Genomic DNA, 113,057 nt, shown 5'->3' with positions numbered 1-113,057 from the left:
CGTCGCGCGCAATACGGTGCGGTCCGCCCTCGCCGTGCTGCGAGACAATGGGCTCGTCTACACCGTGCCCAGCCGTGGAACATATGTCCATGAACGCAGCGGCGAGAACCAGCGTCAGAACGACGGGTAGCCCCGTTCATGCGCCATGGGGCAGCACATGAACGGGGCCAGAGCCGACGGGCCGGGCTGTCTTGTTCGCCGTCGCCCAGCGAGTCGGGATCTACTCGACGCGGGTCACGCGGGCTTGATCGGTGAAGTCGCGGCGGAACAGGGCGTGCCCGGTGCGTCCGGTGTGCCGCAATGCCCAGTCCTGAACGCTGTCAGGGTCGCCCTTGCGGCCGGAGTTCTCACCGCACCCGCTCGCCATGCAGAACACTTGGGCGGTGACGCCACTCCCTGGCACACGACGGATGGTATGGGCCACATGACGCATGACAGCGCGCCTCATCCGAACGCCTCGTCGGAGAGCGTGAGCACGTCTGCGCCGTGAGGTGTCGGCTGGTTCCGCGCCAGAGCCTCCAGCAGCTTCACCGCATCGCGGAGTGGCAAGGCTCCGAACTGAACGTAGGCCCGCCCCGTGGCGGTCACCAGGGGGCGAACCTTGCCCGCTTCGTCGTCCGGGATCCCTGCCCGCCTGAGCGCGGAACGCAACAGCGCCGCAAGGTGCTCGGCATTGGCGCGGGCACTCTTGCACTGCTCCATGGGAATCACGCCCGCACCCTCCGCTTCGCGTGGGGATGCTGCCGGATCTCGACATTCACGTCCGAGACCTTGGACATGTCCCCCACTGCGCGCGCTTCGCCGCGCTCGGCGGCCAAAGCACCGCACACGTCGCACCCCGGCTGTGGGGAAGGGTCCGCGTCGAGTCTCAACGGCAGCTCAACGGGCGGCCCGAGGTACGTCAGCGGCTTGGTCACGGTGTGCCCCCTTGCATGGTCTGGATGACGACCACGCTAGGGATCCAGCCCCCAACGACAGTGGCGTGATTCTCCGTGATTCTCACGCGCCCAATGCATGTTGCGCACGAACGATGACCCTGTGCGCTTCGGGGCCGTAGACGGCGCTACGCTCCAGCGCTTCCCACGCGCGGGAGTGCAACGCCACGTCCTCGGGGTCGTCCAACCACATTTCGGCGTGCCACACCTCAGTGATCACAAGCCGATCGTCGTGGAGGGAGAACCCGACTCCGGCGGGAAGCTGCATGTCCGCGTCGAAGGGCACGATGCCGACCCGGACATGCCCCGCTCCGAGTTGGCTCACAATGCGCTCAAGCTGCGCCGAAAGAACCGGAGGCGTGCAGGGGCGCGCGCGTAGCGCCCCTTCCCAGATGAGGAAGTGGAAAGCGCGGCTCTGGTCGCTGAGGATGTCTTGCCGCCCCATACGCGCCTGTACGGCAGCTTCAAGGTCACGCGGGGCAGTATGGATGGCTGCATAACGGGAGAGGACCGCGCGAGCGTAGTCAGCAGTCTGCAACAGTCCGGGAATCAGTGCGGGGTCAAAGCTACGGCGTTTGTGGGTCTGCCGCGCCTGCATCCAGTGCGCCTCCTGAACGGCGCGATAACCGCCGGCAAGTTGACGACGCCATGAGCGGTACTGCGTCTCAAGACCTCGAAGCCGCCCCACCAGTTCCGCCGTGCACTCCGGGTGCCCGGTCCCGTCCGCCCATGCGCTGAGATCGGCAGCAGTGGGAGTCTGCTTGCCGTTCTCCAGCTTGCTGACCTTCGATTGCGTCCAGCCCAACCGGGCGGCGAGTGCACGCCCGGTCAGCCCGCCCTCGGTGCGCAGCTCACGCAGCCGCACGCCAAGGGAGATCCGGGCTTGCTGGTAGTCGGTGCTCACTCAGCGGACGGTACCTGAGCCGTGAATTCTCGGTACGGCGTCGCGTAGTGCCATGCGGCGTCCCGCACCTGGCAGGCCCGCAGTACTTCGGCAGGGTCGGTGATCAGTTCCATGCCGATGGTGCGCTCACCGTCAAAGTGGAAGCGTGCCACGGTGCGGGAGTCGAACAGCCAGAACTCTGATGACAGGTCCAGGTGGCGCCGTTCGGCGTCCTCGCGCCACAGGCAGCGGATGTCTTCCCCGGCGGCGACGTTCGTGCGCGCGCAGGCCAACAAGTACCGCTGCCCGGTGGTCGGCGGAGTGTCCACAATCCGTACGCGCTCGAAGCGTTTCCCCGCGGCAACCATGCGCCGGACGTTCTCGAACCAGGGATGTCCGACCTCGCCGGCGGTGTCCCCGGTGCGTAGGAATTCTTGGTACGACGGCATGGCCTGATCGGACGCGTACCCCGTCTGAGTCTCCAGCCGCCAGGCGGTGTGCTCGAAACCGTCGTTGATGAACTCGTTGATCTTCTTTTGAGGAACGAACTCCGGCACGTGCACGGCCTCCTTGGGAGCGAAGTTCACCAGCAGCTCACGCGGGACAACCACGAACGCCTCACTGTCCTTGACGTATCGGAGCTGGCTGACATCGTTGGGGTCGGTCACGGCGTCGCCCTGTACGAGGACTTCCCCGGTTGTTACGTCCTCGTACAGCGTCGGACAGTCCCCGACTCCGGACGTACTCCCCAGCACCCTCAGTCGTCTTGCCATGACCGTTCCCCTCTCTGTCGGACACAACAGGCACAGCATGAGGTAGGGATTCGCCAACCACCAGGCATGATTCTCAAATATTCGCTTGTCGGCGGCATCAAGAAAGCCCCCGCACCCACCGCCCCGAGGGGTGGCGAGCACGGGGGCTCTGTGATGTGGTCAGCCGTTCAGTACGCCAGTCAAGCGCGCCGCAGCCTTCCCGCCGAACAGCGCCAGGCCACAGTAGAAGTCGATGCGGGTTCGGTAGACCGGCTTGTCGTGCGACTCGCCCAGATCCGTGACCTGGACGCCGCCATTGGTGAGGCCGGAGAGTCCGGCGTCCGCTTCCGAAGCCCCGAAGCGAACGGCGTAGATGTCACCGGTCTCAGCACCTCCGGTCTCGACTGTCAGCGGCAGCACGTCCGTGCCGTCCAGTCGCTGGCCGACGTCCAGGAGCGGGATTCCGTTCCACATGGTGGTCGGCTTTCCTGCTATCTCCTTGGTCAGCAGCTCACTACCCCCAAGCCGTCGGAACCCGGACGCAATCTTGGCCCGCAGAGCAGCATTCATGTAGAGCGCGCCGTTCGTGCCGTCGATGCCCCGTACCTGGTTAGTCAGGGTGTCGAGCAGGTCGAAGAAGTCGTGTCCGTTGACAACGGGACCCTTCCCCCGTGGCATCGACGACCTGTCGGCCGACCAGCCGCTTGAGAAGCCCGTCGAACCCCTTCGGGTTCACCGTGACGTCCCCGTTGAAGAACTGGTCAGCGAAGTGGATAGAGGCAGCCTTGACCTTCATGTGTGTCTGAATCGCGCGCTGATCACTGAGGTTTCCTCGGGTCTGGACGATTAACTTGTCTACGTCTGCATCGCCACCAAGGATCTCCAGTGTTTCGATGCGCTGGTTAAGAGTTCCGGCGCTCTCCGGGTACGCCTCGTTTACAGCGCGGAAGGACACCCCGGGGAGGCTGGATTCCTCGTTGTACTTGAACGCGCTTCCCTCCACCTGAATAAGCGGCAGCCTGTCCAGGATCGGCGACTCCTGAACGAAAGTCTCGATTACACCGCACTGAAGCTTGTCAAGGGTGAGCTTTGCGGATTCGGTAAGGGTGAGAGTCAAGGTAATTCCTCCTCGTATTGGTTGATCCGATATGTACGCGGCTCACAGAAACGCTCAAATGAGCCACGCGAGTTTTTTGCCTCCCGCCCGCTCAGCGAGTAGAGGGGAAGGAGGGCACTCCCTGGTCAGAACGGCGGAGGTTCGGACGCCTCACGCCGTGAGCGAGCCTCAGCAGCGAATCCGCCCGGCTGATTGCGTGCCGTCTCGCCGTTGTGGCACCTCGTGCACACCGGGCGCAGATGCTTCGGAGCATCCGGATTCGCCTCACCCCGAGCGATCAACTCGCGCCTTGACAAAGGGAAGTGGTCTGCCACGTTGGCGGTACGACCACACAGCACACACCACGGGTTGGCGTACAGGTATGCCTTTCGGATGCGCTGCCACCGTGTGGTGTAGACCGCCCCACCACGTGAGGCACGGTCTCGGTTGGCTTCCCTCGCATGTGTCGGGCAGCGTCCGCCCGTGGTGAGTTCGGGGCAGCCGGGGACAGAACACGGGGGGCGAGGCTTACGGGGCATGGGGGCACCTCCGATGCGAGTGGGGTTGTCGTCAGACGGACATGAAAGGGACTCCCGCGGGACTCCCAGTAACCCCTGGCCATAAGCAAGCGGGTGTTGTGCCATTGACCGAGCCGCACACCTATCAAGGTTGATAGATGTCACTCTCTGTAACCGGTGCAGGTAGGATCAGGAACCTGACGCACCCGCGCACGAGGGTTCACGGCGGTGAACCATTTCCCCATTTCCCGTGCTCCCCTAGCAGGCAATCGACGAGAGGTAGCCATGCCGAGCGACCGTGAACAACGCCCCGCATTTGAACTCCGCTGCGGCAGCGTGCTCCACGTGACCATCCATCGCGTCCCCGGATGGCTGGTGGCAGCTCTCGCCACGGCCACGGGAAGCTCGCTCGCCGCGTGGCTCACATCGCGGTAGCCGGTGAGGACACAGCAGAGAGTGAGGGGTTGGGCATTCCCGCCCTTTCCAACCAAAAGAGTGTCCTGATATCTGCGGAATTTGACCTACCGCGCGAGATCCGGTGTTCTGCGGTCATGCGTAGAGATACAGACTTCGACGACGAGGCTTCCCGCCCGGCCAGTCTGCCGCGACACCTGGACCGACAACTGCGGCACATCCGTGCGGTCAAGTAATCCCTACGTCTTCTGATGCGGGCGAGCCAGGACTAGTCGGCGCCGACGTAGCCAACGTTTCCGGAGGCATCTGCATCGATCCGTGCATCAGCTGGGTCAGCGGGCTTGCTCGTCCTCGCCGGCTCGGGCCGGTCCGGACACGATGGGGAGACCACACGAGCTTGCAACCCCGTTCGGCACCCCGGTCAAGGGGTGGTTACTCATGGGCGGTGTGGTCTCCCCGCGCTCTGCCTCATGACCCCTGCGGCCACCCCCGAGCAACGGTGAGGGTGCGTGGTGCACGGGCAGAGCTGTTCGTGAGAGTCGGGCACTCAGACCGCCGTTTCCGGGCTTGCGGGGTGCGCGGTAATCCCTGGTCTCTCACTGTGTTGTAGAGAGCGGCGAATTCCCGGCCCCCGCCGTGCGGGGCGCTCGGGGCCCGTTCCGGTCCCTCACTGTGGTGTGGGGTCCAGCAGATTCCCGAGGGGGCCGACCATGACGGGATGACGGTTGAACCAGCTGTTTGGTTTTCTCTCTATTTTTCTATGTGCATTCAAAAAAGTAGGTTCAACCGTCATACCGTCATGGTTTCGCCCGCTGGTCCGGCTGCCGCTCGCCGAGCCCCGGAGCGTCCACGTGAGGGCACGGGAAAGCCCCGGCAGTCACGAGGATTACCGGGGCTGTTCGGGCCGGTCGTACTGCATCCCAGGGCCACCCCTGTAAGGCACCGGACCTACCCCCGACGCTCCATTCTGGCCGGGGGCAGTCCGAGCCTTACCGAGGGTCATGCAGCGAGCGGCACCAGTTCGGGGACGGGCTCGGTAATCGGGACGGACTCGGCGAGCCGAACCGTGATGCCCGGTGCCGGGGTATCACCCCGTACCTCGCTTGCGATGTTTTCGGCTTCGGTGACGTTCGGTTCAATGGCGGGGTCAAGGTCGCCGCTGATGGTGAACTCCACTCGGCGGGTGTCCAGTGTCCGCCACCCGCCCTTAGTGCCACGCTTGACCACCAGATGGGCCCCGGCGTCCACCAGCATCGTGCGCCGTGCCGTGGTGTCGCCGCTGTGCCAGTCGTCGGCGTACGTACGGCCCGTGGGCACAGCCTTGCGGCGGGGTTCGGTCTTCTCCCGTGCTTCCAGCTCGGCAAGCCGGGTATCGAGCGCGTCTGCACGGCGCTGCCAGGCTGCCATGCCTGCTTTGGACTTACGCCGGTCCTTTTGCTGGTCGTGATCTTCCATCTCGGCAATGGTCGCGTCTATCTCGGGCTGTGGGTCATACCCCGGTATCTCGGTTACGTGGGTGATCTGCACCGGCCCGGCAGCCCGCAGGAACTCATCCGTTACGTAGTCGTCCACCCAAGAGGCCCGAATGGTGGCGGGTGCAGCGCAGTACGTCCCGTACTTGTACGAGCTGCACCCGTAGTTGCCCGAGGACTTGTTGAGGTACATCCGGCTGCCGCATCCCGCACAGTGGATCACCCGCAGCAACAGCGCGGAAGAGTCGGGGCGTTCGGGTGCCTTTTCCGCCGTGGGCTTGGGGGTGAGCAGTGCGCCCACCTGGTCCGAACTCTTCACGAGTGAGGATCGGGGTTTCGGTGGCCATGACGGGTGCGCCCTGGCCGTCCCGTACGGGCTTGCCCTGGTGCATCTTCCAGCCCATGAGCGCGGGGTTCGTGAGCATCTTCGTAATGGTCTGTGCTCGCCACTGTGCGGGCTTCTTCACCGGTCCGGCGCTCTCGCTGTCCGCGGTCTTGTTCTTCATCCGGGCCTGGTGAGCAGCCCAGTGCGCGGACGGGGACAGCGCCCCGTCTGTGTTCAGCATCTTCGCAATCGCGTGTGGGGTCTTGCCGGACACCAGCGCGGCAATGATCCGCTCAATGACCTTCACCGCGATGGGGTCGGGTACGAGGGTCCATCCGGCTCCGCCGTGCTCGGCGGGCATCGGGGCGGGCAGGTATCCGTACGGGGGCCGACCGCCGCCACGCCACCGGAGCACCATTTTCCGCATGGCTGCCTGTGCCCCGGTCACCCGGTCTTTGATGCTCTGCGACTCCACCTGAGCGGCAAAGGCAAGCATCATCATCATGAGTTCGGACATGGGGTTCATGGGGTTGCGGAAGTCGAACTCAAGTCGGCCCCCGCCGATCCTTTCGGCGAACACCAAGAGCTTGCGGTGTTTGCGTGCCCACTTCGCAAACTCGTGCATGTCGCCCATGGACCGGATGGCACGGTCAAAGCGCCACCACACCAGCGCGTCAAAGTCCTCCGGGCGAGACAGCCACCCGCCGAGCTGAGGACGGTCGAACGGGCCGATCTTGGACGCCGACACGTCCAGGTCCACGGCTTCGCGGAGCCCGTCACCCTCGCCGAAGTCGATGCCGAGCGCTGTGGCTGCTATGTCGTCGGCTTCCCGCTGCCGCTCGGGGCTGGTCGTCTCGTCCGTCCGTACAGAAAGCCGGATGCACCGCACACCCCGCAGCGTCTCGGGGATGCTCCCTGTAGGGCGGTTGTTGGTCTCCATACGCGTTGTAGAGACCGGCACATTCCTCGGCGCCTTGACCTGCGATGCTGCGACCATGTCCCGACCACTCCAGAAGTGTCAGTCTGGAACATCGGGAAGGGGCGGGTAGGGGAAAAGCCCCCCGCGGGGTCAGCCGTGCGGTTCCGGCGGCAGCCCCGCCCCCCGGGCCATCGCTTCCCCGAACGCCCCCTCCCCCAGCGCGGGCGGGGGACCGGGGCGGGGGCGTGCGAATTCATGTGGAGGTGCGCAGCGCCGACAGCCATGACGGCCGCATGAACAACCGCACGCTTCCCGTGGAGGCCTTGATCGTTGTGGACGTCCAGTCCGCCTTCGTCTACAACAGCAACGGTCTGACAGCCTTGTACTGATCGCCCTGCGCGGCGGCGGCGCTTCGCGAGGGGGCTGTCCGTCCACAGCGGGCGGCAAAAAACAAAGGCAAGGAGTGCGTACTCTCCTTGCCACTTTTAACTTATAGCGCACTGGGGGGCTTGCCGCAAGGCCCCGGTCGTGCCGCAGAATCATCGGCCGAAGCCGGAATCTGCGGAAGTGAGAGCCACGAAATGCGTGTGTTGTTGTCGACGTACGGGTCGCGTGGGGACGTCGAACCGCTGGTGGGACTCGCGGTGCGGTTGCGGGTGCTCGGCGCGGAGGTACGGGTGTGCGCGCCGCCGGACGAGGACTTCGCGCAGCTGCTGGCCGGTGTCGGCGTGGAGCTGGTGCCGGTCGGCCGGCCGGCGCGCGCGCTGATGACCGGGGCACCGCTGCCGTCGTCGGCGAACCTGCCCCAGCGTGCGGCGGAGTTGATCGCCGCCCAGTTCGACGCGGTCGCCGCGGCGGCCGAAGGGTGTGACGCACTGGTGGCGACCGGGGCGATGCCGGCCGCGGCCGGCGCGCGGTCGGTGGCCGAGAAACTGGGCATCCGCTCCGTTTCCGTGACCTTCCAGCAGCTCACCCTGCCGTCGCCGCACCACCCGCCCCTGACGTATCCGGGCCGGCCGTTCCCGCCGGAGGTGACCGACAGCCGGGTGCTGTGGGACCTGGACGCGCAGAGCATCAACGCCCTGTTCGGTGAGGCGCTCAACACGAACCGGGCGTCGGTCGGCCTGCCCCCGGTGGACAACGTCCGCGACTACGTCATCGGCGACCGGCCGTGGCTGGCCACGGACCCGGTGCTGGACCCGTGGCAGGAGACGCCGGGCCTCGACGTCGTACAGACCGGCGCGTGGACCCTGCCGGACGAACGCCCGCTGCCGGCCGAGCTGGTGGCGTTCCTGGAGGCCGGCGAACCACCGGTGTACGTGGGCTTCGGCAGCATGCCCATGCACGCCTCGCAGGACGCCGCCCGGGTGGCCGTCGATGCGGTCCGCGCGCAGGGCCGCCGCGCACTCGTCTCCCGCGGCTGGGCCGACCTGGCCCTGATCGACGACCGGGACGACTGCTTCGCCGTCGGTGAGGCCAACCACCAGGCGCTGTTCGGCCGGGTGGCCGCCGTCGTGCACCACGGCGGCGCGGGCACCACGACGACGGCCGCCGGGGCCGGCGCGCCGCAGGTGGTGGTGCCCCAGGCGGTGGACCAGCCGTACTGGGCCGGCCGGGTGGCCGAGCTGGGCATCGGCGCGGCGCACGACGGTCCGGCTCCGACCCTCGAGTCCCTGTCGGCCGCGCTCAGGACGGCCCTGAGCCCCGAGACCGGCGCACGAGCGAGGGCCGTGGCCGGCACGGTCCGCACCGACGGGGCGACGGTGGCCGCGAAGCTGCTGCTCGACGCGGCCGGCTGAGAAAGGCCGCCCGTACCCGCGTGAACCACGCGGGACCGTCGTACCAGAACCCATACCCCAGGCCCAGAGCCCAGAGCCCAGAGCCCAAGGCCCAAGGCCCAAACCCCACCCGGTGCCCGGAGCACGAGAACCTGCACGCCCTGGCGAGCTGGACCGACACCGGCCACCGGGCGGGTCCGCGCCAGGCGGAGCGTCGCCCGTCATGGCCACCAGGTCCGTCACGCCGGTCCGCCAGGACGCCCCGCCGCGCGCCACGGCCGCAAGCGGCCTCACATCGGAGCTCACCCCCATGAAACCCCTGACCACCAGCGCGTTCGACCTTCCCGACCGCCTCTCCCCCAAGGCCGACCCGGCACTGATCGCCGGCGACGAGCAGCACTTCGCGGCCGTCGCGGAGTGCCTCGACCAGACGATCGCCGACCTGTCCGACCGCCTCGCCGCCGAGCGCAAGGCGCCCGGCGGCCTGGGCCGGCAGGCCATGGACCGGGACACGGAGATCCACCGGCTGACCACGCGCCTGCGCGCACTGCGTCGCTTCGGCCTGGACCTGTGCCTCGGACACATGGCCGGCGCGGACGGCTCCGAGCCCGTGTACGTCGGACGGCTCGGCCTGACGGACAGCTCGGGCCGCCGGCTGCTGCTCGACTGGCGCTCCCCCGCGGCCGAGCCGTTCTTCGGGGCCACCCACGCCAACCCGATGGGTCTGGCCAGCCGCCGCAGGTACCGCTGGACCCGCGGCCGGATCAGCGACTACTGGGACGAGGTGTTCACCTCGGACGGGTTCGCCGGGCACGCCGCGCTCGACGACCAGTCCGCCTTCATCGCGAGCCTGGGCACCAACCGCTCACCACGGATGCGGGACGTGCTCGGCACCATCCAGGCCGACCAGGACGCCGTCATCCGCGCGGGATCGCGCGGCGCCCTCGTCGTCGACGGCGGCCCGGGTACGGGGAAGACCGTCGTCGCCCTGCACCGCTCCGCCTACCTCCTCCACTCCGACCCCCGCCTGGGACACCGCCGGGGCGGCGTACTGTTCGTCGGTCCGCACCGGCCCTACCTGGCCTACGTCTCCGACGTCCTCCCCAGCCTCGGAGAGGAGGGCGTGCAGACCTGCACCCTGCGGGACCTCGTCGCCGAGGGGGCCGCGGCAGCGGTCGAGACCGACCCGCACGTGGCTCGCCTGAAGTCGTCCGCGAACCTGGTGAAGGCGGTCGAGACGGCCGTCAGGTTCTACGAGGAGCCGCCCGCCGAGGGGATGACGGTCGAGACCCGCTGGTCCGACGTCCGGCTGAGCGCCGACGACTGGGCCGTGGCGTTCGAAGCGGCAGAACCCGGCACTCCGCACAACGAGGCGCGCGAGCAGGTCTGGGAGGAGCTGCTCACGATCCTGGTGGACAAGCACGACGACGACGTCCCGGCCGACCTGCTCCGCACCTCGCTGCGGCAGGACCGGGAGCTGCTCACCGCCTTCGACCGCGTGTGGCCGCTGATCGAGGCGGCCGACCTGGTCGCGGACCTGTGGTCGGTACCCGCCTACCTGCGGAAGTGCGCTCCCTGGCTCAGCCCCGACGAGGTCGGGAAGTTGCAGCGCGAGGAGGACCCCCAGGCCTGGACGGTGTCCGACCTGCCGCTCCTGGACGCGGCACGGCAGCGGCTCGGGGACCCGGAGGCGGCCCGGCGCAGGCGTCGGCGCGAGGCCGTCCTCGCCGCCCAGCGCGAGCGCATGGCGCAGGTCGTCGACAACCTGATCGAGGCCGCGGCCGACTCCGGCGCCGACGGTGACGACGGCGAGGGTCTGGTGACGATGCTGCGCGGCGAGGACGCCCGGGTCAGTCTGGTCGACGAGTCCGAACTGCCCAGCGCCGACCCGGACCTGCTCGCCGGCCCGTTCGCGCACGTCGTCGTGGACGAGGCGCAGGAGCTGACGGACGCCCAGTGGCAGATGCTGCTGCTCCGGTGCCCGTCCCGGAGCTTCACCATCGTCGGGGACCGCGCCCAGGCCCGGCACGGGTTCACGGAGTCGTGGCGGGAACGGCTGGAGCGGATCGGGTTCGACCGGATCAGCCTGGCCTCGCTGAACATCAACTACCGGACGCCGGAGGAAATCATGGCGGAAGCCGAGCCGGTCATCCGGGCCGTGCTCCCGGACGCCAACGTGCCGGCCTCGATCCGCAGCGGCGGCGTCCCCGTCGTCCACGGATCCGCCGCGGATCTGGGCACGGTCCTCGACACCTGGCTCGCCGCGCACGACGAGGGGATCGCCTGCGTCATCGGTGATCCCGCGTTCCGGCCGACGTCCCGCGTCCGGTCGCTGACCCCGGAGCTGTCGAAGGGGCTCGAATTCGACCTGGTCGTCCTCGTCGACCCGCAGGCGTTCGGCGAGGGCGTCGAAGGAGCGGTCGACCGCTATGTCGCGATGACCCGGGCGACCCGGCAGCTCGTCGTCCTCACGAGCTCCTGACGTCCTCCGGGCGGTCGGCCCGTGCCCGGTTCGCCAGGATCCTGATGGAGATCAGGGCGATCACCGCGAGGCCGACGATGTACGCCGACACCGCCATCGACGTGCCCGTGGCCTCGAGGAGCAGCACCATCATGAACGGGGCGAGCCCGCCGCCGAACACGGCCGCGATCTGGTAGCCGAGCGAGGCGCCCGTGTAGCGCATCTCGGCCGTGAAGAGCTCGGCGAAGAGAGCCGCCTGGGGCCCGTACATGACGCTGAGGAAACAACTGGTCACGAACGTCCCGACGGCCAGCCACAGCAGCGACTTCGTGTCGATGAGCAGGAACATCGGCACCGCCCACACCAGCAGCCCCACCGCGCCCGCCGCGTAGATCCGCAGCCGGCCGATGTGGTCGGAGAGGGCGGCGGAGGCGGGGATGAGGACGAGCTGGGTGAGGCTGACGCACAGCGAGACCGTGAGGACCGCGCTGCGCTCCATGCCGAGTTCGCGGGTCGCGTAGTCCAGGACGCCGGTGATGATGATGTAGAAGGTCGCGGTGTTGACCGCGAAGGACCCGCCGGCCAGGAACACCGTGCCGAGGTGCCTGGTCAGGATCGTACGGAGCGGTGAGCGGGCCGCGCCCTTCTCCTGCGCGGCCAGGGCGCGTTCGGCCTCGCGGAAGGCGGGGGTCTCCTCGACACGGGTGTGGATGTACCAGGCGAGGACGAGCACGAGGACGCCGACGAAGAACGGCACCCGCCAGCCCCAGGACGCGAAGGCGCTCTCGCTGGTCGTGGCGCCCGCGACGAGGAAGACCGTGTTCGCGGTGACCACGCCGATGGGGACGCCGAGCTGGACCAGGCTGCCGTACAGCCCGCGCTTGCCCTCGGGGGCGTACTCGGTGGCCATCAGCATCGCGCCGCCCCACTGGGCGCCGACCGCGATGCCCTGCACCACGCGGAGCAGGACGAGCAGGACGGGAGCGGCGATGCCGATCGTCTCGTACGTCGGCAGGAGACCGATGCCGGTGGTCGCGAGGCCCATCATCGTCAGGGCCAGGACCAGCATCGGCTTGCGGCCGCGCTTGTCGCCGAGCTGCCCGGCGATGACACCGCCGACGGGACGGGCGAGGAAACCGACGGCGAAGGTGGCGAAGGCGGCGAGCACGCCCGCCGACGAACTGCCGGACGGGAAGTACAGGTCGCCGAGGACGAGGGCCGCGGCGATGCCGAAGACGAAGTAGTCGTACCACTCGACGGCGGAGGCGAGGGCGGCCGCAGTGGCCACCTTGCGCCGGTGGCGGTCGGCCGGTGCGGCCGCCGTGGCGTCCGTGAGCGGGGAAGGTGCCGTGTCCATGCGGTGCACACTCCGGTGGGTGCGGGGACGGAGAAGAGGGGGTGGCGCCGTGATGTGCCGGGACCGTACCGACCGGATGGTACGGAGGTCAACGGGTCCGGCACCAGGACTTTCTCCCGCCGCGCCGCCCGTGCGGAGCGGTGTGCGGGCAGCACGATCGCCCCGGCCGCGGGGAAGCGGCCGGGGTGCTCGTGGTGGTGCCCGTGGGTCCTTGCGTGCCGGAAAAGCCCGTTCCAGAAGCTTCAGAGGCTTTGGCTTCAGAGGCTTTAGAAAACGATCAGGGCGCGGCCCCCCTTGCCCGCCAGCATGTTGTCGAACGCGGCGGGAATGCCGTCGAGTCCGATCCGTTCGGTGACCATGCTGCTCAGGTCGAGGCGGCCGGCGCGGATGTGGCCGGCCAGTACGGGCAGATCGCGCACCGGGTCGGAGTTCCCGTAGACGCAGCCCGAGAGCGTGCGGCCGAAGTGGAAGATCTCCAGGGCGTTGAAGGTGACCTGCTGGTCCTTGCCGCCGATGCCGACGACCGTGGTGCGCCCGCCGCGGCGGGTCGATTCCCAGGCCGTGCGGATGGTGACGGCCCGTCCCACGCACTCGATCGCGACGTCGACGCCCTGCGCGGCGCCGGTCAGCTTGCGGATCTCCTTCGCGGTGGTCTCCGAGGCGACGACGAAGTCGGTGGCCCCGGCAGCCCGCGCCAGCTCCTCCTTCTCCGGGGAGACGTCGACGGCGACGATCCGCCCGGCCCCGGCGATCCGGGCGGACTGGAGGACGGCGAGGCCGACCCCGCCGACGCCGAAGACGGCGACCGACTCGCCCTCGCGGACCCGCGCGCTGTGGTGGACGGCTCCGTACCCCGTGAGGACCGCGCACCCGAGCAGCGCCGCGTCGGTGAGCGGGATGCCGTCGGGGACCGGCAGGACACAGTTCGCGGCGACGACGGTCTCCTCGGCGAACGCCGCGACGTTCAGGCCGGGGTGGAGGTCGGTGCCGTCGGCGGTACGGGCGTGGACGGCACCGGCGCCGGACAGGGCGTCGGCGCACAGCCACACCTCGCCGATGGAGCAGTGGTGGCAGCTGCCGCAGGAGGGCGCCCAGTTGAGGACGACCGGGTCGCCGGGGGCGACGTGCGTGACGCCCTCGCCGACGGAGACGACGGTGCCGGCGCCCTCGTGGCCGAGTACGGCGGGGACCGGCACGCGCATGGTGCCGTTGGTCAGGGAGAGGTCGGAGTGACAGACCCCGGCGGCGGCGAGCCGGACCCGCACCCGGCCGGGACCGGTCTCCGGTAGCTCGATGTCGGTGATCTCCAGCGGAGCACCGACGGCGGACAGGACTGCGGCACGGACGCGGGCCATGGTGTGCGTTGCTCCCGGATCAGAACTGGAGGGACTTGGTCTGGAGGTACTCGGAGAGGCCGTGCGATCCCAGCTCGCGGCCGACGCCCGACTGCTTGTAGCCGCCGAAGGGGGCGAGCGGGTTGAAGCGTCCGCCGTTGATGTCGACCTGGCCGGTGTCCATGCGGCGGGCGAAGGCGACGGCCTCCGCGTCGTCGGCCGCCCAGACGGCGCCGGCGAGACCGTAGACGGTCCCGTTGGCGATCCGCAGGGCCTCGTCCTCGTCGGCGTACTTCAGGAGGGAGACGACCGGTCCGAAGATCTCCTCCTGGGCGATGGTCATGTCCGGGGTGACGTCCGCGAAGACGGTCGGGGCGACGTAGTAACCCGTGTCGAGCGGGGCCTCGGGGCCGCCCGCGACGATGCGCGCTCCCTCTTCGACGCCCTTCTCGATGTAGCCGCGCACGCGCGCCTGCTGCTTGGCGTTGACCAGCGGGCCGACGCGGTCGCCGACGGTGTACTTCGCGACGGCGGCGGCAGCGGTGGCCACGGCCTCGTCGTACTGGTCCTCGTGGACCAGCATCCGGGTCCAGGCGCTGCACGTCTGGCCGGAGTTGCCCATGACGTTGGCGACGCCGACGCCGACCGCCTTGGCCAGGTCCGCGCCCGGCAGGATGACGTTGGCCGACTTGCCGCCCAGCTCCAGCGCGACGCGCTTGACGGCGGCGCCCGCCGTCGCGCCGATCCGCTTGCCGACGGCGGTGGACCCGGTGAAGGAGACGAGGTCGACGCCCTCGTGCTCGGCGAGCGCCTGCCCGGCGACCGGTCCGAGGCCGGTGACCAGGTTGAAGACACCGGCGGGGAGGCCGGACTCGTCCACGGCCTCGGCGAAGAGCTGGGCGGTCAGCGGGGTGTCCTCGGCGGGCTTGAGGACGACCGTGCAGCCGGCCGCGAGGGCGGGGGCCACCTTGGCAACGATCTGGTGCAGCGGATAGTTCCACGGCGTGATCGCGCCGACCACGCCCACCGGCTCCAGGAAGACGGTGGAGTTCCCGACCTTCTCCTCGAAGGAGTACGTCGCGGCCAGCTCGGCGTACGAACCGGCGACCAGGATCGGCACGCCCGCGTGCACCGTCTGCGAGAAGCCGAGCGGCGCGCCCAGCTCGGCGGTGACCGTCTCGGCGATCTCGTCCTTGCGGGCCACCAGCACGTCACGCAGCGCGGCGATCTTCGCGGCCCGCTCGGCGGGCGGGGTCTGCGCCCAGAGGGGGAAGGCGTCGCGTGCGGCGCGTACGGCCGCGTCGACGTCCTCGGCGGTGCCGGCCGGTACGTGGCCGATGACCTGCTCGTCGGCCGGGTTCACGACCGCGATCGTGTCCTGGCCTGCGGCTTTCTGCCACTGGCCGCCTATGTACATCGCGTCGTGGGGCTTCATCGCATTCCTCCAGGGGTGGCGTTCGGCGTCCACACCCCAAACTAGCGCTGTTAGTTTTTGGGCGCCAGGGGTCCCGGCGCCATGGGACGATGCACGGGGGTCGGCAGCGAGCCGGTCCGATGAAAGGACGTCGTCACATGGCAGCCGGGTTCTCGGAATGGAAAGTCAATCGGCACTACGCGGCGAACGACCGTGTCGCGCACCTGGGCAAGCAGTATCGCTGCCTGGTGGCGCACACGTCGAACTCCGCGTCCAACCCGAAGACGACCGTCAAGATGTGGCAGAAGCACACCGACTAGCCGCCGTGGCCGCCGCGCGCGGCGGGGGCGGGGAAGTCCGCCCGGGCGCGGGCCGGCGATCTTCGCGGCGCGCTCGGCGGGCGGATCCCACGCCCGGAGCCGGAGGGGGAAGGCATCGCGCGCGACGCGTACGACCGCGTCGACGTCCTCGGCGGTGCCGGCCGGTACGTGGCCGATGACCTGCCCATCGACCGGGTTCACGACCGCGATCATGTCCTGGCCCGAGACTTTCCGCCACTGGCCGCCGATGCACATCGCGCCACGGGGCTTCATCGCATTCCTCCAGGGCCGGCGGTGGCGCCCACGCCCACGCTCCGAACCGGCGCTGTCAGTTTCCGGGCGCCAGGGGCCTCGGCAGCCTACTGCGCCCGCCAGAGCGCCGGCGCGTTCGGCGGCTCCCAGCCCGCCTGTGCGGTGTGCGCCTGCAGACAGGCGTAGGAACGGCCCCCGTAGGCGGCCCGGTCACCGGCCCGGTACGCCGCACCCGCCTTCCAGGCGCCGCCGGTCGGCGGATCGGTCGGGTCGGACGGGTCGCCGGGCCCCGGCGACTGCGGCACGTTCAGTACGAAGTCGTAGCTCGCCTCGCGCGCCGGGCCGTTCGCCCGGACCGTCATCAGCAGCTCGGGGTCGAAGATCGTGTCGGTGCTGTTGCGCGGCTCACCCGGAAAGTACAGCTGGGTCGTCAGTACCGGACGGTTGGGCGCCTGCGCCTTCACATGGATGTGGCGGGTACGCCCCGGATACAGCCCCGGCACGATGGTGGTCAGCGAGAACGCCCCCTGGGCGTCGGTGAACTGGTGACCCCTCAACCGGTAGCCGCTGTTGTCGTACGCTCCATTGGTGTCCGCCTGCCAGAAGTCCAGCAGAACGTTCGCGATCGGCCGACAGGCCGCCCCGAAGACGAAGCCGGTGACGGTCAGCCGGGTGCCCTGGGTGCTCGCGTCGACCAGTGAGGTGCGGCGCGGCGAGTTCGGCTTGAAGTAAGGCCCCTCGGTCTGCGCGGGGGTCGGGTCGTCCCCGTCGTCGCAGGCCGGGGTGAAGACGGGTGAACCGCCGCTGTCGCGCGCGGTCCGCGCGAGCGCCGGTACGCCGGCCATCGCGATCGGCACCGAGGCGCCGGCCGCGAGGGCGGCTTTCAGTACGGTCTTGCGGCTGAGGTGATTGTCGTGGTCCATCGACGGACTCCTTGAGGAGATCTTCGGATCGGATGCGATCGGGGATGTGATCCGAAGTTACGCAGGCGGCCGGGGGTGGTCGATGGACGGAATGCGGTAGTCGTGGTGCAAAGCACCGCTGCCCCGCCGGAACTCGCTGGGGCTGAGGCCCGTCTCCCGCCGGAAGTACCGGCAGAAGTACGCGGGATCGGAGAAACCGACCTCCCCCGCCACCTGCCGTACGGTCAAGTCGGTCAGCGCGAGCAGCCGCTTCGCCTCGTGGGTCCTGGTCTGCCGGACGAGCTGCCCCGGGGTGCGGCCGGTGACGTGTTTGACGACCTCGTTGAGGTACCCGACGGTCACCCCCATCTGCGAGGCCCAGGACCGCACCGACCGGACGCCGGACCCCGGGCCGGCCAGCAACCGTACGAATTCCTGCGCCACGGCATCCGCCCGTCGCGGGCTGCCGGGACCATCGCCGTCACCGCCGGGCCCGGACATGCGGGCGGCGCGGAGGATCAGTACGTGAAGGAAGGCGCGCAGTACGGCGGCGAACTGCGGGCGCCCGAGGGCGTATTCACGCTCCATGTCCGCGACGAGTGGGGCGAGGTCGGCCATGTCGGCGCGGGAAAGACTGAGCCAGGGCCGTTCGCCGAGCATGCGCAGGACGTCACGGTCGGCCGGGTGATCGAGGAGGAAGTCGTCGGTGAAGAGGATGACCACGCCTTGGAGATCCGAGACGTCCTCCCAGTAATGCACCTGTCCGGGCACGACGAAGCACAGGTGCGGAGGGCGCAGTTCCCACCGGGACAGATCGATGACGTGGGCGCCCGTCCCGCCCGTCACGTGAACGATCTCGTAGAAGGTGTGCCGGTGCGGGAACCCCGCTCGTGAGAGCGGCCCGATGGTGTCGAAGGACCCGATGGCGAACGGCAGGAGGTGGGGTGCGGGCACCTCCAGCCGGTGCAGTGGTACGGGACCGTCGTCCATCAGCCTCGCGCGGCGAGCGCGAGGAAGTCCGCCCAGGCGCGGGGCGGGAGGGCGAGGACAGGGCCGGACTTGTCCTTGGAGTCGCGGACGTGGACGGTGCCGGGGCAGGCGGCTACCTCGACGCAGCTGTCGCCCTCGGTCCCGCTGTAGCTGGACTTGTGCCAGGACAGGGCGACTTCGACGCAGTCGTCTCCCTGCGTTCCGCTGTAACTGCTCTTGAACCAGGCGAGTTCAGTGGTGCTCATAGCGCTCCTCGCATTCGCTCCAGCAGGCCCCTGGAGTCCTTGGGCGAGAGGGTCTGCGAGCGCAGTGTTGCATACCGTCGAAGAAGTACGGCTACCTCTTTCGGGTCAGCGATCAACCGGCCGTTCTTCTGCCCTTCGGAGTAGGCGAGTCGCCGCCCGTCCGGCGTCTCCAGCAGTTGCGCCGGCCCATCCAGACTCGCCGAGCTGGCCGCGAACGCCGTCACTCACGGTCGCGTCCCCGGCCGCGACTTCGAACTGCGGCTCACGCTCGACGCCGTGGGCCTCCTGCGCATCGAGGTCACCGACGCGCGCGCGGAACGGCGGCTGCCCGCGCCGCCGCCGCTCGCCCCGCCCGCCGAGTCGGAGGCAGGGCGCGGCCTGCTGCTCGTAGAGGCGCTGGCCGACACGTGGGGCGTCACCGGACGACAGGTCGGCAAGACGGTGTGGGCGACGCTCCGGCCGTGAACCGGAGGATCAGAAGCCGGCGCGGACCGGATCGTCGAGACGGGCCACGGACTCCTGGGCGTAGGCGCGCCTGTAGGCGTCGCGGACCCGCTCGATGTGCGGGTCCCGGGCCTTCGCCTGCGACGCCGGGTAGAGGAGGATCAGCTCGTACGAACGCTCGCGCTCGATCGTGCCGCCGGCGTCCCGCCACTGCCCCCAGCCGTCCTGCACGGTGAGGCCGTCGGGAAAGCTGCCCGTCACGTGCCGGTCGACGAAGTCCGCGAACTGCCGGTCGGTGACGTCCGGGCCGCCGTCGGGCCGCCCGGTCCCGAAGAACAGCCGCGTTTCCACGTACGCCTCGCCCCGGGCGGCGGCTCGGGACGGCGGGGCCTCCTCGCCGAACGTGGCGTACGCGGCGGGGGCGCCGACGGCGAGGAGTACGCCCGCGCAGGTGGTGGCCAGGCGGGCGGGTGTGATCCGGAGTGGCACGGTGGAACCCTTCGGTCGGTCGGAATCCGCGGTACGGGAAAGCCCCCCGACCGGGCCGGTGACAGACGACCGGATCGAGGGGCTTTCCCGTACCGCGGGGACCGGAGCCGTCAGGCGTACTTCACGTCCGTGAGGTGGGCGAAAACGACGACGTTGGAGCCGTAGCCGGTCTTCTTGTCGAAGCTCCCGCCGCAGGTCAGCACCCGCAGCTCCGGGCGGCCGGTCTTGTTGCCGTACACCTCCGTGTCGGGGAAGGCGTCCTTCTTGTACGTCCGCACGGCGTCGACGGTGAACACCGCGGTCCGGCGGTCCTCCCGTGCGACGTTGATGACGTCGCCGGGGTCGAGTGCGTTCAGGTTCAGGAAGATGGCCGGGCCGGTCCGGGTGTCCCGGTGGCCGACGAGCAGGGAGGTCCCGGCCTCCCCGGGGGTCGGGCCGTCCTTGTACCAGCCGACCAGGCGGGGGTCGTCCACCTGCGGGGTCGCCAGGCGGCCGTCCGGGTCGAGCCCGAGGCCGATGACGGGCGCCTCGATGGTGAGGGCGGGCACGGCCACCCTCACGACGGGAGAGGGCGGCAGCGGCGGATGCGACGCCAGGACCGGTGTCGGCGTAGGTGTCGGCCTGGGCGCCACGGATGTCGCGGCCGGCCGGGTCTCCGTCGGCGTCGGCGTCGGAGCCGCCGGCGTGGACACCGGCGGCTCCGGACTCGGTGAACTCGGTTTCGGCGCCGGGTTCTTGGCGGCCGTGTCGTGAGCGGCGGCGACCGGGGCGTCGGGGGGCGTATCGCCGCACCCCCGGACGACACCGGTCACCAACGACACCGTCGCGGCCGCCGTCATCGCCAGGCGGCAGCCCCGGCTCGGTCCGCGCCGACGGCTGTAGGGGGTGTTACGCGGCGCCATGGGCGCGGCGGCGGGCCCGTCGGACGAAGATCAGCCCGGCCACCCCGGCGGCACCCGCGACCAGCGCGGGGGCCACGGCGCTCGACGAACCGGCTTCGGTCCCGGTACCCGTGCCCGAGGCCCCGCCGCCGCCCGCGGGGACGGGGCCGCGCGGGGCGGGCTTCTCGGTGGCCTTCTCCACGGCCTTGTCGTCGTTCTTGGCGCAGTCGACCTTGAAGATCTTCTGCTTGGAGACGCCGCCCGGGAACGTCCAGTTGAGCTGGTAGTGCCCGTTCGGGAGCGAGAAGTCCGCCGTGTGCCCCTCGCCCTTCACCATGACGATGCCACCCGTCAGGATGGGCTCGGCGGGCGCCTTCGGCTGCGGAGGGGTGACCGTCCAGTTGACCAGCTGCACCGTCTCGAAGTTGGACGCGGCCAGGTTGAACGTGCAGACCTCGTAGTGGTCCTTGGTGTCGGAGAAGCTGGTTCCAGCCTTGTGGATCTTGATTTCTCCGCTGTCACCGGGCACGGCGAGAGCTGCCGACGCGCCCCACAGGGACACCCCTGCGAGAGCGAGCGTGGCGAGGGCGGCCGTGCCCGAACGGACACCGTGGGAGCGGAGAGATGCCGAGGTGGTCATGCGGGGCTCCTTCAAGCCGAGATGATTGTCGTACTGATCACTCGATCGCCTGATTAGATGTCACATATCGGGCGTGAAGAAGCGGCGAAACGCTGAGAAATCGTCAGATGTAACCTGACTGGCCGACAGGAACCGTCTGCCGCCCGGGGGACCCGGGGCGTCCGCACCCCCGCGGGGCCTCCTACGTCGCGGGGGTACGGCGGGGCGCGGGCGCGGCGGGCGCGTCGGCGGCCCGTTCCGCGGGGCGGGGGCCCCTGTCGCGTACCGCCAGGGCCGAGGCGCCCAGGAGCAGGACCGCCAGCATCGCGAACGGGGCCGCCGTGCCCGCCGCACCGGCGACCAGGCCCGCCGACACGGGTGCCGCGACCTGGCCCAGACGGTTGCCGGTCAGCCGCAGCGCGAGCGCCGTCGAACGCGCTTCCGGCGGGGCCGCCCGGACCACCGTCGTCATCGACAGGGGCTGGCCCGCCCCCAGGCAGAACCCGAGGGCGGCCAGCGTCGGCGCCATGCCCCACACCGGCACCGGCAGCGCCACGCCCACGCACAGCAGCCCGGCCAGCAGGCAGGTGACGGTCAGCAGCGCGGTGCGGCCGAGCAGCCGGATCATCGGCGTCATCACCAGCCGGCAGGCGATCGTCGCCGCGGCCCGCAGGCTCAGCAGCAGGCCGACGACCGAGGGCGGGATCCCCCGGTGTTCGCCGATGACCGGGAGGTACGCGGTGAGGATGTCGGTCGCGGAGAGCACGGCGAGGCTGATGAAGATCCCGGCCGGTACGCCGCGGGTACGCAGGATGCGGTGGACGGGCACTTTGGCGTGGTCCGCACCCTCCACGCGCTCCGCCCGGTGTTCGATCCGCCAGAGCGAGGTGAGCGAGACCGCCGCGACGCCCGCCGCGACGGTCAGGGCGAGGGCGCTGGTGCGGGCCGTCGCGCCCTCGTGCCCGTCGACCAGCAGCCCGGCGGCGACGGGGCCGGCGAGCTGGCCGAGGGAGGCGCCGATGGTGAAGTGGCCGAAGTCGCGGTCCTGTTCGGCCGGGGCGGACTGGCGGGCGACGATCGACTGGGCGCCGATGACGAAGCACAGGTGCCCCAGGCCCATCACACCGCTCCAGGCGGCCATCGCCGCAAGGGAGTTCGCCGTGCCGCCGGCCGCGCAGCCGCCCGCGATCAGGAGGACGCCGACGGGCAGGAGGGGGGCGCACCGCCCGTGGTCCGTCCGGCGCCCCAGCGGTACGGCGGCGAACAGGGGCAGCAGCGCGTACACGCCCGCGATCACACCGATCGCGCGCTCGTCCGCGCCCAGGGCGAGGGCCCGGTACGAGACGGCCGGGCGCGCCATCGACACCGCCGCCTGCGCGAAGCCGAAGGCGATGACGAGGCGCAGCAACCACCCCCGGCCACGCATCAGATGATGCCGAAGAGGATTCCGGCGCCGAGCACCACCAGCGAGGTGAGCGCGGCCCATTTGACGGTGAACCTGGTGTGGTCGCCGAACTCGACCTTGGCCATGCCGACCAGGACGTACACGGCGGGCACGAGCGGGCTGGACATGTGCAGGGCCTGGCCGACGAGGGACGCGCGGGCGATCTCCAGCGGCGAGACGCCGTGCGCCGCGCCCGCTTCGGCGAGTACGGGCAGGACGCCGAAGTAGAAGCCGTCGTTCGACATGAAGTAGGTCAGCGGGAGGCTGAGCAGACCGGTGACGATCGCCATGTGCGGGCCCATGCCCTCGGGGATCGCGCCGACGAGCCAGTCGGCCATGTGCTTGACCATGCCGGTGCCGGTGAGCACACCGGTGAAGACGGCGGCGGCGAAGACCATGCCGGAGACGTTGAGGACGTTGTCGGCGTGGGCGGCGATACGGGCCTTCTGGTCGGCCATGTTCGGGTAGTTGACCGTGAGGGCGAGGGCCGCGCCGATGAGGAAGAGCACCGGGATCGGCATCAGCTGCATGATCATCGCGGTGAGCAGCGCGACGGTGAGCCCGGCGTTGAACCAGTAGAGACCGGGGCGCAGGGTGGCGCGGTGGGGGTCGAGCCCCTGGAAGCCGTCGCCGTCGGCGGAGTACGCGGGACCGGTGTCCGCGTCGGCGGCGTCCCCCGTGCCGCCGGTGCTCCTGCGGGGCTCCTCGCCACCGGCGCCGGCCGTGACCAGGACCTCGGCGTCCGCCTCCACCTGGACCGCCTCGTCCAGCGTGAGGTACCCCAGCCGCTTGCGCTCCCGCCGGCCCAGCACGTACGCCAGGACGAAGACGAAGACCAGGCCCGCGCCGAGCGCCGGGATCATCGGCACGAAGATGTCGGCCGCGTCCAGCTTCAGCGCGGTGGCGGCGCGGGCGGTCGGCCCGCCCCAGGGGAGGGTGTTCATGACACCGTTCGCGGTGGCGGCGACGCCGGTCATCACGACCAGGCTCATCCCCAGCCGCTTGTACAGCGGGTACATCGCCGAGACCGTGATCATGAAGGTGGTCGAGCCGTCGCCGTCGAGCGAGACGATCGCGGCGAGCAGGGCCGTGCCCACCACGATCCGCATCGGGTCGGCCTTGCAGAAGCGCAGGATGCCGCGCACGATCGGGTCGAAGAGTCCGACGTCGATCATCACGCCGAAGTACACGATGGCGAACATCAGCATCGCCGCCGTGGGCGCGAGATTGCCGACGCCCTCGAGGACGTAGTCCCCGAGCTCGGCGCCCTGTCCGACGAACACGCAGAAGAGTGCCGGGATCAGTACCAGCGCCGCGATCGGTGACATCTTCTTCGTCATGATCAGGACCAGGAAGGTCGCGATCATGACGAAGCCGAGGATGGTCAGCATGTTGGGATACCTCACGTTCGCCCTTGGACTTCCACCAGACCAGGCGGTTCGTCGACGTTAGGTCCCGCTGCGACGCGTTAACAAGATGTTGACGTGCGAGCAATAAGCGCAAAACCCCAGGTCACGATATGGGCGCTACGTCGACGGGGAATCCGTTGAGCACCGCTGTGCCGGACAGCGGGTCGAGTCGGCTCCCGTCGAGCAGTTGGTTGACGTTGACGCCGGGGGTGGCGGCGGCGACCGCGGTGCGGGCGCCTTCCCGGTCGTGTCCCCAACCGTGCGGCAGGCTCACCACTCCGGTGCGTACCGTGTCCGTCACCTCCACCACGGCCTCCAGCGCGCCCCCCTCGGCGCTGATGCGGGCGGGCGCCCCGTCGGTGAGACCGAGCCGCGCCGCGTCGTCGGGGTGGACCTGGAGCGTGCAGCGGTTGCTGCCGCCGTTGAGCCTCGCGATGTTGTGCATCCAGCTGTTGTTGGACCGCAGGTGGCGGCGGCCGACGAGCACGAGCCCGGCGGGCCGCTCGCCGAGCGCGCGCCGCAGCCGGGGCAGGTCGGCGGCGAGGGGCGCGGGCAGCAGCTCGACCTTCCCGCTGGGGGTCTTGAGGACCTGCGGAAGGCGCGGCCGCAGCGGACCGAGGTCGATGCCGTGCGGGTGGGCGAGGAGATCGTCCAGTACGAGGTCGTACGGGCCCAGGCGCAGCATCATGTCGAGGCGGCGCTCGGGTCCGCCGCGCCCGGTGAGTGCGGCGGCGAGCCGTTCGGGGTCGTCGCCGTGGACGGGCGAGTGGGGGGTGGCGACGGCCTTGGCGAGGGCGCGCTCGATGACGAGGTCGTCGACGGACGCCGGATCGGCGCCGTGCATGCCGCTGACCGCGAGGATCAGCCGGGCGTGGATCTCGCTCTCGTCCATCCGCCCGTCCTCCAGGGGGACGGCGGCCGGGGTGTAGCGCACCTGGTTGCGCACGGCGAAGCCGTTGAAGGCGAAGTCGAAGTGCGCGCTTTGGGACGGCGGCGGCGGGGGCAGGACGACATCGGCGTGGCGCGAGGTCTCGTTGAGGTACGGATCGACGCTGACCATGAAGTCGAGGTGCCCGCTCAGGGCACGGTCGAGGCGGAGCCCGTCGGGCGCGGAGAGCACGGGGTTGGCGGCGATGGTGACCAGCGCGCGCACCCGCCCCTCCCCCGGGGTGTCGATCTCCTCGGCCAGTGCGGCCAGCGGCAGTTCGCCCTTGGCCTCCGGGTGGCCGCCGGCCCGGCTCTTCCAGCGGCCGAGCGCGAACCCCCTGCCGGGTCCGGCGGGGCGGGGCGCGGGGGCGGTGGCGGAGAGCGGGAAGAGGGCGCCGCCGGGGCGGTCGAGGTTGCCGGTGAGGATGTTCAGTACGTCGACGAGCCAGTTGGCCAGGGTGCCGAACTCGACGGTGGAGCTGCCGACCCGGCCGTACACCGCGGCGGTGGGCGCGGCGGCGAGCCCCCGGGCCAGCAGGCGGATCTCGTCGGCGGGGACGTCGCAGGCCGCCGACACCGCCTCGGGCGTGAAGTCCCTTACGGCTTCCCGCACTTCGGACAGCCCTTCGGTCCACTCCCCCAGCTCTCCCAGGTCCGTCAGCTTCTCCTCGAAGAGGACCTGGGCCAGCGCGGCGAGCAGCAGCGCGTCCGTACCGGGCCTGATGGGGACGTGCCGGTCGGCGAGCCGCGCGGTGCGGGTGCGGCGCGGGTCGACGACGACGAGCGTGCCGCCGCGGCGGCGCAGCGCCTTGAGCCTGCCGGGGAAGTCGGGGGCGGTGCACAGGCTGCCGTTGGAATCGAGGGGGTTGGCGCCGAGGAGCAGCAGATGGTCGGTCCGGTCCAGGTCGGGCACCGGGATGGCGAACGGGTCGCCGAAGAGCAGCCCGCTGGACACGTGCTTGGGCATCTGGTCGACGGTACTGGCGGTGAAGAGGCTGCGGGTGCGCAGCAGGGAGAGGAGGAGGGGCGGGTAGAGGGCGCCGGCCATGGTGTGGACGTTGGGGTTGCCGAGCACGACGCCGACGGAGTTCGGCCCGTACGCCTCGACCAGCGGCCGCAGCCGGGCGGCGACGAGGTCGAACGCCTCGCTCCAGGTGGCTTCCCGCAGGACGCCGTCCTCGCGGACGAGGGGCCCGGTGAGCCGGTCGGGGTCGGCGTCGAGGTCCGCGAAGGCGGCGCCCTTGGGGCAGACGAAGCCGTGGCTGAAGACGTCGTCACGGTCGCCGCGCGCTCCGGTGACCGTGGTGCCCTCGATGGTGAGGGTCAGGCCGCAGGTGGCTTCGCAGAGCGGGCAGATGCGCAGGGCGGTGCGGGATGCTGCGGCTTCGTCTTGACCGGGCATGGGCCCTCCAGGGGCGGCGACGGTGGCACGGGGCACGGGAGCACAGCCGAGCATACCGACCGGTAGGCACGGCGGGGAGGGCCGGACCGGCGGAGATCAGTCGAAGGTCTTGGCCAGGTAGGCGTGCAGGACGGCCCGGGTCTCGCCGATGAGGTCCGGATCACCCGACGGCCGGACCCGGAAGGCCAGTTGGAGGAGGGCGTCGGCGGCCTCGACGGCGACCAGGACCGTCCGGCGCAGGGCGGCGTCCGGGGTGCGGCCGAGGTGGGCGCAGAGCAGGTCGGTCAGGCGGTCGGTGACGCGGTGGTCGATGTCGGCGCCCGGTTCGCCGACCGGGACCTGGACGCCGAAGTCGACGAGGGCGAAGCCGGGGGCGGTGCGCTTCATGGCGATGTACTCGTCGAGCACGGCGTCGATGGCGCCGCGCCAGTCCTCCCCCGGCAGGGCGGAGATCCGGCCGCTGATCCGCTCGGCGTAACGGTCGAGGTTGCGCAGGGCCAGCGCGTCGGCCAGGGCACGCTTGTCGGTGAAGAAGCGGTAGACGGAGCCGATGGGCACGCCCGCGCGGGCGGCGACGGCCCGGGTACTCAGCCGTTCGTAGCCCACTTCGTCGAGGAGCTGGGCACAGGCGTCCAGTATCCGGGCGAGCCGGTCGGCACTGCGCTGCTGTACGGGGGGTCTGCGGAGCGAGTTCGTCGGGGGCACGGGCCCATGATGCCGACAGTCCCGCGGGCACGGCACCCGTTGACGGGCACGCCCTCGAATCCTACTGTCGACCATAGGATTCACGCAGGTATCCTTCGGCACCACGGGAGCGGACGATGAGCGGCATCGAGCAGGCGAGAAAAACGGCCGAGGGACTGGCCCACTCCTCGGGCTTCGGCAACGAACACAGCTCCGAGGCGATCCCCGGCGCGCTGCCGCACGGCCGCAACTCGCCCCAGCGCGCACCCCTCGGCCTGTACGCCGAGCAGCTGAGCGGATCGGCCTTCACCGAGCCGCGCGCCCACAACCGCCGCTCGTGGCTGTACCGGATCAGGCCGTCGGCGGCCCACCCGCCGTTCGTACGCACCGACAACGGCCACGTGCGCGGCGCGCCCTTCACCGAGACCGTCCCCGACCCGAACCGGCTGCGCTGGGACCCGCTGCCCGAGCCCGCGCCCGGCACCGACTTCCTGGCCGGCCTGTGGACGGTGGGCGGCAACGGCGACGCGACGCAGCGCACCGGCATGGCGATCCACCTCTACCACGCCAACTCCGCCATGACGGAACGGGTGTTCAGCGACGCGGACGGCGAGCTGCTGATCGTTCCGGAGCGCGGCGGCCTGCTCCTGCGCACCGAGTTCGGCCTGCTGCGCTGCGAGCCCGGGCACATCGCGCTGATCCCGCGCGGGGTGCGCTTCCGCGTGGAACTGCTGGACGAGAGCGCCCGCGGCTACGTCTGCGAGAACTACGGGCAGCCCTTCCAGCTCCCCGACCTCGGCCCGATCGGCGCCAACGGCCTGGCCAACGCCCGCGACTTCCTCGCTCCGGCGGCGGCGTACGAGGACACCGAGGGCCCGGTCGAAGTCGTCAACAAGTTCTGCGGCAACCTCTGGTCGGCGACGTACGACCACTCACCCCTCGATGTCGTCGCCTGGCACGGCAACCACGTCCCGTACGTCTACGACCTGCGGCGCTTCAACGTCATCGGCTCCATCAGCTACGACCACCCGGACCCGTCGGTCTTCACGGTCCTCACCTCGCCGTCCGACACCCCGGGCCTGGCGGGCGTCGACTTCGTCGTCTTCGCGCCGCGCTGGCTGGTCGGCGAGGACACCTTCCGGCCGCCGTACTTCCACCGCAACGTGATGAGCGAGTACATGGGCCTGATCGAGGGCGCGTACGACGCGAAGACCGCCGGAAAGGGGGGTTTCGTGCCGGGCGGCGGCTCGCTCCACAACATGATGTCGGCGCACGGGCCCGACCGCGAGACCTTCGACCGGGCGAGCGCCGCCGAGCTGAAGCCGCAGAAGATCGACGACGGCCTGGCCTTCATGTTCGAGACGCGCTGGCCGGTCACGGCGACCGCGCAGGCGGCGACCGCCGACCACCTCCAGACGGCGTACGACGACGTGTGGCAAGGTCTGCAACGCCACTTCAGGTCGTAGTACGAACCGTGCCTACGGAGACATGAGCCCGTGACCGCATTCGCCCCCGACTCGCTGGTCCTGAACCGGAAGCTGCCGCTCTGGTACCAGGTCTCGCAGTCCCTGCGCGCCTCCATACTGGGCCGCACGCCCGACGCGGCGCTGCGGCTGCCCACCGAGGAGCAGCTCGCCGCGCACTACGGCGTGAGCGTGCTCACCATGCGCCAGGCCCTCAAGGAGCTGGAGGCCGAGGGCCTGATCAGCAGGCACCGGCGGCGCGGCACGTTCATCGAGCCGGGCGCCCGGCGCGGCGCCCCGCGCCGGCTGCTCGGCTCGATCGACGCGATCGTGGCCCAGCAGTCCGGGGAGCTGACGACGATCCTGGGGCACGGGCCCACGCCCGTGCCCGGGGACCTCGTCGAGCACTTCCCGGACACGGACGAGGTGATCACCTACCGTCGGCTGCGCAGCGACGGGGAGAGCGGCGAGCCGACCAACTGGGCGGAGAACGCGGTGCGCCCGGAGGTCGCCGCCGGCATCGACCTGGCCGATCTCGAACGCTGGCCGATGACGAAGGTGCTGCGCGACGCGGTGGGCGTACGCATCAGCAAGATCACGGACACCGTCGAGGCGCGGCTCGCGGACCCCGAGACGGCCGGCCTCCTCCAGGTCCCGCTGCTCAGTCCGATCCTGCACTACACGGGTGTGACGTACGACCGGGAGGGGCGGGTCGTGGACGTGGCCCGTATCCGGTACCGGGGCGACCGCTTCTCCTTCTCGGTGACGGTGGACGCGCACTGACCGGCCGGCCGCCGTGGCTACCATGCCCGCATGACTGCGACGCGGTCCGGGGTCCCGGACGCTGCCCCGTTGCTCGGTGAACTCATGCCCTGGTCGGTGGCGCCTCCGCGGCTGGGCCGCGACTGGGTGCTGGCGCCGGACCGGCGTACGCTGCGGGCCCGCTGGGACGCGCTGGTACGGGCCGAAGGCGCCCGGCGCGAGGAGCTGTTCGGTGCCACCCGGGCGCGCACGACGCGCAGTGCGGTGGCCGCGCTGCCGGGGCAGCGGACCGGTACGGGCCGGCTCGCGCGGGAGAGCGGGCCCTGCCCTGAACCGGTGCGCGTCCTGCACGGCCCCTTCGACGAGCAGTGGCTGATCCCGGACCACCGGCTGATCGACGCCGCCCGGCCGGAGCTGTGGCGGGTGGCCGACGCATCGCACCAGCTCTTCGCCGTGGAGCAGGGGTACGCGCCCGGTCCGGCGGCCGGACCCGCGCTGCTGGTCGGCGCCCTGCTGCCGGACGGCCGCTCCCCCGCCGGCCGCCCCGGACGCATCCGCCCGCTGTACCGCCGCCCCGGCGGCCGCGAACCGAACCTGGCGCCGGGGCTGTTGCAGCTGCTGAGCGGGCGGTACGGGCACGAGGTCGCGGCCGGGGACGTGCTGGCGTGGGCGGTCGCGGCGGCGGAGGCGTCACCGGCGGGGGCGGTGGTGCCGCTGCCGGCCTCGGCGGAGGTCTGGGCGGCGGGGGTCGGGCTGGGGCGGCGGATGACGGCGGTGCGGGTGCGCGGTGCGCGGGGCGGGGAGCGTCCCCGGCTGCCGGGCGGCCGGCGCCCGTACGTCCGGTCGGCGGTCACGGCGTGGCCCGGCGCACTGCGGTACGACGCGGAGGCGGAGGTGCTGCACCTCGGGGAGGGGCGCGTGTCGCCCGTACCGGCGGCGGCCTGGGACTTTCACGCGGGCGGGGTGCGGGTGCTGGAGCTGTGGTTCGAGCGGCGTACGGCGGTGGGCGAACCGGGCACGCTGGAGGCGATCCGCCCTTCGGCGTGGCCCAGGGAGTGGACGTCCGACCTGCTGGAACTGATCACGGTCCTGACGCTGCTGGCCCAGCTGGACGCGGGCCGGGAGGAGTTGCGGGAGGGCAAGCGGATCACCCGCGACGAGCTGGCGGAAACGGGGGTGCTGCCGGTGCCGGACGCGGCGCGGCGCCCGGCGTCGGTCCTGGACCACCAGGAGGAGGGCCCGGAGGGCCAGTTCGCGCTGCTCTAGGACAGCGCGGCGGGCGCCCGCCCGGTGCGCCGAGGGCGTCGCGAGAGCCCGGCGACGGCCCGTGCCCTGGCGCTGGGGCACGGACGTCAGGGCACGAAGAGGAAGAACACTCCGACGAATCCGGCCGCGCCGAGGGCGGTTCCGGCGGCCGCGGTCCCCATACGTCCGACGCCCTGGCCGGCGTGGTGCATGCCCGCCACTCCGAAGACGACGGCGAGGGGTCCGGCGAGGAGCGCCAGGGGGAACACGGGCACCCATGGCCAGAGCGCGGAGAGGACGCCGAGGACCAGCGCGGTGGGGCCCAGCGCGACGGCGGGCGTGTCGGTTCGGCCGGGCACGATCGGTTCAGGCATGACCCGTTCCCCCTTTGAACGCGTTCAAAATATCCGGTGAGCGTAGCGGCAGGGCCGGGCGACGGGCCGGTCGGGGCCAGGAATTCGCCCCGGGCGGGGGCACCGGGAACAGCGGCGGCGGCCCGGACGGGGGTCCTCCGCCACACGAAGCCGCTCACCACGCGTTCCAGCATCCGCCCGAACGCGCCGTCCAAACCGACCGGCCCGGCGTCCTCCGCGAACGCCCGCGCCACGGGGGCGGCCGCCTGGTCGCCGGTGCCGCTCGCGGTCTTCGCGCCGCTCACCGTCCGCAGGTACGCGAGGAGCGGACGGTGAGCGGCGGCCTCCGGCCCCGGACGGCGGCCCGCTGCCGGTTGTTGTACGAGGCGGCCGGTTCGCGCGCCGCCCCCGGCGGGTTTTCCGCCAACGTGTCCGAGTGACAAAGGTGTTACGTACACGATAGTCAGTGCTGTCATGAGCACTCAGCCCCAGACCCTCCCCCTGGAGGGCATCACCGTCGTCGCCGTCGAGCAAGCCGTGTCGGCGCCCTTCGCCACCCGCCAGCTCGCCGATCTCGGCGCCCGCGTCATCAAGATCGAGCGCCCGGACGGCGGCGACTTCGCCCGGGGCTACGACACCGCCGCGCGCGGCCTCGCCTCGCACTTCGTGTGGTGCAACCGCGGCAAGGAGTCCCTCGCCGTGGACCTGAAGGACCCACGCGGCCTGGACGTGGTGCGCCGGCTCGTCGCCGGAGCCGATGTGTTCGTGCAGAACCTCGCGAACGGCGCGGCGGCGCGGCTCGGCCTGGACGCCGCGGCCCTGTGCGCCGCGCACCCGCGCCTGGTCGCCGTCGACATCTCCGGGTACGGCCCCGACGGCCCGTACGCCGACAAGCGGGCGTACGACATGCTCGTCCAGTGCGAGGCGGGGCTGGTGTCCGTCACCGGCACGCCCGAGCAGCCCGTCAAGGCGGGGATTCCGGCGGCCGACATCGCGGCGGCGATGTACGCGTTCTCCGGGGTTCTGGCCGCGCTGCTGCGGCGCGGGACGACCGGGCTCGGCGGGCCGGTCGAGGTCTCGATGCTGGAGGCGCTCGGCGAGTGGATGGGGCATCCGCTGCACCACGGGATGCACGGGGGCGGGGCGCCGGCGCGCACCGGGGTCGCGCACGCCGTCATCTCGCCGTACGACGCCTACCCGACGGCGGACGGCGGCCAGGTGCTGCTGTCGGTGCAGAACGACCGGGAGTGGCGGCGCCTGGCCGAGCGGGTGCTCCGGCGGCCGGAGCTGGCGGACGATCCCGCCTTCGCCACCAACACCGCCCGTACGCGCAACCGGGTCAAGACGGACACGGTGGTCGCGGAGGCGCTGGGAGTGATGAGCGCGCCGGAGGCGATCGCGGCGCTGGATGCGGCCGGGATCGCCTGCGCCCGGCTGAACACGGTGGCCGACGTGGCGGCGCATCCGCAGTTGGCGGCGCGAGACCGCTGGCGGGAGATCGGTTCACCGGCGGGGCCGCTGCGGGCGATGCTGCCGCCGATCACGATGCCGGGCGGGGCGGACCCGCTGATGGGTCCGGTTCCCGCGCTCGGCGAACACACCGACGCGCTGCTGCACGGCCTGGGGATGACGGACGTACAGGTGTCAGCGCTGCGCCGGGACGGTGTGGTCGCCTGAGCGCGTCCGTGAATCCGGTCCGCCCGGGTCAGTGGCGGCTGCCGAAGAGCGAGCGACGCAGCCGCCGCAGCGGGGCGAAGAGCGAGACGCGCGCGCCCCTGCCCGTCCGCGAGTGCGCGACATCACGTGATGTGAGCTCGCGCATCAGCAGTGTCGCCTCCGCCGCCTCGCCGAGCGGTACGGCTGGTCCGCCGAGCACCGCGAGATGGCGGTCGAGGCGCGAGCTGGTCGCACCGCTCCCGCATGTGATCGCAGGCACTCGAGGCCTGCTGCGCACCGTTATCTGTTCCATGTCACTCCCCACCCGTACGAGGGCACCCGGCCCGGGCAGGTTAACCCTATCCCCCCGCCAGGGCACACATGTATCCCGCCCCTGTGATTCACCACCGTAGTACGGGTGTTGACGATCACTCTCCGAATACATCTGATTCCAGGGCGAGTTGGACAGTTTACGCACCATGCCCCCTCGGACGGGCGGACTGAGGCCCAAAAACGCTGCCCATGACTTGAGTTGAGCCGGCTTCGACGGGTTTCCGTCGTGATGACGCTCCGCCGCGGACAGGGGGCTCGTCGGCGAGCGAACAGCCGGACGACGAGCGGCGGGCGGCGGGCCGTTACCGCCCGCCGCCCGGGGCGAAGGCGGCGACGTCCACCGCCGGCCGCGACCCGGCCGAGGGGAGGGCGAAACAGGTGGAGCACGCCGAGCGGCGCACCGGGTGGGCGGAGCCCTTCACGACGGGATCCGCGTGGAGGCCAGGGACCCGGTGCGGGCCGCTTCCGGCACCGGGTCGTTCTCGCCGGTCCGTGAGCAGGAGGCCCCGGCTCCGCCGGACGGAGCCTCCTGTCCGGCCGGCGACGCGGCGGATGCGCGGGTCAGGCGGCTGAGGTGAAGACGGGCAGGTAGCCGCCCGACTGGCCTGCCGCGGTGGGGTGGTACGAATCGCCGACGTTGGTCCACTTCACGCTGTGCAGCCACGGCGCCGACGAGCAGATCTCGTGACCGGTGAAGGCATCGGTCACCTGCGCGAAGGTGTAGCCGTGGTCCGCCGCGCGCTTGGCCGTGGCGGCGTTGAGGTGGTCGGAGGCGTCGTTGATCGCGGCGCGCTCCCTCTCGGTGAGCCCGGCGATGCAGCTGCCGCTGAGCTTGTAGAAGCGGGGGTAGCCGAGCACGACGACGTGCGCCGCCGCGGCCTTCGCCCTGACCGCCGAGTACACGGAGTCGAGCTTGCCGGGGAGGGTGGTGTCGACGTAGGCGCGCGCCTCGGCGATCCGGGCCAGGCAGGCGGAGTCGGACTGGAGTACGCACGTCGTCATGACGTCCGCGAAGCCGGCGTCGTTGCCGCCGACGGTGAGGGAGACGAGGTCGGTCGAGGCGTTGAGCGGTCCGAGCTGACTTGCTGTCACATCACCCGTACGAGCGCCCGAGCAAGCGGTGAAAGCGAACGTCGAGGGTGAATGCGACGCCGCCCACAGGGCCGGGTAGGCGCGCGTGCTGCGCTTGCAGGCGCCGCTGGCGCTGTCGTAGCTGCCGGCCCCGACACCCGAGGAATAGGAGTCGCCGAGGGCCACGTAGTCCGGGGACGAGGCCTGTTCGGCCGCGTGCGCCGCGCTCGCCCCGGTGAGGGCGAGCGCGGCGGCGAGCAGGAGCGAGGATGAGAACGCCGCGATTCGGGATCGTTTCATGGAGCCTCCCTTAGCAGGATTTCCGCCTCGACTTTCGTAGCAGTCCCCCCACTTCACCGGAAGCGTCCATGCCAAGAACTTTCGCCGAGATCTTCCGCACCGCTTCTCCACATGCTTGACGCGCCCGAGCGGGCTGAGCGACATTGAAGCCCGGCATCCGGCGCGTCGGGGGGCAAAGTCGCCAATGCAGGCCATCGGTAACAAGCCATCAGCGGCTGTCACGGACTCGCTGCCCGTCCTCGCGGGCGCGGCGCTCGCCGTATCGGCGGTCGGCGCCGTCCTGGCGCTCGCCGACCTGACATCGCCGCTTCGCGCGCCGTTCACCCTCTTCTTCCTGATCGCGGCACCGGCCTGCGCCGTGGCCGCGGGACTTCGGGGCCTGGAACCGCTGGGCCGCCTGGTGGCATCGGCGGCGGGAGCGGTGGCACTGAACCTGCTGGTCGCCCAGACGATGCTGGCCACGCACATCTGGTCGGTCAGGGGCGGGGTCGCGGCGATCACCACGATCAGCGCCCTGCTCTTCCTCCTGACGCTGGTACGGGTACGGGTACGGCGCCCCGGCGGCCCCACGGCGAGAAGGCGGACCTCCTGACATGGACCGCGACATCAGCGTGCACCGCCCCGGCGAGCTCGGCGCCGCCGACCGGGCGGCCTGGACCGCCCTGCAGTCCAAGGCCCACCTCCACGGTTCGCCGGAGCTGGCGAACCCCTTCCTCTCCCCGGAGTTCGCGCTGGCCGTCGGCCGGTACCGGCGCGGGGTGCGCATAGCCGTCGTACGCGAAGACGGGGAGCCCGCCGCCTTCTTCCCGTACCAGAGATCCGCCGCCGGCGTCGGCCGGGCCGTCGGTCTCGGGGTCTCCGACAGCCAGGGCCTGGTGCACGGGCCCGGCTTCGCATGGGACGCGCGAGAGCTGCTGCGGGCGTGCGGGCTCGCGCTGTGGGAGTTCGACCACCTGGTACAGGGGCAGGAGCCGTTCGAAGCCGGAGCCACTGGCTCGTTCGCCTCACCCGTGATCGACGTCCAGGACGGTTACGAGGCGTACCTCGCGCACCTGCGGAAGAACGCGCCGAAGTTCGTCAGGTCGACCTCCCTCAAGGAACGCAGGCTGCTGCGTACGGTCGACGAGCTGAGGTACGTGCACGACGAGCGCGATCCGGCGGTGCTGCGCACGCTGATGCGCTGGAAGTCCGCGCAGTACCGCAGGACCGGACGCAGCGACCGCTTCACCCAGTCCTGGATCACCGGGCTCGTGGAACACCTGTTCCACACCCGGACGGACTCCTTCAGCGGTCTGCTCTCGGTGCTCTACGCGGACGGCCGGCCGATCGCCGCGCACTTCGGTCCGCGTTCGGAGAGGATCATCAGCTGCTGGTTCCCCGCCTACGATCCGGAGTTCGCGAAATTCTCGCCCGGCCTGCTGATGCACCTGCGCATCGCCGAAGCCGCCGCCGCGGAAGGCATCGCGTACATCGATCTCGGCCGCGGCCAGAAACAGTACAAGAACTCCCTCAAGACCCGCGAGATAACGGTCTCGGAGGGCTGGGTGATGCGCCGTCACCCCGTCGCACTCGGGCATTGGGCGCACCGCGCTCCGGTCCGGGCGTTGCGCAATACCGTGGTCGAACGGCCGGAACTGTTCGAACCCGCGGACAGGCTGCTCAAACGGATCGGGGAATTCCGATCGGGACGGTCGCATATCTGACCGTTGAACACGGCCGAAAACACCAAAAGTGAGGCCGAGTTCCCGGTCTTGCCCTACAGTCCCACTCATCAATACCGTCGTACAGACACCCGCACCGGTCCCTCATGCAGAGCGGCTCTAGGGGAGGGCTCAAGCGTCGCCATGGGGGCCGGAGCGGAGCGCGGTAAGGGGGGTGCCGTGCTCGGTGACCACAACTGTGCCGAGTCGCGGGCCGCGCGACCAGCAGTGCCGACTCGTCCGTCCCGCACGGAGCGACATGCCGTCATGGGCCGGGCGGGAACCCCCCTTTCGAACCGGAAACTCATCCGGACCGCCCGGGGCGGGCGGTCCACCGGTGGAGAGGGAAAAGACTCATGAGCTCATTCCTCCGCCCTGCGGTCGAAGGGCAATATCCACTCATGTCCGGCGGCTACCGGCGCATATCTTCGCACCTCGCCATAACGCCGCCCGTGACTGTCGTGATCCCCGCCATGAACGAGGCGGAGAATCTTCCGTACGTCTTCAAGACACTCCCCGACTGGATCCACGAAGTGGTCCTGGTCGACGGGAATTCGACCGACGACACCGTTCAGGTGGCCCGCGATCTCTGGCCGGGAATCAAAGTCGTCACACAGCGCGGAAAAGGCAAGGGCGACGCACTGATCAGCGGATTCGCCGCCAGCACCGGCGAGATCATCGTGATGGTCGACGCGGACGGCTCGGCCGACGGCCACGAGATCGTCAGTTACGTGTCGGCGCTCGTCTCGGGGGCCGACTTCGCCAAGGGCTCGCGCTTCGCCAACGGCGGCGGCACGGACGACATGACGCCGATCCGCAAGCTCGGGAACCGGGTGCTGTGCGCCGTGGTCAACGCCAAGTTCGGCGCCCGGTACACGGACCTGTGCTACGGCTACAACGCCTTCTGGCGCCACTGCCTCGACAAGATCGACCTCGACTGCACCGGCTTCGAGGTCGAGACCCTGATGAACATCCGGGTCGTCAAGGCCGGCCTGCGGGTCCAGGAGATACCGAGTCACGAGTACGTCCGCATCCACGGCATGAGCAACCTCAGCGCCGTGCGGGACGGGTTCCGCGTCCTCAGAGTGATCCTGAAGGAGCAGGGGAAGCGGCGCACCGGACGCCGCCGCCCGCCGGCCTTCGCGCCCGGAGCCAGCCGGGGAGAGGTGTCTTGAGCCACCTGGACATCTCGGTGGTGATCTGTGTGTACACCGAGGACCGCTGGGAGGACATCCTCGCGGCGGTCGGCTCGGTGCGCCGCCAGTCGCGGCCCGCCGCCGAGACGCTGCTGGTCGTCGACCACAATCCGGCGCTGCTGGAGCGGCTCGGCACGGAGTACGGGAACGACCGGGAGGAGGTGCGGGTGCTCGCCAACGCGGGCCCCCGCGGCCTCTCCGCGGGCCGCAACACCGGTATCGCCGCGGCCCGCGGCGAGATCGTCGCCTTCCTCGACGACGACGCCGTGGCCGAGCGCGACTGGCTGCTGCACTTCGCCGAGGGGTACGACGATCCGCGCGTGATGGCCGTCGGGGGCCGGACCCTGCCCGCCTGGGCGTCCGGCCGCAGGCCGGTCTGGTTCCCCGAGGAGTTCGACTGGGTCGTCGGCTGCACGTACAAGGGCCTGCCGCCCGGACGGGTGCGGGTCCGCAACGTCCTCGGCGGGAACGCCTCCTTCCGCAAGTCGGCGTTCGACGTGGCGGGCGGTTTCGCCACCGGCATCGGCAGGGACGGCGACAGGCGGCCGCTGGGCGGCGAGGAGACGGAGCTGTGCATCAGGCTCACCCGGGCGATGCCGGACGCGGTGCTGCTGATCGACGACCGCTCGGTGATCCACCACAGGGTTCCGGCCGTCCGGGAGCGCTTCGGCTACTTCCGTACGCGGACCTACGCCGAGGGACTGTCGAAGGCGCTCGTGGCGCGAAGCGTGGGTGCGGGCAAGGGACTCGAGTCCGAACGCCGCTACACGACACGGGTACTGCCCGCCGGTGTCGCCCGGGGGCTGCGCGACGCGGCCCTCGGGCGGCCGGGCGGCGCGGGCCGGGCCGGGGCCATCGTGGCGGGAGTGGCGGCCGCGGCGGGCGGGTACGTGCTCGGGAGTGTCCGGGCCCGCAGGAACGGGAACCCGTTCTCGGTGCCGGGCGCGCCCTCGGCACCTCCGGAGGGCACGCCCTCCGCGCCCCTCCCGGCCGCCGGAAGAACGCGTACGCGAGGTGGGACACGGTGAACGGGCCGGTACCGATCCTGATGTACCACGCGGTGGGGCACCGGCCCTCGAAGGCGACGTACGGCCTCTCGGTCTCCCCCGAGGCGTTCGCCGAGCAGATGGGGCTGCTCGACGCGCGCGGCTTCACCCCGCTCACCACGGCGCAGCTGGGCGCGGCCTGGCGGAGCGGCGGCACGCTGCCGGAGCGGCCGGTGCTGATCACCTTCGACGACGGTTACGAGGGCGTGCACCGGCACGCCCTCCCCGCTCTCGTCCGGCACGGTTTCGCGGCCACCCTGTTCGTCTCGACGGGCTGGCTGCGCGGCCCGTACGCCGGCGGGGACCCGCCTTCGGACACCATGCTGGACTGGGACCAGGTGCGGGACCTCGCGGCCGCCGGGGCCGAGATCGGCGGCCACAGCCACACCCACCCGCAGATGGACCAGCTCACGGACGGGGAGCTGTGGTTCGAGACGCGGCGCTGCCGGGAGATCGTCACGGAGGAGGTGGGCGTCCGGCCCGTCTCCTTCGCCTATCCCTACGGCTACTCCAGCCGGCGCGTGCGCCGCGCGGTGCGCGAGGCCGGGTTCGCGCAGTCGCTCGCCGTGGGCAACGCGCTCGCCGAGCGGCGCCAGGGGCCGTACGCCCTGGAGCGGGTGACCGTACAGCGCAGTACCGGTATCGAGGAGTTCGGGCGGCTGGTGGAGGGCCGGTCGGTCGCCCGTGACTTCGCCGGGCACCGGATCCTCACCAAGGGGTACGCCATGGTCCGCAGAGCCCGAGCGGCCGGCCGGAAGGTAAGCAGGATCCGTGTCTGACACGACCACCGCCCGGGCCGAGAACACCGGGAACCCGGCGGCGGAGAACCGGCCGTCGTCCGGGCGCCGTCCGCGTCTGCCGGGGAAGAGCGACGGGAGTCCGCTCTTCCGCAACGCCTACGCGCTGATGCTCAACACGGGGATCAGCGCGCTGCTCGGCCTGGGTTTCTGGCTGGCCGCGGCCCGGTACTACTCGGAGTCCGCGGTCGGCCAGGGTTCGGCGGCCATCGCCGCGATGAAGCTGCTGGCCGGCCTGGCCGCGCTGACGCTCACCGGGGCGCTGGCGCGCTTCATCCCGGTGGCCGGACGCAGGACCGGGCGGCTGGTCCGGCAGACGTACGCGGGCAGCTCCGTGGTGGCCGCGGTGGCGGCCCTGGCCTTCCTGTCCACGCTCGGCCTGTGGGGCCCTTCGTACAGCTTCCTGCACGGCCCGCTGAACGGTCTCGGGTTCGTACTGGCCGTCGTCGCCTGGTCGTTGCTCACGCTCCAGGACGGGGTGCTGACGGGTCTGCGCAGCGCCCTGTGGGTGCCCGTCGGCAACACCGTCTTCTCCGCCGTCAAGCTGGTGCTGCTGATCCTGATCGCGACCTCCGTCCCGACCGCGGGTGTCTTCGTCTCGTGGGTCGCGGCGATCGCCGTGTCCGTGATCCCGCTGGGGTGGCTGGTCTTCCGGCGCCTGGTGCCGCGCCATGCGAAGGCCACCGCGCACACGGCGCAGCCGCCGACGCTGCGGCAGATGGGGCGTTTCCTGGCCGGTGACTACACCGGTTCGCTGTTCTCGCTGGCCGTCGTCTACGCGGTGCCGGTGATCGTCGCCTCGCAGGTCAGCTCCGAGGACAACGCGTACTTCTACATCACCACGACCATCGGCGGCACGGTCAACCTGCTCGCGATCAACATGGGTGCCTCGCTGACCGTGGAAGGCGCGCACGACCCGTCCGCCCTCGCCCAGAACTGCCGGGCCGCGCTGCGCCGCATGGCGCGCATCATGCTGCCGGTCGCGGCCGTCCTGTTCTTCGGCGCCCCCTGCATCCTGGGCGTCTTCGGCGAGGGCTACGCGGACGCCGCGACCCCGCTGCTGCGCTGGTTCGCCGTCGGCGCGCTGCTGCGCGTCGTCATCGAGGTGTACTTCGCGGTCCTGCGCGCCCAGAGCCGCACGTCCGGGCTCGCCTACCTCCAGGGCGGGCTGTGCGTCCTGGTGCTCGGCCTGACGCTGCTGCTGCTGCCGCGCATGGGGCTGGTGGGGGCGGGGGTCGCGGAGATCTCCAGCCTGGCGGTGGTGGCCTCGGTCGCGGGCGTGATGCTGTACCGGGTGGTGCGGTCGGCGCCGCCCGCCGCCGGGTCCACGGGGGCGGACGCGGCGGCTCCCGACGGCGGTCCGACGGCCGACGGCGACGCGGCGGGCTCCCCCGGCGGCGGCCCTACGGACGGGGAGGGGCTGTCCGCCGGCGAGTCCGGGGCGCGCCGGGTGCTGCGCTCGGCGCTCGGTCCGCCCACCATGCCCCTCGGGGCGCGGCTGGACTTCGACCACCCGGAGCGCAGGCCCGACCTGCGGCCGGGACCGGAGACTCCGGCCACCGGTACGCCCGTGCCGGGAAGCGGCGGCAGCGGTGGCAGCGGTACGACCGATGCGGACGGCGGGGCGGGCGGGGCCGACGGGGCCGACGAGAGCGGTGGCCACCGGCCGGCATGGGCGCTCGGGTCGCCGCTGCCGAGGGTGACTCCACCGCCCCGCTCCACCCCGTCCGTACCGGCTCCCGTGCCCTCTTCCGAGGCGAGCGAGGAGCTCGCGGTGCGGAGGGAGCCCGCGGCGGGCGAGGGGCCCGGGGCGGCGGCCTCACAGGTGTCCCGGGCGTCCCGAGTGTCCCGGGCGTCCCAGGCGTACGACGTATTGCCCGCACCCCGCCCCGCCCCGCTGCGCGCCCGGATCCGCCTCCGCGCCCCCGAACTGGGCGTGGGGCTGCTGCTCCTGGCCGCGCTCGCCCTGTACTGGCTGCCCGTGCGGGGCATCGGCGAGGACGACCTGGAGCACATCGGCGGCCTCGGGCTGGTCTCCGTGCTCCCGCAGGCGACCCTGGTCGGCGCGGGACTGCTCACACTGTCCTTCGCCTCGCTGCTGTGGCTGCACCGGCCGCGGACCGTGCTGCTGACGGTGGCGCTGCTCGCCACCGTGGTGTCGCTCCACGCGCTGCCCGCCGTGCTGGAGGCCGAACCGCGGTTCCCGACGGCGTGGCAGCACCTCGGCTTCCTGGACTACATCGGCCGGACCGGCACGGCGGTGCCCGACCTCGACGCGCGCTGGAGCTGGCCCGGCTTCTTCGCCCTGGCCACCTTCGTCGCCGGGGCGTGCGGCGTCTCCGACATGTCGTCCGTGATCCGCTGGTGGCCACTGGCCATGCAACTGCTCTACTTGCCGCCGCTGTTCCTGCTGACGCGTTCGATGCGGGCGGGCTGGCGGGCCAGGTGGGCGGGGGCCTGGATCTTCGTCCTGAGCGGCTGGGTCGGCCAGGACTACTTCTCGCCGCAGGGCTTCACCTACGGGATGTACCTCGCCTTCGTGGCGGTGCTGCTCCTCTGGTTCCGCGAGCCGCGCGTGCTGTGGACCAAGCGGCGTCCCGGTGAGACCGAGGTCAGGCCGGCCGGGCGGCGCGAGAAGGCGGTGCTGCTGCTGGTGCTGATCGGGCTCTTCGCCGCCACCGTCCCGGCCCACCAGCTCACGCCGTTCGTGATGCTCGGGGTCCTCGCCGTCCTGGTGGTGGCGGGCCGCTCGACGCTGCGCGGGCTGCCCCTGCTGTTCGGCGTCATGGTCGCGGTCTGGATCGGCTTCTTCGCCGAGCCGTACTGGTCGGGACACTTCGACGAACTGTTCGGCGGCGTCGGCGGCCTCGGCAGCAATGTGACGTCCTCCGTCTCCGGCCGCATCGAGGGCGGGAGTTCGGCACACAAGCTGGTGCTGTACGTCCGGGTCGCGATGGCCGGCGGTGTGCTGGCCCTCGCGTGCTGGGGCTGGTGGCGGCGGCGCGTCGCCGGCTACGGCGAGCGCTCGCTCCTGGTGCTGGCGTTCGTGCCGTTCCTGGGCTTCGGCATGCAGTCGTACGGCGGCGAAATGGCCCTGCGCGTCTTCATGTTCGCGCTGCCGGGCGCGGCCCTGCTGGCCGGCCTCGCGCTCTTTCCGCGGACCGGCGCCACCACCGCCGGGCGGAGGGCGGGCCGGGGGAGCCTCGCTCCGCTCGCCGCGCTGCTGACGGGGCTGCTCCTGATGGGCGGCTTCCTGGTCTCCCGCTGGGGCAACGAGTCCTTCGAGCGGACCAGGAGCGGCGAGGTCGCGGCGATGGAGTTCGTGTACGCGCACGACGATCCGTCGGTACGGCTGCTGTGGATGAGCAACGACACCCTGAACAACGTGACGCCCGCGATCCCCTGGGGCGCGCGGGACATGGAGAAGGTCACCTACGTACCGACGCTCGCCCCCGTCGACCCGGTGCTGGTGGCCGGGCTGGTCAAGTCGCTGAAGGAGGCGGGCCCGAACTCGTACCTCATGGTCAACCGGAGCCAGTCGACCTATCTGCGGCTCGACTCGGGCTACCCGGACACCTGGGAGAAGCGGCTGACCGCGCAGCTCGACCGACGGCCCGAGCTCACGAAGGTCCTGTCGAACACGGACGTGTCGATGTACGCGCTGCGCGAGCAGCCCGACGGCCCGGTCGAGAAGCCGCAGCCGGGCCCGGCGGGCCCGAAGACCACCTGGACGCCGTGGTCGGTGGTGGGCGCGCTGGCCGCGCTGGTGCTGATCGTGCTGCTGGCGGCGCGGGAGGTCGTACGGGTGGCGGTGGCGCCGGGCGTACGGCAGTTGCAGTGGCTGCAGAGCACCTTCTGGTTCTCGCTGCCGCTGCTGGCCGTGCTGCTGGCCTCGCTGGTGCGGCGCTTCCTGACGATGTCGTGAGGCCGGAGGAGGGCGGGGAGAGCGGGAGGGCGGACCGGACGCGGCGTCAGCGCGCCAGCCACCTCACCTCGTGACCCCGCATGCCGAAGGACTTCCCGTCGACCTTCGCCTCGACGGGCCGGTCGAGGGTGTTCACCACCAGGACGGTCTCGTCGTCGGCGAGGACGCGGACATGGGAGACGTCGGTGGCGGCGACCCGCACGGAACCGTCGTACCGGGTGCCCGGCGGGAACTCCTGCGCGAACCGCGACAGCAGCTTCATCATGGGCAGCGCCCCGCCGCCGTCCTCCAGCCGCGTGGAGCGCCACAGGCAGCCGGCGCACTTCGCGCCCCTGTTCTGCGGATTCCAGTAGAAGGCCGTGCTCGCGCCGCCGCGGGCGATCGCCATCAGTCCCGAGGCGTGCACGGCGACGCGGTGCGGTTCGCTCCAGCCGTCGCGGTCGTCGTCGTCGTCACCCGGCTCGACGTAGTACTCCGCCCACCACACCGGCAGCCCGCCGGACCGGTCGCGGATCCACTCGCTCACCGCGGTGAGTTTGTCCGTGGCCCGGAACTCGTCGGGCAGCAACTCGTCGTCCCGGGTGTAGCTGGAGCCGTCGACGACGACGAAGTCGGCGCCCTTCTTGTTCTCGTTCCAGTAGGTGTAGGCGTCGAGGGCCCGCTGGTCGATGCTGCCCCAGGGGCCCTCGAGAGCGGAGGCGTACGTCGTGTCGCGCGGCTCGTAGCTGTCCATGACGAGGTAGGGACCGCCGACGAGATTCTCCTTGTCGACCTTCTTCAGCTCGGCGTACACCAGGTTGTAGAGCTCGGTGTACCCCTCGTGGTTCCAGCGTTTGCGGCCGTCGTCGAAGAAGCCCTTGAACTCGTTCCAGACGATGAAGTGCCGTACGTCGGGATAGCGTCTGGCCACCGTGCCGGCGAGCTTCGCGAAGTCCTCGTAGTGCTCGGGGCTCGGCGCGGTCTCCAGGGACCGCCTGCTCCAGTCGGTGTTGCCCGCCCCGGCCCGGCCGCCCTTCATCCAGTCCGGCGCGCAGCACAGCGTGATGACCGGGGTGCCGCCCGTCCTGCGGATCAGGTCGACGCGGCTGTCCAGCTCGTCGAATCGGTAGCGGCCCGGAGAGGGCTCCGGGTTCTCCGCGCCCCACCCCATGATGTGCTGGATCTGGGGCAGGGGCGTCGCGGACAGCGTGTCCTCGGCCCTGCGCAGGGCGGCGCCGGCGCCCTCGTCGGCGCTGTACTGCGTGTGCGTGAAGCCCCAGCCGAGTTCGGGCTCCGGCGCGGCCGACGGCTCGACGGGGGTGCCGTGCACCTTGCCGCCGTCGGTGGTGGTGGTGCCGGCGTCGCCGCTGCGGCCGTCCCCGTCGGGAAGAGCCGTACACATCGTCAGTACGAGGGCGATCAGGACCACGCCCACGCCGGTCAGCGCGAGGAGCCGCCACCGCCTTGCCCCGGAGTCCCACCCATGGCGTCGCATCACCGGCCAGCGTATCGGCGGGGGACGGCATTCCGGCAGGTATCAGAGGAACAGGCACGTAACGGCACGCCGCTCCGTGGAACGGATGAACGTATGAAACCGGGGTGCACGGGGCGGCCCCGTGCCGGATCATGGGCGCCATGTCCGCAAACCCTGAGGCCGCTCTGCCGATCCGGCTCAACGTCGACGACAGCGATTCGCCGTCGGACGTCGTCGACGCGCTGTTCCTCGGCCGCTTCGCGACGGGCGAGCAGCCGTACTCCCACAGCAAGTCGATCGACCGCGTCAAACCCGGTGCCACCCTCCTCCCGCCGTCCGCGAAGGTCCTGCGCGCGGCCCGCGACGACGACCGCGGCGCGGTCCTCGCCGAGGGCGAGGGGTGGACACTGCTGGTGTCCCGCTGGACCCGCGGCGCGGACGTCACCGTCACCGCCGTCACCTCCGACCTCGCGGAGAAGGTCCTGGAACAGGCGACGCACGACGCGCAGGACGAACCCGAACCGCAGCCCGAGAACGTCACGATGGGCTTCTGGTACGTCTCCCCGCGCCGGGGCCCGCACCGCACCACCCGGCAGATCGCCGCCGGTACGTGGGACGAGGTGCGGTCCAACTACACGGCGCCGGTGGCCGACGCCATGGACCGGCTGATGAAGGTGACACCGGACGACATCGCGGGCCGTCTGCTCCTGCTGCACGGCCCGCCCGGTACGGGCAAGACGTCCGCGCTGCGCACGCTGGCCCGCTCGTGGCGGGACTGGTGCCAGGTCGACTGCGTACTGGACCCGGAGCGGCTCTTCAACGACGTCGGCTATCTGATGGACATCGCGATCGGCGAGGACGACGGCTCGGCGAAGGAGCGCTGGCGGCTGCTCCTGCTGGAGGACTGCGACGAGCTGATCAGGGGCGAGGCGAAGCACACGGCGGGCCAGGCGCTCTCCCGCCTGCTGAACCTGACGGACGGGCTGCTGGGACAGGGCAGGAACGTCCTGGTCGGCGTCACCACCAACGAGGACCTGGAGCGCCTCCATCCGGCGGTGGTGCGGCCGGGGCGGTGCATGGCGCGCATCGAAGTCGGCTCGCTGACGCGCGCGGAGGCGGTGGACTGGCTCGGTGGGGAGGTCCACGGCCTGGAGGAGGCCGTCGGCCGGGACGGTGCGACGCTGGCGGAGCTGTACGCGCTGCGCCGCGGCAGCGGCCCGGCGTCGGTCCCGGCACAGCACGAGGGCTCGGACGCGGGCCTCTACCTGTAGCCTCCGGCCGTTTCCCTCATCCCGCCCCGCCCTCTCCTTCCCGGCCGGGGCGGAGCTCCGGTTACGGGAGGGGGCAGGCGGGGCGGGGAACAAGTCCCGCGCAACGGCGCCCCGCACCCCACCCCACCGCACCTCGCGCACCGCACCCCGCTACGCCTCGTACGCGGCCCGGAGCGCCGCCTCGACCGCAGCCGTCGCCTCCGCCCGGCCGAGGCCCAGCCGCTGGACCCGCTCCGCGTACGCCTGCGCCGCCCCCGCCGCCTCCCTGCGAGCAGCGTCCCCCGCCGCCGCGACGAACGTCCCGTTCCGCCCCCGCGTCTCGATCACCCCGTCGCCCTCCAGCGCGCGGTACGCCTTCGCGACGGTGTTCGCGGCAAGGCCCAGCTCCTCCGCGAGGCCGCGTACGGTCGGGAGCCTGTGGCCCACCGGCAGCGCACCGGCGCGGGCCTGTTCCGAGATCTGGGCGCGCAGTTGCTCGTACGGGGCGCTGCCGGAGTCCGCGTCGAGGGAGATCTTCAAGGTCACGGCCCGATTGTCTCCCACCACCGGAAATCGGGAGGCACCGGAACACGTCCCGCGCGTAACGTGCCGTTCCATGACACTGATCGTCCGTGACTTCACGGCCGCCGACACCGACGCCTGGATCAGGGTGCGCCGCGCCGCGGTCCCCTTCATGGTCGTGACCCCGGCGTCCGTGGCCTTCGAACGGAGCACCGCGCATCCCGCCAAGAAGATGCGCATGCTGGCGGCCGAGCGGGACGGCGAAGTCATCGGCACGGCTTTCGCCGGTATCGCGTACGACAGCGCCGAGCCGGGCCAGGCGTACGTCACCCCGTACATCCACCCCGGCCACCGCGGCCGGGGCGCGGGGTCGCTGCTGCTGCGCGCGGCGGAGGAGCATCTCGGCGCGGAGGGCGCCACGGCGGTCTACGCCTGGGTGGTGGACGTACCCGCATCGCGCGCGTTCGCCGAGAAGCGCGGCTACCGGCCGACCCGCTCCCTGCACTTCCAACGCCTCGGCCTGGCGGAAGGGCCGCTCCCCCGGCCGCAGTCCCTCCCCGCCGGGGTGGAGCTCCGTACCGCCGCGGACTTCCTGGACGACCCGCGGCCGATGTTCGAGGCCGACGCGGAGGCCACCGCCGACGAACCGGGCGACATCAGCACCGACTTCACCGATTACGACGACTGGATCAACCACACCTGGAACGATCCGCTCCTCGACCACGGCCTCTCCACGGTCGTGGTGGCCGACGGACGGGTCGCGGCGTTCACCGCGGCCCATACGGACGGCCGCACCCGCTACTGGTCCGGCATGACCGGCACCGTGCGCGCCCACCGCAACCGGGGCTTCGCGAAGCTGGCCAAGGCCGACTCGCTGCACCGCGCCCGCGCCGCCGGCTATACGGACGCGTACACCAGCAACGACGCGGACAACGGTCCGATGCTCGCCGTCAACAAGTGGTTCGGATACGAGATCTGCGCCTCGGAGGTACGCCATGTCCGCGAGTTCGGTTGAGATAGCCCTCGTCAAGGCCGGCCGTACGAAAATCCGCTACCCGGCTTCCGTGGTCTTCGACGACGGCACGCACCTGGTGGTGCGGGCGCCGTGGGCGGCGCCGGGGGTACGGGACTTCGGCTTCGTACGGTTCGAGCCCGGTGACGTCTTCACGGAGCACTACTGGCGGGACCGGTGGTACGCCGTCAAGGAGGTCAGGACGGCGGACGGCACGCTGAAGGGCTGGTACTGCGACGTGACGCGTCCGGCGGTCGTGGGTGACGGCCGGGTGGAGGTCGAGGACCTGGACCTCGACCTGTGGCTGTCGGCGGACGGCTCCACGGTCCTGCGGCTGGACGAGGACGAGTTCGAGGCGAGCGGCCTGGCGGACCACGATCCGCAGGCTGCGGCCGAGGCCCTTCGCACGCTCGACGCCCTGGAGGCCCTCGCCCGCCGCGGCCCGGCCTTCGCCGAGGCGCTCAGCCACTGAGGGGGACTCGGCCGGTCGCCCCCATGTCGTTGTCGGGGGCGCCGTCCCCCTCCGGGGGCAGGTCGCCGCGCTCGGGCATCTCGTCCGCGCCGGCGCCTTCGCCGCGCTCCGGGAGGACCGCGTCCAGCTCACGGCCGTCCGCCCGGTGCGCCTTCTCGGCGGCCTGCCGCAGGGTGTCGCGGTCCACGGTGCCCCGATCGGCGCCGACCCGCACCACATGCCCGTCGTACGCCCGCGCGTACGTGTGCGAGGTGCCCGAGGCGCGGTACCAGTGGTCGCCGTCCCGCTCGCACTCGCCCCCCCTCGCCGGCCCCGGACTCCGTCCCCGCTGCCGTCTCCGCTCCCGTTCCCGTCTCCGTGGGCACTGTGGTGCGGTTCGCCTCGTCCAGCTTCCCCCGGCCGACTGGCAGCTGTATCTGTCCGCCGCTCTCCGGGGAGAAGTACGCGGCCGAGAAACCGTCGTTCCCGATGACGCCGACGGACTGCTCGGCCGGCTCGTACCCGGACACCCCGGTCACATGGATCAGCTCCAGGGCCGACTCCCCGGCCCGCGCCCCGAGTTCGGCGGGCGCAGGAGTGGCGGCCTGCTCCGTACCGCAGGCACCGGGCACCGGCGGAAGCAGCAGAACGGCGAGCGCGCGCACACGCTTTCTCATGACGGCGCACCTGCCGTACCCGGTGTGCCCGTCGCCGGAAGGTGGATCGCTCGCGACCGGCCCTTCTCGTCGTAGGCGATGGAGTCGCCGTCCTCGTGCCAGTGGACGACGAAGCGCTCACCCGCCCGGTACGCGTCGAGGCCCGCGCGGCAGTAGGCGACCATGTCGGCGGGCAGGGCGCTCAGGGGGTGCCAGGCGAGCTCGGAGCACTTGTCCGGTTCCCGGTTGTACGGCTCGCCGCCCGCGCCGTACCGTGCCTCGAAGAACCAGCCCGTCCTGGGATCACCGCCCGGCGCGCGGTGCTGCATGACCAGCGCCACGCGCAGGTCGTCCGGGGCCAGCGTGATGCCGATCTCCTCCCCCGCCTCGCGGATCATCGCCGCGCGGACGTCCTCGCCGTCCTCCACGTGTCCCGAGGGCCCGTTCAGCAGGCCGTCCGCGTACCCCGTGCCGGCGCGGCGGGCGAGCAGCACCTCGTCGCCCCGGCGGAGGATCAGGTGCACGTCGACCACTTCGGTGTGGCGGGGACGCGGGGCCGGGCGGCCCGGGCGGGCCACCACGGCGTAACGCTCGTCGTCGACGGTACGGCCCCACAGGGACGGGTCGCCGGAGAGCCGTTCGTACTGGACGTGCGGGGCGAGCGGGGCGAGGGCGTCGGTCACCTCACGGGCCGGGATGCCCACGCCGTCCCACACCCCCTCGATCAGCAGCAGCCGCCCGCCGGGCCTCAGCAGTGAGCACCAGTGCCGCAGGGCGGCGCCCGCGTCCGGCAGCAGCCACAGCACATGGCGGGCCATCACCACGTCGAACTTCCGCTCCCCGACCGGCGGCCGGAAAGCGTCCCCGACGAGGACCTCGGCCTCCGCCGTTCCCGCCAGCTTGATCCGGGCGAGGTCCACCATCCGGGGCGAGCGGTCGATCCCGGTCACCCGGTGTCCCTGTTCGGCGACGAGCAGGGACAGGCTGCCCGTACCGCAACCGAGGTCGAGCACCTCGGCCGGCCCGTCCTGCGGCAGCCACGTCCTCATCCTCGCCGCCCACGCCCCGCGCACCGCGGGGTCGAGCAGCCCGTGGTCCGGCTCCTGGTCGAAGGAGTCCGCGGTCGCGTCCCAGTCGATCGTCGTCATGCGTCCGATCGTCGCAGCCCTCACTGACATTCACCGGCGATCAGCCGGGCGCGTGGTCCGCGGACGCCGGAGCGCCCGGTTCCGGACCGAGGCGGGTGGCCCGTGCCAGCAAGCCGACCGCGTGGTGGAGCAGCCGCACAGCGTCAGCAGGTCGAGGAGCTGCCCGTGGCCGGGTCGATGACGATCCCGCGCTCGCGCAGTCCGACGCTCGGGCCGCGGCCCGGCGCGGGCCCCTGCGCGCCCTCTGGGGGGCTGCGCCGGGCCACGTTCGACGGATCGGCTCAGTGGTCGGAGCGCCGGGCGTCCGGGCTCGGCGGTTCCTGACCCGTCGGCGCCGGCGACAGCCGCTTGCGGTAGTGGAAGCGGTCGTACACGCCCTCCATCCGCCGCTCCACCAGCTCGTACCCGAACCGGGGGTACAGCTTCTGGTTCTCCCACATCTCGGCGTTCGTGCAGAGACGCACCTCCGGCAGCCCGAGCGAGAGCGCGTGCGCCTCGACGTACTCCAGCAGGCGGCGGCCCACCCCCCGCCCGTGGGCGTCGGGGTGGACCGCGACGCTGTCGAGGAAGAGGTGGTCCGCCTCCGGTACGAGCACCAGGACGCCCCGCACCGGATCACCCGTCACGAACACCCGTCCCGCCGCGACGTTCGCCGCGTGATCGGCTTCCATCGGGGCCGGCACCACGCCGATCCGTTCGATGTAGTGGTGGTAGGCCGCGTCGGTCACGGCCTTCACCCCCGGTACGTCGGCAAAGGTGGCGGGGCGGACGGTGTCGTCGGTCATGCCGACACGTTACGGCGGCCGCGCATCACCGCTTTCTTCAGCCAGGGCCAGGCCAGCAGGACGACGATCACGGCGTAGACCGTCACCGAGAAGGGCGTGTCGACCAGTCCCGTCGCGCTTCCGTCGCTGATCTGGAGCGCGCGCCGCAACTGCTGCTCCGCCGCCGGGCCGAGGATGACGCCGATCACCGCGGGCAGCACCGGCAGCCCGTACTGCCGCATGCCGAACCCGATCAGGCCGATGACCAGCAGGATCACCAGGTCCAGCGCCTCGCCGCCCACCGCGTACGCGCCGACCGCCGCGAAGAAGAGGATCCCGGCGTAGAGGTACGGGCGCGGGATGCGCAGCAGTTTCGCCCACAGCGGTGCCAGCGGCAGGTTGAGCAGGAGCAGCAGCACCATGCCGACGAAGAGCGAGGCGATCAGGCCCCACACCAGGTCGGGTTCGCGCTCGAAGAGGAGCGGTCCCGGCTGGATGCCGTACTGCTGGAAGGCGGCCAGCATGACGGCGGCGACGGCCGTCGTCGGCAGGCCGAGCGTCAGCATCGAGACGAGGGTGCCGGCGGCGGAGGCCGAGGCCGCCGACTCCGGTCCCGCCACGCCTTCGATGGCGCCCTGGCCGAACTCCTCCTTGTGCTTCGAGAGGCGCTTCTCGGTGACGTACGACAGGAACGTCGGGATCTCCGCGCCGCCGGCCGGGATCGCGCCGAACGGAAAACCGATCAGCGGGCCGCGCAGCCAGGACTTCCAGGTGCGCCTCACGTCCGCCCCGCCGAGCCAGGGGCGGCCGACCGGAATGGGTTCGGCGGCCGAGCGCCGCAGGTGCGCGGCGACCCACAGCGCCTCGCCGATCGCGAAGAGGCCGACCGCGACGATCACCACGTCGATGCCGTCGGCGAGCTGGAGCGAGCCGAAGGTGAGACGCTGCTGGCCGGTCATCTGGTCCAGGCCGACGAGGCCGATGGCCAGGCCGATCAGCAGCGACGCCGCGCCCCTGATACGCGACGAGCCGAGCACGGACGTCACGGCGATGAACGCCAGCACCATGATGGCGAAGTAGTCCGGCGCGCCGATGTCCACCGCCAGCGAGGCGACGGTCGGGGCGAGCGCCACCAGCAGGACCGTGCCGATCATGCCGCCCGCGAAGTGGCCGATGGCGGCGGCCGCCAGCGCCTGCGCGCCGCGTCCCGCCTTCGCCATCGGGTTGCCCTCGATGGCCGCCACCACAGCCGCGCTCTCCCCCGGGGTGTTGAGCAGGATGGAGGTCGTGGAGCCGCCGAACATCGCGCCGTAGTAGATGCCCGCGAACATGATGAAGGCGCCGGTGGGTTCGAGACCGTACGTGACCGGGAGGAGCAGGGCCACCGCCATCGCGGGGCCGATGCCCGGCAGTACGCCGATGGCCGTGCCGAGCAGGACGCCTATGGCCGCCCAGAGCAGGTTGACGGGGGTGAGGGCCGTGCCGAAGCCGTCGAGAAGGGAGTTGAGGGAGTCCATGACTCAGAGCACCTCCATCAGGGGGCCACCGGGGAGCGGGACTCCGAGCAGGTTGTCGAAGACGAAGAAGGTGACGAGGGAGAGGCCGGCCGCGATGAGCGGGTCGCGGTCGTAGTGGCGGCTGCCCAGCGCGTACGCCGATCCCCAGAAGAGCAGGGCCCCGGAAACCGGGAAGCCGAGCGGATCGACGAGAACCGCGTTGCCGAGGAAGACCCCGGTGAGGAGCAGGACCGTACGCCAGTCGCCCGGCTCGCTCAGATCGACGTCCTCGCCGCCCTCGGCCTCGCCGCGGCCGCCGCGCAGGACGTCGAGGGCGAGGAGTACGGCGACGAGCAGCAGGGCGACGCCGACGACGACCGGGACGGTCCTCGGCCCGACGGGTCCGCGCTGGGTGAGGTCGACGTCCATGGTGAGGGCGTCGGTGAGGACGAGGACGCCGAGCAGCAACAGCAGGACGGCGACACCGATTTCGGAGTGTTCGCGCAGCCACCCGCCGCGGCCGGCGGGCGCGGGGGTCCCGGGTGCGGTTCCGGTCGTCACAGCCCCAGCTCCTTCAGCACCGAGTCCACGCGCTCGTCCTGCTCGTCCAGGAAGTCGCCGAACGCCTCCCCGGTCAGGAACGCGTCGTCCCAGCCGTTCTTCTCCATCGACGCCTGCCACTCGGGCGAGGCGTGCAGCTTCTCGATCAGCGCGACGAGCTTGTCGCGCTCGGTGTCGGTGAGTCCGGGCGGCGCGACGATGCCGCGCCAGTTGGTGAAGTCGGTGTCCAGGCCCGACTCGCGCAGGGTCGGGGCGTCGAGACCCTCGACGCGCTCGGGCCCGGTGACGGCGAGGAGCCTCAGCTCGCCCGACCTGATCTGGTCGAGGTACTCGCCGACGCCCGAGACGCCGAAGGCGACCTTGTTGCCGAGGATGGAGGCAAGGAGCTCGCCCCCGCCGTCGAACGGGATGTAGTTGACGGACTTGGGCTCGATGCCCGCCGCCTTCGCCATCAGCATGGGCGCGAGGTGGTCGGGTCCGCCGGGTGAGGAGCCGCCGCCGACGGGGAGCTTGGCGGGGTCCTTCTTCCAGGCGGCGAGGAGGTCGTCGATGGTCTGGTACGGGGAGCCCTTGCCGACGACGACGATGTCCTGCTCTTCGGTGAGCCGGGCGATCGGTGTCGTGTCGCCCAGTGTCCTGGGCGACTTGTTGGTGTGTACGGCGCCGACGACACCGAGCCCCATCGACATGGCGAGCCTGCCGTTGCCGTGTTCGCCGACGAGCCGGGTGAGACCGACGGTGCCGCCGGCTCCCGGCAGGTTGAACACCTCGATGTTGTGGGTGAGGCCGGCGTCCTCGGCGTTCTTCGCGGCCGTGCGGGCCGTGATGTCGTAGCCGCCGCCGGGGGTATTGGGAACCATGAAGCGCAGACCGGGGATCTGCGTGCCGGTGTCGGCGCCGCTGCCTGTCGTGAGCAGCGGCGGCCCCACCAGTACCAGCAGTGCCGCCCCGAGCAGGGCGAGGGGAGTGCGCACGCGCACCTGGGCCACCACCTGTCCGTTTGAACTGGGGATTCAGGGAAATTCGTGAGGTGGCCCACATGTTGCCCGCACGTTGACAAGCTGTCTCGCTTCCGCAACCAACGGACGTTGTGGTCGTTGTGGTCGCGCCCTAGCCTTGCGCGGTGACCAAGGTGCTGGTGGTGGACGACGACTTCATGGTCGCGAAGCTGCACAGCCGCTGCGTGTCCGCGACGGACGGTTTCACGGTCGTCGGAGTGGCGCACAGCGGTGCCGAGGCGCTGCGCGCGGCCGAACGGCTTCGTCCCGATCTGGTCCTGCTCGACGTATATCTGCCCGACATGGACGGGATCAGTGTGCTGCGCGAGCTGCGCGCGGCGGAGGAGCGGGCCGCGTCCACGGAGGACAGGCACACCGTGGACGCGCTGTTCATCACGGCCGCCCGCGATGCCGGGATCATCAGGGCCGCGCTGCGGGCCGGCGCCCTGCACTATCTGATCAAGCCGTTCAACCGGGCGGCCCTTCAGGAGCAGCTGCGGTACGTGGCGTCGGTGCGTACCCGCTTCGACGAACTCGCCGAGCAGGGCGAGGCGCGCCAGGCGGACGTCGACCAGATCTTCGGGCCCCGCCCGCCGGGCTCGCGCGAGCTGCCGAAGGGCCTCGCGACGCCCACGGCGGAGCTGGTCGAGCGCACCTTGCGCGAGCACCCCTCGGGCCTTTCCGCCACCGAGTGCGCCGAGTCCGGATCACTGTCACGCGTCAGCGCGCGCCGCTATCTGGAGTTCTTCGCGGACACGGGCCGCGCCGAGGTGACGCTGCGGTACGGCGGAACGGGGCGGCCGGAGCGCCGCTACCGGTGGATCGGCTGACGGTTCTTAACGATCGCTGATTGGTTCCTTAAAGGCACCATAAGGATCACCGTCCCCCGCCCCGGGCGGGGGATTTCGCTGTTTCCGGGGGCTAGCTTGCTGATCGCCGGGGCGGAGTTCGGTCCGTCGGCGCCGCTTGTTTTCGGGGGGCCGCGCCGCCGGACTCGATTCCCGCCCCGTGCCGCCATGTGTCCCCACCGCAAGGAGAACGACCCGATGACCGCTCGTCGCACGGACCGCAAGGGCGGCACGGCTGCCGTAATCGCCGCCCTCGGCATCACGCCGCTCGCGCTGACCGCCCTGTCGGCCGTTCCGGCTTCCGCCCACGGCTCGATGACGGACCCGGTCTCCCGGGTGTCGGCCTGTTACGCGGAGGGGCCGGAGAGCCCCGACTCGGCGGCGTGCAAGGCGGCGGTCGCGGCCAGCGGTGTGCAGGCGTTCTACGACTGGAACGCGGTCAACATCGCGAACGCCGCCGGCAACCACAAGCAGCTGATCCCGGACGGCGAGCTGTGCAGCGCCGGCAACGACAAGTACAAGGGCCTGGACCTGCCGCGTGCCGACTGGCCGTCGTCGAAGCTGGCCGCCGGCAAGCACACCTTCCGTTACAAGGGCACGGCTCCGCACAGGGGCTCGTTCGAGCTGTACCTCACCAAGGACGGCTACGACCCGACGAAACCGCTGAAGTGGTCCGACCTGGAGGAGAAGCCCTTCGCCGAGGTCACGGACCCGGCGATGGAGAACGGCGACTACGTCTTCGACGGCACGGTCCCGAACAAGTCGGGCCGTCACCTCGTCTACAGCGTCTGGCAGCGCTCGGACAGCCCGGAGGCCTTCTACACCTGCTCCGACGTGGTCTTCGGCAAGGACACCGGCGGGTCGGGCGCCGCCCCGGCTCCGACCGCGTCCGCCCCCACCGAGCAGGAGGTCGCGGACGGGGCCGACGAGTCGACCGTGGAGCACAACGGCCACGGTGACGACGACCACGAGACCGGCGCGGAGGTGACGGCCCCGGCCACCGGCCAGGCCGCCGACGAGCCCGCCGCCAACGCGCCGGAGGCGAACGGCACCGGCGCCGCGCAGCCGGTCACCGCTGCCGGCGAGAACCTGGCCGAGACCGGTGGCGACGGCACCACCCGGTACCTCGCGATCGGCGGCGCCGCCGCGCTCGCCGTCGGGGCCGCGGTGATGTTCGGCGCCGTCCGCCGCAAGGCCGGCCGCCGCTGACCCGGCACCGGCTTCGGCCCCCGCTTCGGCTCCGGCACCGGCACCGGCCGGCCTCTGTGGCTGCTGCCGCCCCCGCCTCGTTTCCCGGGCGGGGGCGGCAGCTCTGCGGCAGCCGTCGGGCGGCAGCGCTCGCAGTGTCAGCCGATCGGCCCAGCCCCGCCTGCGCGAACGCCGGGTGCCCCCGAGCGTGGGGACATGACTCTCGTCGACGAGGTGAAGACCGCCGTCACGCCACGGGCCGCACTGCTCGTCATAGGCGTGCTCGCCCTGCAACTGCTCTTCATCACGTCCTACGTGGGAGCACTGCACAGCCCGAAGCCCCGGAACGTGCCCTTCGGCGTCGTCGCACCCGAGCAGTCGGCCACGCGCCTCGTCGACCGGCTCCAGGACCTGCCCGGCGACCCCCTGGACCCGCGCACGGTCGCGGACGAGGCCACCGCCCGACGGCAGATCCTGAACCGTGAGATCGACGGCGCCCTGATCGTCTCCCCCGCATCGAAGACCGACACCCTGCTGGTCGCCTCCGGCGGGGGCACCGTGCTCTCCTCGGCCCTGACCGCGCTCGCCACCAAGGTCGAGGCGTCCCAGCGGCGCACCGTGGAAACCGTGGACGTGGCCCCGGCCTCGGACCGGGACTTCGACGGCCTCTCCGCCTTCTACCTGGTCGTGGGGTGGTGTGTCGGGGGCTACCTCTGCGCCTCGATCCTGGCGATCAGCGCGGGCTCCCGGCCCGCCAACAGAGAGCGCGCGGTGATCAGGCTCGGCGTCATGGCGCTCTACTCGATCGCGGGCGGGCTCGGCGGCGCGATCATCGTCGGACCGGTTCTCGACGCTCTGCCCGGCAGCATCATGGCCCTGTGGGGTCTCGGCTCCCTGGTCGTCTTCTCCGTCGGCGCGATCACGCTCGCCCTCCAGGCGCTCACCGGCATCGTGGGGATCGGTCTGGCCGTCCTGCTCGTCGTGATCGCGGGCAATCCGAGCGCGGGCGGGGCGTTCCCGCTGCCGATGCTGCCGCCCTTCTGGGAGACGATCGGCCCCGCCCTGCCGCCGGGCGCGGGCACCTGGGCGGCGCGCTCGATCGCGTACTTCCGGGGCAACGCGGTCTCCGGACCGCTTCAGGTCCTCAGCATCTGGGCGATCGCGGGCAGCGTCATCACCCTGATCATGGCCTCGCTGCGCAGACCGGACACGGTCGATTCCCCGCCGTCCGGCATGTGAGGACCGGGTCCGGGGCAGCGCCCCGTCCGGTACGCACGCGCACCGGACGGGGCCCCGGCAGGCAGGCCGGACCAGTACCGGAACCGGGACCCGGGGTTCAGCCGATCTCCGCCTCCAGCGCCTTCAGCGCCGCCGGCACCGGCTGGAAGAACGTCTCGCCGCCCGCCGTGCAGTTGCCGCTGCCGCCCGAGGTGAGGCCGATCGCCGTGTCGCCCGTGAAGAGCGAGCCACCGCTGTCACCGGGCTCGGCGCAGACGGTGGTCTGGATGAGCCCGTTGACGACGTCTCCGTTGCCGTAGTTCACGGTGGCGTCCAGCGCGCTGACCTTGCCGTCGTGCACCTCGGTGGTGGAGCCACTGCGCTGCACCGCCATGCCGACGATCGCCTCGCCCGCCTGGGCGATCGGCTGCGTACTGCCGTTGTAGAGGTTGACCTCGCTCGGGTGCTCCACCCCGTCGTCGTACTTGACGAGCGCGAAGTCGTTGCCGGGGAACGTCGAGACGGCCGTCGTGCCGAGCGCGCCGCCCTTGGAGTCCGCCCACTGGCTGCCGGCCTTGCCGCAGTGGCCCGCCGTGATGAAGTGGGGCGCGCCGCCCTTGACCACGTTGAAGCCGAGCGAACAGCGTGCGCTGCCGCTGAGGATCGCGTCGCCGCCCGCGACGAGCGGCTTGAACTCTCCGGCGGACTTCTTCAGCAGGGCCTTCTGGCCGAACGCGCGGACGGCCTTCTCCAGCTTCGCCCACGCGTCGCCCTCGACCGTACGGTCGGCCGTCACGACCACCTTGTTGGTGACCGGGTCGGTGGTCCAGGCGGTGCCGGGGACGGTGGTCTCGCCGCTGAGCGCGGACCGTACGGCGCTCAGCTCGGCCAGGGTGTTCTTGACGATTCTGGGCTTGCCGCCCGCTTTCCGTACGCTCTGGGCCGCCGTCTCGTTCATGACGTTGACCACGAGCTCCTCGGACTCGCTGTCGTAGTACGCCCCGGCCGCGTTGTCGCCCAGGGTCGACTGGAGGTCGGAGGCGAGCTTTTCGGCCCCCGTCGCAGTCAGCTTCTTGACGGTGTGCCGAGGGGTTTCGTCACTGGCGTTCGCAGTCTGGAAGGTTACTCCCGCTGCCATCAGGGCCGCGGCTCCGGCTCCCGCCATCGCCACGCGCCGCTTGAATGTGCGTCGGTGCTTCACGTCATGACCTCCTGTGGGGGGTTCGGCCCTGCAAGGTGGGGGGCGGGGCCGTAGTGCGCCCACCATTCCGAGGCTGATCGGCGGCACACAGAACCGTCTTCAGGACGCGCACACGACGACCTCCGCGCGCCCGCCATGTCTTTACTCTCCGAGCTCTGCCCAGTCGGTCGCGTTCGCGAACACCGGATGCGACCATCTGGGCGGCAACGCGTGAGAAGTGCCCCTGTCCGGTATTCCTCCACTCGACGGCGAGTCCCCGCCCGGTCGGCCGGGCGGGGACTCGTCTGCTGCCGACCGCGGTCGGTCTTCCGGAGTGATTTCCTCTCAGTAGACGCTGACGCCGTACGCGTTCAGGGCCTCGGTGACCGGCTGGAAGAAGGTCGTGCCGCCGGAGGAGCAGTTGCCGCTGCCGCCCGAGGTCAGACCGATGGCACGGGTGCCGGAGTAGAGCGGGCCGCCGCTGTCGCCGGGCTCGGCGCAGACGTTGGTGCGGATCATGCCGTAGACGATGTCGCCGCCGCCGTAGTTCACCGTGGCGTTGAGTCCGGTGACGGTACCGCTGTGAGTGCCGGTGGTGGAACCGCGGCGGGTGACGGACATGCCGACGGTGGCGTTGGCCGCGCTGGTGATGTCCTGGTTGCCGACGGTGCCCGGGTGCGGGACCGAGGTGTTGGCGTACCGCACGAGGCCGTAGTCGTTGCCGGGGAAGCTGGATCCGGCCGTCGGGCCGATGCTCGTGGTGCGGGCGGAGTCGGTGTACCAGGGCGGATTGCCGTCGGTGCAGTGACCGGCGGTCACGAAGAAGTAGGTGCCCGCGCTGTTGCGGACGTTGAAGCCGGCGGAGCAGCGCCAGCTGGTGGCGTAGATGGCGTCGCCGCCGGAGATGAGCTTGGAGAACCTGCCGGGGGTCCGCTCGACGCGGATGGCACCCGCGTTCGCCCCGGCTTCCCGCTTGATCTCGGCGATCTCGGCGCCGGAGACGGTGCTGTCGGCCGTGACGACCAGAGTGTCGGTCGCCTTGTCGATGTGCCAGGCGGTGCCGGCGACATCGGCCTCCAGGACCGCCTCACTCGCGGAGGAGAGCTGGTCGGCGCTGTACGTACGGGCCGTGTCGGCGCTGGCGTTCGGTACGGCGAGCGCGGCGGTGGCGACGAGTCCTGCGGTGACGGCGATCAGGCGGGATCGTCTCGCCACGCCATTGCGGGGGGTGGTGCGCCTGTTCCTCACTTTTCGTCCTCCCGAGGGAAGTAGGGGGCCCGTCCGTGGGGGGATACGGGCCCGTGAGGCGCAGTCAGTGAACCCGTCATCCGAATTCCGGACACGGTGTGCCCCTGACAAGCGCTGTTCGGGAGTATTCGGGGCGTCAACCTGCCCGCGCAAGGGCGCCTTTCGGCCGACCGGACACCACGGCAGACGGCGCCGGCAGCGCTGGGGCCGACGGGGCCGCGCGGTGTCCGGCGCGACGTTCCGCGTGATGCCGCTCCGTGGGCGCCGCTCCGGGGCTGGGACGGGTCAGCGGTCGATCCGGTTCCTCTCCCCCGCCGGGACCGGCACCGGCAAGGTGTTGCCCGGCGGCGGGAACGGGCAGACGAAGTGGTCGGCGAACGCGCACGGCGGCAGCAGCGCCCGGTTGAAGTCGACGGTCACCGTGGAGTCGGCCGCGGGCGCCGGCGGCCGCAGGAAGCGGAAGCGATACGTACTGCCCCCGCTGGTCGCGTCGGCGAAGACCGCCCAGAGCGAACCGTCGCCCTCGACCGCGACCTGAAGCGTGTACTCGACGCCGTCGATCGCGAAGGCGATCTCCCCGGCGAGTCCCAGCCCGCGCTCGCGCCCGTCCGCGTTCTCGACCCGGAGGGTGGTACGCCCTTCCCCGTACGGACGGAAGCGGCCCTGGAGCACCCACTTCGCGTCGTACGGTGTCACGTCCAGGCCCGCGAAGGCGCGCCGCGCCGGTGACCGGGGATCGAAGACACGGACCGCCCACAGCCCTTCGCGGCGCAGCACGACCAGCCGCCGGCCGCCGGCCGCGACGCGGGACTCCGGGATCGGCCCGGTGTCCGCGGTCAGCCTGGCCCCACCGGTGAGCGGCTGCCCGTCGACGGTGATCCCGTCCTCGGGCGCGGCGGTCAGGACCACCTCCTCGCCGTCGGCCGTCCACCTCCCCGGTACGTCCGGAATTCGACCTTCCGGGTAATCGGAGAGCCAGTGGGTGCCGGTGAGCGAGAGCGGACCGTACGGTCCGGAGACCGTCTCGACGCGCTGCTCGTGCCAGTGCTGCCAGTCCTGCCGGGGGTCTGTGCTCATGCACCCGACTTTTCCACACGGGCGCTGCGGGCACGGGGAGCCCGGGACGCCGCCGGTGTCCTCAGTCGCAGCAGTCGCAGTTGCAGTGGCAGGTCCAGTTCTCGCACTCGCACTTGTGGCAGCAGCCCTCGCGCTTCTTCCTGGACCAGGGCCCTTCGTACTCCGAAGCACAGCACCACTTGCAGGTGCAGCACAGCCCGACCGCGACCGCGCACCCGGCCCAGAAGCCCCTCCTGCCGGGCCTGCGCGGCTCGCCCGTGAACCCGGGCGGCATTCCGCCGGGGCCACCGGGACCGCCGTGGCCACCAGGACCACCGGGGCCGCCACCGGGCGTCCCGGGGCCGCCGCCGTAGGGATTGTTCGAGCCGTACGGTCCCCCGCCGCCGTTCCCGGACAGGGGCGGCGGCGTCCCGTACGCCTGCGCCTGCCCCTGGTGACCGCAGGCCGTCGTCCCGAAAGCCCGGTCCACCGACCGCTCCAGCTCGTGCGTCAGCAGGACGTGCGCCAGCTCGGCATCCGTGAACTGCGTGTCGCGCAGCGCCAGCCGTACGCCGTGCACCGCGTCGTCGCACAGCCGGCGCGCCTCGGCGAGCCCGGTGCCGGTCGCGGTGAGCGGGTTCCACGCACCCGACGCGGCGTCAGCCCGCTGGTCCTCCACGGCGTCCAGCAGATGCGCGAGCCTCCCGAAGAGGCGCCCCGCCTCCGCGAGCGGCGCCGCGTTCTGCGGTTTCCCGGCGAGTACGGCGGTGTGCGCGAAGGCCGCCGCGGTCGCCGTCTCGGCCGGTTCGGTGACCGCGAGGACGGAGGTGCCGGGGCCCGCCAGCGCCTCGATGCCGGCCTGGCGGTCGACCGCGTCGACGAGCAGCGCGGTGTCGAAGCCCAGGGAGGCGCCCGTACGCGCGCCCGCCCGGTCCCAGCCGGCGGCCACCCGGCGCGCGGCCGCGGCCACCGGCCTGCGCGCCAACACCCCGTCCCGGTCGGCGACGTGGTCCCGTACCTTCGCGGAAGCCAGGACCAGCGAGACGGCCGCCGCGAGCCTGGCCCCTTCGCCCTGGGCGACGGGCGCGGTCCGCATCGCGCGCAGCGGGCAGGGCCCGGCGGTGCGCCGCCACCCCGTGACGCGTTCGGACTGAGCCTCCGTCAGGACCGAGACGATGAGCCCGTCGTAGTTGGTGACGACCCTGGCGAGCTGCCCGTGGTCACCGCGAAGTGCCAGGCAGAGCCCGCAGAGATGGGCCATCCACTCGGTTCTGAGTCCCGCCGGGAGCCGGTGGCTGCAGGGCCTGACGATTCCGAACACGGCGTTCCCCAAGGTGTCGTTCGACGGTGCGCCCCGCATCGTATCGAGGTGGTTCGAGGGGGCCGGAGCGGGCATCTGTTCACCCGTCCGTCCCCCTCGTCACCCATGTGGCCCGACGGTCCTATTTTTCACCCTGTCAGCAGCCTTACGCGGTGGGAACCTTGACGAATCGCCACAAGTTCTGCACCAGTACCGTCACGAATCACCTGCGCGGCGACTATCCACTTGGCGCGTAATCCGCATGATGGACGACCATAGGGGGAGCGGAACACAGACACGACCGCGGTGAAAGGAGGCGTCCCATGGGATCGGTACGCAAGGCCAGTGCCTGGCTCGGACTCGTCGAGGACAGCGACGACGACCGCTACTACGACGACGAGTACGCCGAGGGAAACAACGAGACAGCCGAGCCCTGGGTCACGGACCCGCGGGTCCGGGTGGCCTCCGAACCGTCCGGGGACAAGGGCCCCAGGATCGCCACGGTCACTCCGGACGGCTTCCGGGACGCGCGTGCCATCGGCGAGCTCTTCCGGGACGGCGTCCCGGTCATCATGAACCTCACGTCCATGGAGCCCTCCGACGCCAAGCGCATCGTGGACTTCGCCGCCGGTCTCACCTTCGGTCTGCGCGGTTCGATCGAGCGTGTCGCGACCCGGGTCTTCCTGCTGAGCCCCGCCGACACCGAGGTCGTCAGCGGCGAGGCCGCGGGCCGCGACACGAACGGTTTCTTCAACCAGAGCTGATGGGCGGGGCCGCTCACCGGAAGGCGTCCAGGCCGGTGAGCGCCTTGCCCAGTACGAGCTGGTGCATCTCGACGGTGCCCTCGTAGGTGAGCACCGATTCGAGGTTCGTCGCGTGCCGCATCACCGGGTACTCCAGCGAGATGCCGTTGGCCCCGAGGATCGTCCTGCTCGTACGGCAGATCTCGATCGCTTCGCGCACGTTGTTGAGCTTGCCGAAGCTGACCTGTTCGGGCCGCAGGCGCCCCGCGTCCATGCGCCGCCCCAGGTGGTGGGCGAGCAGGATGCCCTTGTGGAGTTCGACCGCCATGTCGGCGAGCTTGGCCTGGGTCAGCTGGAACCCGCCGATCGGCTTTCCGAACTGCTCGCGGGTCCTCGCGTAGTCGAGCGCGGCCTCGAAGCTGGCGCGGGCCGCTCCCATCGCGCCCCACACGATTCCGTACCGCGCGTGGCTCAGACAGCTCAGCGGCCCCTTGAGACCGGTGACGTCCGGGAGGACGGCGTCGGCGGGCAGCCGTACCTCGTCCAGGACCAGCTCGCTGGTGACCGAGGCGCGCAGCGACCACTTGTGCGTGATCTCGGGCGCCGAGAAGCCGGGGGCGTCGGTCGGCACGACGAAGCCGCGCATGCCGTCGTCGGTCTGCGCCCAGACGACGGCGACGCCCGCCACCGACCCGTTCGTGATCCACATCTTGCGGCCCGTCAGGACCCAGTCGCCGCCGTCCTTCTTGGCGTACGTCCGCATCCCGGCCGGGTCGGAACCGTGGTCGGGCTCGGTCAGCCCGAAGCAGCCGATGATCTCGCCCGCGGCCATGCCGGGCAGCCAGCGCCGCTTCTGCTCCTCGGAGCCGAAGCGGTGGATCGCGTACATGGCGAGCGAGCCCTGTACGGAGACCAGCGAGCGGATGCCGGAGTCGGCGGCCTCCAGCTCCAGGCAGGCCAGGCCGTACTGGACGGCGGACGCGCCCGCGCAGCCGTAACCCTCCAGGGACATGCCGAGGGCTCCGATCGAGCCGAGCTCGCGGGCCAGTTCGCGGATGCCGGGGAGTTCGCCGCGCTCGTACCAGTCGGCGATGTGCGGCAGGACGCGGTCGGCGGCCCAGGACCGTACGGTCCCGCGGATCGCGAGGTCCTCGGGTGCCAGCAGGTCGTCGATGCCGATCGGGTCGGCGGGGTCGAACGACGGAAGCTGCTGAAGCTTCGAAGTGACGGACATTCCTGGCCCTCCGGCGGCTGCTCGGCTCACGGTGCTGCGCAAAACTAGCAGTGTTAGTTACTGTTCGCCGCCGACGTTACGGGGTCAGCGCGCGGCCCGTCCAGACCCGGCCCGTTCCCGGGACTCCCGGCGCGCCGGGACCTTCACCCGGGGGCCGGCTTCCTGGTGACCGGGGTGCTGCGGACCGGACTGCTGCCGGCCGGGTACCCGGGCGTCCGGCGCCGGGCGGTCCGTCCCCTTCCCCGGTTTCTCAGGTTTCTCCGGTCCGCGCGCCCCGCACTCCACCGGCCCCGGCAGTCTCAGCGCGGCCAGCGCCCCGAGCAGCAGCAGGCCCGCGCTGACGAAGAGCGTCACGTGCAGACCGTGGACGAAGGCGTGCCGTGCCGTGGAACGCACCGCGTCACCGGCGGCTCCGCCGAGCCGGGACGCGACCGTGTACGCCTCGCCGAGCGAGTTCGCCGCGCCCGCGCTGTCCGCCGGGGAGACCCCGGGGATCGCGGTGACCCCGGGCGCGTAGGCGGCGTTCATGACGCTGCCGAGCAACGCGATGCCCAGGCCGGCGCCGAGCTGGTAGGAGGTCTCGCCGATGGCGGCGGCGCCGCCCGCGTGCTCGGCCGGGGCCTCGCTGAGCATCGACTCGTACGCACCGAAGAGCGTGGTCTGGAGCCCGAAACCGAGCAGTACGAAGCCGACGGCCAGGAGTGCGGGCCGGTCGTGCTGTCCCATCAGGGTCAGTACGAGAACGGCCGCGGCGGTCAGCGCGAAGCCGAACGACACCATGGCGCGCGGGCCGAGCCGCTGGAGGGTGTACGAACCGGTGGCACCGGCCGCCATCGCGGCGAAGGTCAGCGGCAGCAGCCGCAGCCCGGTCTCCAGCGGGCTCAGTCCGAGCACCAGCTGGAGGTACTGGACGGCTATCAGCTCCAGGCCGACCAGCGCCAGCATCGCCAGGACGATGCATCCGACGGAGGTGGAGAAGGCGGGCCTGGCGAACATCGTCACGTCGATGAGCGGATGCGCCCGCGTCCTCTGCCGCCGTACGAAGAGGACGAGCAGTACGGAGCCGACGAGCAGCGGCAGCAGCGTCCCGACGTCGGCGATCCCCTCGCCTGCGCCCGCCCGCTTCACGCCGAGGACCACGCCCAGCACACCGGCCGCCGCCATCAGCGCGCCGAGCACGTCCCAGGGCCCCTGGCCGCTCCCCCGGGATTCGGGCAGCAGCCGCCGGCCGGCCGGCAGGATCAGCGCGATCAGTGGGATGTTGACGAGGAAGACCGACCCCCACCAGAAGTGCTGGATGAGGAAGCCGCCGAGCACCGGCCCGGCGGCGGCGCCCATGGCCGCGACCGCGGTCCAGATGCCGATGGCGGCGGCGCGTTCGCGCCGGTCGGGGAAGGCGTGACGGAGTATCGAGAGCGTCGCGGGCATGATCATCGCTCCGCCGACGCCGAGCAGGGCGCGGGCCGCGACGAGGACGTGCGGGGTGTCGGCGAAGGCGGCGAGCGCGGACGCGGCACCGAAGAGCCCGTAACCGAGCAGCAGGACTCGACGGCGGCCGACGCGGTCGCCGAGCGTGCCGAAGAGGATCAACAGCGAGGCGCAGACCAGCGGATAGGCGTCGACGATCCAGAGCAGTTCCATCGCGTCGGGGCGCAGGTCCTCGGAGACGGCCGGGACGGCGATGTGCAGGATCGTCGCGTCGAGGGCGACCAGCAGGAGACTGGCGCACAGGACGACCAGTACGGCCCAGCGGTTGCCGGCGACGGCCGTCAGGTCCGGCCGATGCCGGGGGGCGTCCGCAGACCGTTGCGTTCCGGCCGTGGTCGTCCCTGACATGTACGTACCTCCCCGTGGAATCCCTCGCGCTCGGCGGACCGGCGGGGACGGCGTGTCCAACGCCTCCGCGGGGCCCGGCATCGACGGGCGAGCGAGCCGTCAGATTACGCGAGTTCCCACACGTGCCACGTGGTGCACCTCTCATCGGGGCGGAGGGCGCGGTGTGGCGTGCGCCACGCGGCGGGGTCGGTTTTTGATCTTGATCCCTTCATGAGCGGGCGGGAAATTCCGCGTTGAGTTCCGGTGAACCGAATTCGCCGACGCACATTCACTCTTGCGCGCGACCCTCCGAATGAATAGGACACAAGGCCGCTCCACTTTCCTGGGACGGCCGGGATAAACTCCCCGATGAGACGCACCCCACATCACATCGTCATCACAAAGATGCCGGATGGGCCGGGCTTGTCACTCACCCGCTGTAACGTCGATTCAGTGCGTACCGACCGAATCTTTGCCCGGCTGGACCGGGAACCGGAGCCGCCGAAGATAGAGATCCCCGGGATGAGCCGTACCCGTACGGTCCTCTTCGGTTCGACGCTGGCGTTCTACATCGCCATCGTCTGGGCCGTGCTGATCACGTCCTGGCTCGTGGCTCTCGACTGGAAGGTGATGCTGTTCCGGCCGTACGAGCAATGGCCGGAACTCCATCCCTTCCTCGACTACTTCGTGGTGCTCGGCCAGCGCGGGCCCACCGCCGTGATGGTGGCGGCCTGGCTCGGCTGGCGCTCCTGGCGCCAGCACACGCTGCGCCCGCTGCTGGCACTGGGCGCCGCGCTCCTCCTGCTGAACGTCACGGTGGGCGCGGTCAAGCTGGGGCTCGGCCGCCTCGGCCCGCACTACGCGACGGAGATCGGCTCGGCCGAGATGTTCGCGGGCGGCGATATATTTCCTTCCGGCCACACCGCGAACGCCGTGGTGACCTGGGGCATCCTGGCCTACCTGGCCACCACCCCGCGGGCCCGGCGCCATCTGTCGGTGCTCTCCGCCGTCGTCGCGCTGGGCGTCGGCGCGACCACCGTCTACCTGGGCACCCACTGGCTGAGCGATGTGCTCCTCGGCTGGGCCGCGGGGCTGCTGATCCTGCTGAGCCTGCCCTGGTTCGAGCCGTTGATCGGCCGCACCGAGGCCTGGGTCTTCGCGGTGCGCGCGGCCTGGCGCGGACGTCGCAGGCTCGGCGCCGCGCAGCCCGCTCCGGCCGGCGGCCGCCTGGCGCCGGCGCCCTTCGCGGACCGTCACCCCGCCGCCCCGAACGAGAAGCCGGCCCGCGAGCCGGTGGGGGCGGGCAGCGGGGGCGGCGGCCGCGCCACGGGCGCCAGGACCACCGGTCACCTCACGCCGCGGCCGCACACGGCCCGTTCGGAGCGGACCCCGGTCACACCGGTCGGCAGTCGCCGCCCGCCGCACGCCGACCGTGCGGGCGCGGCCCGTCCCGGGTCGTCGCCCCGGCCGGTGGCCGGCGGCTGACCCGCCGCAGGACCCGCGGGGACGGTACGCACAGCCTCCCCCGCACGCGAGGGCCCCGGCCGACTCCCCTGGAGCCGGCCGGGGCCCTCGCCGTGTCCGGGCCCTTCGCGTGTCTGCGGTCAGCCCTGCCAGCAGCGGATGACGGCGCCCTTCTCGACTTCGAAGTTGAGGCGCCCCGCCACGTATTCCATGGTGATGATCGAGCCGGGCGGCAGCGCCCTGACGGTGCTCCAGCCCCGGTCCCGGGCCAGCCGCTCCGCGTCGGCCGCGTCGAGGCCGACGTAGGACTCGGGGGCGTCGTCGGGCTGTGCGGAAGGGGTCGGTACGGATGCCATGAGACTCACCGTAGGCCGCCGGGGGCGGGGAGGGAAGCCCGTGGCCCGAGCCGTGTGTCACCGTCCCAGACGCCTCAGCGGTCACGCTTGTGTCACAGGATCACGACAGGCGTTTGGCATGAACTCCTTCACCCGAAAGGACCGTGCCGCGCGTCGGGATGCGAATTGCGCTCCTCACGAATGATCACCCGATAACAGGTTCAGAATTCATTCCCGGAGCTTCGCGGGCGCTTCCCCGCAATTGCGCCCGCGAGCCCGCCGGGAAAGATCACTGTCCGTAGCGAATTCACGGTTCCCGCACAGAATCCGCACCGCGCGGTGCGGGACGGAGGTGGACACCGCCGAGCCGGTCACGCCGGTGCGTCCGACCCCAGAGCGCGCGCGAGCAGGTCACGCGCCGACCTGATCCGCTCGGTGAGTTCCGGCGGCTCGACCACCTCGAAGTCGAAGCCCATCAGCATGATGTGGATGACCAGCACGTCCAGGCTCGCCGCCCCGGTCCGCAGCAGACAGCTGTGCGCGTCGACGGCTTCCAGCGCGCCGGCGCTGGGCGAGACCACTTGCGCCGCCTCCTCCAGCGGCACCCGCAGCCGGACCACCGCCGTGGCGGCGTACGCCCCGGTGGACACGCCCTTCGAGACGTACGCCGCCAGGTCCCCGGCCGGGGGGTCGCGCGGCGCGAAGCGCGGGCCGTGCGGCGGCGCCGGGGTGATCCGGTCCGCCCGGAACGTACGCCAGTCCGAGCGGTCCAGGTCCCAGGCGACGAGGTACCAGCGGCGCTCGGTGCACACCAGCCGGTGCGGCTCCACCGTCCTGCGCGACGAAGCCCCGCCGTGGTCGCGGTACTCGAAGCGCAGCCGCTCGCTGTCCCGGCAGGCGTTGGCCAGTTCCGTCAGCACCGAGGCGTCGACGGTGGACGCCTGCGGGCCGCGCAGCATGGGGACGGTGAAGGCGTTGAGCGCGCCGACGCGGCGGCGCAGCCGGCCGGGCAGCACCTGTTCGAGCTTGGCCAGGGCCCGTACGGATGTCTCGCCGATGCCCTCGATGCCCTGTCCCGCGGCGGTGCGCAGGCCGACCGCGACGGCCACGGCCTCCTCGTCGTCGAGCAGAAGCGGCGGCAGTTCGGCGCCGGCGCCGAGCTGGTAGCCGCCGCCCGTGCCGGGGCTGGCGTTGACGGGGTAGCCCAGCTCGCGCAGCCGGTCGACGTCGCGGCGCACGGTGCGCGGCGTGACGCCGAGCCGTTCGGCCAGGCCGGGCCCCGTCCATTCCCGGTGGGCCTGGAGCAGCGAGAGCAGGCGCAGCAGACGTGCCGAAGTCTCCAACATGAGGGCGAGTCTGCCCGTGCTTGAGGACAGCAACCGTCCTCAAGCACCGACCGCCCTGCTCCCGCTTCCTCTTGCCTCTTATTGCTTCGCGGTGTCGAGACGCACGCTGAGGTCGTTGTCGGCGGTGTAGTACGGGTAGGCCGTGGTCGGCCGGGCCACCCGGGGACCCTCGACCGGCAGCACCGGGTAGCGGAAGACGGTCTTCTTGTCCCAGACGTCGTCCAGGATGCGCCCGATCCGCATCCCCGGCGAGCCGTCGGCCGGGCACAGCCACAGGTCCCACAGCCGCTGCTCGTCGTCACGCCCCTCGGCCAGCGTCTCGTACGCCAGCGTGAAGGTGAACGCGCCGTCCTCCCGGCCGGTCACCGGAGCCCGGCGCACGTCCTTCTCCACGCCGCGCAGCCTGGCCTCGACGGCCGCGCCCTCGCCGAGCCCGGTCCCGTACAGCCGTCCCTCCACCGTCATCGCGCCGGGCGCGAAGGTGACGGTCCCCGCCTCGGCGTGCGGCGCGCGCAGCCAGCTGCGCACCGCGAGCTTGCCGTCGAGGGTCGGGTACGGGATGCGCACGGCGACCTGGGCGCGCCCGGGGTCGGGGACACGGTCGACGAGCGAGCGCAGATCCCTGCGGCCGGGCTCGATGCGCTGCTCGCCGGCCTCGTCCCCCTGGGTGGTGAAGGCGTCCCAGCGGCCCTCGGCCAGCTCGACCGTGCTGGGCAGCACGGCGCGCAGCCGGCCCTCCCCGGCGGGGGTGAGCGGCAGCCGCAGCACGTCCGCGGCCGTCTTCCCGCCGCGTCGCCGCAGTACGAGCACCGCACCCGGCGACGCGTCGCCCACGATGTCGAAGGTGACGCCGCCCGCGGAGTCCGCGATGCAGTGGGCGCGCGGCGGCTCGGTACGGGTGGAGGTGCTGGTCATGCGGTCTGCCCTTTCCGGAGCGCGGAGGCGGCCTTGTGGCGGAGGGAGTACGCCCTGTCGAGTACCGCCCCCCGGGAGAGGTACAGCGCTTCGTGGACCCGGCTGCGCGAGCGGCCGCGGGCGCCGCGCGAGACCAGTTCGGTGAACAGCGCCTCGTGGCGCCCGGCGATGGATCCCGGGTCGAAGCGGGCCGAGTTCTCGAGCGCGGCCGTCCCCATGGCGCGTCGCAGCTCGTCGTCGTTGATGAGGCCGAGGAGCGCGTCGGCGATCGCGCCGGCGTCACCGACCGGCACCAGCCGTCCGTCGGTCCCGTCGGCGATGATCTCGCGGGGTCCGTGCGGGCAGTCGGTGGAGACGACCGGCAGGCCGGAGCGCATCGCTTCAACGATGGTCATGCCGAAGGACTCGTGGCTGGAAGTGACCGCGGCGATCGAGCCCTTGACCCATTCGGGTTCTATGGGGTTGGCGGATCCCATCAGGAAGACGTGGTTGTAGAGCCCGAGTTCGTTGATGAGGGCGCGCAGCTTGTCCTTCTCGTTGCCGCTCGCGTCCCCGCCGCCGTAGATGCGCAGCCGCCAGTCGGGACGGGCGGCGACGACCTTCGCGAAGGCCCTGATCAGCAGGTCGTACCGCTTGACCTTGGTGAGCCGGCCGGCCGCGACCACCCACTTGGCACTGGCGTCGGCCGGGGCGACGGCGGGCGCGGGCACGCTGTTGGGCACGGCCTCGATACGTACGCCGGGCAGCTTGAGACGGGTGCGGTAGGCGTGGGCGTCGGCTTCGGTGACGGTGGTGACGGCGTCCAGCAGGCCGTAGCGGCGGCTCAGTTCGCGGCGCAGCCGGTGGCTGTGGCCGGCGAGGGTGAGGTGCTCCTGGCCGACCCGCACGGGACCGCGCCTGGCCTGCCGGGTGATGTGCACGTTGAGCCCGGGGCGGGTGCCGACGACGACGTCCGCCTCCAGCGTCTTCAGGTGCGCGGCGAGCCGGGCGTCGGTGAGGCGGCTGTACTGCCTGTGGCGGCCGTCGCTCTCCGGGAAGACCTTGGCGGGGAGTGCGAACCGCTCGTCGTGGCCGTCGTATCCGGGGCTCGTCTTCCGGTGGTCCACCAGGTAGTCCAGCCGTACGCCGACGGGGGCGCCCAGCGCCGGCTCGTCGCGGTGGCGGAAGACGGAGACGATCTCGACATCGTGCTGCTCGGCCAGCGCCTGGGCGAGGTTGAACGTCGTACGGATCGTGCCGCCGATGCCGTACGCGTTGTGGAGTAGGAAAGAGATGTGCATACGCCGACGTGGCTCCCCGTTTTCCCGCGGACTGTGCTGTGGTTTGTTATCAGCATCGTTCAGAAAGCGACTGTAACTGGGCAAAACAGGATTGGTCTGGTCCGCGCCAAATCGTTCCAATACGGTTGCGACATCGATAGCGCGAACGAGGCAACCAAACGGCTGTTCCCTGCGTCAGGGCCGGTAGGGAATCCGGGACGGGGCCGGCCGGCGATCGCCCGGGCACCGACGCGTTCGAGCCGTCCGCCCGGCGCCGTTCCCCGCTCCACGCCGGTTGGTTCGATTCTGTTCGCCTGTTCGCGTGACTCCGGCCACGACTCGCCCGTTGTCTTCCTTGACGAGCCGGGAATCGCCCGGCACCCGCACTGAGCCCGAGGAGTCCCCCGTGCCGCGCATGCTCGACGTCAGCGACGACGTACGCGCCGAGATCGGCGACGAAGAAGCCGACCGGCTGCTCGCCGGCGAGAACGCCCCGGGCAGCTACGACTGCACCTCCTGCCGTACCCAGGGCGACTCCGAACTGGAACGCACCAGCACCGTGCTGTTCGTCGGGGACGAGACCGCCGTGCTCGCGTTCGCCCACGCCACCTGCATCCCCTCGCAGGTCGTCCAGGTGGCCGAGGAGCAGCTCCAGGGCGCCGTACGCAGCATCACGGGCGGCGGCCCCGACCTCCCCGGCGCCCAGCACGCCGGCACGCCCGACCAGGCCGTGCTCGGGATCACCAGCGGCCTCGTACTGATCGGCGGCCAGCTGCATCCGGCCCTGGTGGTCGAGCCGACCGGTCCCGTGTCCCGTCCGGGCTCCGACGGCAGCACCGACGAGTTCCTCCCGCTCGTCATCGAGCAGGGGTTCGAGCCGGTCGCCGACCTGACCGAGGTGCCCGCCGCGCTGCCCGGCTGGTCCGTCCTGCTCGCCATGGGCCAGCTGCACGCCGTACTCCAGCCCGGGACCGGCGGGGGCAACCAGGTCTCCTGGTGGCAGGCCCACCAGCCGCTCCAGGTCACCGACGGATGGCGGACGGCGGCCAACAAGTCGAGCACCGTCCTCGTCTTCGCCGCGCCCGCCGGCGCCATCGGCCAGCAGCCGCGCGAAGACCTGCTGCGCAACGCGCTGGAGAAGGCCGCGGCCGACGGCGTGCTGGCCGCCGCGGCCATGCCGCTGGCCGGCACCTGACGGGCCGTACGGCCGGACGGCGCGCCCCGCACGCCCCCGCCGAGCAGGTGACCCCCTGCTCGGCCCGCATCCGACGGGCGCCGGGGTCGTTGGCACGTACGTGCACTCATACGACCCCCCACGCCCCCAGCCGTACCAGAGCCAGATTCCCGCGATGCGCCCTTCGCGGGAATCTCAGACCAACCACTCGCACACCCCGATCTATGACGCGCTCTACTCGGAGTACCGCAGGTCCTTCCGGGCCCTGCCCGGTGACCGCAGCGGCGAGGAGCACCTGGGCTTCACGGCCTTCACCACCGGGGTGCACCGCAGCCCCGGCCCCACCGGACGCACCGGCCAGGGGGCGCACAGCGGGCACAGCGGCTTCTGGCAGAGCGCCGGCAGCAGTCACCACGGCGGCGGCGACGCCGCCGGCAACCACACCCCCCACAGCAACGGGCGGCAGCACACCGGGAACCGCTTCCCGGCAGCACTGCCGCCCGCTCCCCGTCGGGGGATCTGAACCTCTAGACCCGCCGACGGGCCCTCCGCGTCACTTGTTGCGGCCGCGCTTCTCGCGCACCCGCACCGAGATGTGGATCGGGGTGCCCTCGAAGCCGAACTCCTCGCGCAGTCGGCGCTCGATGAAGCGCCGGTAGCCGGCCTCCAGGAAGCCGGAGGCGAAGAGGACGAACCGCGGCGGCTTGGTCCCCGCCTGCGTCCCGAAGAGGATGCGGGGCTGCTTGCCGCCGCGGACCGGGTGCGGGTGGGAGGCGACGATCTCGCCGAGGAAGGCGTTGAGCCTGCCCGTCGGGATCCGGGTCTCCCAGCCGGCCAGCGCCGTCTCGATCGCCGGGACCAGCTTCTCCATGTGACGGCCGGTCTGCGCCGACACGTTCACCCGGGGCGCCCACGCGACCTGGGCCAGCTCGGTCTCGATCTCGCGCTCGAGGTAGTAGCGGCGCTCCTCGTCGAGGGTGTCCCACTTGTTGTACGCGATGACCAGCGCGCGGCCCGCCTCGACGGCCATCGTGATGATCCGCTGGTCCTGCACGCTGATGGACTCGCTGGCGTCGATCAGTACGACCGCGACCTCGGCCTTCTCGACGGCGGCCGCGGTACGCAGCGAGGCGTAGTAGTCCGCGCCCTCCTGGAGGTGGACGCGGCGGCGGATGCCGGCCGTGTCGATGAACTTCCAGGTGATGCCGCCGAGCTCGATCAGCTCGTCGACCGGGTCACGGGTGGTGCCGGCCATCTCGTTGACGACGACGCGGTCCTCGTTCGCCACCCGGTTCAGGAGCGAGGACTTGCCGACGTTCGGGCGGCCGATGAGCGCGATGCGGCGCGGGCCGCCGACGGCCTGGCCGAACGTCTGGGCCGGGGCCTCGGGCAGGGCTTCCAGTACGGCGTCCAGCATGTCGCCGGTGCCGCGTCCGTGCAGCGAGGAGACCGGGTGCGGCATGCCGAGGCCGAGCGACCACAGCGCGGTGGCGTCCGCCTCGCCGCTCTGGCCGTCGACCTTGTTGGCGCAGAGCACGACGGGCTTGCCGGCCCGGCGCAGCAGCTTGACGACGGCCTCGTCGGTGTCGGTGGCGCCGACCGTGGAGTCGACGACGAAGACGACGGCGTCGGCCGCCTCGATCGCGTACTCGGCCTGGGCGGCGACGGACGCGTCGATGCCCAGGACGTCCTGCTCCCAGCCGCCGGTGTCGACGACCTTGAAGCGGCGGCCCGCCCATTCGGCCTCGTAGGTGACCCGGTCGCGGGTGACGCCGGGCTTGTCCTCGACGACGGCCTCGCGGCGGCCGATGATGCGGTTCACCAGGGTCGACTTGCCGACATTGGGGCGGCCCACGACGGCGAGGACGGGCAGCGGGCCGTGGCCGGCTTCGCCGATCGCCCCTTCGACCTCTTCGGGGTCGAAGCCCTCCAGCGCGGCGAGCTCCATGAACTCCGCGTACTCGGCGTCGCCAAGTGCTCCGTGCTCGTCGCCGGAGTGAATCTGGTCGTTCATGAAGTCCGTTCCTCGTTCATCATCATCGATGGACCACCGGTATTCCGCGCGGTCCACTACTCAAGTCTCACTCAGCGCCCGGTGAAACGCCGGGCACTTTCCAGGTGGGCGGTCAGCCGCTCCTGGATCCGTACGGTGGCCTCGTCCAGCGCCTGGCGCGTGCGCCGTCCGCTGCCGTCGCCGGCCTCGAAGGGATCACCGAAGACGACGTCCACCCGGCCGCGCAGCGGCGGCAGGCCCGGTATCAGCCGTCCGCGGCGGTCCGTGGAGCCGAGCACCGCCACCGGGACGACCGGCGCCCCGCCGCGTACGGCGAAGTACGCGAGTCCGGCGCGCAGCGACGCGAAGTCGCCCTCGCCCCTGGTGCCCTCCGGGAAGATTCCCAGTACCCCGCCGTTCGCGAGGACGCCCAGCGCGTTCGAGATCGCCGTGCGGTCGGCGGTCGCACGGTCCACCTTCAGCTGACCCGTTCCGCGCAGGAACGGGTCGAGGGGGCCGACGAACGCCTCTTTCTTGATCAGGAAGTGCACCGGCCTGGGGGCCGTCCCCATCAGCATGGGGCCGTCGATCATGTGCGAGTGGTTCACCGCCAGGATCACCGGCCCGCTCGCGGGCACCCGCCAGGCGCCGAGGACGCGGGGCTTGAACAGGCCGTACATCAGGCCGATGCCGATGCCCCGTCCGACCGCCGCGCCACGCGGCGTGGGCGCCGTCACTTCGCGGCCCGCTTCCCCTCGACCAGGGTGACGACACACTCGATGACCTGGTCCAGCGTGAGGTCGCTGGTGTCGACCTCGACCGCGTCGTCCGCCTTGGCGAGCGGCGACGTCTTGCGGCTGGAGTCGGCCGCGTCCCGCTTCAGCAGGGCCTCGCGAGTCGCGGACACGTCCGCGCCCTTCAGCTCGCCGCTGCGGCGGGCGGCGCGCGCCTCGGGAGAGGCGGTCAGGAAGATCTTGAGGTCCGCGTCCGGCAGCACGGTCGTACCGATGTCGCGTCCCTCGACGACGATGCCGGACGCGGCGCCCTTCGCGATGGTCCGCTGGAGGTCGGTGATCAGGGTGCGCACCTCGGGCACGGCGCTGACGGCGCTGACCTTGGCGGTGACCTCCTGGGTGCGGATCGGCCCGGAGGCGTCGACGCCGTCCACCGTGATGGTCGGGGCGGACGGGTCGGTGCCGGAGACGATCACGGGCTTGCCGGCGGCGTCCGCGACGGCGACGGGGTCCGTGACGTCGATGCCGTTGCTCAGCATCCACCAGGTGATCGCCCGGTACTGGGCGCCGGTGTCCAGGTAGCTGAGACCGAGCTTGGCGGCGACGGCCTTGGAGGTGCTGGACTTGCCCGTGCCGGAGGGGCCGTCGATGGCGACAATCACTGCTGCCGGGGCGGTCCGGGCGGCGGTTTCCACGGTGTAGGACACCTTCCTGGTACACGGGCTTTGGGCGGGCGGGGGCCCGACGGACCCCACACAAGGTTACCGAGTCCCCGGCCCCACCCTCGACGCCCTTGCGATACCACCGCAAACCGGGCGACGCACCGGTGCGCGGAGGCCGCTACTGGCGGATCGACCAGCCCCGCTCGCGCAGTGAGGCGGCCAGCCCGGGTGCGGCCGCCGGCTCCACCATCAGCTGTACCAGGCCCGCCTGCTGCCCGGTCGCGTGCTCGATGCGCACGTCCTCGACGTTGACGCCCGCACGCCCCGCGTCCGCGAAGATCCGGGCCAGCTCGCCGGGCCGGTCGCTGATGAGGACCGCGACGACCTCGTACACCGCCGGGGCGGCCCCGTGCTTGCCCGGCACGCGCTCGCGGCCCGTGTTGCCGCGCCGCAGGACGTCCTCGATGCCGTCGGCGCCGCCCCTGCGCTTGTCGTCGTCGGCGGACTGGAGGGCCCGCAGCGCCTGGACGGTCTCCTCCAGGTCGGCCGCGACGCCAGTGAGCACGTCCGCGACGGGGCCCGGGTTCGCGGAGAGGATCTCGACCCACATCCGGGGGTCGGAGGCGGCGATGCGGGTGACGTCCCTGATGCCCTGGCCGCACAGCCGCACCGCCGTCTCGTCCGCGTCCGCCAGCCGCGCCGCGACCATCGACGAGACCAGCTGCGGGGTGTGCGAGACGAGCGCGACCGCGCGGTCGTGGGCGTCGGCGTCCATCACCACGGGCACCGCCCGGCACAGCGCGACCAGCTCCAACGCGAGGTTGAGGACCTCGGTGTCGGTGTCGCGGGTGGGGGTGAGGACCCAGGGGCGGCCCTCGAAGAGGTCGGCGGTCGCGGCCAGCGGGCCCGAACGTTCCTTGCCGGACATCGGGTGCGTACCGATGTACGGGGCGAGGTCGCAGCCCAGTGCCTCCAGCTCGCGGCGCGGCCCGCCCTTGACGCTGGCGACGTCGATGTATGCGCGGGCGGTCCCGCGCCGCATGGCGTCGGCCAGCGTCGTGGCCACGTGCGCCGGCGGTACGGCGACGACGGCCAGGTCGACGGGGCCTTCGGGCGCCTCGTCGGTGCCGGCGCCGAGCGCGGCGGCGGTGCGGGCCTGCGCCGGGTCGTGGTCGGTGAGGTGGACGGTGACGCCGCGCCCGGCAAGGGCGAGGGCCGCCGAGGTGCCGATCAGGCCGGTTCCGATGACGAGGGCGGTTCTCACTGGGCGATGTCCTTGCGGAGGGCACCGGCGGCGCCGAGGTAGACGTGGGAGACCGATGACTTGGGCAGGTCCGACTCGACGTGCGCGAGGATCCGCACGACGCGCGGCATGGCTCCCGTGATGTCCAGTTCCTGGGCGCAGATCAGCGGTACGTCGACGATGCCGATCTTGCGTGCCGCGGCGGCCGGGAAGTCGCTGTGGAGGTCCGGGGTGGCCGTGAACCAGATGCTGATGAGGTCGTCGGGGGTGAGCCCGTTGCGCTCCAGGACGGCCGAGAGCAACTCGCCGACCCGCTCGTCCATGTGCCCGGCCTCGTCCCGTTCCAGCTGGACGGCCCCACGCACCGCTCGTACTGCCACGTCGTGCTCCTCGTTCCGTACCTCATGTGCCCTGCTTGGTTCAGCGTAGTTGGGCGGGGCCGGCGGGGCCCGGCGCGTTCCGCGGGTGAGACGCGCGGGCCCGGCCCCGCCCGGATTGGGCTGTCGGACGTACAGCGGCAGCGTGACGCGGCGTTCGCGCCCCGGATGCTTCTTCTGCGGGGCGATGAGCGCGAAGATGCTGCCCTTCGCGCCGAACCGCCGGTGCGACGACAGGAGGAGCACGTGATGGGCAAGGGTACGAGCCGCCGGGCGGTCCTCGCGGCCGGAGCCGCGGCCGCGGGCACCGCGCTGGTGGCCGGTTGCGGCGACAACGGCGGGGGCGGGACCGGGGACGGCGTGAACGGCGGCGCCGAGGAGACCGAACCGGCCCCCTCGGGTTCGTCCACCCCCTCCGGGGGCGCGTCGCCCACCGGGGAGGTTCCCGACGGCGGTGCGGCGCTCGCCAGGACCTCGGAGATCCCGGTGGGCGGCGGCAAGGTCTTCGAGGGCGAGAAGGTGGTGGTGACCCAGCCGGAGGCGGGCACCTTCATGGCCTTCTCCGCGGTGTGCACGCACCAGGGCTGCACCGTCAGCGGCGTCGAGGACGGCGCCATCGTCTGCGCCTGCCACGGCAGCACGTTCCGGGTCGCGGACGCCTCGGTCGCGGGCGGCCCGGCCCGCAAGCCGCTCCCGCCGCGGCAGATCACCGTGGAAAACGGTTCGATCCGGCTCGCCTGACGCGGCACAATCCGGAGCATGAACCCGCCCGCCGCCCCGCCGGCGCCCGAAGACCTCGTACGCCGCCACACGGTCTACTCCTGTGTGACGGGCTCGCGCGCCTTCGGCCTGGCGACGGACGGCAGCGACACGGACCGGCGCGGCGTCTTCGTCGCGCCGACGCCGCTGTACTGGGGTTTCCAGAAGCCTCCGACGCATGTCGAGGGCCCGATGGACGAGCAGTTCTCCTGGGAGCTGGAACGTTTCTGCGAGCTGGCCCTGCGCGCCGACCCCAACATCCTGGAGTGCCTGCACTCCCCGCTGGTCGAGCGCGTCGACGCCACCGGCCACGAGCTGATCACCCTGCGGGACGCGTTCCTCTCCCGCCGGGCCCACCAGACGTTCGTCCGGTACGCGACCGGCCGGCGCAGGAAGCTGGAGGCGGACGTACGGCGGCACGGCGCCCCGCGCTGGAAGCACGCCATGCACCTGCTGCGGCTGCTCGGCAGCTGCCGCGATCTGCTGCGCACGGGCGAGCTGGTGATCGACGTCGGCGAGGAGCGCGAGCGGCTGCTGGCGGTCAGGCGGGGCGAGGTGGCGTGGCCGGAGGTCGAGCGCCGGATGGAGCGCCTCGTGGCGGAGGCGGACGCGGCCGGGGCGAAGAGCCCGCTCCCGCCGGAGCCGGACCGCCCCCGCGTGGAGGACTTCCTGTTCCGCGTACGCCGCGCTTCGGCCCGCTGAAAGAGCGGCCGGCGCGTCTCCCCGGGCCGGGGTGCACTCCGTCGCGCCGTGGGTGAGCCCGGTCCGGACGACGAAGCCGTTCAGCCGCTGGTACGCCGTCGACCCGGCCGGAAGCCGTGACGCCGCCCTCGCCGCGCCCGGCGTGGAGGGCGTCGACGTCCGCACGCGGCGGTCGCGGTCCGGTCCCGGGGCCGCCCCGTGCCCGGCTTCCGCCGTGGCCGCGACCCGTTCCCCCGGGTGCGCCGGGGCGTCCACCTGTGCCGGCGGCCCGGGCGGACGGGCCCGCACCTCGCCGCTGCGCATCAGGTGGACGCCGGTCAGCAGCACCCGGCAGGAGCAGAGCGGCTGCTTCGGCTCACCGGACCTCCCGCAGCGCCGACGAGGGCCGGCGCGGGCAGCAGGTGCGCGCCGCGCAGGCCCACGTCCGAGTCCCGGGACGGGAACCCGTACAGGCGCGCCCCGGAAACGGACGCGAGCAGCAGCGGATCGGCCTCGTCCGCGAGGACGGGCGCGAGGACGGCGTCCGGCAGCCCGGCCTCGCGCGGACGCTTCCCGTACGCACCCGTGGATCACGCGTCCCAGAGCGCTCCCAGGGCCAGCAGTTCCCCCCTGTACTCGATGCGCTCCGCCCACCGCGCGGGCCACGCCCCCGCCCCCAGGTGCGCTCCGGCGAAGGCTCCCGCGAGGCAGGCGATCGAGTCGGAGTCGCCCCGCGTGCACGCCGCCCGCCGCAGCGCGGTGACCGGCTCCCCGGGGAAGAGCAGGAAGCACAGCAGCGCGGTCGCCAGCGCTTCCTCCGCGATCCATCCGTCCCCCGTCGCCAGGCACGGATCGGTCTCCGGCGACGGCGTGCGCAGCGCAGCGGCCAGCCGCTCCAGTACGGCCAGGCACTCGTCCCAGCCCCGCGCGACGAACGCCTCCGGCGAGGCGTCGTGGGCGTACGTCCACAGGTCTCCGAGCCAGCGCTCGTGGTAGCGGGTGCGGTTCTCGTACGCGTACGAACGGAGCTGCCCCACCAGCCCCGTCGGCTCCGTGCCCTGCGCCAGCAGGTACACCGCCCGGGCCGTCAGGTCGCTCGCCGCCAGCGCCGTGGGATGCCCGTGCGTGAGCGCGGACTGCAACTGCGCCGCTCCGGCGCGCTGTTCCCCGCTCAGTCCCGGTACGAGACCGACGGGGGCGACCCGCATATTGGCCCCGCACCCCTTGGAGCCGACCTGGCTGGCCCGCTGCCAGGGCAGGTCGCTGTCCAGCAGGCGGCAGGCGACGAGACAGGTGCGTCCGGGCGCCCGGTTGTTCTCGGGCGAGTGGTACCAGCCGACGAACTCCTCGCGCACCGGCCGCGCCAGCCCCGGCGGCCCGAGCACCCCGCGGTCCGTCGCGGTCCGTATCCCCCGCCCGAGCGCGAGCGTCATCTGGGTGTCGTCCGTGACGATCGCGGGCGCCGGCAGCTCCATCTCCCGCCACGGCCCGCAGGTGGCGAGGATCGAGGGCACGTCGTCGAACTCGGTGGGGAAGCCCAGCGCGTCCCCCAGCGCGAGTCCCACGAGGGCGCCGGTGGCTGCCTGCTTCGTCTTCATACGGACCGTCCTTCGAGGCGTCGTTCGGGCATGGTTCGGATCGTCGTCCGGGGTCTCGTCAGAAGCGTCGCTGCGGGCGCAGGAGGGGCGGGTGCAGGGTGGCGGCGGTCCCGGCCCGGTAGAGCGCGGCCGGTTTCCCCCGTCCTCCGGTACGCCGCGGCGCGCCCTCCACCGGTTCCACGAAGCCGGGTGTGGCCAGCACCTTGCGCCGGAAGTTGGGACGGTCGAGCTCCACGCCCCAGACCGTCTCGTACACCTGCTGGAGCTCCCCCAGCGTGAACGCGCGGGGGCAGAATGCCGTGGCCAGGCAGGTGTACTCGAACTTGGCGCCGATGCGGTCCCGCGCGTCGGCGATGATCCGCGCGTGGTCGAAGGCGAGCGCCGGGGCCCCGTCTGCGGGCATCCACTGCGCGTGCGCCGCGTCACCACCGCCGCGCGGCTCCGGCAGACCGGGCACGAGCGCGGTGTACGCGACGGAGACGACGCGCATCCGCGGATCGCGGTCGGGTTCGCTGTACGTACGGAGCTGTTCCAGGTGGAGCGCGGCGGCGGACTCCCGCGACAGGCCGGTCTCCTCGGCCAGCTCGCGCCGGGCGGCGGACTCGGCGGACTCCCGGGGCAGTACGAAGCCGCCGGGCAGCGCCCACGCCCCGGCGTACGGGTCCTGTCCGCGCCGGATCAGCAGGACGTGCAACCGCCCCTCCCGCACCGTGAAGACGGCGAGATCGACGGTGACGGCGAACGGCTCGAAGGCGTGCGGGTCGTACGTCGTCGCGTCGTTCATCTCGTTCCTCACTTCTCCGGCGGCGGTTCACCGAATTCTTTATAGTCAGTATGACTATAAAGAAGTTCCGGTCCGCACCACAAGGCCGCCCCGCAGAGCCGTACCAGAGGAGTCCGCACCGCGAACAGCGAAAAGCCCCCGGCCGGTTCCTGTACGTACAGGAACCGGCCGGGGGCCTCGGCGGAAGGAGCGCCGGTTACAGGCCGACTTCCTTCATCAGCATGCCGACCTCGGTGTTGGTGAGGCGGCGCAGCCAGCCGGACTTCTGGTCGCCCAGCGGGATCGGCCCGAAGGAGGTCCGCACGAGCCGCTCGACCGGGAAGCCGGCCTCGGCCAGCATGCGGCGCACGATGTGCTTGCGGCCCTCGTGGAGAGTCACCTCGACCAGGTAGTTCTTGCCGGTGTTCTCGACGACGCGGAAGTGGTCGGCGCGGGCGTACCCGTCCTCCAGCGCGATGCCGTCCTTGAGGCGCTTGCCCAGGTCGCGCGGGAGCGGGCCCTGGATCGCGGCGAGGTAGGTCTTCTTCACGCCGTACTTCGGGTGGGTGAGACGGTGGGCCAGCTCACCGTGGTTGGTGAGCAGGATGATGCCCTCGGTCTCGGTGTCCAGCCGGCCCACGTGGAAGAGACGCGTCTCACGGTTGTTGACGTAGTCGTTGAGGTTCTGACGGCCGTCCGGGTCGCCCATGGTGGCGACGACGCCGGCCGGCTTGTTGAGCGCGAAGAAGAGGTGCGACTGGGTGGCGACCGTCAGGCCGTCGACCTTGACCTCGTCCTTGTGGACGTCGACACGCCTGCCCTGCTCGGTGACGATCTCGCCGTTGACCTCGACCCGGGCCTGCTCGATGAGCTCCTCGCAGGCACGCCGCGAGCCCATGCCGGCGCGGGCGAGGACCTTCTGCAGGCGCTCGCCCTCCTGCTCGGCGCCCGGGAACGTCTTGGGGGTCTTCACCTGGGGCTTGCTGTGCCGCTCGCGTACGCGCTCCTCGAGCTTGGCGTCGAGCTCGCGCGGGCGGGATTCGCGCTGGCCGTGCGGGCCGCGGCGCGGCGCCGCGCCCCTGTTGCTCTGCGGGGCCTTGGGGCCGCCCTTGGCGCCACCGCGCGCGGACGCGCCACGGCCGCTGCCGGTGGTGCTGCCACCACGGCCGTCGCCCGCGCCACTGCCGCCGCGCCCGCCACCCGCGCCACTGCCGCCGCGCCCGCCACCCGCGCCACTGCCGCCGCGTCCGGCGCCGCCGCCACTGCCGCCACGGGCACCGGGGGCGTCATGGCCGACGTCGTAACGGCGCTCCTCCGGACGGGGACGGTCCGGACGGTCCTGGCGATCCGGGCGGTCGCTGCGCTTCTGCCTGTCGTCGCGTCCCTTGCCCGCGCCCCGCTGATTCCGGTCGTTGCCGCTTCCGCTGTTCCTGCCGCTGCTGCTTCGCATCAAAATTCCGTCTTGTCGTCTGCGTTTGTGTCCGAGGCGTACGGGGCGTCCGCTTCGAACGACGGCACACCCTCTAGCGTCTCAGCCTCGATCGCGTCCGCCTCCGGGAGGAATGGCGCGAGCTCCGGGAGCTCGTCCAGGCCACGCAGGCCCATCCGCTCCAGAAAGTAGTTCGTCGTCCTGTACAGGATCGCACCTGTTTCGGGTTCCGTGCCCGCCTCCCCGACCAGACCGCGCTGGAGGAGGGTGCGCATCACGCCGTCGCAGTTCACGCCGCGCACGGCCGAGACCCGTGACCGGCTCACGGGCTGCCGGTACGCGACGACCGCGAGGGTCTCCAGGGCGGCCTGGGTGAGACGGGCCTGCCGGCCGTCCAGCAGGAAGCTCTCGACCGCCGCCGCGTACTGGGGCCGCGTGTAGAAGCGCCATCCCCCGGCGACCGCTCTGAGCTCGAATCCGCGCCCCTGTACGGCGTACTCGTCGGCCAGCTCCCGCAGGGCGTCCGCGACGGCTTTGCGGGGCCGCTCCAGGATCTTGGCGAGGTGCTCCTCGGCGGCGGGTTCGTCGACGACCATGAGGACCGCCTCCAGGGCGGGCTTGAGGCCGAGGTCCGCGACCGCGGGGGTCTCGCTCACTGTGTCTCCTCCACCACTTGATCGAACTCGTCCGTGACGACGGGCTGCGCCGCCGCTGTGCCGGTCCACCGCACCATGAGCTCTCCCAGGGCCTCCTCCTGGTCCATGGCGACGGCCTTCTCCCGGTAGAGCTCCAGCAGCGCAAGGAACCGCGCGACAACGGTGAGCGTGTCCGGGGCGTCCTCCGTGAGCGTCCGGAAATCCGCCTCCCCCACCTCCCGCAGCCGCGCGACGACCACCTCGGCCTGCTCCTGGACGGACACGAGGGGCGCGTGGATGTGGTCGACGTACACCTGCGGCTCGGCCCTGGGCCGCATCGCCTTCACGGCGAGCCCGGCGAAGCCGTCCGGGCCGATGCTGATGACGACCTCGGGCAGCAGCGCCGCGTGGTGCGGTTCGAGACCGACCGTACGCGGGTACCGCCGGGACTCCGCGTCCAGCCGCTCGCTGAGGATGTCGGCGATCCGCTTGTACGCGCGGTACTGCAGCAGCCGCGCGAACAGCACGTCCCGCGACTCCAGCAGCGCGAGGTCCCCCTCGTCCTCCACCTCGGCGGCGGGCAGCAGCCGCACGGCCTTGAGGTCGAGCAGGGTGGCGGCCACGACGAGGAACTCGGTGGTCTGGTCGAGGTCGCCGTCGGGCCCCATGGCGCGGATGTGCGCCATGAACTCGTCGGTGACCTTCGAGAGGGCGACTTCGGTGATGTCGAGCTTGTGCTTCGAGATGAGCTGGAGCAGCAGGTCGAAGGGCCCCTCGAAATTCACCAGCCGGACGGTGAACCGCCCGTCCGCCACGACCGGCCCGTCCGCCGGCCCGTCGGGCGGGGGCGCGCTCCCCGGGCCGCCCGCCCCGGCCTCCGGCGCCTGCGGAGCGTCTTCCGGGGCGGCCGGGCGCGCCGCCCCCGGCCCGCGCCCCAGGCTGCGGCGTGAGGCCCTGGCGGGCTGGGCGGGGACGTCGGTGGGCGGCATCGCGGGTCCAGGTGCGGAAAAAGAAACAGGGGCAGCGCAGGCTACCTCCGGTCCGGTCAGCGACCGCGCAGGCGCCGTACGAGAATGCTCGCGTCGCCACGCGACTCCAGGTCCGCGAGGACGACGGCGACCGCCTCCCGCACGATCCGGCCGCGGTCGACGGCGAGCCCGTGCTCACCGCGCAGCACCAGCCGTGCGTGCTCCAGGTCCATCAGTTCCTCGGCCGAGACGTAGACCGTGATCTTCTCGTCGTGCCGTTCGCGGCCGCTGGGACGGCGGTTCGCCCCCCGACCGCCCCTGCGCCGCGGCTGGGCGCCCGCGGCAGGGGCCGCAGAACGCTGCTGGGGGGGCGGCTGCGCGGACGGCTGGCCCTCCGGCGCGCGGCGGGCCCTGGCGGCGGCAGCGGCCGCCTGGTCGCCCTCCGCGGCCCGGCTGCGATGCCCGCCGGCCTCCGCGTCGGCGGCGGTGTGCTCGGCCGCGTCACCGGAGCCGGCGGAGTTCCTGGGCGGCGCGCCCTCGGACTGCTCGGCCGCCGTCGCGGGGTCGCTCTCCGCCGCAGGACCGGGCACGCGCGGCTCGCCGCCCGCGGGCGGGCGGCGCGGGGAGGACGACTGCAGCGCCATCCCCCCGGTCGTGCGGAACAGTTCGTCGGCCCCCGGCAGACTCACTCGGCGTGACACCGGGCGAGCACCTCCCTGGCGAGCTGGCGGTAAGCGGCCGCACCGACCGAGTTGGAGGCGTACGTCGTGATCGGCTCACCGGCGACCGTGGTCTCCGGGAAGCGGACCGTACGCCCGATCACCGTGTGGTAGACGTGCTCGTCGAATGCCTCGACGACCCGCGCCAGCACCTCACGGCTGTGCACCGTGCGGGAGTCGTACATCGTGGCGAGGATGCCGTCGAGCTCCAGGTCGGGGTTGAGCCGCTCCTGGACCTTCTCGATCGTCTCGGTCAGCAGGGCCACACCGCGCAGCGCGAAGAACTCGCACTCCAGGGGCACTATCACCTTGTGAGCCGCCGTCAGGGCGTTCACGGTGAGCAGACCGAGCGAGGGCTGACAGTCGATCACGATGTAGTCGTAGTCGGCCATCAGCGGCTTGAGCGCCCGCTGAAGTGTCGACTCACGGGCCACCTCGCTGACCAGCTGGACCTCGGCCGCCGACAAGTCGATATTGCTCGGCAGCAGGTCCATGTTGGGCACCGCGGTCTTCAGGAGGACCTCGTCGGCCGACATGCCCCGCTCCATGAGCAGGTTGTAGACCGTGAGGTCGAGCTCCATCGGGTTCACGCCGAGGCCGACCGACAGGGCTCCCTGCGGGTCGAAGTCGACGAGCAGGACCCGTCGCCCGTACTCCGCGAGGGCCGCACCCAGATTGATGGTGGACGTCGTCTTGCCGACGCCGCCCTTCTGGTTGCACATGGCGATGATCTTCGCGGGGCCGTGGTCGGTCAGCGGGCCCGGGATCGGGAAGTACGGCAGCGGCCGTCCGGTCGGGCCGATCCGCTCGCGGCGCTGGCGGGCAGCGTCGGGGGCGAGGGTGGCCGCGTACTCGGGGTCGGGCTCGTACTCTGCGTCGGGATCGTAGAAGTGCCCCTCGGGCACCTCGTCGAAGTCGGCGAAGCGGGTGGTGGACTTGTCCCCACCCTGGTCGCCGGCCATGGCGTTCACGTGTAGGCCGTCCATGCTCTGGTGGGCTGTCGTCATGTGCTGATGGGTGGCGAAGGTGCGGACAGCGACGGAGCCGACAGCCTGGAGCCCCGACGGGTCCTGGCTCCGCGCAGGCATCCCTGGTTGACCACCCCCGGGAGTAAATGTCGACTCATTCACAAGTCGTCTTACCTCCTTGGACGTGACCAGGAAACTTATCGATAGGTCAGCGTGGCACCATGCCGACGGTTGGCGACTCTATGGCGTGTCACCGGTCCGCAGCAACACAATCCGCCGGACCCGGCCCGATGTGTCGGCAATGGAACACCCCTGTGTCAAGGGTGCGCGGGCGGCAAACCGGGGCACGGGCCGCACGTTTCGCAGGGTCGCGAAACGGCTAAAGTGTTACGTTCGCGGCGAGTTGAACAGGCCCCCGAAAGCAGCCGGACACGCATCCGGCCGGACCTTGTCGACAAGGTCCGGCCGGATGCGTGAGGTTGACGACTTTTGTTGACGCGTCAGGCGAGCAGCGTGGCCAGCTCGACGTGCGGCAGCTCGTGGGCCTCGGCGACCTCGCGGTAAACGACCTGGCCGTCGTGGGTGTTGAGCCCCTTGGCGAGGGCCGCGTCACGGCGCAGCGCCTCGGCCCAGCCGCGGTTCGCGAGCTCCACGATGTACGGCAGCGTGGCGTTCGTCAGCGCGTACGTCGAGGTGTTCGGGACGGCGCCCGGCATGTTGGCGACGCAGTAGAAGACCGAGTTGTGGACGTTGAAGGTCGGCTCGGCGTGCGTCGTCGCGTGCGAGTCCTCGAAGCAGCCGCCCTGGTCGATCGCAATGTCGACAAGAACACTTCCGGGCTTCATCTTGGCGACGAGCTCGTTGGTGACGAGCTTCGGGGCCTTCGCGCCGGGAATGAGCACGGCACCGATGACGAGGTCGGCCTCGACGACGGCCTTCTCCAGCTCGTAGGAGTTGGAGACGATCGTCTTCACCTTGGTGCCGAAGACCTTGTCGGCCTCGCGCAGCTTGTTGATGTCACGGTCGAGCAGGGTCACGTGGAAGCCCATGCCGACGGCGATCTGCGTGGCGTTCCAGCCGGAGACACCACCGCCGATGACGACGGCCTCGCCGGCCGCCGTACCCGGGACGCCGCCCGGCAGCACGCCGCGGCCGCCGACCGAGCGCATCAGGTGGTACGCGCCGACCTGCGGGGCCAGCCGGCCCGCGACCTCGGACATCGGGGCGAGCAGCGGCAGGGCGCGGTTCGCGGTCTCCACCGTCTCGTACGCGATCGCCGTGGTTCCGGACTCCAGCAGGGCGTCCGTGCACTCGCGGGAGGCGGCGAGGTGCAGGTAGGTGAAGAGCGTCTGGTCCTTGCGGAGGCGGTGGTACTCCTCGGCGATGGGCTCCTTGACCTTCAGCAGCAGGTCGGCGGTGGCCCAGACCTCGTCCGCGGTGGCCAGGATCTGCGCACCGGCGGCGACGTACTCGCCGTCCGTGATCGAGGATCCGGCGCCGGCGTTCTGCTCGACGAAGACCTGGTGGCCGTGGCGCACCAGCTCGTGCACGCCTGCGGGGGTGATGGCCACCCGGAACTCGTTGTTCTTGACCTCGCGGGGGATGCCGACCTTCACGTCGATCACGGTCCTTGGCTCAGTGGGGATAAAGGGGGCAATGCCATACATACCCAGGTACGCACGGCACACCCGGGGAACACCGCACCATGACGCGGCAGAGCCAGTCTAATGAAGGATTTCCAGCTGTCTAGCCTTACAAAGCATCAATCTCTCAGCGAAGCACTGCGGATTTCGTAGGTAGAACCCTCTTCTTCGAGCAGCCTTTCCGCAGCGGTCCGGTGCAGTCGCGCGGCCGCCGGGTCCCCCAACCGGTCGAGCGTGTCCGCGAGCCGCAGCTCCAGTGCCGCGTGCAGCCGTACGTCGTCGGCCCGGCGCGCCCACTCCACGGCCTCGCGGCACGTGCGCAACGACTCCTCGGGCCGGCCCGCGTACTCCTGCACCCGCGCGACTTCGCTCAACGCCCGTGCGTGACCCGGCAGATCACCGACCCTGCGGTGTCCTGCCGCCGAAGCCCGCCAGTTGCGCAGCGCCTCGCCGTAACGGCCCGCATAGGTGTGTACGGTCCCGAGCCGCCCGTACAGCCGCGCCGCGTCGGCGCGCTCGCCGCGCGCCAGCCGCTGTTCGAGCGCCCGGCCGTACCAGTCGGAAGCACGTGACCAGTCGCCCAATTCCTGATATGTCCCACCTACGGATTCCATCGCGCGGCCCGTCGCGTACGGGTCGCCGGCCGCCCGGCCCGCGTCCAGCGCCGCCCGGTAGCGCGTCAGCGCCTCCTGCGTGCGCCCGGTCCGCGCGTCCAGGTCGGCGAGGTTCAGCAGCGCGGCGGCCTGTTCGCGGTGCAGACCGCACCGCTCGGCCACGTCGAGTACGAGCCGGTGCAGCCCGTACAGCTCGGGAGCCGCGGCTTCGGGACCCCGGTGCGCCAGCAGCGCCCGTACCAGCGCGGCGACCAGCCTGCGCGCCAGGGTGTCGAGTTCGCCGTCCTCCACCGCGACCCGGGCGGAGGCGAGCAGCGCGGGCTGGCGGACCCGCAGCCACTCGGCGGCGGCCGCAACGCCGGGGAAGCGCAGCGCGCGCGGCAGCCCCGACAGCTTCTTGCGGGCCGGGGAGCCGTCGGGCTCGGTGACCGCCCGGCAGGACTGGAGCCGGCGTACGGTCCGCTCCAGCATCCTGGCCCGGGCCAGCTGCACCTCGGCGGGCCGGTCCAGGTCCTCCATCAGCGCCTTCATCATGGGCGCGAGGCAGCCGGGCACCTCGTACTGCGGGCCGGTCTCCCCCTGCCGGCCCGTCCGCCTCCGCAGCAGGCCGAGCGCGACGAAGTCGTCCAGGGCCGTCTGGGCCCCGGAGACCGAGCAGCCGGCCAGCGCGGAGGCGGTGTGCGCGTCCACGAGACCGGCGGGCGCCAGGGCGAGCAGGCGCAGCATCCGCGCCGTGGGCTGCGGCAGCGACTCGTACACGAACCGGAAGGCGCGGGCGAGCGGCCTGGCCCCGGTGGGCTGCGCGGGGTCGACCGGGATGTCGTGCAGCCGCTTGGTCACGTCGGAGACCGACGCCTTGGGGCTGGCCGCGAGCCAGCCGCCGATCAGCGCCAGCGCGGCGGGCTGTCCCCCGCACTCCTCGGCGAGCGTGTGGGCCGCCGTGGGGTCGACGGTGATCCTGACCGCCCCCGTGGAACGCGCCAGGAACTCGACGGCGGAGCCGGTGTCCAGGCCGCCGATCGTGCAGGGCCGGACGCCGGGGATGCCGGTGAGCGGGCCCCGGGCCGTGGCGACGACCAGGCAGTCCGGGTTGTCGGGCAGCAGCGGATCGACCTGCTCGGCGTCGGCGGCGTCGTCGAGGACCAGCAGGACGCGCCGTGCGGTGAGCGCCTCGCGCACCAGCTCGGACAGCTCGTCGTCCCCCGCCCCGGGCGGGGCGGCGACCTGGAGGTCGTCGAGCAGCGCACGGGCCGTGCGCTCGGTGGGCACGCGCTCGCCGCCCGGATCGGTCAGCCGGGCGCGCAGCACGCCGTCGGGATAGTCGCCGGCGAGGCCCGCGGTGAGTTCCCCGGCGAGGGCGGTGCGCCCGGAGCCCGGGCGTCCCGCGATCAGCAGCACGCGCGCCCTCGGCGCCTTGCGGCCGGCGAGGGTGTCGAGTCCGGCCCGCTCGATGTCGGCCCGCAGCTCCTTGAGCTCGCGCGCTCTGCCGAAGAACTCGCCCGTCGTCCGCCCTGCCGCGGAACCCGCCGCCGTGCCGCTGGTGTCCACCGCCTGATCCGTCACGGGCCACGCTCCCGTCCGCCTGCGCACAAGCCCGTCCGCGTCTGCGGCCGGGAACTTCGAGCGTAGTTCACTCTCTGCTACGGACCGTGCGGAGCGCGGCGGGGGCGTCCCCCGATCGGATCAGCAGATTTTCGTTCCCCGCCCCCGATCGGGGGCGGGACGGGGAGGGGCGGGACGGGAAAGGGACTCCACGGGCCGGCCTAGGCGTCGAAGGGGCGCGCCGGCCACGGCGTACCGGCCGGGCGGAGCGCGTCGATCCCGTCACCGGCGAGCGCGGCCGTCAGCGCGAGGACGCCCGTCACCAGGCAGGTGTTGTGCAGCTCCCCGGCGAGCACGCCCCGCACGAGCTCCGGGAGCGGGACCCGGGCGTGCTCCATGTCCGCCTCCTCCTCCTCGACCAGGAAGCGTTCGCCCTCGGCCGCGGAGAGACCGCGGGCGAAGAAGATCCGTACGGCCTCGTCGCATCCTCCCGGCGTGGGGTAGATGTCGGCCAGCACCCGCCAGTCCTCGGCCTTGACGTGTGCCTCTTCGTAGAGCTCGCGCTGGGCGGCGCTCAGGGGATTCTCACCGGGTACGTCGAGCAGACCCGCCGGGATCTCCCAGAGCCGGTGGCGCACGGGGTGCCGGTACTGGCGGATGAGCAGGACGCGGTCCTCGTCGTCGAGGGCCAGGACCGCCACGGAACCGGGGTGGACCTGGTAGTCGCGGCGCACCACGCTGCCGTCGGGCATGACCACGTCGTCGGTACGGACACTCGTCTTGTTGCCCGTGAAGGGAACCGCGGTCGCGGTGACCTGCCACTCCTCGGGGGTGTCCTTGATGGCCATGAAAGCGTCCTCCCAGAGCAGAAAGCAGAAAACCGGGGTACCGGCCCGAAAGGCCCGTACCCCGGCAACCGTATCTCTTGCGGCTACTTGCCGGTCTTGCCGGTCTTGCGCTCCACGGCCGCCTTGACCAGGCCCGCGAAGAGCGGGTGCGGGCGGGTCGGGCGGGAGCGGAGCTCCGGGTGCGCCTGGGTGGCGACCAGGTAGGGGTGGACCTCGCGCGGGTACTCGACGTACTCGACGAGCTTGTTGTCCGGGGACGTGCCGGAGAAGACGATGCCCGTCTTCTTCTCCAGCTCCGCGCGGTAGGCGTTGTTCACCTCGTAGCGGTGGCGGTGGCGCTCGTCGACGTACGGCTGGTCGCCGTAGACCTCACGGACGATCGAGCCCTCGGCGAGCTTCGCCGGGTAGAGGCCCAGGCGCATGGTGCCGCCCAGGTCGCCCGCGCCCTCGACGTACGCGAGCTGCTCCTCCATGGTGGAGATCACCGGGTGGGCGGTCGCCGCGTCGAACTCGGTGGAGTTGGCGTCCGCGATGCCCGCGAGGTTGCGCGCGGCCTCGACGACGATGCACTGGAGGCCCAGGCAGAGGCCGAGCAGCGGGATCTTGTTCTCGCGGGCGTACTGGATGGCGCCGACCTTGCCGTTGACGCCGCGCTCGCCGAAACCGCCCGGGATGACGATCGCGTCGACGTCCCCGAGCTGCTTCTCGGCGGCCGCCTGCGTCTTGCAGTCGTCGGAGGTGACCCACTTGACCTTGACACGGGCCTTGTTGGCGAAGCCGCCGGCGCGCATGGCCTCGGTCACCGACAGGTAGGCGTCGGGCAGGTCGATGTACTTGCCGACCAGCGCGACCGTGACCTCGTGGTCGGGGTTGTGGACGCGGTCCAGCAGGTCCTCCCACTGGGTCCAGTTCACATCGCGGAACGGCAGGTCCAGCTTGCGGACGACGTACGCGTCCAGGCCCTCGGTGTGCAGCACCTTGGGGATGTCGTAGATGGACTTGGCGTCGATCGCGGCTACCACGGCGGCCTCGTCGACGTCGCACATCAGCGAGATCTTGCGCTTGATGGACAGCGGCACCTCGCGGTCGGCGCGCAGCACGATGGCGTCCGGCTGGATACCGATGTTGCGCAGCGCCGCGACCGAGTGCTGCGTCGGCTTGGTCTTCAGCTCACCGGACGGGCCGATGTAGGGCAGCAGCGAGATGTGCACGACGAAGACGTTGTCGCGGCCGACCTCGTGGCGGACCTGGCGGACCGTCTCCAGGAACGGCAGCGACTCGATGTCGCCGACCGTGCCGCCGACCTCGGTGATGACGACGTCGACGTCGTCGGTCGCCATGCGCCGGATGCGGTGCTTGATCTCGTTGGTGATGTGCGGGATGACCTGCACGGTGTCGCCGAGGTACTCGCCGCGCCGCTCCTTGGCGATGACCTGCGAGTAGACCTGGCCGGTGGTGACGTTGGCCGAGCCGTCGAGGTCGACGTCGAGGAACCGCTCGTAGTGGCCGATGTCCAGGTCGGTCTCGGCGCCGTCGTTGGTGACGAACACCTCACCGTGCTGGAAGGGGTTCATCGTGCCGGGGTCGACGTTGAGGTAGGGGTCGAGCTTCTGCATCGTGACCCGAAGGCCCCGCGCCTTGAGCAGCGCACCCAGGCTGGAGGCCGTCAGGCCCTTACCGAGGGAGGAGGCGACACCCCCGGTGACGAAGATGTGCTTGGTCGTCATGGATTTGGGCGGCATCGCCAAGAGGGGGCTCCCGTGGTCGCGAGGTGAGGTGCGTACCGGCTTCCGCCCGGGGTGCGGGCGGTGCCGTCGCTGCGGTTTCGGGGCCCCTGAGTCTCACAGACTGGCCACCGGTCCACGGGGTACCAGGGTATCAGCGACGGGAGGAGGGCGCTTCCGGCCACACGCCGGAGCACCTACGACCGACGACTCACCCGTAGCTCACCCGTTCGGCCGACTCGTGTTGCCGGTACCGTCGCGCAGAGCACTTGGGCGCGACGTATCCTGCTCTGATACATCGCTGCGAGCCGGCCGGCGAAGGCACCATCACCGCCCGCTCCCGGGACCAAGAGCTCGTCGGAAATCCCCTGACCGCAAGTGCCCCTTAGAGGGCGGACGTGGCCGTTCGACTGGAGATTGCAACGTGGCCGGGCGCATCGAGGACTACGCACTCATCGGAGACATGCAGACAGCGGCACTGGTCTGCAGGGACGGCACAGTCGACTGGCTGTGTCTCCCGCGCTTCGACTCACACGCCATTTTCGCCGGGATTCTCGGCACCGAGGAACACGGATTCTGGCGGATCGGCCCCGCGCACGCGGCCGACGCCGGTCCGCCGGCGGCCGACCGCCGCCGCTACCACGGGGACTCCCTGATCCTCGAATCGGAGTGGGACACCCCGCGCGGCACGGTCAGGGTGACCGATTTCATGCCGCCGCGCGACGGCGCGCCCCAGCTGATCCGGATCGTCGAGGGGGTCAGCGGCCGGGTGCGGATGCGCTCCGCGCTGCGGATGCGTTTCAGTTACGGCCGTGTGGTGCCCTGGGTCCACAAGGTCGAGGCGCGGACGGTCGCCGTCGCCGGGCCCGACTCGGTGTGGCTCGACACCGACGCCGAAACGCACGGCGAGGACCTCACGACCTACTCCGACTTCACCGTCTCGCCCGGTGAGCGGATCGCCTTCACCATCAGCTGGCAGCCCTCGCACAAGGGGGAGCCGCCCCTGTCGGAGCCCGAGGCCGCGCTGGAGGCGACCGCCGATTTCTGGCGCGACTGGGTCGAGCAGTGCACGTACCACGGGCCCTACCGCGAGGCCGTGGTCCGCTCGCTGATCACCCTGAAGGCGCTGACGTACGCCCCGACCGGCGGCATCGTCGCCGCGCCGACGACGTCGCTGCCGGAGGAGATCGGCGGCGTACGCAACTGGGACTACCGCTACACCTGGCTGCGGGACGCCGCGATCACGCTGTCGTCGCTGCTGCGCACCGGCTACCGAGAAGAGGCACGGGCGTGGCGCGAGTGGCTGCTGCGCGCGGTCGCGGGCGATCCGGAGAACCTGCAGATCATGTACGGGATCGCGGGTGAGCGCGAGCTGGGCGAGGCGGAGCTGGACTGGCTTCCCGGCTACGAGAACTCGACCCCCGTACGGGTCGGCAACGGCGCCGCGCACCAGTTGCAGCTCGATGTGTACGGAGAGGTCACGGAGGCGCTGCACCTGGCCCACATGACGGGTCTGGCGCGCAACGACTACGCCTCGCTGCTCCAGCTCAAGCTGATCCGCTACCTGGAGACCCACTGGGACCAGCCGGACGAGGGCATCTGGGAGGTGCGCGGCCCGCGCCGCCACTTCGTGCACTCCAAGGTGATGGCCTGGGTCGCCGTCGACCGGACCATCAAGCTGATCGAGATGGGCGACGCGGACGGCCCGCTCGAGAGGTGGCGCGAACTGCGCGACGAGATCCACCGCACGGTGTGCGAGAAGGGTTACGACCCGGAGCGCAACACCTTCACCCAGTCATACGGGTCGAAGGAGCTGGACGCCTCCCTGCTGCTCATTCCGCAGGTGGGCTTCCTGCCGCCCGACGACAAGCGGGTCATCGGCACGATCGAGGCGATCCAGCGCGAGCTGTCCACGGAGGACGGTTTCGTACTGCGCTACCCGACCGCGGGCGAGGACGCGGGCGTGGACGGTCTCGCGGGCGACGAGGGCGCGTTCCTGGCGTGCTCGTTCTGGCTGGCCGACGACCTGGCGATGATCGGCCGGGTCGACGAGGCGCGCGATCTCTTCGAGAAGCTGCTGGGGCTGCGCAACGACCTGGGGCTGCTCGCCGAGGAGTGGGACTCCGGGCGGCAGCGCCAGGTCGGCAACTTCCCGCAGGCCTTCAGCCACGTGCCGCTGATCGACACGGCACTGCGGCTGACGGCCAGTGGGGCGTACGGCGGCTGAGCGGGCCGGCCTGCCGCTCTAGAGCAGCTTGCCGATCACTTCACGGGCGGCGCGTTCCCCTTCGGTCGCGCCGCCCTCCATGAAGCCCTGGAAGTCGTAACTGCAGTGCTCGCCTCCGATGTGGATGTTCCCCTGAGCGGTGCCCTCGTAGCCGGCGTAGCGGTGCAGGTAGCCGACGGGCCAGTAGGAGTACGCCCCGAGGGTGTACGGGTCGCGGTGCCAGGCGGACAACTGGGCCTTCCCGGACCACGTTCCCGACGTTCCCGGGAAGAACGCGTCCACTTCACGGGAACGCCGCGAGGCGAGGTCCCGTACGTACGGGTCCGACTCGGTGGCGAAGGGCGTCGCCGGGGTGAGGGCTTTCGCGAGCCGCCCGCTGCCGTACTGGACGAGGATGCCGCCGGTCCCCGGCTGGAGCTTGGTGGTGTCCCAGGTCTGCTGCACGTCGCTGTCCGTGAAGCAGTCGCCCGCCGACACGCCGGGCCAGGCGCCTTCGCCGCGCCACGGGCGCGCCGAGAACTGCATGTTGAGTTTGGTGCAGTGGCCCATCCGGGCATCGCGCACCAGGTCCGTCATGAGCGGGTCGAAGCGGGCCGCGGACAGGTCGAGGCGCTGGAGCACGGGCAGCGGCACGCACAGGACGGTGTGGTCCGCGGTGACGGTGGTGGTCGTTCCCGCGTCGGTGAAGGCAAGGGTCTGGGTGCCATTGCCGTTGGCCCTTACCGCCGTGAGCCGCTTGCCCATCTGGAGGGTGCCCGCCGGCAGCGATCGCGCGAGGGCGCGCGGGAGCTGGTCGTTGCCGCCGGTGATGTGGTAGCGCTCGTTGGACAGGCCCCAGACGTTGAAGTGACCCGGATTGGGCTGGTAGCCCATCAGCAGGACCAGCGCGAGGGCCGACTGGTCGCTCGTCTCGGCGCCGTACTCGACGGTGTAGGCGACGTCCATGAAGCGGCCGAGCGGCGCGGAGTGTCCGCCGGGGACGCGCGAGTCGATCCACTCGTGGATCGACATGTTGTCGAGGGCGGTGCCGGCCGGGGTGGACTGGTTCCACTTCACCTCGCCCGCTTCCCGGAGGTCGCGGTGGAGGGCCTGGAAGACGGCCTTGAAGTCCTCGTCGGCCTGCTCCCGCGGATAGTACGAGCCGTTGAACCAGAGCACCTCCTCGGCGCCGTTGGGGCCGCCGCCCAGGAAGTCCTCCGTCGGCAGGCCGAAACGGCGGCACAGTCCGAGGATCTTCTTGTGGCTGGTGTCGATCAGTTCCCCGCCGATCTCGGAGGTCTGCCCGTACGCCCATTGGTCCCGCCGGGTCCACATCCGGCCGCCGATCCGGTCGGGGTTCGCCTCGTAGAGCGTGCAGCCCAGGCCCGCGTCCTGAAGGGTCAGTGCGGCGGTGAGGCCGGCTATGCCCGCGCCCACCACGGCGATTCTGGGCGCCTCCGCGCCCCGTACGGCCGCCCGCGCCGGCGCGGCCTGGGCGTGCGCCGCCCGGTCGGCCAGCACCGCGGTGAGGCCGAGGGCGGCGGCGCGGCCGAGCAGTTCCCGGCGGCTGGAGCCGCGGACTTCCGCGGCGGGCACGCGCAGCCTGCGGGCGGCGGCGTGCTCGGCGGCGAGCTGACGTAGGGCGTGCATCGCGTGCGTACGGGGCATGGGGAGCTCCTCAGACGGTCGCGGCTGGCTGACTGGTTTCGCTGTCGTCGGTGCGCTCGGCCGCGTCCTCCAGGACGATCCGGCCGATGATCTCGTAGCGGTCGGGCTGTCTGGCCTTGAGATGGAAGCCGAGTCCGAGGCCGCCGAAGAAGACGAGTCCGACGGTCCACGGGATCAGCTCGAAGAAGAGGGAGTCGGCGGCGAGGCCGGCCGCGGTCTCCATGTTGATCACGAGCAGTACGACGACGGCGATCATGCCGATGCCGCCGAGCAGCGGGGCGGTGAAGGTCGTGAACCAGTGCCGGTCCTCCGGGTGGTTCTTGCGGAAGTAGCCGATCACCGCGAACGAGCAGAGCGTCTGGACGATGAGGATCGCCATCGTGCCGAGGATCGCCAGCAGGGTGTACAGGTGGATGTACGGGTCCTCGCCGGCCAGCCAGAAGGCCCCGACCAGGAGCGTGGCGATGCCGGACTGGACGTACGAGGCGATGTACGGCGACCCGTGCGAGCGGTGCGTACGGCCGAGAGCCGGGTGCAGGAAGCCCTCGCGGCCGATCGCGTAGAGGTAGCGCGAGGCGCACTGGTGGAACGCCATGCCGCAGGCGAACGAACCCGTGAGCAGCAGCCACTGGAAGGCGTCGACGGCCCAGGCGCCGATGAATGCCTGCGTCGGGCCGAAGAAGAGGTCGAGCGGGGATGCGGACGACGAGACCTCGACCGCGCCGTCGAGGCCGTTGCCGGCGATCGTCATCCAGGAGACGTAGATGTAGAAGAGGCCCACGCCGATCACCGAGATCAGGGTCGCGCGCGGGATGACGCGCTTCGGGTCGCGGGACTCCTCGCCGTACATCGCGGTCGACTCGAAGCCGACCCACGACCAGAAGGCGAAGAAGAGACCGAGTCCGGCCGACGTGCCGGTGAAGGCGTTCACGGGGTTGACGGGTTCCACGGGGATGCCGTCCGGGCCGCCGCCGGCGAGCAGGACGGCGGTGGCGACGGCGAAGAGCACGGCGATCTCGGCGACGAGCATGACGCCGAGGGCCTTGGCGGTGATGTTGATGTCGAAGTACGCGAGGACGCCGGTCACGGCGAGCATTCCGGCGGCGTACACGATCCAGGGGAGGTCGACACCGAGCTGGTCGGCGACGGTCGTCTGCCCGAAGTAGGCGAAGATGCCGACGATCGAGGCCTCGAAGACGATGTACGCGAGGACGGCGAGCATCCCGGACGCCATGCCGGCGATGCGGCCGAGGCCGTGCGAGATGTAGCCGTAGAAGGCGCCCGCGGCGGTGATGCGCTTGGCCATGGCGACGTATCCGACCGAGAAGACGGTCAGGACGAGGGTCGCGAAGAGGTAGCCGGCGGGGGCGCCCGTGCCGTTGCCGAAGCCCACGGCGATGGGGAGGTTTCCGGTCATCGCGGTGATCGGGGCGGCGGTGGCGACCGCCATGAAGACCACACCGACCAGTCCGACGGAGTTCGCCTTGAGCCGCTGGACCTCACGTGCGGGTTTGTCGGACATGCCGCGCCCTCTCTCCTGAACCTTCTCGGTCCCGCTGGTACGGGGGCGACAGTCTCCGCTCGCGTGACGCACGCCACAATCGACACGGGGTCACTCAAAACCCGCCCGGAAGCGACGAGTTGTCGGGGCACGGGAGCGCGGAACGTGTCCCGTGACCGCGGGGTGATGTTCCTGGAACGGGCACGCGGGTAGCGTCCACCGAATGCGGTGCCTTCCCGGGGCGCGGCAGGAACAACGTCACGAGGTACATCTCAGTGGAAACGCAGGGCGGAATCACCGTGCAGCGGGCGCTGGAGCTGCCGGGGCTCCGCGGCGGGCTTCCGGAGGTGGTCGCCGGCGCCGACCGGCTGAACCGCACGGTGCGCTGGGTGCACGCGGGCGAGGTGCCGAACATCGCCTCGCTGCTCAAGGGCGGGGAGCTGCTCCTGACGACCGGCCTCGGCCTCGGTACGCGCCCCGCCGAGCAGCGGGCCTTCGTACGCCGCCTCGCGGACCGCGGTATCGCGGCGCTGGTGGTGGAGCTGGGCCCGCGCTTCAGCCGGCTGCCTTCGACGATCGTGGAGACCGCGCGGACGGCCGGGCTGCCGCTCGTGCAGCTGCACCGCGAGGTGCCGTTCGTGTCCGTGACCGAAGAGGTCCACACCGAGATCGTCAACGGCCACTACACCCTTCTGCGGCGCGCCGAGGAGGTCCACCGGCGCTGCACGGAGGCGCTGCTCGGCGGGGGCGGCATCCCCCAGGTCCTCGGCATCCTCGCGGACTTCACCGCCAATCCGGTCTTCCTGGAGACCGCGGACGGGCAGCTGCTGTACGCGGCGGCGCCCGAAACCGGCGAGGCGTGCGCGGACCCCCTCCAGGTGTGGGAGGGCCTGCGCGGTCAGCGGGAGGCGCGCGAGGCGGGCCCGCCCGCGAACGGCGTGCTGGTGGACGTGCCGGGCGGCGGCCACGGCGCGGGGGCGGTGAGGGCCAGGATCGCCCTGCTCGCGGTCTCGTCGCCCCTCCTGCCCGTCCACCGCATCGCGGCCGAGCGGGCGGCCGGGATCCTCGCGGTCGTCCTGATGCAGGCACGCCAGGAGGAGGAGCTCGCCGCGCGCGGGCGCGGTGACTTCCTGACGGATCTGGCGGAGGGGCGCATCGCGGCCGAGGACGCGCCCGCGCAGGCCAGGGTGCTCGGCTTCAAACCGGGCGAGGGGCCGTTGCTGCCGGTGGTGATGCGGCTCGCGGCCGAGCTGGCGCCGGCCGGCAACTGGGCGGTGCTGGCGCGGGCCGTCCTGGAGGAGCTCTCGGCCGTCGGCGTGCCGGTCCTCCTCGGCGTACGCCCCGTGGAAGGCCGCGTACCGCTGCTGCTCGGCCTGCGCTCCGAATCGGAACGTACGGCGGTCGCCGACCGGGTGGCCGCCGCGCTGCGCGCCGGGGTGCAGCGGGCCGGCCTGGAGCGCGCGGGCGGCCACTGCCCGGTCGTGGTCGTCGGCGTCGCGGGCAGCTGGGCGGCGGCGTCCGCGGGCCTGCGGCACGCGGCGGAGACGGCCACGGCGGCCCAGGGGCTCTCCGACCGCCCCTGGTACGACGCCCGGCGTCTCGACATCGATCTGCTGCTGTGGCGCCTGCGCGACCATCCGGACCTGGCGGCCTTCGTGGACCGGGCGATCGGCCCGCTCCGCGACCACGACCGGACGTCCCGCCCGCCCCTGCTGCCCACGCTGCAGACGTACCTCGCGCACGCGGGCCGCAAGGCGGAGACGGCACGCGAGCTGCACCTGAACCGCCAGACCCTCTACAACCGCCTGGCCCGCATCTCCGAACTCCTCGGCACGGACCTGGACGACCCCCAGACGGTCCTGGCCCTGAGCCTCGCCCTGCGCGCCCGCCGCCACACGGCCTAGGACACGACCCGGCCCAGGACGTCGGCCGGTCTAGGGCGCCAGCCCGCCCGGCCGGCCCTGGCCGGTCAACTCGTCGTACACGCTCAGCACTTGTGCCACTGTCTCGTCCTCGGTCGGCCAGGTCGCGGCCTGCGCCCTGCCCGCCTCGGCCAGCCACAGCCGTCGCGCGGGATCGGCCAGCAGCCGGGCCACCGCTCCCGCGAGCGCCTCGCTGTCCCCGTACGGGACGAGTTCGGCGGCGTCGCCGACCAGCTCCGGCACCCCGCCGACCGCTGTGGCGACGAGCGGCACGCCGCAGCGCAGCGCTTCCTGCGCGAGTACGGAACGCGCCTCCCACCGGCTGGTGAGCACCGCGACATCGGCGGCGGCGAGAAGCTCGGCGATGTCGTCACGGCGGCCGATGAGCCTGACGGGCAGCGATTCTTCCTCGATACGGCGCTGGAGGGCGCCGCGCTCGCGCCCTTCGCCCGCGACGACCAGGAGGGGCGCGGGATCGAGGCCGCGCCAGGTCCGGGCGGCGTCGAGGAGGGCCTCGTACCCCCGGCTGCGCACAAGGCTTCCGACGGCCATGACCAACGGCCTTTCCACGGCGCCGAGTTCCGCGCGCGCCTTGCTCTCGGGAACGTCCACGGGCGGACGCGGCGCGGGCACGGTGACCGGCGCGAGCCGCGCGTCACGCGCGCCCCGGCTGCGGGCGCGGGCGACGAGGTCGGACGACGTGCCCAGCACGACCGCGGCCGCCCTGGCGGCCCTGCGCTCCAGCAGCCGCACCACAGGTCCGCGCGGACCGTCGGCGTCCGCCCGGGTGTGCCAGGTGACCACGAGAGGAATCCGCCGTCCCTTCAGCGCCAGCGCGCTGCGCACGGCGGCGTGCAGCCCATGGGCGTGCACGAGGTCCGCCCCGGCGCAGGCCGCCCGCAGCGCCGCCACGGCCACGGGATCACTGCGCCCCGCCACGGGGACGAAGACCGCCCCCGAACCACCGAAGTCGTACGGGGCCTCGACCCCCGCGGGGGCGCAGACCGCCACCCGCAGGCCACGCGCGACGAGCCCCGCGGCCAGCGACCTGACGTGCGCGCTGCTGCCCGCGCTGTCGCCGCCGAGGACTTGGACCACGCTCAGCGGCGACTGGCCGTACGGCGGGACCGGGGTGCTGCTCACGTCGGTCGGAGCTCCTGAGTCGGCGACGAACGGCGGGTGTGCTGCGAGCGGGGGGTGTACTACGAACGGAGTCGTAGTACGACCACCGGGCGCGCCGCGAACAGCGGACGCGCTGCGCCAAGAATGCCAGCCCGTACGTGCGTTCCGGCGCCGCGAAAAGGTCGAACCCCTGGTCGCACTTCACCGGCATCACCCACATGGGTGATCAACAGTCTCCCCGGAACACCGCCGCGCGCACGCAGCCGACACCCCGCTCCAACGGCCCCGGCCCCCCGGACCGGAGGCCGTACCTCAGCGGGGCCGGCGAAGTGGGCGGATCGGGCGACCGCCCCGGCCACCGCGCTACCCGTCGCTCCGCGCCGCCGCCAGCAGTTCCTCCGCGTGCGCCCGGGCCGTCTGCGAGTCCTCCTGCCCGGCCAGCATCCGCGACAGTTCCCGCACCCGGTCCTCGCCCTCCAGCACCGTGACCCCGCTGCGGGTGACCGACCCGTCACTGGTCTTCTCCACCAGCAACTGCCGGTCGGCGAACGCCGCGACCTGCGGCAGGTGCGTCACCACGACGACCTGCGCCGACTTGGCGAGCTTCGCCAGCCGCCGTCCGACCTCGACCGCCGCCTTGCCGCCCACACCCGCGTCGACCTCGTCGAACAGGTAGGTCGGCACCGGATCGGACCCGGCGAAGACCACCTCCACCGCCAGCATCACCCGGGAGAGCTCACCGCCCGAAGCGCCCTTGGCGATCGGCCGGGGCTGGGCGCCGGGGTGCGGCGCGAGCAGCAGCTCGACCTCGTCGACCCCGGACGGCCCGTACGCCACCAGCCGCCCGCCGACCTCGACCCCCTCGGGGTCCTCGGTCTGCCGTACGTCGATGGTGACCCGCGCGTGGGGCATGGCGAGCGACGCCAGTTCCTCGGTGACGGCGTCGGCGAACCTCTTCGCCGCCTCCGTACGCGCGTCGGTCAACGCCTGGGCCAGCCCCGCCAGTTCTTCCCGCAGCCCGTCCCGCTCGGCCGTCAGCTCGTCGATCCGGTCGTCGTCGCCCTCCAGCTCGGTCAGCCGTGCGGCGCCGTCCTGGGCCCACGCGAGCACCGCCGTGATGTCCTCGCCGTACTTGCGCGTGAGCTGGGTGAGCGCGGCCCGCCGCTCCTCGACCGCGGAGAGCCGCAGCGGATCGGCGTCGAGGTTGTCGGCGTACCCGGCCAGTTCCCCGGCCACGTCCCCCAGCAGGATGCCGATCTCACCGATCCGTTCGGCCAGCGCGGCGAGCGCCGGGTCGTGGGCGCGTACGGCGTCCAGCGCCCGGTGCGCCCCGGCGACCAGCGTGGTCGCGTCCACGCTCTCCGGGTCCTCGGGGTTCCCGACGAGCGCGGCGTGCGCGACGGACGCCGCCGAGGCCAGCGCCTCGGCGTGCCCGAGCCGCTCGGCCTCCGCGGCGAGTTCCACGTCCTCGTCCGCCCGCGGCTCGACCGCCGCGATCTCGTCGAGCCCGAAACGCAGCAGATCGGCCTCCTGCGCACGCTCACGCGCCCGGGTGGTCAGCTCGTCCAGCTCCGCCACGACGGACCGCAGCCGCCGGTACGCGGCCGCGTACTTCGCGTGGGGTACGGCGACGGCGTCGCCCGCGTACCGGTCGAGCGCCTGCCGCTGCCGGGCCGGCCGCAGCAGGCCCTGCTGATCGGTCTGCCCGTGTACGGCGACCAGGTCGTCGGCCAGCTCCGCGAGGAGCCCCACCGGAACCGACCGCCCGCCCACGTGGGCGCGCGAACGTCCCTCGGCCGAGATGGTCCTGCTGACCAGCAGTGCCCCCTCGTCGAGTTCGGCGCCCGCCTCCTGGGCCCGTACGGCGGCGGGCGCGCCGGCGGGCACGGTGATCCGCCCTTCGACGACTGCCGCCCTGGCTCCGATCCGCACGAGGGCAGGGTCGGCGCGCCCGCCGAGCAGCAGCCCGAGACTGGTGACGACCATGGTCTTGCCCGCGCCGGTCTCACCGGTCACCGCGGTGAACCCCGGTGACAGCTCGACGACGGCATCGTCAATGACGCCCAGCGACCGTATCCGCATCTCCTCCAACACGGACACGACCTTACGAGGTCCTGACCCCGCTGTGCGACGGACCCCGTGCCGACACTCCCCCGCGCCGCCCCGCACTCCTGTGCGCCGCGGCCCCGTCTCCCGCGGAAAACCCCCACCCCGGCCCGGATGATCGCCCCAGGACGCGACACGCTCTCCTGCCCTCACCCTGAACTCATGAGTTCGACAGGGGCAGGATCAGCCCTGCGCGGCCACCGCGCCGCCTTCGCCGGCACAGCCGTGGCGGCGCTCTTCGCCGCGCCTGCGGCCAGCACGGCGAGCGCGGTGGCCGTTTCGATCTGCATGTCGGTTTCCATGGCCGTATCCGCCAGGGCGCGGCCGTGGCCCGGCGGCATCACGAGCCCGCCCCGGTACGCGCGACCACCACGGTCGGCGCGACGGCGCAGAGGAGCCCGAGCGGCCGGTGGATCAGTGCGGCGCCCCGCGCCACCCCGACACAGGGAGGGCGAACTTGGCGACGAGCCGGTCGGTGAACGACGCATGGTGCAGCCGCGCCAGCCGCACGGGGACGGCGCCCCGCCGGACCTCCACCCGCGCCCCGGCGGGCAGTTCGACGGTCCTGCGACCGTCGCACCACAGCACGCCGTGCGGCGTGTGCTGCTGCACCTCCACCGCGAGCACCGAAGTCGGCGACGTCACCAGGGGCTTGGCGAACAGCGCGTGCGCGCTGATCGGCACCATAAGCAGCGCCTCCACCTCGGGCCAGACCACCGGCCCGCCCGCCGAGAAGGCGTACGCCGTGGAGCCGGTCGGGGTGGCGCAGACAATGCCGTCGCAGCCGAAGCCGGTCACCGGCCGGCCGTCGATCTCCAGGACGACTTCGAGCATCCGCTCGGGCGAAACCTTCTGCACGGCGGCCTCGTTGAGCGCCCAGTCCTCGTGCACGACGTCACCGTTGTTGCGTACGGTGACGTCGAGGGTCATGCGTTCCTCGACCTCGTACGCACGCCTGACGACCCGGTCGACCACCTTGTCCAGGTCGTCCCGCTCGGCCTCCGCGAGGAAGCCGACGCGGCCGAGGTTGACACCGAGCATCGGCACCCCGGAGGCGCGCGCGAACTCGGCGCCGCGCAGCAGCGTTCCGTCCCCGCCGAGGACGATCAGCAGTTCACACCCCTCGAGTACGGCGGGCGAGGCTTCCGCCACCAGCTCGACGGAGGGCGGCAGCGGCAGGTCGACCGCCTCCGCCACCAGCACCCGCACGCCGATTCCGTTGCGCAGCAGCCCCTGTACGACCAGTTCCGCACTGCGGATCGCCGCCGGGCGTCCGGTGTGCGCGAGCAGGAATACGGTGCGTGCTCCAGCAGGTCTGTCCGTGGTCGTCGCTGTCGCTGTCGTCGTCGCTGTCGTCGTTGTCAACTCGGCCCCTCCGCCACTGCACGGTCAACATCCGCCGGGTCGAGCTCGGGAGCTCCGGCCCGGAGCCACAGAAAGTACTCGACGTTCCCCGAAGGCCCGGGCAGCGGACTGGCGGTGACGCCCCGTACGCCCAGCCCGAGCTCCCACGCCCGCCCGGCCACCGCCCGCACCGTTTCGGCCCGGAGTTCGGCGCTGCGTACGACGCCGCCGCTGCCCAGCCGGTCCTTGCCCACCTCGAACTGCGGCTTCACCATCATCACGAGATCGGCGTCCGGCGCGGCGCACCGCACCAGCGCCGGCAGCACCAGCCCCAGCGGGATGAAGGACAGGTCGCCGACGACCAGGTCGACCGCCTCCCCGTCGATCGTCTCCAGGGTCATTTCCCGCACGTTGGTACGGTCCTTGACGATCACGCGTTCATCGGACTGGAGCGACCACGCGAGCTGGCCGTACCCGACGTCGACGGCGACGACCTCCCGGGCCCCGGCCCGCAGCAGCACATCGGTGAACCCACCGGTCGAAGCCCCGGCGTCCAGTGCCCGCCGCCCCTCGACCTCCAACCCCAGCGGTACGAACGCCGCCAGCGCGCCGGCCAGCTTGTGCCCGCCCCGCGAGACGTAGTCGGGGTCGTTGTCGTCCTTGAGGACCACCACGGCGACGCTGGTCTCGACCTGCGTGGCGGCCTTGGTCGCGACGGCGCCGCCCACCTTCACCCGCCCTGCGGCGATCAGCTGGCTCGCGTGCTCCCGTGAGCGCGCGAGGTTCCGGCGGACCAGCTCGGCGTCGAGGCGTCGGCGCGCGACTCCTGCCACGTTCGGTTCAGCTCCTGTGGTCGTACGAGGAAGGGGGCGCCGGAGGTCCCGGTCGTGCGTCCAGCGCGGTCAGCGCCTCACGCAGCCCCTGGTGTACATCCTCGTACACCGCGATGTGCCCGTCCGCCGGGAGGTCGTCCGCAGCGCCCAGCCGCTCCAGCAGCGTGTCGACAGCGGTGTGCCCGGTGGGGGTGCGCCCGGCCCCGAGCGGCGCCGGTGCGGCCGGTTCGTGCACCGCGGCGGCGACGGCCGCCGTCTCGTCCTCGTCGTTCATGCCCCGACGCTACCCCGAAGCGCTGGGGTACCGTCGGTCCCGATGGCAACGACGGAAGAGTGCCGCAGCGCACTCGGTGAACTCTCGGACAATCTGGCTCAGGCAGACGACGACGGCGTACGCGGCGCCGCCTCGCTCGACCGTTCCCTGAGCTGTCACGTCACGGATCTGGACACCACGTTCACCGGCCGTCTCGCGGACGGCCGTATCGACGTACGGGACACCTACGACGGTCCCCCGCGCGAGCGCGCCGAGATCCGCCTGGCCATGACGGGCGACGACCTGGTCGCCATGGTCGGCGGCGAGCTGAACTTCGCGAAGGCCTGGGCCTCGGGCCGGGTGAGGCTGGAGGCCGGTTTCCGCGACCTGATCCGTCTCAGGAAGCTGCTGTAGCCGCCGCGGCCGCCACCCGGCCGTCGCGCGCCTTCCGCGCCGCGGGCACCACCAGCGGCGTCCCGGTCTCCGGATCGTCGATGACCTGGCAGCGCAGCCCGAAGACCCGCTCCACGAGCTCCGCCGTGACCACCTCGGCCGGCGGCCCCTGCGCGATGATCTCGCCGCCCCGCATGGCGATCAGGTGCGTGGCGTAGCGCGCGGCGTGGTTCAGGTCGTGCAGTACGGCGACGAGGGTGCGCCCCTGTGTCTCGTGCAGCTCCGCGCACAGGTCGAGCACGTCGATCTGGTGCTGGATGTCGAGGAAGGTCGTCGGTTCGTCGAGCAGCAGCAGCGGCGTCTGCTGGGCGAGGGCCATCGCGATCCAGACGCGCTGGCGCTGCCCACCGGACAGCTCGTCGACGTACCGGTCCGCCAGTTCGCCGACGCCCGTCGAGGCCATCGACTCCTCGACGATCCGCTCGTCCTCGGGCGACCACTGCCGCAGCAGTCCCTGGTGCGGGTAGCGGCCGCGCGCCACCAGGTCCGCGACCGTGATCCCGTCCGGCGCGATGGAGGACTGCGGCAGCAGCCCGAGGGTCTTGGCCACCTTCTTCGCGGGCATGGAGCCGATGGCGTTCCCGTCCAGCAGCACGCGCCCCTGCGCGGGCTTGAGCATCCGTGAGAGGGCGCGCAGCAGCGTCGACTTGCCGCAGGCGTTCGGCCCGACGATGACCGTGAAGGAGTTGTCGGGTATCTCGACGGACAGGTCTTCGGCGATGACCCGCTGGTCGTAGGCGAGGGTCACCGATTCCGCACTGAGGCGCTGACGCTGCACTGGCATGCTCCTGGGGTTCTTCTCGTTCACGTGCGAGATCGTCGGACGCGAGTCCGGACACGGATGCGAGTCCGGGTCCGGGTCCGTACGGCGACGGCTCATATCCGTCCCGCCTTGCGTTCGGTGACCAGCAGCCACAGCAGATAGCAGCCGCCGAGCACCCCGGTCACCACACCCACCGGCAGCTGCTTGCCGCCGAAGGCCTGCTGCGCGATCCAGTCGGCGACCACCAGCAGGACGGCTCCCATGCAGGCCGAGGCCCCGAGGTTGGCCCCCGGCGAGCGCGTCAGCCTGCGGGCGAGCTGCGGCGCGCTCAGCGCCACGAAGGCGATGGGGCCGGCGGCGGCCGTGGCCACCGCGATGAGCAGCACGGCGGACAGCATCAGCACCAGTCGGCCGCGTTCGACGCCGACTCCGAGGGCGTACGCCGCGTCGTCGCCCATCTCCATCATCCGCAGCGACCGCCCGTGCCCCAGCACCAGCGGAATGAGCACGGCGCACACGCCGAGCAGCGGCCACGCCTGCTCCCAGCCCCGTCCGTCGAGCGAGCCCGTCATCCACACCGTGGCCCGGGTCGCGTCGACGATGCTGGCCTTGGTGATCAGGTAGTGGTTGAGCGCCGTGAGCATGGCGGCGGCGCCGATTCCGACGAGCACCAGACGGAAGCCGTGCACGCCCCTCTTCCACGCGAGGAAGTAGACGGCGGCTCCCGTCAGCAGACAGCCGACGAGCGCGCCTCCCGTCACCGCGAGGGCGTTGCCCTTGAACAGCACGATCACGACCAGCGCGCCGGCCGTCGCACCCTGACCGAAGCCGATCATGTCGGGACTGCCGAGCGGATTGCGGGAGATGGACTGGAAGACCGCCCCGGACATCCCGAGCGCCGCACCGACGAGCAGCGCGACGACGACCCTCGGCAGGCGCAGCTCGGTGACGATGAATTCCTGCGACGAGGTGCCGTTTCCGAGGAGCGTACGGACGACGTCGCCCGGGGACATCGGGAAGTCACCGCTGCCGATGAGCACGACCCCCATGGCCAGTGCCGCGGCGCTGAGCAGCAGCACGACCAGGAGCGCCCTCGGCTCGATCCGGAAGGAGAGCCCGCCGCGGGTGCGTACCGCGCGGACCCCCCGGGCGGAACGGGGAGCGGGAGAGGTGACAGTCACAGTTGGGCCATCTTCCGGCGGCGTACGAGATAGATGAACACGGGCCCGCCGACCAGCGCGGTCACGATGCCGACCTGCAGCTCGGAGGGGCGGGCGACGACCCGTCCGATGACGTCGGAGCCCAGCAGCAGCACCGGTGAGAGCACCGTGGCGTACGGCAGGATCCAGCGCATGTCGGGACCCGTGAGGGTCCGGACGAGGTGCGGCACCATCAGCCCGATGAAGACGATGGGCCCGCAGGCGGCGGTCGCGGCGCCGCACAGCAGCGTCACGGCGACCATCGCGAGCACACGGGTACGGGTCAGATGCGCGCCCAGGGCACGCGCCGTGTCCTCACCCATCTCCATCGCGTTGAGCGGCCGCGCGATGAACAGCGCGAGCACGACACCGACGGCGATGAACGGCCACACCTTGCCGATGATCTCCATGTCGGCGGAGGCCAGCGAGCCGACGGTCCAGAAACGGATCTGCTCCAGCGCCGCCGAGTCCATCAGCTGTACGGCGTTGACGTAGCCGTAGAGCGCGGCGGTCGCGGCGGTGCCGGCGAGCGCGAGCCGTATCGGCGTCGCGCCGCGGCTGCCGCCGAGGAAGTACACCAGCACGGAGACGACTCCCGCACCGACGAAGGAGAACCATACATATCCGGTCAGCGAGGTGACGCCCAGGAAGCTGATCGCGGAGACGACGGCGGCCGCGGCCCCCGCGTTCACGCCCAGGATCCCCGGTTCCGCGAGCGGGTTGCGGGTGAGCCCCTGCATGACCGCTCCGGAGAGTCCGAGCGCCGCACCGACGAGCACGCCCAGCAGGGTGCGGGGCACCCGCACGTCCTGGACGATCACGTCGTCGCCGGTGCCCGAGGCGTGGAACAGGCCGTGCCACACATCGCCCAGGGCAAGCGGCTTGGCGCCGATCGCGATACTCGCGACGACGACCAGCAGCAGCACGCCGAGGGAGAGGAACAACCCCACAGCACGTACGGCGTTGCGTTTCCGGGGCGCGGGGGCCTGCGGGGCCTGTATCGCGCTCTGTCTGGGAGGACTGTCGACCAACACGGAGTTAGGTTAGCCTACCCTGTCATTGCGGCAAACAGCCCTGCTGTTCACGTCCCCGGACGCCCGCCCGCAAGGCCGCGACCACAGCCGCAGCCGTCACAGGGCGTACGTCACAGGGCGTACGTCAAAGACCCACCCGGGCCAGCGCCTTGTCCGCGTCCAGCCCGCACTCCCCGTCCCCGGCATGCGTCCAGGCCGCCGCGCACAACGCCCGCAGCCCGTCCAGCGCAGCGCCCTCCCCGTCGATCACCAGCGCCTCGCCCCGCACGGAAGCGGTCCACCCTCCGCACGCGAACCCGCCGCCGGCCCCGGACCCTTCCGTCGCTTCCCTCACTTCCGGCTGCCCGGTGAGCAACCCCCGCAGATCCGCGTCCACATACGTCGGCCGGTACTTCGGCGCGGCCGCCAGCAGCTGCGCGGCGTCCGTCACCCCGGTCAGTACGAGCAGCGAGTCCACACCGCCCGCGTTCGCACCCTCGATGTCCGTGTCCAGCCGGTCCCCGACCACCAGCGGCCGCTCGGCGCCGGTCCGCAGAATCGTTTCCCGGTGCATCGGCGGCAGCGGCTTGCCCGCCACCTGCGGCTCGGCGCCCGTGGCGATCCGTACGACCTCCACCGCCGCGCCGTTGCCCGGCGCGATCCCCCGCGGGCTGGGAATCGTCAGATCCGTGTTGGACGCGAACCACGGCAGCCCGCGCGCGACGGCGTACGAGGCCTCCGCGAGCCTCGCCCACGGCATGTCGGGCCCGCCGTACCCCTGCGCCACGGCCACCGGGCGGTCGTCGGTCGACTCCACCGGCACCAGCCCGCGCTCACGCAGCGCGACCCGCAGCCCGTCCCCGCCCACCACCAGGACCCGTGCCCCCTGCGGAATCTGATCGGCGATCAGCCGGGCCACGGCCTGCGCCGACGTGATGACGTCTCCGGCCTCCGCCGGCACCCCGAGCTCCGTGAGGTGCCCGGCGACCGCATCGGGCGTCCGCAGCGCGTTGTTGGTCACGTAGGCGAGATGCATCCCGCCCTGCCGCGCCGCCCCGAGCGCGTCCACCGCGTGCGCGATAGCCTCACCGCCCGCGTAGACGACACCGTCCAGGTCCAGCAGAGCCGTGTCGTACGCCTCCCTCAGCGCACGCGTGCTCGCGTCGGGCCGGGTCCTGGTCTGCTGACTCATCGGATCTCGCTCCTAGATAGCTGCTTGTCCCCCGATCATCGCTCATCGCAGGACCCCACTTACGATGCACCAATGAGTACACCTGGTCGGCCCGAGGAGGACCACGGCCTGCGCCTGGCCCCGTTCCGTGGACTGCGCTACGTCCCCGAGCGCGTGAGCAGCCTGGCCGCCGTGACGTCCCCGCCGTACGACGTCGTCGTACGCCCCGACGGCCTCCACCACCTGGAATCGGCCGACCCGTACAACATCGTCCGTCTGATCCTCCCGCAGGCCGCCACCCCCGCGACCCGCAACCGGCAGGCCGCCGACACCCTCCACCACTGGCTGTCGGAGGGCGTGCTCGCCCCGGACCCCGAGCCCGCCCTGTACGTGTACGAGCAGCGCAGCGGCGATCTCCTCCAGCGCGGCCTCATCGGCGCCCTCGCCCTCACCCAGCCCGCCGAGGGCATCGTCCTCCCCCACGAGGACGTCATGCCGCACGTCGTCGCCGACCGCGCGGCCCTGATGCGCGCCACCGCGGCCAACCTCGAACCGCTCCTGCTGACCTACCGCAGCCGCGGCGACGCCACCGGTGCGACCGCCGTCATCGAACGCGCCGTCCTCCGCTCCCCTCTCCTGGCCACCACCACCGAGGACGGTTTCAGCCACCGCCTGTGGTCCGTCACGGACCCGGCCGAACTGGCCGAAGCCACGGCGGACCTGTCCCACCGCCAGGCGCTCATCGCGGACGGCCACCACCGCTGGGCCACGTACCTCCGCCTCAAGGCGGAACACCCGGACCGCGGCCCCTGGGACTCCGGGCTCGTCCTCCTCGTCGACACGGCCCGCTACCCGCTCCAGGTCCGGGCCATCCACCGCCTGCTGCTCCGCCTCCCCGTCGCCGACGCCCTCGCCGCCGTCGCGGACACCTTCCGCGTCCGCGAAGTCCCGGGCCCGCTCCCCCACGCCCTGGACGCCCTCGCCGAAGCGGCCACCACCGGCAACGCGTTCCTCCTGGCCGGAGACGGCACCTTCCGTCTCGTCGACCGCCCCGACGAGGCCCTGCTGTCCCGTACGGTCCCGGCCGGCCGACCCGAAGCCTGGCGGACCCTGGACGCGACCGTCCTGCACGCCACGCTCCTGGACCACGTCTGGTCGATCCCCGACGCCCCCGAGGACATCGCGTACATCCACGGCGCCGAGGCCGCCGTCACCCAGGCGGAGCGCCACGGCGGCACGGCCGTCCTGATGCATCCGGTACGCGAAGAAGTCGTCCGGGACCTGGCCCGCCAGGGCGTCACGATGCCCCGCAAGTCCACGTCGTTCGGTCCGAAGCCGGCGACGGGCCTGGTCCTGCGCAGCCTCGACCTGAACTGAGCCGAGCCACCCCCGAAACGCGAAAGGGCGGCACCCCACCGGGGTGCCGCCCTCACTCACACGGGCTCAGTCCTTGTCGCCCTCGACAGGCTCCACGCCGCCCTCGTCCCGGCCCTGCTCCTGGTCCTCCACAGCAGGCCCGGCCACAGGCTCACCGCTTTCCTCGCCGCTCTCCTCGTCGAGAGCGTCGACGAAGTCGACACCGTCGAGCTGGGCGAGCCGGTCGGAAGCGTCCGTCAAACCGTCCTTGTCGGCCTCGATCGCCTTGGCGAACCACTCGCGGGCCTCGGCCTCGCGCCCGGCCGTCAGCAGCGCGTCGGCGTACGCGTACCGCAGTCGCGCGGTCCACGGCTGCACCGAGTTCGACGCCAGCTCGGGCCCCTGAAGAGTCACGATGGCGGCATCGATCTGCCCCATGTCCCGGCGCGCCCCGGCCGCGACCAGACGCATCTCGACCTGGCCAGCCTTGTCGAGCTTCTGCACCTCGGGTTCACCGGCCATCGCCATCGCCCGCTCCGGCCGTCCGAGACCGCGCTCGCAGTCGGCCATGACGGGCCACAGCTCCACGCTCCCGGTCATACGGCGGGCCGCGCGGAACTCCGCGAGCGCCTCCGTGTACCGCTGAGTCGCATACGCCGCGAAGCCGGCGGCCTCCCGCACTGCGGCCACCCGCGAGGCGAGCCTCAGCGCGATGCGCGAGTAGGCGTACGCCTGCTCGGGATCGTCGTCGATGAGGTTCGCGACCATGACGAGGTTCTTGGCGACGTCCTCGGCAAGAGTCTTCGGCAGGCTCTGGAGCTCCTGACGAACGTCCTTGTCGATCTCGTGACCCGTGACGTCCTCGGGAATGGGAAGCCGCTTGATGGGCTCACGCTCCCGGTCGTCACGCTGCCCGCGGTACGCGTCACGGTCACCGCGGTCGTCACGACGGGGCGCACGGTCGTCACGACCACCACGGAACCCACCACGGTCGTCATCACGCCGCTGGAAACCACCACCGCCGGGGCGACCACCACGACTGTCGTCACGACCGCCGCGGTAACCGCCGCCACGCTCATCGTCACGACGCGGCCCACTGCTCGGCCGGTCATCACGACGCTGGAAACCACCACCGGCCGGACGGTCGTCACGACGCTGGAAACCACCACCACTGGGGCGGTCATCACGACGCTGATACCCACCACCGGCCGGACGGTCGTCACGACGCTGGAAACCACCACCACTGGGGCGGTCATCACGACGCTGGAAACCACCACCGGCGGGGCGGTCATCACGACGCGGCCCACTGCTCGACCGATCGTCACGACGCTGGAAACCACCACCAGCCGGACGGTCATCACGACGCTGGAAACCACCACCACTGGGGCGGTCATCACGACGCTGATACCCACCACCAGCCGGACGGTCATCACGACGCTGGAAACCACCACCACTGGGGCGGTCATCACGACGCGGCCCACTGCTCGACCGATCGTCACGACGCTGGAAACCACCACCAGCCGGACGGTCATCACGACGCTGGAAACCACCACCACTGGGGCGGTCATCACGACGCGGCCCACTGCTCGACCGATCGTCACGACGCTGGAAACCACCACCAGCCGGACGGTCATCACGACGCTGGAAACCACCACCACTGGGGCGGTCATCACGACGCGGCCCACTGCTCGACCGATCGTCACGACGCTGGAAACCACCACCAGCCGGACGGTCATCACGACGCTGGAAACCACCACCACTGGGGCGGTCATCACGACGCGGCCCACTGCTCGACCGATCGTCACGACGCTGGAAACCACCACCAGCCGGACGGTCATCACGACGCTGGAAACCACCACCACTGGGGCGGTCATCACGACGCTGATACCCACCACCAGCCGGACGGTCATCACGACGCTGGAAACCACCACCACTGGGGCGGTCATCACGACGCGGCCCACTGCTCGACCGATCGTCACGACGCTGATACCCACCACCGGCCGGACGGTCGTCACGACGCTGGAAACCACCACCGGCCGGACGGTCGTCACGACGCTGGAAGCCACCACCGGCCGGACGGTCGTCACGACGCTGGAAGCCACCACCGGCCGGACGGTCGTCACGACGCGGCCCACGGTCGTCGCGACCGCCGCGGTAACCGCCGCCACGCTCATCGTCACGACGCGGCCCACGGTCGTCGCGACCGCCGCGGTAACCGCCGCCACGCTCATCGTCACGACGCGGCCCACTGCTCGACCGGTCATCACGACGCTGGAAACCGCCACCACTGGGGCGGTCATCGTCCCGACGCGGCGCACGGTCGTCGCGATCACCACGGAACCCACCACGGTCGTCATCACGACGCTGGTACCCGCCACCGCCACCGGCCGGACGCCCACCTCGGCTGTCGTCACGGCGAGGGCCGCTGTTCGGCCGGTCATCACGACGCTGGAAGCCACCGCCACCACCGCTCGGACGCCCACCTCGGTCGTCACGACCCCCTTGCGCAGCTCCGCCGGTGGGGCGGTCATCACGACGGAACCCACCGCGATCGTTGTCCCGGCGCGGCGCACGGTCGTCACGACCGCCACGGTATCCGCCCCTGTCATCGCCGTCTCGCCGGCGCGGCTCGCGCTCCGGACGATCGTCGGAAGAGTTGGTGGACATCGGTTGGCTCCTGTCTTGGGGTAACGCAGTCATTCTCGCGCAGTCGGTCGTCCGACGCGCTTCGGAAAAACAAAAAGGACCCTTGGTCCAGCATGAACGCTGGACCAAGGGTCCTGAAAGATTGTTCGGCGGTGTCCTACTCTCCCACAGGGTCCCCCCTGCAGTACCATCGGCGCTGAAAGGCTTAGCTTCCGGGTTCGGAATGTAACCGGGCGTTTCCCTAACGCTATGACCACCGAAACCCTATCGGGCTTAGCGAACAAGCACACTCTTCAATTAAGTAAGTGGATCTGTTCAACCGGTGCGAAAACTGTTCGCAACCCGGGAACAACACAGTGGACGCGAGCAACTGAGGACAAGCCCTCGGCCTATTAGTACCAGTCAGCTCCACCCGTTGCCGGGCTTCCACATCTGGCCTATCAACCCAGTCGTC

104 protein-coding genes, 2 rRNA genes and 4 pseudogenes (1 of these 110 running past the window's edge) are annotated in these 113,057 nt (G+C 71.7%); 32 read left to right on the top strand and 78 right to left on the bottom strand.

The annotated features are described in order from the left end of the window. Positions 1–130, top strand: partial view of a GntR family transcriptional regulator gene (locus tag ABD374_RS08995; RefSeq protein WP_344493240.1) — the 3' portion only. 14 nt of this gene lie to the left of the window's left edge; 130 of the gene's 144 nt are visible here — the last part of the coding sequence; its start codon lies off the left edge, out of view; the stop codon is at positions 128–130. Positions 131–220: 90 nt separating this feature from the next. On the opposite strand, the gene ABD374_RS08990 is transcribed toward ABD374_RS08995, so the two are convergent. The 9 genes from ABD374_RS08990 to ABD374_RS08950 all read right to left on the bottom strand — a co-directional run bounded on the left by ABD374_RS08990 (position 221) and on the right by ABD374_RS08950 (position 7,335). Next, positions 221–403, bottom strand: a complete 183-nt coding sequence (locus ABD374_RS08990) for a DUF7848 domain-containing protein (RefSeq protein ID WP_344493238.1) — start codon at positions 401–403, stop codon at positions 221–223. 41 nt (positions 404–444) lie between these two features. Next, on the bottom strand, positions 445–711 hold the full coding sequence (locus ABD374_RS08985; protein WP_344493236.1) for a hypothetical protein: 267 nt from the start codon (positions 709–711) through the stop codon (positions 445–447). After that, entirely contained in the window at positions 708–917 is a 210-nt protein-coding gene (locus ABD374_RS08980) for a hypothetical protein (RefSeq protein WP_344493234.1), read from the bottom strand. The genes ABD374_RS08985 and ABD374_RS08980 overlap by 4 nt, the downstream gene beginning before the upstream one ends. Before the next feature lie 82 nt (positions 918–999). After that, complete coding sequence (locus ABD374_RS08975; RefSeq protein WP_344493232.1) at positions 1,000–1,839, bottom strand: helix-turn-helix domain-containing protein; 840 nt, start codon at positions 1,837–1,839, stop codon at positions 1,000–1,002. Beyond that, positions 1,836–2,591 (bottom strand): DUF6879 family protein, encoded by a 756-nt coding sequence (locus tag ABD374_RS08970; RefSeq protein WP_344493230.1) that lies wholly within the window; start codon positions 2,589–2,591, stop codon positions 1,836–1,838. The genes ABD374_RS08975 and ABD374_RS08970 overlap by 4 nt, the downstream gene beginning before the upstream one ends. Before the next feature lie 159 nt (positions 2,592–2,750). Then, complete coding sequence (locus ABD374_RS08965) at positions 2,751–3,140, bottom strand: hypothetical protein (protein ID WP_344493228.1); 390 nt, start codon at positions 3,138–3,140, stop codon at positions 2,751–2,753. A 40-nt stretch (positions 3,141–3,180) separates the two neighbouring features. Next, positions 3,181–3,687, bottom strand: a complete 507-nt coding sequence (locus tag ABD374_RS08960; RefSeq protein ID WP_344493226.1) for a major capsid protein — start codon at positions 3,685–3,687, stop codon at positions 3,181–3,183. A 1,910-nt stretch (positions 3,688–5,597) separates the two neighbouring features. Further along, on the bottom strand, positions 5,598–6,263 hold the full coding sequence (locus tag ABD374_RS08955; protein ID WP_344493224.1) for a hypothetical protein: 666 nt from the start codon (positions 6,261–6,263) through the stop codon (positions 5,598–5,600). After that, entirely contained in the window at positions 6,148–7,335 is a 1,188-nt protein-coding gene (locus ABD374_RS08950; protein WP_344493222.1) for a recombinase family protein, read from the bottom strand. The genes ABD374_RS08955 and ABD374_RS08950 overlap by 116 nt, the downstream gene beginning before the upstream one ends. A 224-nt stretch (positions 7,336–7,559) precedes the next feature. Here ABD374_RS08950 and ABD374_RS08945 point away from each other — a divergent pair, with 224 nt between their 5' ends. The 3 genes from ABD374_RS08945 (at position 7,560) to helR (ending at position 11,574) form a co-directional block, all read left to right on the top strand. After that, positions 7,560–7,703 carry a hypothetical protein gene (locus tag ABD374_RS08945; protein WP_344493220.1) on the top strand — a complete coding sequence of 48 codons (144 nt, stop codon included), beginning with the start codon at positions 7,560–7,562 and terminating at the stop codon, positions 7,701–7,703. Positions 7,704–7,895: 192 nt separating this feature from the next. Continuing rightward, positions 7,896–9,113, top strand: a complete 1,218-nt coding sequence (locus ABD374_RS08940) for a glycosyltransferase (RefSeq protein WP_344493218.1) — start codon at positions 7,896–7,898, stop codon at positions 9,111–9,113. Between the two features lie 289 nt (positions 9,114–9,402). Further along, positions 9,403–11,574 (top strand): RNA polymerase recycling motor ATPase HelR, encoded by a 2,172-nt coding sequence (gene helR, locus ABD374_RS08935; RefSeq protein ID WP_344493439.1) that lies wholly within the window; start codon positions 9,403–9,405, stop codon positions 11,572–11,574. On the opposite strand, the gene ABD374_RS08930 is transcribed toward helR, so the two are convergent. From ABD374_RS08930 to ABD374_RS08920, 3 genes are all read right to left on the bottom strand, one after another. Next, a complete protein-coding gene (locus tag ABD374_RS08930) occupies positions 11,561–12,910 on the bottom strand; it encodes an MFS transporter (protein ID WP_344493216.1) in 1,350 nt (449 codons plus the stop codon). The genes helR and ABD374_RS08930 overlap by 14 nt on opposite strands. A 266-nt stretch (positions 12,911–13,176) precedes the next feature. Then, complete coding sequence (locus tag ABD374_RS08925) at positions 13,177–14,265, bottom strand: Zn-dependent alcohol dehydrogenase (RefSeq protein ID WP_344493214.1); 1,089 nt, start codon at positions 14,263–14,265, stop codon at positions 13,177–13,179. 19 nt (positions 14,266–14,284) lie between these two features. After that, on the bottom strand, positions 14,285–15,679 hold the full coding sequence (locus ABD374_RS08920; RefSeq protein ID WP_344493212.1) for an aldehyde dehydrogenase family protein: 1,395 nt from the start codon (positions 15,677–15,679) through the stop codon (positions 14,285–14,287). Between the two features lie 137 nt (positions 15,680–15,816). On the opposite strand from ABD374_RS08920, the gene ABD374_RS08915 reads away from it, so the two are divergent. Next, the gene (locus ABD374_RS08915; protein WP_344493211.1) at positions 15,817–15,978 is read left to right on the top strand and encodes a carbohydrate-binding protein; all 162 of its coding nucleotides are present in this window, start codon (positions 15,817–15,819) and stop codon (positions 15,976–15,978) included. 45 nt (positions 15,979–16,023) lie between these two features. Here the strand turns inward: ABD374_RS08915 and ABD374_RS08910 are convergent. The 5 genes and pseudogenes from ABD374_RS08910 to ABD374_RS08890 all read right to left on the bottom strand — a co-directional run. Next, positions 16,024–16,251: pseudogene (locus ABD374_RS08910) on the bottom strand (aldehyde dehydrogenase family protein); the annotation flags it as partial. 86 nt (positions 16,252–16,337) lie between these two features. Next, the gene (locus tag ABD374_RS08905; protein ID WP_344493210.1) at positions 16,338–17,153 is read right to left on the bottom strand and encodes a dioxygenase family protein; all 816 of its coding nucleotides are present in this window, start codon (positions 17,151–17,153) and stop codon (positions 16,338–16,340) included. A 57-nt stretch (positions 17,154–17,210) separates the two neighbouring features. Further along, the gene (locus ABD374_RS08900; RefSeq protein ID WP_344493208.1) at positions 17,211–18,122 is read right to left on the bottom strand and encodes a helix-turn-helix domain-containing protein; all 912 of its coding nucleotides are present in this window, start codon (positions 18,120–18,122) and stop codon (positions 17,211–17,213) included. Continuing rightward, positions 18,122–18,367, bottom strand: coding sequence for a DUF397 domain-containing protein (locus ABD374_RS08895; protein WP_344493206.1), 246 nt, complete (start codon positions 18,365–18,367; stop codon positions 18,122–18,124). The genes ABD374_RS08900 and ABD374_RS08895 overlap by 1 nt, the downstream gene beginning before the upstream one ends. Next, positions 18,364–18,567 (bottom strand): annotated as a pseudogene (locus ABD374_RS08890) (Scr1 family TA system antitoxin-like transcriptional regulator); the annotation flags it as partial. The pseudogene ABD374_RS08890 and the gene ABD374_RS08895, both read right to left, overlap by 4 nt. A 4-nt stretch (positions 18,568–18,571) precedes the next feature. Here ABD374_RS08890 and ABD374_RS08885 point away from each other — a divergent pair. Continuing rightward, complete coding sequence (locus tag ABD374_RS08885) at positions 18,572–18,832, top strand: ATP-binding protein (protein ID WP_344493437.1); 261 nt, start codon at positions 18,572–18,574, stop codon at positions 18,830–18,832. A 9-nt stretch (positions 18,833–18,841) separates the two neighbouring features. Here ABD374_RS08885 and ABD374_RS08880 read toward each other — a convergent pair whose 3' ends face one another. The 7 genes from ABD374_RS08880 to ABD374_RS08850 all read right to left on the bottom strand — a co-directional run bounded on the left by ABD374_RS08880 (position 18,842) and on the right by ABD374_RS08850 (position 26,687). Next, positions 18,842–19,300: a DUF3574 domain-containing protein gene (locus tag ABD374_RS08880; protein ID WP_344493204.1), complete on the bottom strand. Its 459-nt coding sequence runs from the start codon at positions 19,298–19,300 to the stop codon at positions 18,842–18,844. 110 nt (positions 19,301–19,410) lie between these two features. Then, positions 19,411–20,139 (bottom strand): class F sortase, encoded by a 729-nt coding sequence (locus tag ABD374_RS08875; RefSeq protein ID WP_344493435.1) that lies wholly within the window; start codon positions 20,137–20,139, stop codon positions 19,411–19,413. A 49-nt stretch (positions 20,140–20,188) separates the two neighbouring features. After that, positions 20,189–20,821 carry a hypothetical protein gene (locus ABD374_RS08870; RefSeq protein WP_344493202.1) on the bottom strand — a complete coding sequence of 211 codons (633 nt, stop codon included), beginning with the start codon at positions 20,819–20,821 and terminating at the stop codon, positions 20,189–20,191. A 181-nt stretch (positions 20,822–21,002) separates the two neighbouring features. After that, entirely contained in the window at positions 21,003–22,226 is a 1,224-nt protein-coding gene (locus ABD374_RS08865; protein ID WP_344493200.1) for an MFS transporter, read from the bottom strand. After that, entirely contained in the window at positions 22,226–23,635 is a 1,410-nt protein-coding gene (locus tag ABD374_RS08860; RefSeq protein WP_344493198.1) for a CitMHS family transporter, read from the bottom strand. The genes ABD374_RS08865 and ABD374_RS08860 overlap by 1 nt, the downstream gene beginning before the upstream one ends. Positions 23,636–23,756: 121 nt before the next feature. Next, positions 23,757–25,982, bottom strand: a complete 2,226-nt coding sequence (locus tag ABD374_RS08855; RefSeq protein ID WP_344493196.1) for a molybdopterin oxidoreductase family protein — start codon at positions 25,980–25,982, stop codon at positions 23,757–23,759. A 96-nt stretch (positions 25,983–26,078) separates the two neighbouring features. Continuing rightward, positions 26,079–26,687: a TetR/AcrR family transcriptional regulator gene (locus ABD374_RS08850; protein ID WP_344493194.1), complete on the bottom strand. Its 609-nt coding sequence runs from the start codon at positions 26,685–26,687 to the stop codon at positions 26,079–26,081. A 116-nt stretch (positions 26,688–26,803) separates the two neighbouring features. Here ABD374_RS08850 and hmgA point away from each other — a divergent pair, with 116 nt between their 5' ends. From hmgA to ABD374_RS08835, 3 genes are read left to right on the top strand one after another with little or no spacing between them, the layout of a single operon-like run. Next, complete coding sequence (hmgA, locus tag ABD374_RS08845; RefSeq protein WP_344493192.1) at positions 26,804–28,132, top strand: homogentisate 1,2-dioxygenase; 1,329 nt, start codon at positions 26,804–26,806, stop codon at positions 28,130–28,132. A 30-nt stretch (positions 28,133–28,162) separates the two neighbouring features. After that, positions 28,163–28,912: a GntR family transcriptional regulator gene (locus ABD374_RS08840; RefSeq protein WP_344493190.1), complete on the top strand. Its 750-nt coding sequence runs from the start codon at positions 28,163–28,165 to the stop codon at positions 28,910–28,912. Positions 28,913–28,942: 30 nt separating this feature from the next. Continuing rightward, complete coding sequence (locus tag ABD374_RS08835) at positions 28,943–30,157, top strand: type ISP restriction/modification enzyme (RefSeq protein ID WP_344493189.1); 1,215 nt, start codon at positions 28,943–28,945, stop codon at positions 30,155–30,157. Between the two features lie 86 nt (positions 30,158–30,243). On the opposite strand, the gene ABD374_RS08830 is transcribed toward ABD374_RS08835, so the two are convergent. Further along, positions 30,244–30,510 (bottom strand): hypothetical protein, encoded by a 267-nt coding sequence (locus ABD374_RS08830; RefSeq protein ID WP_344493188.1) that lies wholly within the window; start codon positions 30,508–30,510, stop codon positions 30,244–30,246. Positions 30,511–30,963: 453 nt separating this feature from the next. Between ABD374_RS08830 and ABD374_RS08825 the strand changes: the two genes are divergently transcribed. Next, positions 30,964–32,166, top strand: a complete 1,203-nt coding sequence (locus ABD374_RS08825) for a CaiB/BaiF CoA transferase family protein (protein ID WP_344493186.1) — start codon at positions 30,964–30,966, stop codon at positions 32,164–32,166. A gap of 28 nt (positions 32,167–32,194) precedes the next feature. Here the strand turns inward: ABD374_RS08825 and ABD374_RS08820 are convergent, their stop codons facing one another. Then, positions 32,195–32,458: a hypothetical protein gene (locus ABD374_RS08820; protein WP_344493184.1), complete on the bottom strand. Its 264-nt coding sequence runs from the start codon at positions 32,456–32,458 to the stop codon at positions 32,195–32,197. 581 nt (positions 32,459–33,039) lie between these two features. Continuing rightward, positions 33,040–33,849, bottom strand: a complete 810-nt coding sequence (locus tag ABD374_RS08815; RefSeq protein WP_344493183.1) for an SGNH/GDSL hydrolase family protein — start codon at positions 33,847–33,849, stop codon at positions 33,040–33,042. 184 nt (positions 33,850–34,033) lie between these two features. Here ABD374_RS08815 and ABD374_RS08810 point away from each other — a divergent pair, with 184 nt between their 5' ends. The 6 genes from ABD374_RS08810 to ABD374_RS08785 all read left to right on the top strand — a co-directional run bounded on the left by ABD374_RS08810 (position 34,034) and on the right by ABD374_RS08785 (position 42,513). Further along, positions 34,034–34,441, top strand: a complete 408-nt coding sequence (locus tag ABD374_RS08810; RefSeq protein ID WP_344493181.1) for a hypothetical protein — start codon at positions 34,034–34,036, stop codon at positions 34,439–34,441. A 1-nt stretch (position 34,442) separates the two neighbouring features. Further along, a complete protein-coding gene (locus ABD374_RS08805) occupies positions 34,443–35,552 on the top strand; it encodes a GNAT family N-acetyltransferase (protein WP_344493179.1) in 1,110 nt (369 codons plus the stop codon). Between the two features lie 353 nt (positions 35,553–35,905). Then, positions 35,906–36,724, top strand: coding sequence for a glycosyltransferase family 2 protein (locus ABD374_RS08800; RefSeq protein ID WP_344493177.1), 819 nt, complete (start codon positions 35,906–35,908; stop codon positions 36,722–36,724). After that, complete coding sequence (locus ABD374_RS08795; protein ID WP_344493175.1) at positions 36,721–37,773, top strand: glycosyltransferase family 2 protein; 1,053 nt, start codon at positions 36,721–36,723, stop codon at positions 37,771–37,773. The genes ABD374_RS08800 and ABD374_RS08795 overlap by 4 nt, the downstream gene beginning before the upstream one ends. A 20-nt stretch (positions 37,774–37,793) precedes the next feature. After that, on the top strand, positions 37,794–38,570 hold the full coding sequence (locus ABD374_RS08790; protein ID WP_344493433.1) for a polysaccharide deacetylase family protein: 777 nt from the start codon (positions 37,794–37,796) through the stop codon (positions 38,568–38,570). Beyond that, positions 38,563–42,513, top strand: a complete 3,951-nt coding sequence (locus tag ABD374_RS08785; protein WP_425577167.1) for a lipopolysaccharide biosynthesis protein — start codon at positions 38,563–38,565, stop codon at positions 42,511–42,513. Before ABD374_RS08790 ends, ABD374_RS08785 begins: the two co-directional genes overlap by 8 nt. A gap of 46 nt (positions 42,514–42,559) precedes the next feature. Here the strand turns inward: ABD374_RS08785 and ABD374_RS08780 are convergent, their stop codons facing one another. Next, positions 42,560–43,987 carry a glycoside hydrolase family protein gene (locus ABD374_RS08780; RefSeq protein ID WP_344493173.1) on the bottom strand — a complete coding sequence of 476 codons (1,428 nt, stop codon included), beginning with the start codon at positions 43,985–43,987 and terminating at the stop codon, positions 42,560–42,562. A gap of 140 nt (positions 43,988–44,127) precedes the next feature. Here ABD374_RS08780 and ABD374_RS08775 point away from each other — a divergent pair, with 140 nt between their 5' ends. Beyond that, on the top strand, positions 44,128–45,237 hold the full coding sequence (locus ABD374_RS08775) for a DUF5925 domain-containing protein (protein WP_344493172.1): 1,110 nt from the start codon (positions 44,128–44,130) through the stop codon (positions 45,235–45,237). Positions 45,238–45,387: 150 nt separating this feature from the next. Here the strand turns inward: ABD374_RS08775 and ABD374_RS08770 are convergent, their stop codons facing one another. Beyond that, complete coding sequence (locus ABD374_RS08770) at positions 45,388–45,762, bottom strand: GntR family transcriptional regulator (RefSeq protein WP_344493170.1); 375 nt, start codon at positions 45,760–45,762, stop codon at positions 45,388–45,390. A 70-nt stretch (positions 45,763–45,832) separates the two neighbouring features. Here ABD374_RS08770 and ABD374_RS08765 point away from each other — a divergent pair, with 70 nt between their 5' ends. Both ABD374_RS08765 and ABD374_RS08760 read left to right on the top strand, forming a co-directional pair. Further along, positions 45,833–46,753, top strand: coding sequence for a GNAT family N-acetyltransferase (locus ABD374_RS08765; RefSeq protein WP_344493168.1), 921 nt, complete (start codon positions 45,833–45,835; stop codon positions 46,751–46,753). After that, positions 46,734–47,222: a ribonuclease FAU-1 family protein gene (locus tag ABD374_RS08760; RefSeq protein WP_344493166.1), complete on the top strand. Its 489-nt coding sequence runs from the start codon at positions 46,734–46,736 to the stop codon at positions 47,220–47,222. Before ABD374_RS08765 ends, ABD374_RS08760 begins: the two co-directional genes overlap by 20 nt. On the opposite strand, the gene ABD374_RS08755 is transcribed toward ABD374_RS08760, so the two are convergent. The 6 genes from ABD374_RS08755 to ABD374_RS08730 all read right to left on the bottom strand — a co-directional run bounded on the left by ABD374_RS08755 (position 47,212) and on the right by ABD374_RS08730 (position 52,806). Beyond that, positions 47,212–47,409 (bottom strand): hypothetical protein, encoded by a 198-nt coding sequence (locus ABD374_RS08755; protein WP_344493164.1) that lies wholly within the window; start codon positions 47,407–47,409, stop codon positions 47,212–47,214. The two genes, ABD374_RS08760 and ABD374_RS08755, sit on opposite strands and share 11 nt — an antisense overlap. 465 nt (positions 47,410–47,874) lie before the next feature. Next, positions 47,875–49,005 carry a methyltransferase domain-containing protein gene (locus tag ABD374_RS08750; protein ID WP_344493163.1) on the bottom strand — a complete coding sequence of 377 codons (1,131 nt, stop codon included), beginning with the start codon at positions 49,003–49,005 and terminating at the stop codon, positions 47,875–47,877. Between the two features lie 281 nt (positions 49,006–49,286). Further along, positions 49,287–49,790, bottom strand: a complete 504-nt coding sequence (locus ABD374_RS08745; protein ID WP_344493161.1) for a GNAT family N-acetyltransferase — start codon at positions 49,788–49,790, stop codon at positions 49,287–49,289. Then, positions 49,787–51,286, bottom strand: coding sequence for a tripartite tricarboxylate transporter permease (locus ABD374_RS08740; protein WP_344493159.1), 1,500 nt, complete (start codon positions 51,284–51,286; stop codon positions 49,787–49,789). Before ABD374_RS08740 ends, ABD374_RS08745 begins: the two co-directional genes overlap by 4 nt. A gap of 3 nt (positions 51,287–51,289) precedes the next feature. Further along, on the bottom strand, positions 51,290–51,826 hold the full coding sequence (locus ABD374_RS08735; protein ID WP_344493157.1) for a tripartite tricarboxylate transporter TctB family protein: 537 nt from the start codon (positions 51,824–51,826) through the stop codon (positions 51,290–51,292). Next, a complete protein-coding gene (locus ABD374_RS08730; protein WP_344493155.1) occupies positions 51,823–52,806 on the bottom strand; it encodes a Bug family tripartite tricarboxylate transporter substrate binding protein in 984 nt (327 codons plus the stop codon). The genes ABD374_RS08735 and ABD374_RS08730 overlap by 4 nt, the downstream gene beginning before the upstream one ends. 143 nt (positions 52,807–52,949) lie before the next feature. On the opposite strand from ABD374_RS08730, the gene ABD374_RS08725 reads away from it, so the two are divergent. The 3 genes from ABD374_RS08725 to ABD374_RS08715 all read left to right on the top strand — a co-directional run bounded on the left by ABD374_RS08725 (position 52,950) and on the right by ABD374_RS08715 (position 56,099). Then, positions 52,950–53,654 carry a response regulator gene (locus ABD374_RS08725; protein WP_344493153.1) on the top strand — a complete coding sequence of 235 codons (705 nt, stop codon included), beginning with the start codon at positions 52,950–52,952 and terminating at the stop codon, positions 53,652–53,654. Between the two features lie 216 nt (positions 53,655–53,870). Next, positions 53,871–54,881 (top strand): lytic polysaccharide monooxygenase auxiliary activity family 9 protein, encoded by a 1,011-nt coding sequence (locus ABD374_RS08720; RefSeq protein WP_344493151.1) that lies wholly within the window; start codon positions 53,871–53,873, stop codon positions 54,879–54,881. Between the two features lie 195 nt (positions 54,882–55,076). After that, positions 55,077–56,099 carry a DUF3533 domain-containing protein gene (locus tag ABD374_RS08715; RefSeq protein WP_344493149.1) on the top strand — a complete coding sequence of 341 codons (1,023 nt, stop codon included), beginning with the start codon at positions 55,077–55,079 and terminating at the stop codon, positions 56,097–56,099. Between the two features lie 97 nt (positions 56,100–56,196). Here the strand turns inward: ABD374_RS08715 and ABD374_RS08710 are convergent, their stop codons facing one another. The 4 genes from ABD374_RS08710 to ABD374_RS08695 all read right to left on the bottom strand — a co-directional run bounded on the left by ABD374_RS08710 (position 56,197) and on the right by ABD374_RS08695 (position 60,883). Continuing rightward, a complete protein-coding gene (locus ABD374_RS08710; protein WP_344493148.1) occupies positions 56,197–57,279 on the bottom strand; it encodes a S1 family peptidase in 1,083 nt (360 codons plus the stop codon). Between the two features lie 324 nt (positions 57,280–57,603). Beyond that, positions 57,604–58,506, bottom strand: coding sequence for a S1 family peptidase (locus tag ABD374_RS08705; protein ID WP_344493147.1), 903 nt, complete (start codon positions 58,504–58,506; stop codon positions 57,604–57,606). A gap of 285 nt (positions 58,507–58,791) precedes the next feature. After that, complete coding sequence (locus ABD374_RS08700; protein WP_344493145.1) at positions 58,792–59,583, bottom strand: DUF1684 domain-containing protein; 792 nt, start codon at positions 59,581–59,583, stop codon at positions 58,792–58,794. Positions 59,584–59,644: 61 nt separating this feature from the next. Then, complete coding sequence (locus ABD374_RS08695; RefSeq protein WP_344493143.1) at positions 59,645–60,883, bottom strand: DUF5685 family protein; 1,239 nt, start codon at positions 60,881–60,883, stop codon at positions 59,645–59,647. A gap of 302 nt (positions 60,884–61,185) precedes the next feature. Between ABD374_RS08695 and ABD374_RS08690 the strand changes: the two genes are divergently transcribed. Continuing rightward, positions 61,186–61,626 (top strand): cell division protein SepF, encoded by a 441-nt coding sequence (locus ABD374_RS08690; protein WP_344493141.1) that lies wholly within the window; start codon positions 61,186–61,188, stop codon positions 61,624–61,626. Between the two features lie 13 nt (positions 61,627–61,639). On the opposite strand, the gene ABD374_RS08685 is transcribed toward ABD374_RS08690, so the two are convergent. Next, complete coding sequence (locus tag ABD374_RS08685) at positions 61,640–62,839, bottom strand: acyl-CoA dehydrogenase family protein (RefSeq protein ID WP_344493139.1); 1,200 nt, start codon at positions 62,837–62,839, stop codon at positions 61,640–61,642. Between the two features lie 84 nt (positions 62,840–62,923). Further along, positions 62,924–64,675 (bottom strand): MFS transporter, encoded by a 1,752-nt coding sequence (locus ABD374_RS08680; RefSeq protein WP_344493137.1) that lies wholly within the window; start codon positions 64,673–64,675, stop codon positions 62,924–62,926. 432 nt (positions 64,676–65,107) lie between these two features. Here ABD374_RS08680 and ABD374_RS08675 point away from each other — a divergent pair, with 432 nt between their 5' ends. Continuing rightward, positions 65,108–66,139, top strand: a complete 1,032-nt coding sequence (locus tag ABD374_RS08675; protein ID WP_344493134.1) for a phosphatase PAP2 family protein — start codon at positions 65,108–65,110, stop codon at positions 66,137–66,139. 119 nt (positions 66,140–66,258) lie between these two features. Here ABD374_RS08675 and ABD374_RS08670 read toward each other — a convergent pair whose 3' ends face one another. From ABD374_RS08670 to ABD374_RS08655, 4 genes are all read right to left on the bottom strand, one after another. After that, positions 66,259–66,474 carry an I78 family peptidase inhibitor gene (locus ABD374_RS08670; RefSeq protein WP_344493132.1) on the bottom strand — a complete coding sequence of 72 codons (216 nt, stop codon included), beginning with the start codon at positions 66,472–66,474 and terminating at the stop codon, positions 66,259–66,261. 350 nt (positions 66,475–66,824) lie between these two features. After that, a complete protein-coding gene (locus ABD374_RS08665; RefSeq protein ID WP_344493130.1) occupies positions 66,825–67,799 on the bottom strand; it encodes a helix-turn-helix transcriptional regulator in 975 nt (324 codons plus the stop codon). 78 nt (positions 67,800–67,877) lie between these two features. Beyond that, positions 67,878–68,714, bottom strand: coding sequence for a hypothetical protein (locus tag ABD374_RS08660; RefSeq protein ID WP_344493128.1), 837 nt, complete (start codon positions 68,712–68,714; stop codon positions 67,878–67,880). After that, a complete protein-coding gene (locus ABD374_RS08655; RefSeq protein WP_344493126.1) occupies positions 68,711–69,994 on the bottom strand; it encodes a glycosyltransferase family 4 protein in 1,284 nt (427 codons plus the stop codon). Before ABD374_RS08655 ends, ABD374_RS08660 begins: the two co-directional genes overlap by 4 nt. A gap of 385 nt (positions 69,995–70,379) precedes the next feature. Here ABD374_RS08655 and ABD374_RS08650 point away from each other — a divergent pair, with 385 nt between their 5' ends. Together ABD374_RS08650 and ABD374_RS08645 are read left to right on the top strand one after the other, a co-directional pair. Next, a complete protein-coding gene (locus ABD374_RS08650) occupies positions 70,380–71,168 on the top strand; it encodes a hypothetical protein (RefSeq protein WP_344493124.1) in 789 nt (262 codons plus the stop codon). A gap of 154 nt (positions 71,169–71,322) precedes the next feature. Further along, positions 71,323–71,670 (top strand): hypothetical protein, encoded by a 348-nt coding sequence (locus ABD374_RS08645; protein WP_425577166.1) that lies wholly within the window; start codon positions 71,323–71,325, stop codon positions 71,668–71,670. A 30-nt stretch (positions 71,671–71,700) separates the two neighbouring features. Here the strand turns inward: ABD374_RS08645 and der are convergent, their stop codons facing one another. From der to aroH, 5 genes are all read right to left on the bottom strand, one after another. Beyond that, positions 71,701–73,161 (bottom strand): ribosome biogenesis GTPase Der, encoded by a 1,461-nt coding sequence (der, locus tag ABD374_RS08640; RefSeq protein ID WP_344493120.1) that lies wholly within the window; start codon positions 73,159–73,161, stop codon positions 71,701–71,703. A 71-nt stretch (positions 73,162–73,232) separates the two neighbouring features. After that, positions 73,233–73,820, bottom strand: coding sequence for a lysophospholipid acyltransferase family protein (locus ABD374_RS08635; protein WP_344493429.1), 588 nt, complete (start codon positions 73,818–73,820; stop codon positions 73,233–73,235). 53 nt (positions 73,821–73,873) lie between these two features. Next, positions 73,874–74,581 (bottom strand): (d)CMP kinase, encoded by a 708-nt coding sequence (gene cmk, locus ABD374_RS08630; RefSeq protein ID WP_344493118.1) that lies wholly within the window; start codon positions 74,579–74,581, stop codon positions 73,874–73,876. Between the two features lie 133 nt (positions 74,582–74,714). After that, positions 74,715–75,800, bottom strand: a complete 1,086-nt coding sequence (locus ABD374_RS08625) for a prephenate dehydrogenase (protein ID WP_344493116.1) — start codon at positions 75,798–75,800, stop codon at positions 74,715–74,717. Then, positions 75,797–76,159 carry a chorismate mutase gene (gene aroH, locus ABD374_RS08620; RefSeq protein ID WP_344493427.1) on the bottom strand — a complete coding sequence of 121 codons (363 nt, stop codon included), beginning with the start codon at positions 76,157–76,159 and terminating at the stop codon, positions 75,797–75,799. Before aroH ends, ABD374_RS08625 begins: the two co-directional genes overlap by 4 nt. Positions 76,160–76,405: 246 nt before the next feature. On the opposite strand from aroH, the gene ABD374_RS08615 reads away from it, so the two are divergent. Continuing rightward, complete coding sequence (locus ABD374_RS08615; RefSeq protein ID WP_344493114.1) at positions 76,406–76,897, top strand: Rieske (2Fe-2S) protein; 492 nt, start codon at positions 76,406–76,408, stop codon at positions 76,895–76,897. 18 nt (positions 76,898–76,915) lie between these two features. Further along, complete coding sequence (locus tag ABD374_RS08610; RefSeq protein WP_344493113.1) at positions 76,916–77,617, top strand: nucleotidyltransferase domain-containing protein; 702 nt, start codon at positions 76,916–76,918, stop codon at positions 77,615–77,617. A 54-nt stretch (positions 77,618–77,671) separates the two neighbouring features. On the opposite strand, the pseudogene ABD374_RS08605 reads toward ABD374_RS08610, so the two are convergent. The 12 genes and pseudogenes from ABD374_RS08605 to pyrG form a co-directional block, all read right to left on the bottom strand. Further along, positions 77,672–78,147, bottom strand: a pseudogene (locus ABD374_RS08605) (DNA polymerase beta superfamily protein); the annotation flags it as partial. A gap of 39 nt (positions 78,148–78,186) precedes the next feature. After that, positions 78,187–79,194: an ADP-ribosylglycohydrolase family protein gene (locus ABD374_RS08600; protein ID WP_344493111.1), complete on the bottom strand. Its 1,008-nt coding sequence runs from the start codon at positions 79,192–79,194 to the stop codon at positions 78,187–78,189. 58 nt (positions 79,195–79,252) lie between these two features. After that, positions 79,253–79,978 carry an NUDIX hydrolase gene (locus ABD374_RS08595; RefSeq protein WP_344493109.1) on the bottom strand — a complete coding sequence of 242 codons (726 nt, stop codon included), beginning with the start codon at positions 79,976–79,978 and terminating at the stop codon, positions 79,253–79,255. A 196-nt stretch (positions 79,979–80,174) separates the two neighbouring features. Beyond that, on the bottom strand, positions 80,175–81,407 hold the full coding sequence (locus ABD374_RS08590; protein WP_344493107.1) for a pseudouridine synthase: 1,233 nt from the start codon (positions 81,405–81,407) through the stop codon (positions 80,175–80,177). After that, the gene (gene scpB / locus ABD374_RS08585) at positions 81,407–82,042 is read right to left on the bottom strand and encodes an SMC-Scp complex subunit ScpB (protein WP_344493105.1); all 636 of its coding nucleotides are present in this window, start codon (positions 82,040–82,042) and stop codon (positions 81,407–81,409) included. Before scpB ends, ABD374_RS08590 begins: the two co-directional genes overlap by 1 nt. Then, on the bottom strand, positions 82,039–83,010 hold the full coding sequence (locus ABD374_RS08580) for a segregation and condensation protein A (RefSeq protein WP_344493104.1): 972 nt from the start codon (positions 83,008–83,010) through the stop codon (positions 82,039–82,041). The genes scpB and ABD374_RS08580 overlap by 4 nt, the downstream gene beginning before the upstream one ends. 56 nt (positions 83,011–83,066) lie before the next feature. Then, positions 83,067–83,678 (bottom strand): hypothetical protein, encoded by a 612-nt coding sequence (locus ABD374_RS08575; protein ID WP_344493425.1) that lies wholly within the window; start codon positions 83,676–83,678, stop codon positions 83,067–83,069. After that, positions 83,675–84,796 (bottom strand): ParA family protein, encoded by a 1,122-nt coding sequence (locus ABD374_RS08570; protein WP_344493103.1) that lies wholly within the window; start codon positions 84,794–84,796, stop codon positions 83,675–83,677. Before ABD374_RS08570 ends, ABD374_RS08575 begins: the two co-directional genes overlap by 4 nt. A 380-nt stretch (positions 84,797–85,176) precedes the next feature. After that, complete coding sequence (gene ald / locus ABD374_RS08565) at positions 85,177–86,292, bottom strand: alanine dehydrogenase (RefSeq protein ID WP_344493423.1); 1,116 nt, start codon at positions 86,290–86,292, stop codon at positions 85,177–85,179. A gap of 146 nt (positions 86,293–86,438) precedes the next feature. Continuing rightward, positions 86,439–88,496, bottom strand: coding sequence for a tetratricopeptide repeat protein (locus tag ABD374_RS08560; RefSeq protein WP_344493101.1), 2,058 nt, complete (start codon positions 88,494–88,496; stop codon positions 86,439–86,441). Between the two features lie 200 nt (positions 88,497–88,696). Further along, positions 88,697–89,323, bottom strand: a complete 627-nt coding sequence (locus ABD374_RS08555; protein WP_344493099.1) for an NUDIX domain-containing protein — start codon at positions 89,321–89,323, stop codon at positions 88,697–88,699. An 83-nt stretch (positions 89,324–89,406) separates the two neighbouring features. Further along, on the bottom strand, positions 89,407–91,065 hold the full coding sequence (gene pyrG, locus ABD374_RS08550; protein WP_425577165.1) for a CTP synthase: 1,659 nt from the start codon (positions 91,063–91,065) through the stop codon (positions 89,407–89,409). 406 nt (positions 91,066–91,471) lie between these two features. Here pyrG and ABD374_RS08545 point away from each other — a divergent pair, with 406 nt between their 5' ends. After that, positions 91,472–93,274, top strand: a complete 1,803-nt coding sequence (locus ABD374_RS08545; protein WP_344493096.1) for a glycoside hydrolase family 15 protein — start codon at positions 91,472–91,474, stop codon at positions 93,272–93,274. An 18-nt stretch (positions 93,275–93,292) separates the two neighbouring features. Here the strand turns inward: ABD374_RS08545 and ABD374_RS08540 are convergent, their stop codons facing one another. Together ABD374_RS08540 and ABD374_RS08535 are read right to left on the bottom strand one after the other, a co-directional pair. Further along, positions 93,293–94,921, bottom strand: coding sequence for a flavin monoamine oxidase family protein (locus ABD374_RS08540; RefSeq protein WP_344493094.1), 1,629 nt, complete (start codon positions 94,919–94,921; stop codon positions 93,293–93,295). A gap of 10 nt (positions 94,922–94,931) precedes the next feature. Further along, entirely contained in the window at positions 94,932–96,443 is a 1,512-nt protein-coding gene (locus ABD374_RS08535) for an APC family permease (protein ID WP_344493092.1), read from the bottom strand. Between the two features lie 254 nt (positions 96,444–96,697). Between ABD374_RS08535 and ABD374_RS08530 the strand changes: the two genes are divergently transcribed. Continuing rightward, on the top strand, positions 96,698–98,326 hold the full coding sequence (locus ABD374_RS08530) for a PucR family transcriptional regulator (protein ID WP_344493090.1): 1,629 nt from the start codon (positions 96,698–96,700) through the stop codon (positions 98,324–98,326). A 30-nt stretch (positions 98,327–98,356) separates the two neighbouring features. Here ABD374_RS08530 and ABD374_RS08525 read toward each other — a convergent pair whose 3' ends face one another. The 6 genes from ABD374_RS08525 to ABD374_RS08500 all read right to left on the bottom strand — a co-directional run bounded on the left by ABD374_RS08525 (position 98,357) and on the right by ABD374_RS08500 (position 104,023). Continuing rightward, complete coding sequence (locus ABD374_RS08525) at positions 98,357–99,487, bottom strand: glycosyltransferase family 4 protein (protein ID WP_344493088.1); 1,131 nt, start codon at positions 99,485–99,487, stop codon at positions 98,357–98,359. Between the two features lie 342 nt (positions 99,488–99,829). Then, the gene (gene recN / locus ABD374_RS08520) at positions 99,830–101,548 is read right to left on the bottom strand and encodes a DNA repair protein RecN (protein ID WP_344493421.1); all 1,719 of its coding nucleotides are present in this window, start codon (positions 101,546–101,548) and stop codon (positions 99,830–99,832) included. Positions 101,549–101,721: 173 nt separating this feature from the next. Further along, positions 101,722–101,862, bottom strand: coding sequence for a hypothetical protein (locus ABD374_RS08515; protein ID WP_344493086.1), 141 nt, complete (start codon positions 101,860–101,862; stop codon positions 101,722–101,724). 124 nt (positions 101,863–101,986) lie between these two features. Next, positions 101,987–102,937 carry an NAD kinase gene (locus tag ABD374_RS08510; protein WP_344493084.1) on the bottom strand — a complete coding sequence of 317 codons (951 nt, stop codon included), beginning with the start codon at positions 102,935–102,937 and terminating at the stop codon, positions 101,987–101,989. Further along, a complete protein-coding gene (locus ABD374_RS08505) occupies positions 102,934–103,749 on the bottom strand; it encodes a TlyA family RNA methyltransferase (RefSeq protein ID WP_344493082.1) in 816 nt (271 codons plus the stop codon). The genes ABD374_RS08510 and ABD374_RS08505 overlap by 4 nt, the downstream gene beginning before the upstream one ends. A 7-nt stretch (positions 103,750–103,756) precedes the next feature. Beyond that, a complete protein-coding gene (locus tag ABD374_RS08500) occupies positions 103,757–104,023 on the bottom strand; it encodes a hypothetical protein (protein ID WP_344493080.1) in 267 nt (88 codons plus the stop codon). 42 nt (positions 104,024–104,065) lie between these two features. Here ABD374_RS08500 and ABD374_RS08495 point away from each other — a divergent pair, with 42 nt between their 5' ends. After that, the gene (locus ABD374_RS08495; RefSeq protein WP_344493078.1) at positions 104,066–104,416 is read left to right on the top strand and encodes an SCP2 sterol-binding domain-containing protein; all 351 of its coding nucleotides are present in this window, start codon (positions 104,066–104,068) and stop codon (positions 104,414–104,416) included. On the opposite strand, the gene ABD374_RS08490 is transcribed toward ABD374_RS08495, so the two are convergent. From ABD374_RS08490 to ABD374_RS08475, 4 genes are all read right to left on the bottom strand, one after another. Beyond that, a complete protein-coding gene (locus ABD374_RS08490; RefSeq protein ID WP_344493419.1) occupies positions 104,400–105,239 on the bottom strand; it encodes an ABC transporter ATP-binding protein in 840 nt (279 codons plus the stop codon). The two genes, ABD374_RS08495 and ABD374_RS08490, sit on opposite strands and share 17 nt — an antisense overlap. 92 nt (positions 105,240–105,331) lie before the next feature. After that, positions 105,332–106,399, bottom strand: coding sequence for a FecCD family ABC transporter permease (locus tag ABD374_RS08485; RefSeq protein WP_344493077.1), 1,068 nt, complete (start codon positions 106,397–106,399; stop codon positions 105,332–105,334). Next, entirely contained in the window at positions 106,396–107,448 is a 1,053-nt protein-coding gene (locus ABD374_RS08480) for a FecCD family ABC transporter permease (RefSeq protein WP_425577172.1), read from the bottom strand. Before ABD374_RS08480 ends, ABD374_RS08485 begins: the two co-directional genes overlap by 4 nt. A gap of 127 nt (positions 107,449–107,575) precedes the next feature. Continuing rightward, positions 107,576–108,622 carry an HAD hydrolase-like protein gene (locus ABD374_RS08475; protein WP_344493073.1) on the bottom strand — a complete coding sequence of 349 codons (1,047 nt, stop codon included), beginning with the start codon at positions 108,620–108,622 and terminating at the stop codon, positions 107,576–107,578. Positions 108,623–108,694: 72 nt separating this feature from the next. Here ABD374_RS08475 and ABD374_RS08470 point away from each other — a divergent pair, with 72 nt between their 5' ends. Then, positions 108,695–109,978 (top strand): DUF1015 family protein, encoded by a 1,284-nt coding sequence (locus ABD374_RS08470; protein ID WP_344493071.1) that lies wholly within the window; start codon positions 108,695–108,697, stop codon positions 109,976–109,978. A 66-nt stretch (positions 109,979–110,044) separates the two neighbouring features. Here the strand turns inward: ABD374_RS08470 and ABD374_RS08465 are convergent, their stop codons facing one another. The 4 genes and pseudogenes from ABD374_RS08465 to ABD374_RS08450 form a co-directional block, all read right to left on the bottom strand. Continuing rightward, positions 110,045–110,725, bottom strand: a complete 681-nt coding sequence (locus ABD374_RS08465; RefSeq protein WP_344493417.1) for a tetratricopeptide repeat protein — start codon at positions 110,723–110,725, stop codon at positions 110,045–110,047. Positions 110,726–111,046: 321 nt separating this feature from the next. After that, a pseudogene (locus ABD374_RS34550) lies at positions 111,047–112,624 on the bottom strand (hypothetical protein); the annotation flags it as partial. 123 nt (positions 112,625–112,747) lie between these two features. After that, positions 112,748–112,864, bottom strand: a 5S ribosomal RNA gene (gene rrf / locus ABD374_RS08455). A gap of 111 nt (positions 112,865–112,975) precedes the next feature. Next, positions 112,976–113,057: ribosomal RNA gene (locus ABD374_RS08450) — 23S ribosomal RNA — on the bottom strand; the annotation flags it as partial.

Origin of the sequence: Streptomyces enissocaesilis (assembly GCF_039533765.1) — a bacterium.
GTDB lineage: Bacteria > Actinomycetota > Actinomycetes > Streptomycetales > Streptomycetaceae > Streptomyces > Streptomyces enissocaesilis.
The sequence above is the reverse complement of the archived record's forward strand: the minus strand, read 5'-3'. Positions and strand labels throughout refer to the sequence as shown.

Bases quoted from the DNA above. Each gene is read 5' to 3' on its own strand.
- ABD374_RS08970 (WP_344493230.1), bottom strand. From the start codon at position 2,591: ATGGCAAGACGACTGAGGGTGCTGGGGAGTACGTCCGGAGTCGGGGAC.
- ABD374_RS08965 (WP_344493228.1), bottom strand. From the start codon at position 3,140: ATGAATGCTGCTCTGCGGGCCAAGATTGCGTCCGGGTTCCGACGGCTT.
- ABD374_RS08955 (WP_344493224.1), bottom strand. From the start codon at position 6,263: ATGTACCTCAACAAGTCCTCGGGCAACTACGGGTGCAGCTCGTACAAG.
- ABD374_RS08950 (WP_344493222.1), bottom strand. From the start codon at position 7,335: ATGGAGACCAACAACCGCCCTACAGGGAGCATCCCCGAGACGCTGCGG.
- ABD374_RS08940 (WP_344493218.1), top strand. From the start codon at position 7,896: ATGCGTGTGTTGTTGTCGACGTACGGGTCGCGTGGGGACGTCGAACCG.
- helR (WP_344493439.1), top strand. From the start codon at position 9,403: ATGAAACCCCTGACCACCAGCGCGTTCGACCTTCCCGACCGCCTCTCC.
- ABD374_RS08930 (WP_344493216.1), bottom strand. From the start codon at position 12,910: ATGGACACGGCACCTTCCCCGCTCACGGACGCCACGGCGGCCGCACCG.
- ABD374_RS08925 (WP_344493214.1), bottom strand. From the start codon at position 14,265: ATGGCCCGCGTCCGTGCCGCAGTCCTGTCCGCCGTCGGTGCTCCGCTG.
- ABD374_RS08920 (WP_344493212.1), bottom strand. From the start codon at position 15,679: ATGAAGCCCCACGACGCGATGTACATAGGCGGCCAGTGGCAGAAAGCC.
- ABD374_RS08915 (WP_344493211.1), top strand. From the start codon at position 15,817: ATGGCAGCCGGGTTCTCGGAATGGAAAGTCAATCGGCACTACGCGGCG.
- ABD374_RS08905 (WP_344493210.1), bottom strand. From the start codon at position 17,153: ATGGACCACGACAATCACCTCAGCCGCAAGACCGTACTGAAAGCCGCC.
- ABD374_RS08900 (WP_344493208.1), bottom strand. From the start codon at position 18,122: ATGGACGACGGTCCCGTACCACTGCACCGGCTGGAGGTGCCCGCACCC.
- ABD374_RS08895 (WP_344493206.1), bottom strand. From the start codon at position 18,367: ATGAGCACCACTGAACTCGCCTGGTTCAAGAGCAGTTACAGCGGAACG.
- ABD374_RS08875 (WP_344493435.1), bottom strand. From the start codon at position 20,139: ATGACGGCGGCCGCGACGGTGTCGTTGGTGACCGGTGTCGTCCGGGGG.
- ABD374_RS08870 (WP_344493202.1), bottom strand. From the start codon at position 20,821: ATGACCACCTCGGCATCTCTCCGCTCCCACGGTGTCCGTTCGGGCACG.
- ABD374_RS08865 (WP_344493200.1), bottom strand. From the start codon at position 22,226: ATGCGTGGCCGGGGGTGGTTGCTGCGCCTCGTCATCGCCTTCGGCTTC.
- ABD374_RS08860 (WP_344493198.1), bottom strand. From the start codon at position 23,635: ATGCTGACCATCCTCGGCTTCGTCATGATCGCGACCTTCCTGGTCCTG.
- ABD374_RS08855 (WP_344493196.1), bottom strand. From the start codon at position 25,982: ATGCCCGGTCAAGACGAAGCCGCAGCATCCCGCACCGCCCTGCGCATC.
- hmgA (WP_344493192.1), top strand. From the start codon at position 26,804: ATGAGCGGCATCGAGCAGGCGAGAAAAACGGCCGAGGGACTGGCCCAC.
- ABD374_RS08835 (WP_344493189.1), top strand. From the start codon at position 28,943: ATGACTGCGACGCGGTCCGGGGTCCCGGACGCTGCCCCGTTGCTCGGT.
- ABD374_RS08830 (WP_344493188.1), bottom strand. From the start codon at position 30,510: ATGCCTGAACCGATCGTGCCCGGCCGAACCGACACGCCCGCCGTCGCG.
- ABD374_RS08825 (WP_344493186.1), top strand. From the start codon at position 30,964: ATGAGCACTCAGCCCCAGACCCTCCCCCTGGAGGGCATCACCGTCGTC.
- ABD374_RS08820 (WP_344493184.1), bottom strand. From the start codon at position 32,458: ATGGAACAGATAACGGTGCGCAGCAGGCCTCGAGTGCCTGCGATCACA.
- ABD374_RS08815 (WP_344493183.1), bottom strand. From the start codon at position 33,849: ATGAAACGATCCCGAATCGCGGCGTTCTCATCCTCGCTCCTGCTCGCC.
- ABD374_RS08810 (WP_344493181.1), top strand. From the start codon at position 34,034: ATGCAGGCCATCGGTAACAAGCCATCAGCGGCTGTCACGGACTCGCTG.
- ABD374_RS08805 (WP_344493179.1), top strand. From the start codon at position 34,443: ATGGACCGCGACATCAGCGTGCACCGCCCCGGCGAGCTCGGCGCCGCC.
- ABD374_RS08800 (WP_344493177.1), top strand. From the start codon at position 35,906: ATGAGCTCATTCCTCCGCCCTGCGGTCGAAGGGCAATATCCACTCATG.
- ABD374_RS08790 (WP_344493433.1), top strand. From the start codon at position 37,794: ATGTACCACGCGGTGGGGCACCGGCCCTCGAAGGCGACGTACGGCCTC.
- ABD374_RS08780 (WP_344493173.1), bottom strand. From the start codon at position 43,987: ATGCGACGCCATGGGTGGGACTCCGGGGCAAGGCGGTGGCGGCTCCTC.
- ABD374_RS08775 (WP_344493172.1), top strand. From the start codon at position 44,128: ATGTCCGCAAACCCTGAGGCCGCTCTGCCGATCCGGCTCAACGTCGAC.
- ABD374_RS08765 (WP_344493168.1), top strand. From the start codon at position 45,833: ATGACACTGATCGTCCGTGACTTCACGGCCGCCGACACCGACGCCTGG.
- ABD374_RS08760 (WP_344493166.1), top strand. From the start codon at position 46,734: ATGTCCGCGAGTTCGGTTGAGATAGCCCTCGTCAAGGCCGGCCGTACG.
- ABD374_RS08750 (WP_344493163.1), bottom strand. From the start codon at position 49,005: ATGACGACGATCGACTGGGACGCGACCGCGGACTCCTTCGACCAGGAG.
- ABD374_RS08745 (WP_344493161.1), bottom strand. From the start codon at position 49,790: ATGACCGACGACACCGTCCGCCCCGCCACCTTTGCCGACGTACCGGGG.
- ABD374_RS08740 (WP_344493159.1), bottom strand. From the start codon at position 51,286: ATGGACTCCCTCAACTCCCTTCTCGACGGCTTCGGCACGGCCCTCACC.
- ABD374_RS08720 (WP_344493151.1), top strand. From the start codon at position 53,871: ATGACCGCTCGTCGCACGGACCGCAAGGGCGGCACGGCTGCCGTAATC.
- ABD374_RS08715 (WP_344493149.1), top strand. From the start codon at position 55,077: ATGACTCTCGTCGACGAGGTGAAGACCGCCGTCACGCCACGGGCCGCA.
- ABD374_RS08700 (WP_344493145.1), bottom strand. From the start codon at position 59,583: ATGAGCACAGACCCCCGGCAGGACTGGCAGCACTGGCACGAGCAGCGC.
- ABD374_RS08690 (WP_344493141.1), top strand. From the start codon at position 61,186: ATGGGATCGGTACGCAAGGCCAGTGCCTGGCTCGGACTCGTCGAGGAC.
- ABD374_RS08685 (WP_344493139.1), bottom strand. From the start codon at position 62,839: ATGTCCGTCACTTCGAAGCTTCAGCAGCTTCCGTCGTTCGACCCCGCC.
- ABD374_RS08680 (WP_344493137.1), bottom strand. From the start codon at position 64,675: ATGTCAGGGACGACCACGGCCGGAACGCAACGGTCTGCGGACGCCCCC.
- ABD374_RS08670 (WP_344493132.1), bottom strand. From the start codon at position 66,474: ATGGCATCCGTACCGACCCCTTCCGCACAGCCCGACGACGCCCCCGAG.
- ABD374_RS08665 (WP_344493130.1), bottom strand. From the start codon at position 67,799: ATGTTGGAGACTTCGGCACGTCTGCTGCGCCTGCTCTCGCTGCTCCAG.
- ABD374_RS08660 (WP_344493128.1), bottom strand. From the start codon at position 68,714: ATGACCAGCACCTCCACCCGTACCGAGCCGCCGCGCGCCCACTGCATC.
- ABD374_RS08655 (WP_344493126.1), bottom strand. From the start codon at position 69,994: ATGCACATCTCTTTCCTACTCCACAACGCGTACGGCATCGGCGGCACG.
- ABD374_RS08645 (WP_425577166.1), top strand. From the start codon at position 71,323: ATGCGCCCTTCGCGGGAATCTCAGACCAACCACTCGCACACCCCGATC.
- der (WP_344493120.1), bottom strand. From the start codon at position 73,161: ATGAACGACCAGATTCACTCCGGCGACGAGCACGGAGCACTTGGCGAC.
- ABD374_RS08635 (WP_344493429.1), bottom strand. From the start codon at position 73,820: ATGTACGGCCTGTTCAAGCCCCGCGTCCTCGGCGCCTGGCGGGTGCCC.
- ABD374_RS08615 (WP_344493114.1), top strand. From the start codon at position 76,406: ATGGGCAAGGGTACGAGCCGCCGGGCGGTCCTCGCGGCCGGAGCCGCG.
- ABD374_RS08610 (WP_344493113.1), top strand. From the start codon at position 76,916: ATGAACCCGCCCGCCGCCCCGCCGGCGCCCGAAGACCTCGTACGCCGC.
- ABD374_RS08600 (WP_344493111.1), bottom strand. From the start codon at position 79,194: ATGAAGACGAAGCAGGCAGCCACCGGCGCCCTCGTGGGACTCGCGCTG.
- ABD374_RS08595 (WP_344493109.1), bottom strand. From the start codon at position 79,978: ATGAACGACGCGACGACGTACGACCCGCACGCCTTCGAGCCGTTCGCC.
- ABD374_RS08590 (WP_344493107.1), bottom strand. From the start codon at position 81,407: ATGCGAAGCAGCAGCGGCAGGAACAGCGGAAGCGGCAACGACCGGAAT.
- ABD374_RS08580 (WP_344493104.1), bottom strand. From the start codon at position 83,010: ATGCCGCCCACCGACGTCCCCGCCCAGCCCGCCAGGGCCTCACGCCGC.
- ABD374_RS08570 (WP_344493103.1), bottom strand. From the start codon at position 84,796: ATGCCTGCGCGGAGCCAGGACCCGTCGGGGCTCCAGGCTGTCGGCTCC.
- ABD374_RS08555 (WP_344493099.1), bottom strand. From the start codon at position 89,323: ATGGCCATCAAGGACACCCCCGAGGAGTGGCAGGTCACCGCGACCGCG.
- pyrG (WP_425577165.1), bottom strand. From the start codon at position 91,065: ATGCCGCCCAAATCCATGACGACCAAGCACATCTTCGTCACCGGGGGT.
- ABD374_RS08540 (WP_344493094.1), bottom strand. From the start codon at position 94,921: ATGCCCCGTACGCACGCGATGCACGCCCTACGTCAGCTCGCCGCCGAG.
- ABD374_RS08535 (WP_344493092.1), bottom strand. From the start codon at position 96,443: ATGTCCGACAAACCCGCACGTGAGGTCCAGCGGCTCAAGGCGAACTCC.
- recN (WP_344493421.1), bottom strand. From the start codon at position 101,548: ATGCGGATACGGTCGCTGGGCGTCATTGACGATGCCGTCGTCGAGCTG.
- ABD374_RS08515 (WP_344493086.1), bottom strand. From the start codon at position 101,862: ATGCAGATCGAAACGGCCACCGCGCTCGCCGTGCTGGCCGCAGGCGCG.
- ABD374_RS08500 (WP_344493080.1), bottom strand. From the start codon at position 104,023: ATGAACGACGAGGACGAGACGGCGGCCGTCGCCGCCGCGGTGCACGAA.
- ABD374_RS08495 (WP_344493078.1), top strand. From the start codon at position 104,066: ATGGCAACGACGGAAGAGTGCCGCAGCGCACTCGGTGAACTCTCGGAC.
- ABD374_RS08490 (WP_344493419.1), bottom strand. From the start codon at position 105,239: ATGCCAGTGCAGCGTCAGCGCCTCAGTGCGGAATCGGTGACCCTCGCC.
- ABD374_RS08475 (WP_344493073.1), bottom strand. From the start codon at position 108,622: ATGAGTCAGCAGACCAGGACCCGGCCCGACGCGAGCACGCGTGCGCTG.
- ABD374_RS08470 (WP_344493071.1), top strand. From the start codon at position 108,695: ATGAGTACACCTGGTCGGCCCGAGGAGGACCACGGCCTGCGCCTGGCC.
- ABD374_RS08465 (WP_344493417.1), bottom strand. From the start codon at position 110,725: ATGGTCGCGAACCTCATCGACGACGATCCCGAGCAGGCGTACGCCTAC.